Below are 113,273 nucleotides of genomic sequence, written 5' to 3'. Positions count from 1 at the left end.
GCCATCGCCGCCGCCCGCCATGCCGGCGTGGCGGTGAAAGATGCGATAGACGCCTTGTCGCGCTTCGCCAACGTCAAGCGCCGGATGGAAGTGAAGGGCGTGGCGAACGGCGTGACCGTTTACGACGACTTCGCCCACCATCCGACGGCCATCGCCACCACGCTGGAAGGGCTGCGCCGCAAGGTGGGCCAGGCGCGCATCCTGGCGGTGCTGGAGCCACGCTCCAACACCATGAAGCTGGGCACGATGAAAGACGCGCTGCCCGGTTCGCTGGCGCTGGCCGACCAGGTGTTCTGCTCGGCGGCCGGCCTCAACTGGAATCCGGGCGAGGCGCTGGAGGCGATGGGCGCCAAGGCGCAAACCTTCACCGACTTCGATGCGCTGCTGGACGCCATCGTCGCCGCTGCCCGGTCGGGCGACCATGTGCTGGTGATGAGCAACGGCGGTTTCGGCGGCATCCACCAGAAGCTGCTGGACCGGCTGGCCTAAGCCATCTTCACGCAAAAAAAACCGCCCGGGCGACGCCGCCGGGCGGTTTTTTGCGCGCGCCGCCGTTCAGGGCAACTTGATGATGTAGTTGGCGCCGCCTTCGCGCGCTTTTCCCTGCGCCTGCTGCAGCCGCTCCAGCATCGGGGCGGGGCTGGTTTCGGTCGGGCGCAGCGCGCTCAGGCCGACGCAGGCCGCGGCCTGGTGTTCCGCGCCCTGATAGACGAAGGTGAGCTGGCGCAACGACTTGATCAGCCGCCGGCCCATTTCATTGGCGCCGCTCATCGGCGTGTTGGGCAGCAGGATGATGAAGGCGTTGGCGCTGCGCCGCGCCACCAGGTCGCTGTCGCGGGCGTTTTGCAGGCACAGGCTGCCGGCCAGCCGGATCAGATGGGCGTAGGCCGAACCGTCGTCCTGGTCAGGCACCATTTCCGGCGCGTTGACCAGTTCCAGCGTCAAGCCCGACAGCGGGCCGCCATAGCGGCGGGCGCGGCTGGTTTCGGCGTTGGCGACGGCCAGCAGCCGGTGCATGCCGGCGACGCCGGTCAGCTTGTCCTCGTCGTCGGTTTGGCCGCCTTCTTCCTTCAGCGTCTTGACGATGCTCAGCGAGCGCTCCACCAGCTGGCGTTCAAAGTCCAGCAGCTGCCCCATCACCTTGGCCTCGGTGCGGTCGGAAAAGCTGAATACCAGCATCGGGCGGTCGTTGAGGCTCACCTTGCGCACCGACAACTGCGCTTCGAAATCGCGGCCGCTGGCGGTGCGCAGCTGCATGCCGCGGTTATAGATCATGTTGTCGCTGCCCAGCTCGGCGCGGATGCCGGCTGCCAGTTCCGGATCCTGGATGAAGTCGAAGATGGAGCGGTCCAGCAGTTCGTCGTGGGGACAGGCGAGCAGGATGCAGGCCAACTGGTTGGCGGATGCGATGCGGCCATCGTCCGGAGACGCCACGATCAGGCAACCCTGGACGGTGTCGATGAAAGGCTGGAGCGCCTGGAACGTAACCATGACTTCAACTCCTGTGGCGGACGAGGAGGGTTTTTCGCGCAGGGCGCCCGTTGGGCATTACGTGCTTTTACTTAATCTTATTCCTAGTTGGCACAGATTTCACGGTCAGGTGTTCATGCTGAATGGAAATTTCCCATGTCGTTCGGGTAATGTGCCAAGGTCGGGCCTTAATTTGGTAGATACCACCCGCAATCGTGTTACATTTTGAAACGTATCGCAGGATCTGCGATGAGGACCGGCGCGTTTCGCCACCCCAGAAACGCCGGTAGCCGCCGTTGAACCGACGGCCTCCTCTCCCGGCTCCGTCTTCCCGAGTCCCTGCCTGCCGGCAGCGCGCCGCGGGAGGAGAGGACGCCATCAGACATCCGCGCCAGGCCGCAAACCGGCCGGGACGGATATCGGCACCCAAGCTTTTCCCGCTCCGACGGAACGCGTTTTCGCGCGCCGCGGGCGCGGCATGCGCTTTCAAAAAACCAATACGACAAAGAAGTGACAGGACATGGCTAGATCTCAATGGGGCTCGCGCCTCGGTTTCATTCTCGCGGCGGCCGGCTCCGCCATCGGGCTGGGCGCCATCTGGAAGTTTCCCTACGTGGCCGCCACCAACGGCGGCGGCGCGTTTTTGTTCATCTACCTCGGCATCTGCCTGACGCTGGGGCTGGTGCTGATGCTGGCGGAAATGGCGCTGGGACGCGCCACCGGCGCCGGCGCGGTCGGCGCTTTCCGCAAGGTGGCCGGCGGCTTCTGGCCGGTGATCGGCTATATGGGCGTGCTGGTGTGCTTTTTGATTTTGTCGTTCTACAGCGTGGTGGGCGGTTGGACCATCGCCTACATCGTCAAGTCGCTGCAGGGCGGCATCATGACATCCGACCCCAAGACTCTGGGCGCCATTTTCAACGGTTTCATCAGTGATCCGGCGCAGCCGCTGCTGTATCACGGCGGCTTCGCGCTGCTGACGCTGGCGGTGGTGGCCGGCGGCGTGCAGAAGGGCATCGAGGCGCTGTCCAAGCTGCTGATGCCGGCGCTGTTCGCGCTGATGCTGGTGCTGATCGCGCGCGGGCTGACGCTGCCGGGCGCGCTGGAGGGTGTCGGCTACTTCGTCGCGCCGGACTTCTCCAAGGTGAGCGCCGCCATGCTGGTGGATGCGCTGGGGCTGGCCTTCTTCTCGCTGTCGCTGGGCCTGGGCATCATGATCACCTACGGCTCCTATGTCGGCCGCGAATCCAAGCTGCTGGGTTCGGCGCTGTGGGTGATCCTGCTGACGGTGGCCACCTGCTTCCTGGCCGGCCTGATGGTGCTGCCGGCGGTGTTCGCCTTCGGCTTCGACCCGTCCGCCGGCCCCGGCCTCACTTTCATCACCATGCCGGCGGTGTTCGCCCACCTGCCGCTGGGGCAATTGTTCGCGGTGCTGTTCTTCTGCCTGCTGCTGCTGGCGGCGCTGACGTCCTCCGTTTCGCTGCTGGAGGTGGTGACCAGCTTCGCCATCGACGAATGGGGCATGTCGCGCCGCGCCGCCGCCTGGCTGATGGCCGCCGGCATCTTCCTGCTGGGCATTCCGGCTTCGCTGTCGCTGGGCGTGTGGGGCGATTACCAGCTGGGCGGGATGAATTTCTTCGATCTGCTGGATTTCGTCACCTCCAAGCTGCTGATGCCGGCCGGAGAATTGTTGCTGGCGCTGTTCGTCGGCTGGAAGGCCTGGCCGGTGGTGAAGGCCGAGCTGTCGTCCGGCCGCTCGCCGCGGGCGATGCAGTGCATGCGCGGCTTCTGCATGGCGCTGGCGCCGCTGCTGATAGGCTGGATCATGGCGGCTGGCATCTAAGCGGATAGGTGGAAAAGGGACAACGGGAGGCGCGAGCCTCCCGTTTTGCTATGGTTCAGACTGTGCGAACCCGGCGGAGCGGCGAAATGCGGTGGATGGGGCTGTTGCTGTTCGGCCTGCTGGCCGGCGCGCCTCGCGCGGAAACATTGCAGGTGCTGACCACCCAGATTCCCGGGGTGATCGCGCTGGCGGCCGACGGCGTCACCATGGAGGGCACCGGCATCGACCTGATGCGCGAGGTGGGGCGCCGCGCCGGCGTCGATTTCCGCTTCGCCGCCTATCCGCAGGCGCGGGCCCGGCTGCTGGTGGAGCAGCAGGTCGACGCCTGCTCGCCGATGGCGCGGCTGCCGGAACTGGGCGAGCGTTACAAGTGGACCGCCACGCTGCTGCCGATGCGGCTGGTGCTGCTGGCGCGCGATGGCGACGCCCGCCGGCTGCGCAGCCTGGATGAGGCGCGCGGTTTGCGGATAGGCGCGATGCGCGGCACCATGGCGGCGGCGCGGCTGAGGGCGCGCGGGCTGGCGCCGGAGGAGAGCGCCGATTATTTCGGCGGGCTGGAGAAGCTGCAATTGGGCCGGCTGGACCTGTGGGCGATGCTGGACGTCGGCGTGGCGTCGCTGGCGCGGCGGCTGGGCATGCCGCAGCCGCGGGTGGCGCTGGTGCTGGACACGCTGGATGTGGCCTTGGCCTGCAACCGCAAGCTGGATGACGCGGTGCTGGCGCGCTTGGACCGCGCCATCGCCTCCATGCATCAGGACGGCAGCATCAATCATTTCGACCTGCGTTGAGCCGGCGCATGCCAAACGCGCCCGCGCTGGGCTACACTGCCGCTTTGCCCGTTTTGCGAGACCGCCTTGAAAGTCCGTCTGACACTGTTATCCGGCTGCCTGCTGCTGGCCGCTTGCGCCACGCCGCCGAATCCCGCCTCCGCTCCCGCTCCCATCGTCGCGCCGGTTCCGGAAGAGCCGGCCTCCGCGCCGGCGGTGGAAACACTGCCGCAAACGCCGCCGCCGGCCTCGGCGCCAGTGCAGGCGCCGTCGCTGCCCATCGCCCGGCCGGTGCAGCCGCCCGCCGTCATTTCCGACAGCCAGGGCCGCGCTTTGCTGGACCGGCTGCTGCCGCCGGGCATCCCCGACCGCAAGGGCTGGAGCAATGACGTGATGGGCGCGTTCAGCCATCTGAAGATTCCGTATACGCCGCAGTTCTTCTGCGCGGTGCTGGCGGTGGCGGAGCAGGAGTCCGGCTTCAGCTCCGATCCGGTGGTGCCGAATCTGTCCAAGATCGTTTGGGGCGAGATTGACCAGCGCCGGCAGAAATACCTGATACCGTCTTTCGTGGTGGACGCGGCGATGAGCAAGAAATCGCCCGACGGCCGCACCTACAAGCAGCGGGTGGACGCGCTGCGCACCAAGCGCGAAATGAACGCGCTGTATGAAGACATGGTGCGCGAGCTGCCGTTCGGCCAGACCATCTTCGAGCACAAGAACCCGATCCGCGACGGCGGGCCGATGCAGGTCAGCGTCGCCTTCGCCGAAACCCACGTCCGCGCCTGGCCGTATCCGTACAATTATTCCAGCCTGCGCGACGAAGTGTTCACCCGCCGTGGCAGCGTCTACTTCGGCACCGCCATCCTGCTGCAATACCCGGCGCCGTATCATGAAATGGTGTACCGCTTCGCCGACTACAACGCCGGCCGCTACGCCAGCCGCAACGCCGCCTTCCAGCAGGCGGTGGCCCGCCTGTCCGGCCGCAAGCTGGCGCTGGACGGCGACATCATGCTGTATTCCGACAAGATGAACCGCGTGCTGTCCGGCGCGGTCAGCGACACCCAGCGCGCGCTGCAGTCCATCGCCGGCCGGCTGGGGATGAGCAATGCGGAAATGCAGCGCGATCTGCAGCAGGAGAAGCTGTCCGGCTTCGGCCAGAGCCAGCTGTACCAGAAGGTGTTCGCGCTGGCCGGCCCCAAGGCCCCGCGCGAGATCATTCCGCAGATCGTGCTGGTCAGCCCCAAGTTCACCCACAAGCTCACCACCGAGTGGTTCGCGCGCCGCGTCGACGGCCGCTACCAGCGCTGCCTGCAGCGGGGAGGCTGAGCCCCGCCGGCTTGAGTCCGCACCGATAGCGCCTATAGTGATTGCAGCGGCGCCGCGGCGGGAAACCGCGCGGCGCCGGTTCGCATCCGGACGGCGGCCGTTTCCTGGCCGTCGTCTCGCGTTTTTCGGAACGGGAGGCAGGCATGAAGGTTTCCATCAACGGCAAGGAGGTGGAGCTGGGCTCCTCTCCGGACACGCCCATCCTGTGGGCATTGCGCGACGAACTGGGCCTGACCGGCACCAAGTTCGGCTGCGGCGCGGCGCTATGCGGCGCCTGTACGGTACTGAAGAACGGCCTGGCGATACGCGCCTGCGTGACGCCCATCTCCACGCTGGCCGCCGATGACAGCATCACCACCATAGAAGGCAACGCCGGCAAGGTGGCGCAGGCGGTGAAGCAGGCCTGGCACGATCTGGACGTGGTGCAATGCGGCTTCTGCCAGAGCGGCCAGGTGCTGGCCGCCACCGCCTTGCTCAGCGCCAACCCCCATCCCAGCGACCGCGACATCGACCTGGCCCTCAGCGGCAATCTGTGCCGCTGCGGCACTTATCCCCGCATCCGCGCGGCGATCCACGCCGCCGCCAAACTGTTATAGGAGACCGAGATGAGCGTAAGCGGAATCTCCCGCCGCGCCTTTCTCAAGGCCGGCGGCATGGTGGGCGGCGCCTTGTGCCTGGGTTTCGTGCTGCCGAACGGCGGGCTGGCGCGGGCGGCCGGCGCGGGCGGCGCCATCCCGACGCCGAATGCCTTCGTCCGCATCGAGAAGGACGGCGGCGTCACCATCGTCAGCAACAAGTCGGAAATGGGGCAGGGCATCTACACCTCGCTGGCGATGCTGATCGCCGAGGAGCTGGAGTGCGACTGGAGCCGGATCCAGGTGGTGTCGGCGCCGGCGGCGCCCATCTACGTCCATACCGCCTTCCATATCCAGATCACCGGCGGCAGCACCAGCACGCTGTCCAGCTACGACCAGTACCGCAAGATAGGCGCCGCCGCGCGCGACATGCTGATAGCCGCCGCCGCCCAGCGCTGGCGCGTGCCTGCCGCGCAATGCCGCGCCGAAAACAGCCGGGTGTTCAATAACGCCAACGGCGCCAGCCTGGGCTACGGCGAGCTGACCGAGGCCGCCGGCAAGCTGCCGGTGCCGGACACGGTGGCGCTGAAGCCGCGCCATCGCTGGAAGCTGCTGGGCACCCGCGTGCATCGGGTGGACGGCGGCGAGAAGCTGGACGGCCGCGCGCAGTTCGCGATGGATGTCCGCCTGCCCGGCATGCTGACGGCGCTGGTCAAGCGCTGCCCCAGCTACGGCGGCAAGCCCAAGGGCTTCAATGCCGACGCGGCCAGGGCGGTGCCGGGCGTCAAGGCCGTGTTCGCGATCAGCAACGGCGTCGCGGTGCTGGCCGATGGCTTCTGGCCGGCCAAGAAGGCGCGCGACCTGCTGGAAGTTGAGTGGGACCGCGGCGCCAACGCCAGCCTGGATTCGGCCCGGCTGCGCGCCCACTACCGCGAACTGGCGTCGCGGTCCGGCCAGCATTACCGCGGCGTCGGCGACGCCGATTCCGCATTGGCCGGCGCGGCCAAGCAACTGGAGGCCTGGTACGAGGCGCCGTATCTGTCGCATTCGCCGATGGAGCCGCTCAATTGCGTGGTCTGGCTGAAGCCGGGCAGCTGCGAAATCTGGAGCGGCACCCAGTCGCAGACCATAGACGCCGGCATGGCGGCGGCGATGACCGGGCTGAAGCCGGAGCAGGTTTCGCTGCATACCACCTTTCTTGGCGGCGGTTTCGGCCGGCGCGCGGTGCCGGTGGGATCCGATTGGCTGAGAGAGGCGCTGGAAGTGGCCAAGCAACATGGCCAGGATCTGCCGGTGCGGCTGATGTGGACCCGCGACGACGATCTGGCCGGCGCCTATTACCGGCCGATGTGGCTGGACCGCGTGCGCGGCGGCATAGCCGCGGACGGCAAGCCGGCCGCCTGGCTGCAGACCGGCGTCGGCCAGTCCATTCTGGCCGGCACGCCGTTCGCGCCGATGATGGTGAAGAACGGCATCGACGCGGTATCGGTGGAGGGCACCGACGACATGCCCTACGCGCTGCCGGCGCTGGCGCTGGACCTGCATACGCCGGAGATTCCGCTGCCGGTGCTGTGGTGGCGCTCGGTCGGCCATTCGCACAGCGCCTTCGCCAAGGAAAGCTTCATCGACGAGCTGGCGCGGCTGGCGCGCCGCGACCCGGTGGCCTACCGGCTGGCGCTGATGGACAAGGCGCCGCGCGAGCAGGCGGTGCTGCGCGAGGCGGCGCGGATGGCCGGCTGGGGCCGCAAGCTGCCCAAGGGCCACGGCCTGGGGGCGGCGGTGCATGCCTCCTTCGGCAGCCATGTCGCCCAGGTGGTGGAGGTGGCGGTGAAGGGCAAGGAATTGAAAGTGCTGCATGTCTGGTGCGCGGTGGATTGCGGGGTTGTGGTCAATCCCGACCAGGTGGCCGCGCAGATGGAGGGCGGCATCATGTTCGGCCTGTCGGCGGCGCTGTTCGGCGCAATCACCTTCAAGGACGGCGAAGTCGAGCAGAAAAACTTCGACGGCTACCAGATCGTCAGGATGTTCCAGGCGCCGAAGGTGGATGTCTCCATCGTCGCCAGCGACGAAGCGCCGGGCGGCACCGGCGAGCCGGCGGTGCCGCTGGTGGCGCCGGCGCTGGCCAACGCCGTCCACGCGGCGTCGGGCAAGCGGCGGCGCGAGCTGCCGCTGATCCGCCACGGCTATCAGATGGTATGAGGAGGCGGCCATGAGAAAAACCATGATCCTGGGCTGGGCGCTGGCGGCCGCTTTGCCGGCAGCCTGGGCGGGCGGCGACCCGTCGGCGTCGCTGCGGGCCTATGGCGAAGTGGCCAAGGTGCTGCAGTCGCCGCGCTGCATGAACTGCCATACCGTCACCGACTTTCCGCGCCAGGGCGACGACCGCCATCCGCACGCGCAGCTGATCCGGCGCGGGCCGGACAATATGGGCGCGCCGTCGCTGATGTGCATGGCCTGCCACCAGGCGGCCAACTCCGCCGACGGCCTGGTGCCGGGCGCGCCCAACTGGCACCTGGCGCCGCTGGCGATGGGCTGGGAAGGCCTGAGCGGCGGGCAGATCTGCCGGCGGCTGCTGGACAAGACGCGCAACGGCAACCGCGACGTTCCGGCGCTGGTGGCGCACATGACCGCCGACCCGCTGGTGCAATGGGCATGGAAGCCCGGCGCCGGCCGCGCGACGCCGCCCCTGTCGCAGCAGGACTTCCATGCGGCGGTGCGGCGTTGGGCGGACAGCGGCGCTTATTGCCCGCGCTGAGGCCGCCATGCAAGGCAATGTCGAGGAAGTGCTGAGCCAGGCGCTGTCCTGGCTGGAGTCCGGCCGGCGCGCCGCGTTGGTGACGGTGCTGTCCACCTTCGGCGGCAGTCCCAGGCCGCCGGGGGCGATGGCGCTGATCCGCGACGACGGCGCGGTGTTCGGCTCGGTGTCCGGCGGCTGTGTCGAGGATGACCTGGGGCGGGAGATCGTCGCCGGCGGCTTTTTCGGCCGGGAGACGGCGGTGCGGGTGCGCAGCTTCGGCGTCAGCGTCGAGGAGCGCCAGCGCTACCGGCTGCCCTGCGGCAACAGCCTGCGGGTGGCGGTGGAGCCGGCGCCGGACGCGGGCCAGCTGCGCCTGTTGCTGGACGCGGTGCGCGCGCAGCGCTGCCTGTGGCGGACGGTGCGCTACCGCGACGGCGCGGCAGCGTTGTCCGACGCCGGCCCGCCGGGCGAGTTCGCCGAGGACGAACAAGGCTTCGGCGTGTTGCACGGACCGCGCTGGCGGCTGCTGATCATCGGTGCGTCGGAGCTGGGCGCCTATCTGGCGCAGATCGCGGTGACGCTGGATTACGCGGTGACGGTGTGCGATCCGCGCAGCGAATACAGCCAAGGCTGGAGCCTGTCCGGCGCGCGTCTGTCCGGCGAGATGCCGGACGACCTGGTGCTGGCTTTCGGCTGCGACAGCCGCACCGCGGTGGTGGCGGTCACGCATGATCCCAAGCTGGATGACCTGGCGTTGATGGAGGCGCTCAGGCTGCCCTGCCATTACGTCGGCGCGCTGGGTTCTGCCGCCACCACCCTGAAGCGCAAGGCGCGGCTGGCCGAGCACTTCGGCCTGTCGCCGGCGCAGCTGGAGCGGCTGCACGGCCCGGTGGGGCTGGCTATAGGCTCGCGCACGCCGGCCGAGATCGCCGTCTCCATCGCCGCCGACCTGATCGCCAGCCGCAGCGAGCGCGCGCGGCCGGGCGTCGCCGGCGCGGCGCGGACTTGCCGCGCATGATAGCCGGGGCCATGCTGGCGGCCGGAGCGGGGCGGCGCTTCGGCGGCGACAAACGCCAGGCGGCGCTGCCGGATGGCCGCACGCTGCTAGAAGCCAGCCTGCAGGCTTTCGTCGGCCAGGTGGACGTATTGGCGGTGGCGCTGCCGGAGGACGACGCCTTCGGCGCCGCGCTGTGCCGCCAGTTGGGCGCGACGCCGCTGGCCTGCCGGCTCAATCGCGCCGGCCTTGGCCATTCGCTGGCCTGCGCCGCCGCCTGGGCGCTGGCGCTGCCGCAATGCCGCGGCCTGGTGCTGGGCCTGGCGGACATGCCGCTGGTGCGGCCGCACACCGTCAGCCAGGTGGCGGCGGCGCTGTGGCACGGCCGGCCGGTGCTGCCCTGCTACCTGGGCCAGGCCGGCCATCCGCGCGGCCTGCCCGGCGCGTGCCTGCCGGCTTTGCTCGATCTGTCCGGAGACATCGGCGCGCGCGACGCGCTGGACTGGAGCCAGGCGTTGCGGCTGGAGCTGGACGACGCCGGCGTGCTGCTGGATATCGATACGCCGGAGGATCTGCTCCGGCTGGCCTGATCCGCGCGGTTTGGCGCGCGCCGCGCCGTCTTTCCTATAGTGAAGTGTTCTTGCGCGTCGGGGGTGAGCATGCGAGTGCGCTTTACGGTTGCCCACAAGCTGGTGTTGCTGATCGCGCCGCTGGTGCTGGCCTTGTTTTTCGTGGCGATAGGCTATGCCTGGAACCAGCGCCAGCTGCTGCAGGCGCTGAATCGAGACCAGACGCTGACGGAAAACATCGCGATGGTCGGCGAGCTGATCCAGTCGCTGCAGGACGAGCGCGGCTTGAGCTACGGCTACCTGAACCGGCACCAGGCCTTGCCGGCGCAGCTGGGACGGGCGCGCGACGGGGCCTCCGCCGCCTTACAGAAGCTGCTGCGCCAGCCGCAGGCAGAGCTGTCTGATGCGCTGCGCCATTACCTGGAAACCAGCGCGCCGCGGCCGGAACAACTGGCGCAGCTGCGGCACGATGTCGACAACCGCCATATTTCGCCCGACCCCGCCTTCAACCGCTATTCCGACATGATCGAGCAGCTGTCCCGCATCATCACCCTGTTCAACGCCCAGACCCAGGACGTACAGGCGCTGATCCTGCAGTGGTCGGCGGTGAATTGCCAGAAGGAGTACACCGGCCGCACCCGCGGGCTGATCACCGGCGTGCTGACGGTGGGCAGCTTCACCATCACCAATTTCCGCCAGGTGAGCGGCGTCGTGTCGCAGGAAGAACTGTGCCGGACGCAATATCGGCAGTACGGCGGCGACGACGCGCTGCTGCGCAACGCCATGATGCGCAGCCGCCAGTTCGAGTCGGCGCGCGACGCGGTGCTGGCGCGCGGCGCCGGCGCGATGCAGAGCGCGACGCCGGAGGAGTGGTTCGCCGCGGCCAGCCAGCGGGTGGCGTCGCTGTATCAAGTGCAGCAGGACCTGCTGCAGCAGATCCGGCAGCGGGTGGAGGGCCAGGCGCATAGCGCGCGCCTGCATGGCTATCTGGTGCTGCTGGGTCTGCTGTTCCTGTTGCTGCCCATCGCGCTGGCAGTGCTGGTGGGGCGCAACATCATCCGCACGCTGGGCGCCGAGCCCGACGAGGTGGCGCAGGGCATGCGCGAATTGTCGGCCGGGCGGCTGGATTTCTTTCTGCCGCTGGCGGCCGGCGACGACCACAGCCTGGCCGCGCACATCCGCCAGATGGGCGACCGGCTGTCGGGGGTGATCCTGCAGGTGAAGCAGGACGCGGATGCGGTGGCCAACGCGTCCACCGAGCTGAATTCGGCTTCGCAGGGCTTGTCGCAGGGCGCGGCGCGCGCGTCGGTCGACGTGGAGGGCGCCAGCAGCGCGGTGGACGAGATCGCGCGCAGCATGGCCGAGATGGCCGGCGACGCCAACCGGGCCGGCGGCATGGCCGATACCGCGACCGGGCAGGCGGCGGACGGCAACCAGGTGGTGCAGCAGACCATCGCGGCGATGCGGGAGATCGCGCGCCGCACCACCATCATCGACGACATCGCCTACCAGACCAATCTATTGGCGCTGAACGCGGCGATAGAGGCGGCGCGGGCCGGCGAGCACGGCAGGGGCTTCGCGGTGGTGGCCGACGAGGTGCGCAAGCTGGCGAAGCGCAGCCAGGCGGCGGCCAAGGAGATCGACCAGGTGGCGAACCGCAGCGTGCAGCTGGCGGAGAGCGCCGGCCGGCAGCTGAGCGACATCGTCGACTCCAGCCAGCGGACGCTGGAATTGGTGCGCGGCATCTCGCAGGAAGCCACGGTGCAGTCGCAGCGGGTGGGCGGCATCAACGAGGCGATGCAAAGGCTGAACCAGCTGTCGCAGGGCAACGCCGCGGCCAGCGAGGAATTGTCGGCGGCGGCGCAGGAAGTGGCGATGCGCGCGGACAGCCTGCGCCGGCAGATGCAGTATTTCCAGCAGGGCGACGACGACAAGCCGGCCTAGCCTCGGCGCGCGCCCGCATATGGAAAACCCGGCCGCCTGGCCGGGTTTCGTTTTGCGCGCGCCGCGGTTTTCAACGCACTTCGCGGATGTCTTCGCGCGAGATGCGCAGCCGCACCTCGGTGCCGCTGGCCAGCAGATCGCCGGCGTTGCGGTTGAGACGGTCCACCTGCAGCGTGGCGCCGCGGGACTCCACCTGGTAGCGGATGATGTTGCCCAATAGCTGGTGTTGGCGGATCACCGCCGGCAGCGTGTCGGCGCCGGCCTCGCCGGCGTCGGCCAGCTGGATGGATTCCGGACGTATCGCCAGATGGCCCTGGATGTCCAGGCCCAGCAGCGCCTGGCTTTGCTGCGCGGACAGCAGGTTGTAGTTGCCCATGAAGCGGGCGACGAACTCGGTGGCCGGCTGGGTGTAGATGGTTTCCGCCGCGCCTTCTTGCTCCACCTTGCCCTGGTTCATCACGAAGATGCGGTCCGACATCGTCAGCGCTTCTTCCTGGTCATGGGTGACGAAGACGGTGGTCAGGCCCAGGCGGCGCTGGATGTCGCGGATCTGCTCGCGCAGGTTTTTGCGGATGCGGGCATCCAGCGCCGACAAGGGCTCGTCCAGCAGCAGCACGCGCGGCTCCACCACCAGCGCGCGAGCCAGGGCCACGCGCTGGCGCTGGCCGCCGGACAGCTGGTGCGGAAAGTGTTTCTCGCGGCCGTTCAGCTCCACCAGCGCGATCACCTCGCCGACTTTGCGGCGGATCTCGTCGGCGCCGCGCTTCTGCATCTTCAGGCCGAAGGCGATGTTGTCGGCCACGTTCATATTGGGAAACAGCGCGTAGCTCTGGAACACCATGCCGATGCCGCGCTTCTGCGGCGACTGGTGGGTGATGTCGTCGCCGGCCAGGCGGATGGCGCCGCCGCTGGGTGTTTCGAAGCCGGCGATCATGCGCAGCACCGTGGTCTTGCCGCAGCCGGACGGCCCGAGGAAGGTGACGAACTCGCCGGCCTCCACCTTCATGTTGAAGTCGTGGACCACGGCCTGCTGGCCGAAGCGCTTGTTCAGATGGTCGATTTGCAGAAATGCCATGATGCTTTCCGTTTCCAATTCAGTGTTCATCGGCGCCGAGGGCGGCGCGGTTGCGGCTGACCACCTGCATCAGGCCCATCGCCGCCCAGGTGACCAGGAAGGCGATGATGGCCAGCGCGGCCGGCTCGTAGGCGCGGTTGGCGCCGATCAATTGCAGATAGGGGCCGAAGGCCGGGCGCGCCAGCAGGCTGGCCAGCGTGAACTCGCCGATGACGATGGCGAAGGTCAGGAAGGCGCCGGACAGGATGGCGGTTTTCAGGTTGGGGAAGATCACCAGCCTGAGGATGTCGAACCAGCCACTGCCGAGGCTCTGCGCCGCCTCGGTCAGCGAGCGCACGTCTATCGCCGACAGGCCGGTGTCGACCGAGCGGTACAGATAGGGCAGGGCCAGCGTCACGTAGCCGAACACCAACAGCAGGTCGGTGCCGCGCTCGTTGCCGGTCAGCGGCAGCCAGCCGCCGCTGCCGTACAGGCGCAGGTAGCCGAATACCAGCACGATGGCCGGGATCACCAGCGGCAGCAGGGTGAGAAACTCGATCAGCGGCCGCAGCCGCGGCAGCTTCAGCTGCACCCAGAAGGCGGTGGGCACCACCAGCAGGATGCCGGCCAGGATGGTCAACAACGCCAGCAGCGCGGAATAGCCGAAGCTGGCCTGGAAGCCGGGGTCGCTCAGCACCACCTTGTAGGCTTCGAAGCTATAGCCTTCGCGTTTCATCTTCAGGCTGAATTCGAAGGTGGCGATCAAGGGCAGCAGGAAGTAGCCGCTGCCGAGCAAAATGGCGATCCAGGCGCCCAGGCGCGAAGTGGCGGCGGTTTTCATGCGGCCTCCCTGTGGCTGCGCTTGCGCAGCCAGATGTAGCCGGCGTTGGCGCTGCCGGTGATCAGAACCATGCCCAACGCCAGCGCGTAGCCCAGGTTCTGGTCGTGCAGCACGTCGCCGTGGATTTGCGCGTACAGCAGAATGGTCACGATATTCAATGAGCTGCCGGTCAGCGCGTAGGCGGTGGCCACCGCGCCGAAGGCGTTGGCGAACAGCAGCAGCGCGGCGCCGGCCAGGCTGGGCCACAGCACCGGCAGCGCGATGTGGCGCCAGTAGGCGAAGCCGGAGCCGCCCAGGCTTTCGCAGGCTTCGCGCCATTCATCCTTCAGGCCCTCCACCGCCGGAGCGATGATCAGCACCATCAAGGGCACCTGGAAATACAGGTAAGTGAGGGTGAGGCCGGCGAAGCTGAGAATGGAAAAGCCGCTGCCGTACAGGTCGAAGTCCAGGTATTTGCGCAACAGCATGGTCATCAGCCCCATCCGGCCCAGCGTGGACAGGAAGGCGAAGGCGAGCGGAATGCCGGCGAAGTTGGACGCCACGCCTGAGAAGGTGGTCAGCGTCGGGCGGATCCAGGCGGGCAGGCCGCCGCGTATCGCCGCCAGCGCCAGCGCGAGGCCGAGCAGGGTGCCCAGTATGGCCGAGGCCGCGCTGATTTCCAGGCTGATCTGGTAGGCGCTGAGGATATTCGGTTCGAACAGGCGGATGATATTGCCCAGCGTGAAGTCGCCCTGCGCGTCCTGGAAAGCGCCCACCATCAGCAAGGCGGTGGGCAGGATCAGGAACAGCAGCGCGAACAGCAGGAAGGGGGCGACGCCCAGCCAGGACAGGATGGATCCGCGTTGCGGTTTGCCGCTGGAGAGTCTGCTGCCGGGAGGGGACATGGTGTCGGATGATGCGGACATCGATATGGTTTCTCTTGCCAGGTAAAAAGGCCGCCTTCGGCGGCCCGGTGCGATATGGCTACGCCAGGTTTACTTGACGCTGCTGCCCACCACGCTGTCCCACTGCTTGGTGATGCCGGCCTTGTAGCTTTCCTGCTGCTCGATGGTCGGGAACACGGCCTTCTTGTAGGCGGCGGCGTCCGGCAGCTTGCCGATCAGATCGGCCGGAATCTTCTTCCGGGCGGTCAGGTCGTTGAAGCGGATCGGGTGGCAGTAGCCCTTCAGCCAGGCCACCTGGCCTTCGTCGGAGTAAAGGTATTCCATCCACAGCTTGGCGGCGTTCGGGTGCGGCGCGTAGGCGTTGATGCCCTGCGCGTACACGCCGGCCACCACGCCGCTCTTCGGCACCACCACTTCCACCTTGGGGTTGCCCTTCAGGGTGTCGCGGTCGGCCAGCGCGTTGTAGTCCCAGCGCACGATGATGGGAGTGGTGCCCTGGGCCAGCGAGGCGGCCTTGCCGATCACCGGCACGAAGTTGCCGTTCTTGTTCAGCTGCGAGAAGAATTTCAGGCCGGCGTCGGCGGATTTGTTCACGTCGCCGCGGGCTTGCGACAGGCCGGCGGCGAACACGCCCTGGATGGCCTGGTTGGCGGCGCGCGGGTCGCCGGCCAGCGCCACGGCGTTCTTGTATTCCGGCTTCAACAGGTCGGCCCAGTCGGCCGGCGCCTTGCTGATCAGGTCCTTGTTGACCTGGAAGGTCAGCACGCCGTAGTAGTCGCCGTACCAGTAGCCGTCCTTGTCCTTGGCGTTGTCCGGAATGGATTTCCAGGTGGACACCTTGTACGGCTGCAGCAGGCCCTGGGCCTTGGCTTGCGGGCCGAAGGAGAGGCCGACGTCGATCACGTCGGGCGTTTGCGGACCCTTGTTGTTCTTGTTGGCCTTGATGGCCTCCAGCTCGTCGGCGGAGCCGGCGTCCGGATTCAGTTCGTTCACCTTGATGCCGTACTTGGCCTTGAAGCCGGCGATGACGTTGCCGTAGCCGCACCAGTCATGCGGCAGGCCGATCACGGTCAGCTCGCCTTCCTTTTTAGCGGCTTGCGCCAGTGCGGCCAGATTGTCCGCCAGAGCGGAGTTGGCGATCATGCTCAGCGCGCCGACTACGGCGGCGTAACCCAGTTTGTTCTTCATCATTGCTCCCCTTCTTGGCCATTGGCTTATCAAAACTTATGCGATGGTATGAGGGATTGATGACAAATCCACGTCAGTAATATGACAAAATGATTTCAGTGCTGGATGAGTGCCCGCGCCGGACGGAAAAAACCGCCGCGGCGCGGGCGGCGGGGTCAGGCGTGCAGGGCTTCCAGACGCCAGTCTCGCGGCTGTTCGGCGAAGCGGCTGGCCAGGAAGGGCGTGATGTCCAGCGGCAGGGCCTCGCGGTGCGCCAGCTTGTCCAGCAGCACGCCGGTGATGGCCGAGGTGAGGATGCCGGTGCGGAAGTGGCCGCAGGCGTTCAGGTATCCGTCCACGCCGTCGACCGGCCCCAGGATGGGCAATTCGTCCGGGGTGCCCGGGCGCAAGCCGGCCCAGCAACGCTTGATGTTGATGCGCGCAAGCTCCGGCAGGCAGCGCACGGCGCCCTGCACCAGTCCTTGGATTTCGGGGTAGGTGGTGCTGACGTCGTAGCCCTTGTCCTCGGTGGTGCTGCCGATCAGGATTTCGCCGTTGTCCTTTTGCGCGATGTAGCAATCGCTGGTGGTGATGCAGCCGCGCAAGAGCTTGGGCATTTTCTCCGACAGCACGATCTGGCCTTTCACCGGCTTCACCGGGATGGAGAGGCCGGTCGCCCATTGGCATAGCTCATCGGCCCAGGAGCCGCCGGCGTTGATCAGCGTGCCGCAGGAAAAGTCGCCGGCTTCGGCGGTGCTAACGCCGGTGACGCGGCTGCCCTGGCGCGCCACGCCGGTGACGTTGACGTTGAAGAACACGTCGACGCCGTTTTGCCGCGCCGCCTCGGTATAGGCGTCGGCCAGGCGGAAGGGGCTGACCTGGTGGTCGCAGAGGAATTCCAGCGCGCCCTGGGCGCTATGGCTGACATAGGGCTCGTCGGCGCGCAATTGCGCCTGGTCCAGCCAGCGCACCTGGCTGGCCAGGTGGGGAATCTGCGCGGCGATGTGTTCGGCGTACAGCCGGTCTTCTTCGTCGTAGATGACGAATTTCAGCCCGGTTTCCTCAAACTTGAAATCCACGCCGTGCTTGTCCCGCAGCTCCTGGTGCAAGGCCGGGTACAGCGCGTTGGACGCCAGCGCGAAGTCGAAAAAGCTTTTGGGCAGGATGTGCGGCGCGCCGGCGCTGACGTTCACCGCGGCGCCGGCCGCTTCGCGCTTGCGCTTGGCCGAGGTCATGCGGAAGAAGATCACGCCGCAGCCCAGTCCCACCGATTCGCCTATCGCCCACAGGCCGCCGGCGGAGGCGCGCGAGGCGTTGCCCGGCCGCTTGGCGTCTATCAGGGCGATTTTCAGATTGCCGCGCTTGGACAGCTGGTAGGCGCAGGAGGCGCCGATGACGCCGCCGCCGGCGATCACGATGTCGTACTGCTTGCTCATGTCAAACCTCTTCCGTCGGTTGGGGGGCGGTGGTCGGAAATGCCGAGAACGGCAGCGGGTCCAGCGGGAAGCGCGGCCGGATCCAGCCGACGTCCTGCTTGCCGGTGTGTTCGCGCAGGCGGTCGCTGCAATAGCCGACGCACATCTTGCCCTGGCAGTCGCCCATGCTGATCCGGGTGCGCATCTTCAGGCTGATCAGGTCGTTGACGCCCTGTTCCAGCGCGGCGTCGATGTCCTGGCGGGTGGCGTGCTCGCAGCGGCAGATCACCGTGTCCGGCCGCGGCAGCGCCAGCTGGCCGGCGCCGCGGCGGGTGAAGCGGTCGATGCCGACGCGGAAGCGCAGGATGGCCGCCAGTTGGTCCAGGCAGGCCTGGCGCTGCCGCAGCGCTTGCTGCTCGCTGAGAATGTGGCGCTGCCAGAGCATGGAGATGGCGGCGATGCGGCCGGTCAGCATCGCGGCCTCGCCGCCGCGCAGGCCGCCGATGTCGCCGGCCAGGTGGATATGCGGCAGGCTGCTGCGCTGCCAGTCGTCGCTGTCCGGTTTGAGGAAGCCATCGTCGTGGTACTGGTGCGCCAGCCCCAGCTGCTGGGTCAGCTGGGTGCGCGGGATGAAGCCGTAGCCCACCGCCAGGGTCTGCGCCGGCAGGCGGCGCTGCCGGGACAGGTCGGCGGTCCAGTCGGCGTCGTAGGGCGCGACGGTGATGTCGTGCAGCTCGTCCTGGCCATGGCCTTCGACGATGCCCCAGCCGTAATGCAGGGGAATGCCGTGGCGTTTCAGATAGGCGACCATGCTCAGCCCGTCCAGGAACAGTTGCGGCTGGTTGAGCAGGGCGATGGCCTCCTTGGCCAGCCGGCCGAAGGCGCAGGCTTCGTAGATGCCCGCCACGTCGGCGCCAGCGCGGTGCAGCTGGCAAGCCACCAGAGGCAGCAGCGGACCGGTGCCGGCCAGCACGGTGCGGCCCAGCGGCTTGACCACGCCGCTCTTGAGCTGCAGTTGCAGGCCGCCCAGCATGATGACGCCGGGCAGGGTCCAGCCGGGAAAGGGCACGCTGCGTTCGTGGCAGCCGGCGGCAAGCAGCAGCTGCGAGTAGGCTATCGGCTGCACCTGCTCATCCGGGGACAGGGCGAACAGCTGGCCGCCGTCGCCGCCGACGACGCGAGTCTCCAGGCGGATGTCGATTTGCGGGCGGAATGGTTCGAATTCGCGATGCAGCGCCTGCATGTTTTCGCGGTAGCGCTCCCCCAGGTAGTCCAGCACCACGCCCTGGCGCAGCGGGCCGCGGTAGACCACGCCGCCCAGCCGCGAGGCCTCGTCCAGCAGGATGCTGTGCACGCCATGGCGGGCCAGTTCCATCGCGGCGGCAATGCCGGCGGGACCGCCGCCGACGATTAGCGGTTTGCCGTTCATTTCAAGCCCTCCGTATCCAGGCGGTTGCCGGCGGTCTCCACCCGCATGCCGGCTTGCACCACCGTCTGGCAGGCGCGCCGTTTGTGGCGGCCGTCTATGCGCACCTGGCAGCAGTGGCAAACGCCCATGCCGCAATAGGAGCCGGCGATCTGTTGCTGGTCGTTGCGGCTGAGCCGGCGCAGGCCGACGGCGTTCAGCACGCTCAGCACGGTTTCGCCGGCCGCGGCGGCCACGGCCTGGTTGTCGATATGGATGGTCAGAGTCTGGCCTTGCAGGGCCTGGATGTCATGGTCGCGGTGTAAGGACATGAAGCACCTTGCTGTGGTGAATGGTGTGGCAGGTTGAGTTTCGTGGACAGGAAGGCCCGCCAATCTCCTTCCGTGTCCCGTTGCCGCAGCAGTGAACGAATGGCGCCATTTCGGCTTCAATTGCCGCAAATGATATGGGCATTGATTTTTTGTGATTGCAATGTTTTTAGCATCGCCTTGCCTGGGTTTGTTTAATCAAAATCAACTTTTGGACTTAATCTCCAGGAAAGCGACAGGCAGACAAACTGTCTGTCACTTTTTTGCAGGACCATGGTTTTCGAACGGATTTTCACTGTTTGTTAATGAAAATTTGCAAAATCGTTTTAATTAAAATTTTTAATTAAAATAAATATGTTTTATGCGGCGAGCGGCTACAAACGCTTACATGCGGAAACCTAAATCCTGCTGAAGGCGAAGCGCGACGATGCAATGCTGTAGTCAGTCCCGGATGGATGCCGGGAGCAGATTGCGCCGCGTGGCCCGCCGCCGGATCAGGAATCGTTGAGGAGACAAGAAATGAAATTGAAGAACATTGGCATTCAGTGGCTGGCGCCGCTGATCGCCGCCGCCAGCCTGAGCGCTTGCGTGGTGACGCCGCCGCGCGCCCAGATGGTGTATCAGCCGGCGACGGTGCGGCTGGAAATGCCGCGCGACTGGCGCCCCGCCGAGCATCCGTACTATCTGCACGCGATGAGCGATCTGCGCGCGGCGCGCGCCTATCTGGCGCACGGCGACTATCCGCAGATCATGGATGACGAGCGCCGCGCGGTGTCCGAGATCGACGCCGCGCTGGGCGAGATGCAGCGCGCCGCCATCGAAGACGGCAAACAACCCTGGCGCTACGAGCAGCCCGATGCGCGGCTGAGCCCGACCGACCGCTTCCACAAGGCGCTGGAGCTGCTCGAATCGGCCCGCCGCGATGCCAGCCACCAGGAAGACGACCCGTGGGTGCGCGACCTGCAGCATCGCATCCTCCACCATGTAGACGCGGCGCACCATGCGGTGCAGCAAGCCATCAACGATGCCCTGCGCTAAGCGCGGGCCGATACCCGACTTCCCAAGGAGAGCGAGATGAAATTTTCCGGAATACTGATGATGTTGACGATGGCGGCCGCCGGCAACGCGGTGCTGAGCAGCCAAGCCATGGCCGACGGCTGGCGCGACGGCGACGCCTGGACCTGGCAGCAGCACCAGTGGCATCCCGAGGAGCATCCCTATTATCTGCACGCGATGACCGATCTGCGCGCCGCGCGCGATCTGCTGGCCCGGCCGGATTATCCGCGGGTGATGGATGACGAGCGCCGCGCGGTGGACGAGATCAACCGCGCGCTGCACAAGATGCGCGACGCCGCCATCGACGACGGCAAGAACGTCGACGACCGCATGCCGCCGGATGCGCGCTGGCGGCCGGAAGACCGTTTCCATCAGGCCAAGCTGTTGCTGGACAAGGCCCGCCAGGACGCCACCCACCGCGAGGATGATCCTTACCTGCGCTCGCTGCAGCGCGACATCGTCCATCATATAGACGAGGCGCGCCGCGCCATCGACTACGCGGTGTCCGACGCCCTGCGCTGAGTCCCGCGCGCCCGCCGCGTGTGACGACGCGGCGGGCTTGCGCTACCATCTGGCTGATAATTAAAGCCTGATGGAGTATTCAATGAGCCGAATCCTGGTGCTCTACACCGGTGGTACCATAGGCATGGACCACACCCCGGATGGCCTGGCGCCCGTGCCGGGCTTGCTGCCGCGCCTGCTGCAGCGTTTCGTCCGCCCAGGCCTGGAATTCGATGTCGTCGAATTCGAACAGCTGATCGACTCCTCCGTTCTTGTCCCTTCGCAGTGGAACCAGATCATAGACGCGCTGGCGCCGCGCTACGACGCCTATGATGGCTTCGTGGTGATCCACGGCACCGATACCATGGCCTATACCGCCAGCGTGCTGGCGTTCGCGCTGCAGGGCTGGAAAAAGCCGGTGGTGCTGACCGGCGCGCAATTGCCGCTGGTGCACCCGCGCTCCGATGGCTGGGCCAACTTGGCCGACGCGCTGGAAGCCGCCTGCCAGCCCGACCTGCACGAAGTGGCGGTGGCTTTCGACCGCTTGCTGCTGCGCGGCTGCCGGGCGCGCAAGCTGGATGTGGAGTGCTTTGCCGGCTTCAACAGCCCCAACGACCTGCCGCTGGCCGAATTCGCCATCCATGCGCACTGGCACAAGCCGCGCTGGCTGCCGGGCGAAGGCGAGCGGCGGGCGCAGCGGGTGGACGAAAATCTGAAACTGGCGGCGCTGATGCTGACCCCGGGCCATGGCAGCGCGCTGGCCGGCCAGGTGCTGCAGCGCGAAGGGCTGGATGGCGCCATTCTGCTCTGTTACGGCAGCGGCAATGCGCCGGCGGACCCGGCCTTGCTGGCCGGCGTGGCGGCGATGACGGCGCGCGGCTGTCCGGTGCTGACATTGACCCAGGTGGCGCGCGGCGGCGTGGAGGTGGGGGCTTATGCCGCCAGCCAGCCGCTGGCGCGGGCGGGCGCCTTGCCGGGGGCCGATCTGACGCCCGAGGCGGCGCTGGCCAAGCTGCAGGTGTTGCTGTCGGCCGGGCTGGCGTGGCCGGAGCTGGCGGCCGGTCTGGTGAGGCCGCTGCGCGGAGAGCTGAGCGCCTGACGCGCGCGAAATGATCGAAAATGGCTGCCTAAATAATGGGCAGCCATTTTTTGTTTACTCGATTCAATGGCTTGCCCAGCTTGTCCACAGCGAGTCCACACGGCTTTGCACCGCAGGTGTGGGAAAGGGCGATGTCTGATCCGCCGCCGCAGGGAGGGATGGCTCGATGGGGTTGCTTAAAAAATAGGCTAGAGGCCGAGCCGGGTGTCAAATCAGGGGTTTGCGTCGGTTGTCCACATGTCGCGCACAGGATTGCCGGGCGCGGATGGGGATTATCGCGGCGCGCGGCGCGGGATGGGTTGCCTAAAAAACAGGCAGCTCCGCTTTTGGCTTGTTTCTCATGGGTTTGCCGCGTTTATCCACAATGCGCCCACATGGCTCTGCACCGGGATTGGGGGAAAAGTTCCCGTTTGACCAAAAAATAGGCGGAAGAAGAAATGTCGCTTGGTTTCAAGGGTTTGCCTGGCTTGCCCACAGCCAGCCCACAGCCCTGTCCCCGGCGGCTGTGAAAATCCGGGAAAGCCGGCGGCGGCGGGTTATAATGGCCGGCTTGGTCCCGGCGACTGCGGCGCCTGCCGCCGGCCGTGGACGGGAAGCGTGAATGATGCGGCACAAGCAAGCCCAAGCGCCTGTCAGGGTGGCGATAGTCGGCCCAGAGTCCAGCGGCAAGAGCACGCTGGCGCGGGAATGGGCCGAACAGCTGCGCCGCGAGGGCCGGCGCGCGGCGTGGGTGGCGGAATACTCGCGTGCCTATTATGCCGATCGGCCTTATATTTCGAGCATGGCGGACATCGAGGCGATCGCCGCCGGCCAACTCGCAGCCGAGGAACAAGCGGCGGCGGCGGCCGACATCCTGTTGTGCGACACCACGGTGCTCACCTGCAAGATCTGGGCGGAAGTGGCGTTCGGCCAGGCGTCGGCCGAGTTGCTGCGGCTGTATCGGCCGCAGGATTACGCGCTGACTTTGCTGACCCGCCCCGACATGCCCTGGCAGCCCGACCCCTTGCGCAGCCATCCGACGCAGCGCGATTGGCTGCTGGAGCTGCACCGCGCCGAACTGGCCCGCGCCGGCATCGCCGCCGTCGAGCTGGCGGGCGGCCGGGAAGCGCGGCTGGAGCAAGCGGCGCGGGCACTTTGGCCGCTTTTGCCTGCCTAAAAAACAGGCAGGTGTAAAAGGCCTAGCGAAATCAGCGGATTGCCGCGCTTGTCCACAGCGGCTCCACAACATTGTTCGCCGGCGAAGTGGATAGCCTGGCGCGGCTGCCTAAAAAATAGGCGGCCTTGAAAAGATCAGACAGATTAAGGGCTTGGCGGCCTTGTCCACAGGCCGCTCACAAGCCTGTCCAGAATGGATGTGCAGAAAATGAAAGAAACGTTCCGTCTCAATAGCGAATACATCGCCTTGTGCGACCTGCTCAAGGCCTGCAATGTCTGCCAGTCCGGCGGCGAAGCCAAGCATTTCATCGCCGAAGGCAATGTGCAGGTCGATGGCGCGCAGGAGCTGCGCAAGACCTGCAAGATCCGGGCGGGCCAGAAGGTCAGCGGCGACGGTTTCCTGATCACGGTCGAGGCCGCCTGACATGGACGACGCGACGGACGCCATGCCGCAGCCTCCGTTCGAGGTGGATGACGACATGTGCTGCGGCAGCGGCTGCGAGCCGTGCATCCTGGATATCCATCAGCAGGAGCTGCGCGCCTACCGCGCGAGGCTGGCGGCTTGGGAGGCGCGCCAGGCCGAAGGGCTGGCCGCGGGAGACGCCGATGGCCGGCATTGATCTGCATTTCCACTCGCGCGTTTCCGACGGCGCGCTGACGCCGACCGAAGTGGTTGACCGCGCCGCGCTGCGCGCGCCGTCGCTGTTGGCGCTGACCGACCACGACTGCACCGGCGGCCTGGCCGAGGCGGCCGCGGCCGCGGCGCGCAACGGCATCGATTTCCTCAACGGCGTCGAGGTTTCGGTCAGCTGGGGCCGGCATACCGTGCACATCGTCGGCCTGGGCATAGACCCCGGCCACGCGCCGCTGGCCGCCGGCCTGCAGCGCATCCGCGATGGCCGGGTGGAGCGGGCGCGGCAGATGGGCGAATCGCTGGCCGCGGCCGGCATCGCCGGCGCCTTCGACGGCGCGATGCGCTGGTGCGACAACCCGGAAATGATAGGCCGCACCCATTTCGCCCGCCACCTGGTGGCGTCCGGCGCGGTGAAGGACGTGCGCACGGTGTTCCGCAAATTCCTGACGCCGGGCAAGCCCGGTTATGTCGCCCATGACTGGGCCAGTCTGGAGGACGCGGTCGGCTGGATCGCCGGCGCCGGCGGCATGGCGGTGATCGCCCACCCGGGGCGCTACGACATGGGCAAGACGCTGATCGAGCGGCTGATCCTGGACTTCAAGGCGGCGGGCGGCGAGGGGATAGAAGTCGCCTGCGGCAGCCACAGCCTCGACGACATGCACAAATTCGCGCTGCACGCCGAACGGCACCAGCTGTACGCCAGCAGCGGCAGCGATTTCCACGCCCCGGGAGAGGGCGGGCGCGACGTCGGCTACACCGAGCCGCTGCCGCCCCTGTGCCGCCCCGCCTGGCTGGCGCTGAGCGGGCGCGTGATCCGCGCCGCGGCCTGACAAGGACGAAAACATGGCCCAGTTTTTCATGATCCACCCCGACAACCCGCAGGCGCGGCTGATCCGCGAGGCGGTGAAGATCCTGCGCGACGGCGGGGTGATCGCCTATCCGACCGACTCCTGTTACGCGCTGGGCTGCGCGCTGGGCGACAAGGCGGCGATGGAGCGCATCCTGGACATCCGCGGCCTGGACCTGAAGCAGCGGATGATGACCCTGGTCTGCCACGACTTGTCCGAACTGGCCAACTACGCCCGGGTGGACAACAGCCAGTTCCGCCTGCTCAAGAGCGCCACGCCGGGCAGCTACACCTTCATCCTGCAGGCCAGCCGCGAGGTGCCGCGCCGCACCCTGCACCCGAAGCGCGCCACCATAGGCCTGAGGGTGCCGGACCACAAAGTGGCGCTGGCCTTGCTGGAAGAGCTGGGCGAACCCATATTGTCCTGTACCCTGATGCTGCCGGGCGACGCCGAGCCGCTGTCCGACCCTTATGAAATCCGCGAACGCCTGGAGCACCTGGTGGACGCGGTGATAGACGGCGGCTGGTGCGGCACCGAGCCCACCACCGTCATCGACATGACCGACGGCGTCGAGCTGGTGCGCTCGGGCAAGGGCCCGCTCTCGCCCTTCGGTTTTTGATTCATTTTTGCTCTAGAGAAAACATGCAGTCACTTTCCTTGATTCAGCAACTGGCGATCTCCATCCTGCCGATTCTTTTCGCCATCACCGTGCCGGCCGGCGCGCAGGCCTATATGGCCGACCATCTGGGCGACCGCACCGCCTACATGACCGGCCGCCGCACCTTCAGCCCGCTGGCCCACATCGACCCGGTGGGCTCCATCCTGCTGCCGCTGCTGGGCGTGGCGCTGGGCGGCTTCATCATCGGCTGGCCCAAGTCGCTGCAACTGAACGCCGGCGCCATGCGCAAGCCGCGCAGCGCGCTGGCCAAGGTGGCGGTGGTGACGCCGCTGGCCAATCTGGCGATGGCGCTGCTGTGGGCGGGCTTGATCCTGGCATCCGCCCATGTGCCGGCCTATTTCGCCGAGCCGCTGGCGCTGATGGCGCTGGTGGGCGTCAAGATCAATGTGGCGCTGATGATCTTCACTCTGATCCCGCTGCCGCCGCTGCCGGGCGGGGTGATTTTGCAGGCGCTGCTGCCGCAGCGCGCGGCCTGGCAGTTTTCCCGCATCGAGCCCTATAGCTTCTGGATTTTGCTGCTGCTGATGTTCAGCGGCCTGCTCGGCAAGCTGTTGCTGCCGCTGGTGCAAGTGATTTTCCAGCTGATCGTGGGCGTGGCGGCGGGCTGAGCCCCGCGCTGTCGCGGCCGGCTATCTGCCGCCATGGCGCCGCCTGGCGGAAACGGGAGACGAAGCCATGTTGGAAATAGACCAGCTGGTCCGGCAGATCACCATCTACGCGCTGCCGCTGTTGTTCGCGATTACCCTGCACGAAGCGGCGCATGCTTATGCCGCGCGCCGCTTCGGCGACAGCACCGCCTACATGCTGGGGCGGATGACGTTGAATCCGCTCAAGCACATCGACCCGATCGGCACGGTGCTGCTGCCCTTGCTGCTGTTGATGACCGGCGGCTTCATTTTCGGTTGGGCCAAACCGGTCCCGGTGAACTTCAGCGCTTTGCGCAAGCCGCGCCAGCACGGGCGCTGGGTGGCGGCGGCGGGCCCGCTGGCCAATTTCGCGATGGTCATCCTGTGGGCGAGCCTGCAAAAGCTGGCGTCTGTTGGCGTGGGCGAATTCAGCGAGCCGCTGTGGCTGATGGGCCGCGCCGGCGTCGCCATCAATATCTCGCTGATGCTGCTCAATCTGCTGCCCATCCTGCCGCTGGACGGCGGCCGCATCGTCGAAAGCCTGCTGCCGCCGCGCTGGGCCTGGCGCTTCGCCCAGACCGAGCGCTACGGCATGTGGCTGGTGTTGATCCTGCTGGCCACCGGCGGCCTGGGTTTGATCCTGCAGCCGTTTTACCGCTTGATGTATGATCTGATCCGACTGTTTTTCTAGAACCTTAGGCGGGGCCCGCCCTGCCGCCGGCAGCAGCCGGCGGTGTTTCGCCCCGCGCCAATGAAAGCAAAACAATATGTTCGCCAACCGCATTCTTTCCGGCATGCGCCCCACCGGCAGCCTGCACCTGGGCCACTATCATGGCGTGATCAAGAACTGGGTGGAACTGCAGCACAGTCACGAATGCTTTTTCATGGTGGCCGACTGGCACGCGCTGACCACCAACTTCGACGATGTCTCGATCATCGGCAGGTCCATCGATGAAATGGTGATCGACTGGCTGGCGTCCGGCGTCGACCCGGAAAAGTCGACGGTGTTCGTGCAGTCGCGGGTGCCGCAGCACGCCGAGCTGCACCTGGCGCTGTCGATGGTGACGCCGCTGGGCTGGCTGGAGCGGGTGCCGACCTACAAGGACCAGATGGAGAAGCTCAGCCACAAGGACCTGACCACCTACGGCTTCCTCGGCTATCCGCTGCTGCAGGCGGCGGACATCCTGGTGTACAAGGCCGGCCTGGTGCCGGTGGGCGAAGACCAGGTGCCGCACATCGAGCTGACGCGCGAAGTGGCGCGCCGCTTCAACCACATGTTCGGCCGCGAGCCCAATTTCGAGGAGCTGGCGCGCGCCGCGGTGAAAAAGATAGGCAAGGCCGGCAAGCAATTCGATCAGCTGCGCACCGCTTACCTGCAGGACGGCAGCGCCGAGGCGCTGGAGCAGGCGCGCGAAATCCTGGCTGGCAGCCAGAACCTGGGCGCGGCCGACCGCGAGCGGCTGATGGGCTGGCTGGAGAACAAGGGCAAGACCATCCTGCCCGAGTGCGAGGCCAAGCTGACCGCCGCCTCCAAGATGCCGGGCCTGGACGGCCAGAAGATGTCCAAGTCCTACGGCAACACCATCACCATGCGCGAAGCGCCGGAAACGGTGAGCAAGAAGATCCGCGGCATGCCGACCGACCCGGCCCGCGTGCGCCGCACCGACCCGGGCTCGCCGGCCAAGTGCCCGGTGTGGCAGCTGCACGAGGTGTACAGCGACGGCGCAACCAAGGAATGGGTGAAGGCGGGCTGTACCAGCGCCGGCATCGGCTGCCTGGACTGCAAGCAACCGGTGATCGACGCCGTGGTGCGCGAGCAGCAGCCGATGTTCGAGCGCGCCGAGAAATACCTGGCCAACCCTAAGCTGGTCGCCGAAATCCTGGCCGACGGCAACGCCCGCGCCGAGAAGGTGGCGCGCGAAACCATGTGCGACGTGCGCCAGGCGCTGGGCCTGGGACGCTGATCCGGCGTTCTGTCCCGCAGACATCCCGGCCGCTTGGCCGGGATTTTTTTCGCCTATTTCTGCTGCAGCAGCTCCGATACCTCGCGCACCACCTGCACCACGTCGCGGGCGCCGTCGCGGATTTCCGAAATCGCGCCGCGGGCCTGGTCGGCCAGTTGCAAGCTGCTGTCGGTCAGCGCCTGCATTTCGCCCATCGCGTCGATGGCCGAGCGCGAGTCGTCCTGGATGCTCTTGACGATGCCGGAGATTTCGCCGGTCGACTGGCTGGTGCGTTCGGCCAGCTTGCGCACCTCGTCGGCCACCACCGCGAAGCCGCGGCCGCTCTCGCCGGCGCGGGCGGCTTCGATCGCCGCGTTCAGCGCCAACAGATTGGTCTGGTCGGCGATGTCGCTGATGGTGTTGACGATGGAGCCGATCCGGCTGGAGCTGTCGCCCAGCTTGGACAGGATGGTGGACGAGCTCTCCACGCTGTCCGCCACCCGGCTGATCTCGGTGGTGGCCTGCTCCAGCACCGCGCTGCCTTGCACCGACAGTTGGGCGGTGTTTTCCGACGCCTGCACCGCGGACTGGGCGTTTTCCGCCTGCTGTTGCAGCCGCTCCACCTGCTCGGTGATGTCGGTGGCGAATTTCACCACCCGCAGCGGCCGTCCGTCCGGGTCCAGCACCGGGTTGTAGGTGGCTTGCAGCCAGACCGGACGGCCTTGCTTGTCGACGCGGTGATACTGCCCCTGCATGAAGCGGCCCTGCCGCAGCTGCGCCCAGAAATCCTGGTAGGCCTGGCTGTGGGCGTAGCCGCTTTCGCACAGCATGCTGTGCGGCTTGCCTTTCACTTCGGCCAGCGCGTAGCCGAAGGTCTGCAGGAAATTGTCGTTGGCGTCGAGGATATGGCCTTGCAGGTCGAACTCGATCCGCGCCATCGAATGGTCTATCGCCTGGCGCAGGGCCTTGTTGTCCTGCTCCGCCGCCACCTGGGCGGTGATGTCGGTAGCCACCTTGATCACGCCGCTCACCTTGCCGTCGGCGTCCAGGATCGGCGTGTAGTTGGCTTCCAGCCAGACTTCGCCGCCGTCCTTGCGCAGGCGCAGAAAATGTCCGGATTGGCATTCGCCGCGCGCCAGTTTTTGCCAGAAGGCGGCGTAGGCCGGGCTGTTGGCGTAGCCGGCCGGACAGAAGATGCGGTGGTGCTGGCCGATCAGTTCATCGCCGCGGTAGCCCATGGCGCGCAGGAAATTGTCGTTGGCGTGGACGATTTCGCCGGCGGGGCTGAATTCGATCACCGCCATCGAGCGTTCGATGGCGGCCAGCATGTCGCGGGCCTTGTCCCGCTGGGCGGTGGTCTGCTCCAGCCGGCTGATGAGTTTGCGGTTGAAAAAAGCCATGGTGATTCCTTGTCGGGTGCGCGCGGGTGTTGTTGTTATCCGCTGATAGGTACGCGGGAAATGCCGCAGTGTACTTAAGCATAAGTAAATTTACTGATGATTCGAATGATATCGCGTCGAGACGACAAACGGCGACCATGAAGACATGGCCGCCGTTCGCGCGCGAGGGGAGGAGGATCAGTCCAGCTTGTATTGCACGCCTAGGGTCAGGGTGCGGCCGGTGGGGTCGTACTGGCTGGAATCGTAGTAGATGCCGGCGTGCGAATCCCAGGGCGGCCGGCGATTGCTCAGGTTTTGCAGCGCGGCGGTCAGCGTGGCGCGCTTGATGCCTTTGTAGCTGGCGCTGAGGTTGAAGGTATTGGCGCTGCCCACCCGGGTCTGGTCGCCAGCGCCGCTGCTGAAGGCCTGGGTGTAGCCGTCGGTGTGGAACCAGGTCAGCGTGCTCGACCAGTCGTGGCTGTCCCAGTTGGCCGAGGTTTGGCCCTTCCAGCGCGGCAGCGCGCCCAGCAGATTGCTGCCGGCGCCTTCCCGCAGCGCGCCGCCTTGCTGCAGCGGCTGGCGGAACGACAGCAGGCGGCTCCATTGCGCGGCCAGCGTCACCCGGCCGCCGCCCAGTTTCCAGCTTTGCCTCAGGTCCAGGTCGAAGCCGGTGGTTTCGCGGTTGCCCAGATTGGTGAACTGCTGGGTGATGGTTTGCAACCGGCCCTGGCTGTCGCGGACGATCTGGCCGGGGTAGGCGCCGGGGTTGCGCACCAGGTTGTCGATGTCCTCCAGGCCGATCACGTCCTTCTGGCGGATGCGGTAGTAATCGATGGCGATGCTGCTGTCCGCAGTGGGCGACAGCACCAGGCCTAGGTTGGCGTTGGTGGAGTGCTCGGGCTTGATGGCCGGGTTGGCCACCACCAGGTGGGTGAAGCCTATGCTCTGGTTGGGCGTGATGGGGTCGTACGGGTCTTGCACGCTGCCGTAGCTGACCGCGGTGCTATGGGTGATTTCCGGCAGCGACGGCGCGCGAAAGCCCTTGGACAAGGTGCCGCGCAGGGTCAGGCTTTGCAGCGGCTGGTAGCGCAGGCCCAGCTTGGGCGAGAAGGCGCTGCCGAAGTCGCTGTAGTGGTCGGCGCGGGCGGCGGCGCTCAGAGACAGGTTCTTCACGATGGGCGCGTTCAATTCGCCATAGGCGGCCTGCACGGTGCGGGCGCCGTTGATCAGGTCCAGCGCCGGCCGCAATTCGGCGCCGCTGGCCACCTCGGGCGAGGTGCCGGCATTCATCATTTCGCGCCGCAGCTGATAGCCGGCGGCGAAGCCCAGCGGGCCGGCCGGCAATTGGCCGAGCTCGGTGCTGGCGGTGGCGTCGAAGCTGGCGGTGCGGTACCAGGCCGGGCGCAGGGTGTTGATGCGCAGGCTGTTTCTCGCTTGATCGTTGTTCTGCGACGGGTCGGCGAAGTTGTAGCCGCCGTTGGCCAGCAAGGCTTCGTAGGCATAGCGGTTGACGAAGTTGTACGCGTACTCGCGCAGCCGGCTGTCGGAATACAGGCCGGACACGTCCCAGTCCCAGGCGTCGCCGCTGCCCTTCACGCCCGCCAGCAGGCGGCGGAACGACACGCTGTCGGTTTTGTTGCGCTGGCCCAGGTCGAACAAGGTGGCGTTGATCGGCGTCGGCGTCGCGTTGGGATTGCCGGGGTTGCCGACGGGCAGCACATTGCTGATCGGCACCAGCGACTGGGTGGCGCTGTTCCAGGCGCGCAGCGAGCTGCTGATGGTGAGCGGCGGGCCGAAAATCTGGTTGCTGTGGCTGGCGCCGTACAGGAATTCGGCATAGGCCTCGGCGCCCGCGTTCAGGCGGTAGCTGCCGCGCAGCGCCGCGTGGTAGCGCTCGATGCCGGGCATCAGCGTGGTGTAGAGCGCCGGATTGTAGGCCCAGACCCGGCCGCTCTTGCCTGGGTTGACCGCGCCGTAGTCGATGTCCTGCAGCGGCCCCGCGGCGTTGGGGAAGCGCTGGGTGGGGGCGCCGTTGTAGTAGTTGGTGACGTTGCGCACCAGCGAGCCGCCTTGCTGGTTGCGAAAATCGTTATCTTTCAGCCAGGAAACGTCGGTCTGGTCCAGCCGGTCGCGCTTTTGCGCGTCGAAGGAGAACCAGACGTTGTAGCCGTCGCGCTCGAGGTCGCCCTTGCCGGCCAGCAGGTTGAACAGGCGCTCGTTCTGGCCGGTGCTGGCGTCGCGGCTGGCGCTGGCGCCCAGCTCCGCGCCCTGGTAGTCGGGGTAGAGGATGATGTTGACCACGCCGGCGATGGCGTCGGAACCGTAAATGGCCGACGCGCCGTCCTTGAGGATTTCAATCCGCTTCACCGCCTTCAGCGGCAGCGAGTTCAGGTCGACGAAAGTTTCCTGCAGCTCCTGAGCGGTGGCGTAGTTGGCGACGCGCTTGCCGTTGACCAGAATCAGCGTGTTGCGCTGGCCCAGGCCGCGCAGCGAAATGCCGGCGGTGCCGGCGGAGAAGCTGCCGGTGTATTGCTCGTTGAAGCTGTTGCCGCTGTTCACCGCCAGCGAGCGCAGCACGTCGGGCAGGCTGGTCTTGCCGCTGGAAGCGATGTCGGCGGCGCTGATCACCTGCACCGGGTTGGCCTTGGCCTTGGAGCTGGCGCGCAGGTTGGAGCCGGTGACGGTGACGCGCTCCAGCGCGTTGTCCTGGGGGGCGGAATCGGCGGCGAGGGCGGCGATGGGCAAAGCGGCGCCCAGCCCGGCCAGCAGCAGGGTGTGTTTCATCATGGAAAGGCTTTCTTGTTTATGCGGGTAAGGCGGGGCTGCTCGGACGGCGCGCAGGCGTCAGCCGGGCAGGCGCGGACAGCGGATGGCTGGAAGGACGAGGCTGGGGAGCATGGCTTTCATTTCTGGATACAAAATACATAATGGAATATGCAGAATGTATCGACGCTGACGATTTGTGTGAAATGAAAGATTCGGATTAGTTAATTCCTGGGGCGGGAAATTGCCCGCCGGCGCGGCGGCCGGCGGGGAGGGCGGGCGTCAACGCGGCGGACGCAGCGCTTCCATCTGTTGGCGCTGCGTCTCCATGCAGGCTTTCAGCGCCGGCGGCGTCTGCGCCGCCTGGATGCAGCTTTGGCTGGCTTGCAGGATCTGGATGCGCTGGGCGTGCTCTTGCAGCAGCTTGGCCTTCATTTCCCCAAAGCGGGCTTGGCCGCGCGGGGCGGAGGCGCCGGGCGCGGCGCAGGCCAGCGCGGGAATCAGCAGCAGGATGGCGGGCAGGATGTTCATATCGGCTCCGAAGCGGTTTACCCCGCAGGTATACACCATGGCGCGGCGGGCCGCTCAGTCCTGCGCTTCCACCTCGCCGCCGGCGCTGACGCGGGCGCTGATCACCTTGCCGCTGCCGACATTGCGCACCCGGATCACTTCGCCCATGCGGCCGTTGGCCAGCGCCTCGCCGGCGTTGCTGACCTCGATGCCGTCCTGGCGGGCGACGATGCGCACCTCGTCGCCGCGCTTCACCAATTGCGGCGCTTGCAGCTGCTTGCGCCGCAGCAGCTGGCCCTGGCTCAGCGCCGCGCGCGGCGCCAGGCCCAAGGGCGGGCTGGCCTGGCCGAACAGGTCGGCCGGCTCGCTGACCGGGCGCCGGCTCCAGCTGATGTCTTCTTTTTGCAGCGGCGCGCCGGCCGGCAGGTCGCGGGCGGCGCTGGCCACCCTGGCGCTGACGCTGGCGCGCGCGATGTAGTCGCCGCGCCAGTCGCCATCCGGGCAAGCGACGCTGAAGCGCATGCGGCTGAAGGCGCGGCTGTCGGTCGCCTCCACCTGCCAGGGGCGGGCGCAGGCGGGCAGGTCGCGCGGGGGAATCAGCTGCAGCGTGATGCCGGGCTGGTCCAGGCCGGCGTCGGCCAGCCGTTGCTGGATCAGCTGGGTGGCCTGCTGGCGGACCGCCTGTTCGGCGGAATGGCCGGCCTGGGCGGGCGGCGCCGCCAGCAGGGCGAACAGCGTGAGGATGGTTGCGTAGCGTGAGTTCGTGAATTTTGCCATTAGAAACTGCGTGGTAATTGTTGCGTATACGGTGCCGGGTTCGCTTATTAGTATCGCTTTCCAATAGAAAGGCTATTTCTAGTCAATAGCTTGAACATGGTAGTGAACTGATAGGGTCAAGGCAATGGGCATGCATCTGGACAAGGCCCTGAGCATCCACCCCGAAGCCTTGCGGCTGCGGGCGGAGCGGACCCGGGTGCTGGCGTCTAACCTCGCCAACGAGAACACCCCGGGTTATCAGGCGCGTGACATCGATTTCAAGGTGGCGCTGGCATCGGCCAGCGCCGATTCGCCGTTGGCGTTCGACGACGGCGGCGGCGATCTGCTGTATCGGCTGCCCAACCATCCCTCGCGCGACGGCAATACCGTCGAGCTGGGCGTCGAGCAGGCCGAGTTCTCGCAAAACGTTTCCGAATTCCAGACCAGCCTCACCTTCATCAATATGAAGCTGCATGGGCTGGCCAAAGTCATCGCGGGGTAATCAAGCATGTCATTCCGGGACATCTCGCGCATCGCCGGCTCGGCGATGACCGCGCAGACCGTGCGTCTCAATACCGTGGCCAGCAACCTGGCCAACGCCGACACCGCCGCCGGCACCGAGCAGGCGGCCTATCGCGGCCGCAAGCCGGTGTTCAGCAGCCAGATGCAGGGCGAAGGCATGGGCGTGCAGGTGCTGGACGTGGTGCAGAACCAGGAGCCGGTGCGCAAGGCGCACGAGCCGGGCAACCCGCTGGCCGACGCCGGCGGCAACGTCTTCTACAGCAATGTCAACGCGGTGGAAGAGATGACCGACATGCTCTCGGCCAGCCGGGCGTTCCAGACCAATGTCGAGGTGCTGTCCAAGGCCAAGAGCATGCAGCAGGATCTGCTGAAACTGGGAGACAACGCATGAGCGTGGATCAAGCGCAGGCCAAACCGTTCGCCGCGGGCGGCAACGGCCAGCAAGCGGGCGGGCAGGGCGTCGCCCCGGCCGCCGGCCAGGGTTCCGGCGGCAACGATATGTTCATGACGCTGCTGCTGGCGCAGATCCGCAACCAGAGCCCGCTGGACCCTGCCGACCCGTCGCAGTTCGTCAGCCAGCTGGCGCAGATGAGCCAGATGCAGTCCACCCAGAGCATGCTGAGCCAGTTGCAAAGCCAGGGCGCGATGCTGCGCGAGCTGCAAGGCGTGGCGCTGGGCGCGCAGGTGGGCAAGAACGTGCTGGTGCAGACCGACCGCATCCGCAGCGACGGCCAGGGCAATCTGTCCGGCCGCGTCACGCTGTCCGGCGCCGAGGAAAGCGCCACGCTGACCCTGGTGGACGCTGCCGGCAAACGCACCAATATCGCGCTGGGCAAGCGCCCGGCCGGCGCCAGCGATTTCAGCGTCAAGCTGTCCGATTACGGCCTGGTCGCAGGCGACTACCAGGTGGAGTTCGCCACCGAATCGAAAAAAGCCGGCCTGCTGGAGCTGCAGGCCGCTGTCAGCGGCGTGCGCCTGCCGGTGAACGGCGGCGAGCCGACCATCACGCTGGCCGGCCTGGGCGATTTCCCGTCCTCTTCCATATCCGCCTTGCTGGGCAAGCCCGGCAGTTCCGCTTAACGCCCGTTCCGGAGACTTCACATGAGTTTTGAAATTGCGCTGTCCGGCATCAACGCCGTCAACAACCAACTGGGCAGCATCAGCGACAACATCTCCAACTCCGGCACCTACGGCTTCAAGTCCGGCCGGGTGACTTTCGCTTCGGCCTACGCCGGCAGCCAGGCGATGGGCGTGAACGCCAACCCCAACAACCAGAACATCGGCCGCAGCGGCGGCGTGGTGACCACCGGCCGCGCGCTGGACGCCGCCATCGACGGCCGCGGCTTCTTCGTGTCCAAGAGCGTGGCCGGCGCGATGGCCTACAGCCGGGTCGGCATCTTCAACACCGACAAGGACGGCTACCTGGTGGACAACTACGGCGGCCGCGTGCAGGGCTACGCCAAGTCCGATACCGGCGCGCTGGGCGCGATGGGCGACATCCAGATCCCGACCGGCAACATTCCTGCCAAGCCCAGCGATTCGCTGCAGTACACCGGCAATATGTCGGCCGGCTGGGCGGTGCAGACCGTGCCGTTCGACAAGACCGTCAGCCAAAGTTTCAACCATTCCAACGTATCCACCGTCTACGATTCCTTGGGCAACAAGCACAATCTGACGCAGTACTTCTGCAAGAGCGCCGACAGCACCGTCACCGTGCATTACGCGCTGGACGGCAATCTGCTGGGCACCACCACCGACCTCAAGTTCGACACCAACGGCAAGCTTACCGCGCCGACCGCGGCGGTCAACCTGGGGCTGGGCAGTCCCGCTGGCGCTTCGGCGCTGAACGTGGCGGTGGACTACACCGGCACCACCCAGTTCGCCGGCGAGCCCAGCACCAGCCGCAACGCCACCAACGGCTACGCGCCGGGCGCGCGCACCGGCGTCAGCCTGGGCGAGAACGGCGAAGTGATTGTCAGCTACAGCAACGACCAGAAAATGACGGTGGCGCAGCTGGCCATCGCCAACTTCGCCAACGAAAACGCGCTGACCGCCGGCTCGCAGACCAGCTGGCAGGAATCGGCCGGCTCCGGCGCGGCGCTGTATTCCGTCGCCGGCAGCAGCATGGCCGGCAAGCTGGCCACCGGTTCGCTGGAACAGTCCAACGTCGACGTCACCGCCGAGCTGGTCAGCCTGATGACCGCCCAGCGCAACTACCAGGCCAACACCAAGGTGATTTCGGCGGAAAACCAGGCGATGCAAGCGCTGATGCAGGCGGTGTAAGGCATGGACGCGCTGATCTACACCGCGATGAGCGGCGCCGACCGCATGTTGAAGGCGCAGCAGATCCACGCCAACAACCTGGCCAACGCCGAAACCGGCGGCTTCCGCGCCGACATCGACGCCGCCACCAGCCAGGCGGTGCCTGGCTACGGCTACGACGCGCGCCTGCTGAGCCAGAACGCGCCCACCGTGCTGGACAGCCGCAACGGCGCGGTGGTGGAAACCGGCCGCGATCTGGACATCGCCTTGCAGGGCGATGGTTTCCTGGCCATCGCCGCCCCCGACGGCAGCGAAGCCTACACCCGCGCCGGCAGCATGACGGTGGGCGCCGACGGCGTCCTCAGCGTCAACAACCGGCCAGTGCTGGGCGACGGCGGCGCCATCACGCTGCCGGAGGGCTTCACCAAGGTCAGCGTCGCCGCCGACGGCACCGTGTCGGTGCTGAATCCCGGCGACACCGAAATGCAGCCGGTGGACAAGATCAAGCTGGTGAAGCCGGAGCCGAACGCGGTAACCAAGAGCGCCGACGGCCTGATCGTCAGCCGCCAGGGCCTGCCCTTGCCGGCCGACGCCAGCGTCAGCGTGCAAAGCGGCCATCTGGAGCGCAGCAATGTGTCCGCGGTGGAGGAAATGGTGGCCACCATGACGCTCAACCGCAACTTCGAGATGCAGATGAAGCTGTTCAACGCCGCCAGCGACATGAACGAGGCGGGCAACCGCCTGGTGCGCGCGTAAGCGGCCAGCGCAACGATTTGGAGAATTCAGCATGAATCCGGCATTGTGGATCAGCAAAACCGGCATCCAGGCGCAGGACGCGCGCCTGACCGCCATCGCCAACAACCTGGCCAACGTCAACACCACCGGCTTCAAGCGCGACCGCATGGTGTTCGAAGACTTGTTCTACCAGGTCGACAAGCAGCCGGGCAGCAAGGTGGACGACAACAACATCTCGCCGTCCGGCGTGCAGTTGGGCAACGGCACCCGGCTGGTGGGCAGCCAGAAGGTGTTCACCGAAGGCAACCTCACCACCACCGGCCAGTCGCTGGACGTGGCCATCGTCGGCCAGGGCTTTTTGCAGGTGAAGATGAGCAACGGCGAAACCGGCTACACCCGCGCCGGCCAGCTGCAGCTGAACGCCAACGGCCAGCTGGTGAACGCGCAGGGCCTGCCGCTGGAGCCGGAAATCACCATTCCGCCCACCGCCACCAAAATTTCGATCAGCGAGACCGGCGCGGTGTCGGTGACCGAGGGCGGCAGCGGCACGCCGACCAATGTCGGCCAGATCACCCTGGCCAACTTCATCAACCCCACCGGCCTGTTGGCGCTGGGCGACAACCTGTTCCAGGAAACCGCCGCCAGCGGCAACCCCACCACCGGCAATCCGGGCGCCGACGCGCTGGGCAAGCTCAAGCAGGGCAGCCTGGAGGGTTCCAACGTCCAGGTGGTGGAAGAAATGGTGGACATGATCGCCGCGCAGCGCACTTATGAAATGAACACCAAGGTGCTGTCCGCCGCCGACAACATGCTGCAGCAACTGGGCCAGGCGGTGCGATGAGGCTGATCCGCCTTGCGCCGCTGGCGGCCTTGCTGCTGGCGGCTTGCGCCCAGTTCCAGCCTGCGCCGCCGGAGGCGGATCCATTGCCCGATCTGTTGCAGCAGCAGGCGCAGACCAGCCGCGGCGGCGGCGTGTTCACCCCGGCGGGCGCGCTGTCGCTGACCTCGGACAATCACGCCTTCCGCGCCGGCGACGTGCTGACCGTGGTGCTGGAGGAAACCACCCAGGCCAGCAAGCAGGCCGGCACCAGCTTCGGCAAGAAGTCCGGCGCCAAGGTGGGCCCGACGCTGCTGGGCAATACCACCTTCAACGCCCAGGTGGGCATAGACGCCAGCCGCGATTTCAACGGCTCGTCCACCTCCACCCAGCAGAATGCGCTGGCCGGCTCGCTGACCGTGGTGGTGCACAAGGTGCTGGCCAACGGCCTATTGCAGGTGAAGGGCGAGAAGCAGCTGGCGCTGAATCAGGGCGAGGAAACGCTGCGCCTGTCCGGCTATGTGCGGGTGGAGGACATCGACACCGACAACCGCGTCTCCTCGCTGCGCATCGCCAACGCCCGCATCGGTTATTCCGGCACCGGCGCGCTGGCCGACGCCAACAATGCCGGCTGGCTGATGAAGTTCTTCGCCAGCCCGCTGATGCCGTTTTAAGGTTTGCCATGAAACTAGGGTTTTTCCGCCGCCTGCTGGCGGTTGTGGTGCTGGCGGCGTGCGCGCCGCTGGTTTGCGGCCAGCCGCTGCGGCAGATGGTCAACGTCGAGGGCATCCGCGACAACCAGCTGATAGGCTACGGCATCGTCGTCGGCCTGGACGGCACCGGCGACAACTCGCAGGTGAAGTTCTCCGGCCAGTCGGTTGCCAACATGCTCAAGCAGTTCGGCCTGAAAATGCCGGAGAAGACCGACACCCGCGTCAAGAACGTGGCGGCGGTGATGGTCAGCGCCAGCCTGCCGCCCGGCTATAGCCGCGGCCAGACCATAGACGTGACCGTATCGTCGCTGGGCGACGCCAAGAGCCTGCGCGGCGGCACGCTGTTGCTCACCCAACTGAAGGCGGCCAACGGCGAGGTGTACGCGCTGGCCCAGGGCAGCGTGGTGATAGGCGGCTTGTCGGCGCAGGGCAAGAGCGGCTCCAGCGTCACCGTCAACACCCCCACCGCCGGCCGCATTCCCAACGGCGCGTCGATAGAGCGCGAGATTCCCAGCGACTTCGAGCAAGGCGACAGCATACGGCTGAGCCTGCGCCGCCCCAGCTTTGAAACCGCCAGCAATGTGGTCAAGGCCATCAACCAGAGCTACGGCAAGATCGCCAGCACCCGCAACGCCACCACCATAGAAGTGAAGGCGCCCGCCGATCCCACCGAGCGCGTGGCCTTCGTCGCGCGGCTGGAAAGGCTCAATGTCAATGTCGGCGCCGAACTGCCGCGGGTGGTGTTCAATTCGCGCACCGGCACCGTGGTGATCAGCGAGGGCGTCACCGTGCGGCCGGCGGCGGTATCGCACGGCAGCCTGCGGGTGGTGATCTCCGAATCCTCCCAGGTCAGCCAGCCAGGGCCGTTCAGCAACGGCGACACCAAAGTGGTGCCCAATTCCAACGTCAACGTCGAGCAAGGCTCGGGGCGTATGTTCAAGTGGCCGGCCGGCGCCAGCCTGCGCGCCATCATCGATGCGGTCAACCGCACCGGCGCCACGCCGGACGACATCATGGCCATCCTGCAGGCGCTGGACCAGGCCGGCGCCATCGACGGCGAACTGATTGTGATTTGAGGAAAACGGCGATGCTGAACAACGATCTGCAAAACCAGAACCTGCCGGCCGGCGGCGACGCGCCGGTGGCGCCGGCCAGCGCCGAATACCGCAAGAAAGCGGAAAAGGCCGCCGAACAGTTCGAGGCGCAGTTCGTGCGCGAAATGTTCAAGCAGATGCGCAAGACCACCCGCGAGGTGGCGGGCGAGGACAGCGTGTTCGCCAACTCCATCAACGGCGACATGATGGACCTGGCCGACGGCGCGCTGGCCGACCAGCTGGCGCATCAACGCATTTTCGGCGTGGCCAACGCCATTCTGGCGCAGCTGCTGCCGGCGGATGGGAATATTGCCATTAAGCCGCCGGCGGATGCCGTCGCCAGTCAACAGCAAGGCCATGACAATGGCCAGGGGCTGGCGGCTTTCGCCACGCCGATGTTTCCCCTGAACAAGTGATGACAGCCAAACCATGCGCATGATCAACAACGCGCTGTCCGGCGCGCAGGCCGCCCAGGTCGCGCTGAATACGGCCAGCCAGAACATCGCCAACCAGCAGACGCCCGGCTACTCGCGCCAGGGCGTGGTGCTGACCACCCAGGCGCCGGGCATGGGCGACCCCACCAGCGCAGGCTACGGCGTGGCGGTCGGCAGCGTGCGCCGCTTCAGCGACGACTACCGCAATCTGCTGCAATGGCAGGCGGCCTCCAGCCTGGGCGAGCAGTCGTCCGCCCAGCCTTACTTCACTCAGCTGGAGAAGGTGATGGGCAGCGACGGCAGCAGCCTGTCCAGCGGTTTCGACAAATTCTTCGCCGCGCTCAACGCCGCCAGCCTGGATTCCAACACCATGCGCGACCAGGTGGTGCGCGAGGCCGGCTCGCTGGCGCAGCGCTTCAACAATCTGGACGGCGTGCTGACGTCGCAGCTGGCGGCCATCGCCGAGCAGCGCCGCGCCACGCTCACCCAGATCAACAGCGTCACCGCCAACCTGGCCACGCTGAACGACAAGCTGATGTCGGCGCGCGCGCAGGGGATCAACACTTCCGGGCTGGAGGACGAGCGCGACCGCCAGATCGACGCGCTGTCGTCGCTGGTGGAGGTGAGGGTGGTGGCGCAGCCTGACGGCAGCAAGAGCGTCAACCTGAAGAACGGCCTGCCGCTGGTGGCCGGCGACAGCGCCGCGGTGCTGGACAGCGAAGGCCAGCCGGATGGAACCCAGCAGCTGAAGCTGGCTTTCGGCACCGAGAAGTATGCGATTCCCGGCGGCGATCTGGGCGGCCAGCTGGGCGGGCTCAACCAGTTTGAAAGCGACAATCTGCGGCCGATCCAGACCCAGGTGCGCACTTTGGCCGGCGAGCTGGCCAACCGCGTCAACAGCCAGCTGGCCAAGGGCTTCGATCTGAACGGCCAGCCGGGCAAGCCGCTGTTCCAGTACGATGCCGGCGCCGCCCATGGCCTGCTGCAGACCACCGGCATCGCCGCCGCCGATTTGGGTTTCTCCGCCGACGCGGCCAAACCCGGCAATAACGACAATCTGCGCGCGGTGCTGACCATCAAGCAGCAAACCTTCCCCTTGGCCGGCATCGGCCAGGTGACGCTGGGCGACGCTTATTCGCAGATGATCGGCCACCTCGCCATCTCCAGCCAGCAGAACCAGTCGGCGCTCGACACCGCCAATGTGATCCGCGCCGAGGCCGAGAAGAACTGGCAGTCCACCAGCGGCGTCAACCGCGACGAAGAAGCGGTCAACCTGATCGAATACCAGAAGATGTACCAGGCCAATATGAAAGTGATTTCGGTAGCCAACCAGCTGTTCGAAAGCACGCTGGCCATCCTGTAAGGACAAGCATGCGTATCTCCAGCAACCAGTACCGCTCCACCCTGCAGCTGGCCATGCAGAACACCAGTTCCGGCATGGCCGACCTGCTGCAGAAAATGTCCAGCGGCAAGAGCATGCTGGCCGCCTCGGAAAACCCGATCGCCAGCGTGCGGCTGCTGCGTCTGCAGCGGGAGGAGGCTTCGCTCAAGCAGTATCGCGACAATATCGGCGCGCTCAAGTCGCAGTTGTCGAAGAACGAGGCCCTGCTCGACGGCATCAGCGCCAATCTGCGCGACGCGCGCGACATCCTGGTGGCGGCGGCCAACCAGCCGCCGGCAGAGGACCTGAAGGCGATGGCCGCGCCGCTGACCAGCCTGCGCGACAGCATTCTGTTCGCCGCCAACACCAAGGACAGCGAAGGCCGCTACATGTTTTCCGGCAGCGCCATCAACACCGCCACCATCGCGGTGGATCCCAGCCAGCCGGCCGGCAGCCGCTACAGCTTCGCCGGCAACACCGACAGCCAGCTGGTGACGGTGGGCGAGGGCGTGACCCAGTCTTCCAACGTCACGCTGCAGCCGATGGCGGGTTTGCTCAACCAGCTGGACAAGGTGATCGCCACGCTGCAAAGCCCGACGCTGGACAACAAGGACCCGGCGTTGGGCGCTTCCATCCGCGGCGTGATGGACGGGGTGGACGGCGCGCTGAGCGAAGTCAGCGGCCGCATCTCCGAACTGGGCGGCTCCCAGAACGTGCTGCAGACGCTGGACGACAATCACAACAGCCTCAGCCTGGCCAACCAGCAGAGCATTCTGGAGCTTGGCAGCCTGGATTACGGCACCGCCTATATGGACATGAACAATCTGTCGATGGCCTTGCAAACCAGCCAGAAGGCTTACGGCAAGGTCAGCCAGCTGACCCTGTTCGACGTGATCTGAGTCCGCGGCCATGTCCAGCACGCTCAGCTCGATCAAGCATGCCGGCGCGGACAAGCGCTGGGGCAAGGACGGCGCGGCCATCGCGCCGGCCGCCAGCCGCGCCGTCGCCGGCGGCGGCCGCCCCGCGCTGGCCAGCGCCCAGCCGTCGGCCTCCGCGGCGGCGGGCTGGCGCTACAGCACTCAGCTCAACGAACAGCTCACCGCCGCCCAGTGCGCGCAGGGCTTCGTCGACGACATGCTGCGCCAGCTGGAAGATTTCAAGGGCAATCTCAGCCTGCAGCTCACCCAGCGGCGGGTGGACGATGACGGCCTGGCCGCGCAGCGCGATCAACTGCAGCAAAGCTGGTCGCAGCGGCAGGACGACAGCGCCGGCAGCCTGGACGGCCAACTGCGGCTCAGCCTGGGCGCGCCGTCGCGCCAGCTGTTCTCCGCGCGCGGCCTGGACTTGGACAACCTGGGCCAGGGCCAGCCGGAAACCCTGGTGTTTTCCAGCGGCGGCGGACCGGCCGGCGCGGTGAGGGTGGGCGACGGTGTCGGCCGGGAAGAAGTGTTGCGGCGGCTGAACCAGGCTTTGGGACCGGCTGGCGTGCGCTGCGAGCTGGACAACCATGGCCGGCTGGGCTTCAGCTGCAGCGAGGCCGACTGGAGCCGGCTGCGCGACAGCCTGGCGGTGCGCGGCGGCGGCGTGCGCTTTCCCGGCGGGGTGCCGCAGCCGCTGGCGCTGGATGCCGAGCCGCCGGCGCTGGCCCCGGCGCAGTGGCAGGTGGGCGACCACGCCCAAGTGCGGCAAACGCTGCAGGGCGTGCTGCGCGCCATCGCCCAGCTGCAGCAGACGCGGGCCACCATAGGCAACGCCATCGCCGAGGCGCGCCAGTCCATCAGCCAGCTGGCGCGGCAGGATGAGCCCAGCTGGGCGGACGGCTTCGTCAGCGATTTCAACGCCCGCCTCAATCAGGGAGGGGATTTCGGCCAGCTGCAACAGCTGTTGCCGGCCTTGATGGGCATCAGCCGCTACCGCGTGTTGTCGCTGCTGTCGCTGCGCTGAGCGCCGACGCCGGGCCGCTTCGCTGGGGCGGTTTTTTTTTGCCCGGCAGGCATGCCGGCTTCATACTTCCTTAACGTGATGATGTCATAATCGGCGATTTTGCGAAGGAGGCCGCCATGCGCAGCCGCTGTTGGCCGCTGGCCCTGATTTTGTCGTCCACGCTGGCCCGCGCCGATTTCACCATTCCCGGATTCGAGCTGGTGCATACCGCGCCGCAGCATGCGGGGCTGGACACGCCGGATTTGCGCGACCCGGCCGTAGTATGGAGCGAGTTGTTCGACTCCGCCCGCACGCAGATCGTGCTGGAGCAGTTTTACGCGGCGGATCAGGCGGGCAGCAAGCTGACCCAGGTGATGGACCGATTGGAAGCCGCGGGACGGCGCGGGGTGAAGATACGCTTTCTGATGGAAAAGAAGGGCATGTTCGCCAGCGAGGCCGCCACTATCGCCCGCCTGCAGCGCATTCCCAATCTGGAATACCGCCAGCTCGACTACAGCCAGCTCACCGGCAACGGCATCATCCACGCCAAGTTCATCGTGGCCGACGGCAAAACCGCTTACGTCGGCAGCCAGAATTTCGACTGGCGCTCGCTGCAGCACATCCATGAAACCGGCCTCAAGGTGGACGACGCGGCGATGGCCGGCCGCATGCAGGCCATCTTCGAGCAGGATTGGGCCGCGCAGGCGACGCTGGCCGCCGGCGGCAAGGTCGCGCCGCTGCGCGCGGCCGAGCAGGCGGCGGACTTGTCGCAGCCGGCGACGCTGCTGGCCAGCCCCAACGCCTACAACCCGGATGGCGTCGGCGATTCCGAGGAGGCGCTGCCCAGGCTGATGGCCGAGGCGAAACGCGAGGTGCGCATCCAGCTGTTGGACTACGCGCCGCTCAGCTTCGGCAAGCCGCGGCAATACTACCCGCTGTTTGACAACGCCATTCGCGGTGCGCTGGCGCGCGGCGTCAAGGTGAAGCTGATGGTGTCGGACTGGAACCTGGAAAAGCCGGGCGTCGATTACCTGAGGAGCCTGGCGGCCTTGCCAGGCATGGAAGTGCGCTATGTGACCATTCCGCGCGACGGCGCCTGCATTCCGTTCGCCCGCGTCATCCACAGCAAGACCATGGCGATAGACGGCCAGATCGCCTGGGTGGGCACCAGCAACTGGAGCGGCGGCTATATGGACAAGTCGCGCAATCTGGAGGTGGTGTTGCGCAATCCTGCGATGGCGCAGCGCATCGCCACTTTGCACGAGCAGACCTGGTCGTCGCCGCTGGCGCGGAGCATCGAGCCCGGCAAGGCATACACCCCGCCGGACAAGGCCTGCCGCCAGGCGTCTTGAGCCAGATTCCGCGAGGCCGTCCGCCTGCGGCGCGGATGGCCAAAAATACGTCAAGCTCCCATTCTTATTACCAGTTTATCCGCTCTGTTCCGCGCGTCTGTCGCCGCGCGGGACGTCTCTGGCTTGCTCGGCCGCTAAAATACATTGTCATTTGTGGCTCGGCGGCCGCCGGCCATGCATCCCACCCACGGAGGAGAGAACAATGTGCGGCATCGCAGGTTGGATCAGCTTTGAGCGGAATGTGAGGGATTACCGCGAAGTCATCGACAATATGACGCGCACCATGCGGCTGCGCGGGCCGGACGCCGGCGGCGTATGGCTGGATCGCCACGCGGCGCTGGGCCACCGCCGCCTGTCCATCATCGATCTGGAAGGCGGCAGCCAGCCGATGCTGGCGGAGGAGGACGGCAAGACGCTGGCCTGTCTGGTATATACCGGCGAGGTGTACAACTTCCAGGAGCTGCGCCGCGAATTGATCGCGCTGGGCCACGGTTTCCGCACCCGCAGCGACACCGAGGTGGTGCTGCGCGCCTATCTGCAATGGGGCGAGGCGCTGACCGAGCGCCTGAACGGCATGTACGCTTTCGCCATCTGGGACGCGCGCGCCGAGCGGCTGCTGCTGGTGCGCGACCGCATGGGCGTCAAGCCGCTCTACTATTATCCGCTGCCCGACGGCGTGCTGTTCGGCTCCGAACCCAAGGCCATCCTCGCCCATCCGGAGGCGAAGCGCGTGGTGAAGGCGGAAGGGCTGCGCGAAATGCTGGATCTGGTGAAGACGCCGGAGGCGGCGGTGTTCGATGGCATGCGCGAAGTGCGGCCGGGACAGACAGTCACCGTGGACCGCGCCGGCCTGCGCAAGCACCGCTACTGGAAACTGGAGGCGCGCGAGCACGGCGACGACCTGCCCGCCACCATCCGCACCGTGCGCGAGTTGCTGGACGACATCGTCGAACGCCAGATCGTCGCCGACGTGCCCCTGTGCACCTTGCTGTCCGGCGGACTGGACTCTTCCATCATCACCGCGCTGGCGGCGTGCAGCACCGCCCGGCAAGGCAAGGGCAAGGTGCGTTCGTTCTCGGTGGATTTCATCAAGCATGGGGTGGAGTTCGCCTCCGACTACCTGCGCAGCTCGCCGGATGCCCCCTTCGTGCGCGACCTGGCCGCCCATGCCGGCACCGATCACCAGGAAATCCTGCTGGAAAGCCGTGATCTGGCCGATCCGGCGTTGCGCGCGGCGGTGCTGGGCGCGCAGGATTTGCCGCCGGCCTACTGGGGCGACATGCTGCCGTCGCTGTACAAGCTGTTCGAGGCGATCCGCGCCCAGTCCACGGTGGCGCTGTCCGGCGAGTCGGCCGACGAGGTGTTCGGCGGCTACCGCTGGTTCCACGACGCCGCCGCGGTGGCGGCCGACACCTTTCCCTGGCTGTCCGGCGCCACCGCCTCCTTCTTCGACGGCCAGTCGCTGGTATCGCCGGATTTGCTGCGGCAGCTGGACATGGCGGGCTTCCGCCGCGACAGCTACGCGCAGGCGCTGGCCGAGGTGCCGACCCTGGCCTCGGACGACGCCAAGGAAAAGCGCATGCGCGAAATCAGCCACATGCATCTGACCCGCTTCGTGCAGGGGCTGTTGGACCGCAAGGACCGGATGAGCATGGCGGTAGGGCTGGAGGTGAGGGTGCCGTTTTGCGACCACCGGCTGGTGGAATATGTGTTCAACGCGCCGTGGCGGATGAAGAATTTCGACGGCCGCGAAAAGAGCCTGCTGCGCGCCGCCGGCAAGGATGTACTGCCGGACTCCATCGTTCAGCGCGTCAAGAGCCCGTATCCGGCCACCCAGGATCCGGCATATGAGCAGGCGCTGCGCCAGGGCCTGGCGCGGGTGCTGGACGACGCCGCCGCGCCGGCGCTGCCGCTGCTGGACCGGGCCGCGGCGTGGAAGCTGCTGGACCGGCCGTTCGGCAAGACCAGCTCCGCGCCGGAGCGCGCCGGACTGGAAATGGCGCTGGGGCTGAACGAGTGGCTGCGGCACCATCGGGTGGCGCTGGATTTATAAGGCCGCGGCCACGCCGGGCGATGTCGCCCGGCGTGGCCATTCCCAAGAGAAGGGGGCTGGCTGCCATCCCAAGCGCAGAGCCCCGCCTTGGCGCCATAGGCCTCCCGCGCCGCGGCGCAAATCTTCATTTTGCCGGTCTGTTCTCATGCCTCCCAGGCCTGACTGCCCGCCGCTTGGCGGACGATCGCGCATGCCGCCCCCATTCCCGTTGCCCATGCGGCGCAAGGCAAGGCTCGGCTGGTCTGCGTCGAAAGGCTTTGCGCGTCGCCAACGGCAAGCCGTGGATCCTGAGTTCTGCAATATCGCCCAGGCGCAAACTGCGTGGCGATGGGCATCCGCGCAGATTTCCGCTGCTTCAGGCATCGGTCTTCGGCGCATGCCAGCCGCCGGACTGGGATCGGCCTGGATGGAAAGCGGCATCAGAACGCCATGCCTGCGGCGGTTGGTTGCAACGGGCAAGCTTAGGCTTCATTCGGAATGGCAATGGCTTGGGTGTTGTGTCGAATTCCGATTGGCGAGTATCGGATCAATTGAGCCTTGTTGCTCGCGCGTGGCTGGGATGCTTGTCTGGGGAGGGGCGTGACGCCTTCACTTGGGGATAGGCAGTAGGATGCAACAGTCCAGGTTGTTGTCATACTGGCTTATACTATTGTAGTATGCATATATACTTAATTATGATAATGTATTTGCCAATTGCAGTGAGTGGAATCCGAACGAATTTCGCCGGCAATGCCTTCCCGACGGAACCGGCCTCTGACAGCAAGCCCGACCGACGCGCGGGAGGTGGCGGCAGTAAACAGATGCCAGCTAAGTGGCCAGGAAAACGACTGGCTGACATTGCCCTCAGGCACTGCGTCAGCAGTCTGCTCCATAGATTCAATCTATTCCTATCTTTTGCTTACATTTTTGGGCGCGCGGTGTGCTGAATGTGGATTGCGCTCGGGTATTGTCGGAGGCGCAGAGAGTGACAGGCATGGCTGCTGCGCGCTGTTCTCGATACTGATCTGTTTTATGAAAAATATGATATGAAAAGCAAAAAAATACTCAGCGTATTGTTAGGATTGATGGCGATTATTTCATCGCAATGGTCCTTGGCGGATAATGCCAATGGCAGAAACCTATATTCGCAGCGATGCGCAATGTGCCATGGGTCTGATCTTAAGGGGACGGGGCCGTTGGCTAATAAAAGCAATCCACCGACACCCGATATTACAACGCCAGCCTTCAAGAGAAGATTAGCTGCCTACCCGGGGGTTATCGTGTCGTCAGTGATACTTCGCCCCAATGGTGATCTAATTCCAAAAACCTTGCAAGAGAATGGTGTGAGACTGTCGCCGTTTGCTTGGAGAATTAAAGATTTGCGTGATTTGAATCAGTATATGAGTGGCGTTATTTTAAAAAGTCGATGATTTTAAATCAAGGGATTGAAGCGTAACGCGAAGAGCCGTCATGTGGATGGTTGCAAGTAAATTATTCAGCGAAGAGTTAATTGGATATTTGGCATGGTCAGTAGTGTTTGCTGAAGGTTATACAAATTTTCTAACTTAGGTTGATAAGCTCATGCGGACAAAGGTTGCAATCATAGGTGCGGGGCCTGCGGGGTTAATGCTGGGGCAGCTTCTTTCTTTGGCAAATATAAGCAATGTAGTGATTGAGAATCGCTCTAGAGATTATGTGGAAGGCCGAAGCCGCGCAGGCCAGATTACTCCTGCCACGGTCCAGATTCTTACCGAAAGCGGTGTTGGCGCGAGAATTCATTCTGAAGGAATGGTACATTCTACGCTGCAGTTTCATTATGAAGGCTCGACGCGTGAGTTGAATTTCCAAGCGCTCACCGGGCGCACGGTGACTATTTATGGGCAGCAAGAAATTATCAAGGACCTGATTGCCGCGCGCTTGAAGACGGAATTTCCACTGCTGTTTGACGCTGCAGATGTTCAGATTCATGATACTGACGGATTTTCGCCATATGTTTCATTTTCGCATGGCGGTGAGCAGCAGACGCTAGAGTGTGATTTTATCGTCGGTTGCGATGGCTTCCATGGTATTTGTCGACCGCATATCTCAGACTCTCTCACCCAGTTTTCGTACAACTACCCGTTTACTTGGCTTGCTGTTCTGGCTGAAATGTCGCCGATTTCGCCGGACGTCATTTTTTCCAGTCACGAGACAGGGCTTGCATTATTTACGATGCGATCGCCGAATGTGTCAAGAATCTACTTGCAGTGCTCGCCAGACGAAGACCCCAATGAGTGGTCTGGTTCGAGAATCTGGGATCTTTTGCAATTACGGTTGGAAGGCAGGCCTGAGAAGGTGAATGGCGGGGCAATCATTGAAAAAAGCATTGTGCAACTTAGAAGCTTTGTTGCTGAGAAAATGCAAAAAGGCAGGCTGTTTCTGGCTGGAGATGCCGCGCATATCGTTCCTCCTTCTGCTGCGAAAGGGCTGAATCTCGCGGTTTCCGATGCGAATATTTTGGCCCGCGCTTTTGAACAGCACTATGGCAAAGGCAAGGAAGATCTTTTGTTGTCTTACTCTGATATCGCATTGAAGCAGATATGGCGGGATGTACAGTTTTCCCATTGGATGGCCATGTTGTTGCATCGTTTCGATGACAACTCTCATTTTCATAGACGTCTGCAGATAGCAGAGCTGGATAGGGTGCTTGGCTCTGGGCCAGCCGCGCAGAGTTTCGCTGAACTATGGGTTGGCAATCCGCCATTCGCCGCGTCGATTTAAATATAGAATTGCGCCATGGATCAAACACGAAAAATTCTGATTGTCTTGCATCAAGAGCACTCCACGCCTGGCCGAGTTGGTTTGCTGTTGCGTCAACTGGGATTCGAGCTTGATATCCGCAGGCCACGATTTGGCGATCTTCTCCCGCAGAATATGCGGGAGCACGATGGTGCGGTAATTTTCGGTGGTCCGATGAGCGCAAATGATAGCGATGCGTATATTCGTGAAGAAATCAATTGGCTGGATAAGCCGTTGAGTGAAGGGAAGCCGTTGCTTGGCATTTGTCTGGGTGCGCAAATGCTGACGCGGCATCTGGGGGAGCGAGTATATCAGCTTGATAATGGAGGAATTGAGGCTGGTTATTATCCGATAGCGCCGTTGCCGGCGGCGCACAGGATAACCGAAGACGCATGTGCCCCCTTTCCGGACTATGTCTATCAATGGCATAGCGAAGGGTTTGACTTGCCGACAGGCGCTACGCTTCTGGCCGAAGGCTCAACCTTTCCAATTCAGGCATATCGATATGGGCATAATGCCTACGCCTTGCAATTTCACCCAGAAGTGACTTATGAGACGATTGATCGCTGGTCGTCGCGTGGAACCGAGCGGCTCAAAGCGCCTGGTGCGAAGCCCGCATGCGAGCACTTGACTGATTGGCATCAATACGATTCAGCCGTTGCGGCCTGGATCAGCGCGTTTCTGCCAAAGTGGATAGCATCGCCAGCTTGAAGCCGCGCGACTGTATAGGGACTGATGCGCAATATCACCGCTAAATTGCTGGTATAAAAATTATAAAAACCAATCAGACTCATATTTTCATCAAATATGTCGGCTAGGAATGATTATGACCACCACCTTTCCGTTTCAAGAAGATGAATGCTTTTTTTTGATGCGTCGCAAAAATGAACCAACAGTACTTGCATGCACAGGAAAGGTAGAGAGGTTTCGCCATTTGGCGGATATTCCCATGAAGTCTGGACTAGCCGATAGCCATACTTTCGATTCAGTCAACCTGATTCCATTTGCTCAAGCCCGGGAACGTGGCTTTCCTGTGCATGACGATGGGGAGCCTATCGTTTCTCTGCAAATCGAGAATTCGCAATATTTCCCGCTCAGCCAGTTTGTCGAGATGCTACCCAATGAACAGGTGGACATTTCAAATATATCGTTCACTACCGATCAGGCTGAATACGAAGCCATCATCAGAAATATCATCAACTGTGAAATCGGGACGGGGCAAGGCGCAAATTTCGTCATCGCACGGGAATGCGTCGCTCACATCGGCAATGCCGAGCTGAGTGGCATTCTCAGTATTTTCCGTTCACTGCTTCTGAATGAGTTCGGCGCTTACTGGACTTTCGCTTTCTATGATGGTGAGCATTATTATCTTGGCGCATCTCCCGAACGACATATTTCGGCTTCGTGCGGCGAGGTCATGATGAATCCCATCAGTGGCACCTATCGTAAAAATAGCGCATATGAGGTGGCGGAAAGCGAGAAGGATTTTCTGGAATTCCTCCAGGACGAGAAAGAAATTTTCGAGCTCTTCATGGTTTGCGACGAAGAACTCAAGATAATGAGCGAGATTTGCGACCAAGGCGGTTCGGTGATCGGCCCCATGCTCAAGGAAATGTCTCGCCTGATTCATACCGAATATCTGTTGGTAGGCAAGACGGACAAGTCGATCATCGATCTGCTGCGTCGCTCCATGTTCGCGCCGACGGTCACCGGCAGTCCGGTGCTGAGCGCATTTCGCGTCATCCACCGATACGAGAAGCAATCCAGAGGCTATTACGGCGCCACGATCGCCCTGGTCGGCCGCAATAAGGATGGCAGCGCGACGCTCGATGCGCCGATTCTCATCCGCACGCTTCAGATAGACCGGGCAGGCAAGGCGGTAGCCCGGGTGGGCGCCACCTTGGTTCGCGGCTCCAATCCGACGCATGAGGCGTGGGAAACGGAAACCAAGATTGCAGGTTTGTTCAACGCGGTCCGCAATGCAGGCAAGAGTCCGGCACTTCCCGAGCGCTTGTTGGACAAGATGGATCATGAGCAGATTCAAAGACTGCTGCAGTCCAGGAACGCGTATCTATCCCGCTTCTGGTTCGAGTCGCAAGACGCGGACTTCGGAACGGAGCCATCGTTGCGGGGGAAATCCGTCACCATCGTGGATGCGGAGGATGATTTTTCGGTGATGCTCAAGCGTCTGCTGGAGCAGCTTGAGATGCAGGTGAGCTTGGTTTCCTTCGCCGACTACAACCCTCAGCTTCACCAGAGCGATCTGTTGGTGGCGGGACCCGGCCCAGGCAACCCTCTGGATAGCCAGGACGGCAAGATGATGCGCTTGCGCAATATAATCGCCGCCCGCTTGGAGAGTGGGCAAGCGATGCTTTGTGTTTGCCTGTCCCATCAGATTCTGTGCGACATCCTCGGCTTTCCCGTGATCACCAAGGCGGTTCCCTTGCAAGGCACGCAGCAAGTGATTGATTTGTTCGGGACTCAGCAGCGAGTGGGTTTCTACAATACTTACGTCGGATTGGCTACGCAAACGCTCGAGCAGGTCAGGGTGGCGAGCGATGAGGAATCGCGCGAGATACATGCGTTGCAAAGCGAGCGGTTCTTCAGCGTGCAATTCCATCCCGAATCGATTCTTACACCTCACGGTTTCGAGCTGACGCGGAAGATCTTGAGCCGGCTCTTGCTGACGCGTCAGTTCGAAGGCAGGGAAAGGCCGGTTTTGATCGGCGGTGCCGTTCTGTGATCTGAGCCTGGGACGTGAGCGCTCAGCGCTTAGCTCCAGGCTTGCAAGACGATGTGGGCAAGTTCATTGCGGGCGGAAACCGAGCTGTCGAAATCTCCGCCCGCTTATGCAATGAAAACCTGCCCCCAGGGCAGGGGGCAGGGCGGCTTTCACTTTAGCGGGGTATCGACAAACTCAGGCAACAGTTCGACTTGGTCGGCATAGGCTGCAAGCGCGGTATAGGTTTGGACATCCACCAAGTGGGATACCCTGAATTGGGTGAAACGCCAAGCCGCGGCCACGGTAACATCGGCCTGAGACAGCTGCGCGGTGGCAAGCCAAGGGTTTGCTTGGGCCGCGGCTTCTTCCAGAAGCGCCAGCGCGGCATGCAATTGTTCGGTTATGCGGCTTAGCCAAGGAGCATATTGATATTCGCCGGGCTTGTTGTGCTCATATTCGAGCTGAACGGCTTTTTCGCAAACCGTGAGGCCAAGCCCGATCAGCGAAAGCACCTTTCTGTGTTGTTTCGAGTCTTTTGGCATCAAACTGCGGGAGGGGTCGACCCGTGATTCCAGATAGTCAATGATCATCGACGAATCCATGATCATTTCGCCGTCATCGCAGATCAGCGTCGGCGCCTTGACCGCCGGATTGATGGCGCGGAACTCATCCACATTGCGAAATACCGAGATTTGCCGGTGCTCATGCTCTAAACCCATCAAGCGCAACGAAATTGCCACGCGCCGAACATAGGGTGATCCCATCATGCCAACAAGTTTCATCAATTCCCCCTGAGGTTTTAATCGTTCGTTTTTCCAGTCGACCCATTTGGAGTCGAAGGTAAAGAAGAACGAGTGTTACATGAATACGATTACGTAATTAACTACATGTCGATTTTGGAAAATTCAGCCTTTGAGTTGTAGAATAAAGAGGCGCGTTCCGAAACGGTTTCAGCATCGCCTGTCGTAAGGAATTGGTTGTCTCCGATTCTGGTGCTGGAAAAATGCGGGTTTCTTTTTAGGTACTCAAGCAGGCTCTGGGCGCAAGCGTCCGGCTGAGAAATGATGCGCATGGAATCAGGCAGCTCTGTTCGCCATATATGCTCTACTATCGGGTAATGTGTGCAAGCTAGTACGCAAACGTCTGGAACTTCCTGGTTGGCATTAAATAGCGCATTGATGTTTTTGCGAATTTCTGCCCGCAGCACGGCTTCCGGCGCGGCTTGTTCGATGAGCAGGGCAAGACCATTGCATGCTTGTTGGCGCACGTTTATGTCGGGGTTTCTGCTGTTGATTTCCGCGGCGAAGATATTGGATTGCACGGTGTGCTGCGTCGCGAATATCGCAACGCTCTTGACCGGGCGATGAGGATGAGCGTGCGTGCTGTCGAATTTCCAACCCCAAGGAGTGCCGATGATCTCCTCGACAGTGGGTACGACAACTCCGACCGCGCGCCGACCTGGGTACGCTTGGGGCAGCCATGTCTGCTGAATCTTTCGGAGGCTGGTGGCCACTGCAGTATTGCAAGCGATCACCACCAGTGAGCAACCATGTTCAAAAAGGCGGGCAAGAGCCGCTTGTGTCAAGTCATAGATAGCATCTGCTGAGCTATTGCCATAGGGTGGGTTTCCGTGGTCGCCTAAATAGACGAACTTCTCATTGGGCAAAACGGATTCAAACGCGCGCATCACCGTCAAGCCGCCGCTGCCGAAATCAAATACGCCAATCAAAGCTAGCCTCGCTTATGTGCTCGTGTTGTTAAACTGTTGCGATGACCTATATCGTGGCTGCTATCGCAATGGCGACGCCAATATATAAAATGCCCGTGACTAGGCTCATTTGACGTTTTGTCTTGAATATTTTCGCCGCATGGCGAGCCATTAACATGTATAGCGCGTATACCGATGTGGAAATGAAGATCGCTGTTGCCACTAATGCAATGCACTGCGGCGCGTATGATATATTGTTATTTATGAATGTCGGGAACAGTATTATATTGGTCAATATCCCTTTGGGGTTCGTGAATGAGACAATGACGGCGCCGGTAAACATCTGAAAAGGTGTGCGCTTGCTTGAGCTTGCAACCGCAATTTGGGAGCGCGAGCGTAGCGATTTCAATGCAAGGTAGAACAGGTAAGCAACCCCTATCCATTTGAGCCAGAAGAAAATGCCAGGATTATTCTTGACAAGTATGCCTAGGCCTGAGAGGACAATGACGGCGTGGCCCCCGCTTGCCAGACCAAAACCAATGGCGCCTGGAAAGGATTGTTTAAAACCATTATCAAGAGCTTGCGCCATAGAGAAGGCGACATTCGGACCGGGTAGGATGGCTGCCGAGAGAAATACGACGCAAAACAACATCCAAAGTTGAAAATCCATACTGCGCTATCCTTGTATAGCTGTCAAATCCCAGATGATTCCGAACTGGTTGAAATCATTCATCAGGGGAGAGGCCTAGTTACTCTGCACGCATTCACAAAGTCGGTACAGCAGCCGGTGGAGGCATGGACTCAGTGAGTTGCCGCATTCAGTCACTGAATGAGCGCCAAGCCAGCCCTGGCGTTTTGGCAGCCTTGCCCCTCATTTGGTCTCTTGGTCCTGGGGGCGGCAACGCGCAAGCTGCTTGGGGTGGTCGTTGACAGCGGCGTTGCGCGGGCACTGCATCCACCTAAAAGACATTATCATAATTAAATATATATGCATACAACAATAGTATAAGAGTCCGCGGGGGATCCATTGCCTGTAGCGCCGGCGCGCCACCTCACGGCCTCGGCTCCTTTTTCAGGAGGAGTCGTAAATTGGCGGAGCAGCGGGCGAGCGTTGAGGCGCGGGGGCGCATTCAGGATGGCTGTTGTGCTGCGCGCCTTGCCGCGGCGGGTTGAGCGCGACTTCTGACGGCGGGAGGCCCGAGACCATCTTGCGCGATATGGAATGGCGCCGCGATCCCGAGCGCTTTCCCATCCTTGGGCAGAAGGCGGCAAGGACGGGAATAAGGGCGCGGCTGCGCGACCGGCGGATAACGCGGCGGGTAAAGCGGGGGACGCTACCGGGGCTTGTCTGTCAGGCTTATCGCTTGCCAAACCGCAGTCGCAGCCACCGCTAGCGCGGCGGCCGCACCGAACGGCCCTGCAGCGGCGTGGACAGGATGATGGAGGTGCGGGTTTCGCCCAGGTCGTTGAGCTGGGACACCAGTTGCTCCAGGTGGCCGACGTCGCGCGCCAGCAGGCGGAACACGTAGGAGTCGACGCCGGTGACGTGGTGGCATTCCATCACTTCCGGCATCGCTTCCAGCCGAGCCAGCAGCGTCTTCTTGTCCGGTTGCGGCACGGTGATGCCCACCCATGCCGATAGCGCGTAGCCGGCGCGCAACGGCGCCACACGGGCGTGGTAGCCGCCTATCACCCCGGCTTCTTCCAGCCGCTTCACTCTTTCCGATACCGCGGGCACCGACAGGCCCACCGCCTGCGCCAGTTCGGTCAGCGACTGGCGGGCGTTGTCCTGCAGCGCGGCCAGGATAGCCCAGGATTTTGCGTCTACTTCCATTCGTAAACTCCTTCTGCCGTTTTGCCTCAGATTTAAAAGCCAGCATAGCGTCTAGGCGAAAAAATCGCATGGGCAGTCGCGCGGCGGGGCGGCACACTATGAGCATGGATTAAGGGGAGGACGAACATGTTCTGGCAGGCGGCTTTGATAGGCTTGGCGATTGCGGCGCCGATGGGGCCGATAGGTTTGTTGTGCGTCAGCCGCACTCTGCGCGGCGGGCCGCGGCTGGGCCTGGCCACCGGCCTGGGGGCGGCCAGCGCCGATGGCCTGTTCGCAATGGCCGGCGTCGCCGGCAGCGGCGCGGCGCTGCATCTGGCCGGAGCGCTGGCGCGGCCGCTGGCTTGGGGCGGCTGCCTGCTGTTGGCGTGGCTGGGCGTGGCCACGCTCAGGCGGCCGGAAAGCCAGCCGGCGGTGCGGGAAGAAGGCCGCGTCGGGCTGCGGCGCGCTTACGCCGGCGCGCTATTGCTGACGCTGAGCAATCCGATGACCATCCTGTCCTTCGCCGCGGTGGCGGCCGGCTTGTCAGGCGGCCTGGCCGCCAGCGGCGCGCAGCAGCTGGCCATTGTCGCCGGGGTGTTTTGCGGCTCCGCCGCGTGGTGGCTGATATTGGCCTATGGCGGCGGCGCCTTGCTGGCGCGGTTGGGCGCGCGCGGCCGCCGCTTGCTGGACGCAGGCTGCGGTCTGCTCTTGCTCGGTTTCGCCGTCTTGCTGGCCTGGCGCGCGGCGGGCGGCTGAGCGGGCGGGCGAGAAAAAGGCCCGGACAAGCCGGGCCTGGGGCAGGGAGAAGGCGCGCTTATAGCTTGAAGTGGCTGACCAGTTGCTCCAGTCCGCCGGACAGCTCGCGCAGCTGCTTCACCGCCTGGCTGACCTCGCTCACCACCTGGTTGTTGTTCTGCGCCATGCTGCTGATGCGCTCGACGTTCTGCGCGATTTCCAGGCTGGCGCTGGATTGCTCGCGGGTGGCGGCGGCGATGTCGACGATGCTGGTCACCAGCTGCTGGTTGTAGCCCTGCACTTCGCGCATCGCCTGGTTGGCTTCTTCTGCGATGCCGACGCTCAGATCCACCTGCTGGCTGCTGCGCTGCACGTCGCCGACCGCCTGGCGGGTTTCGCTGCTGATGGCCTCGACGATGCGGGTGATCTGGACGGTGGCCTCGGCGGTGCGGCCAGCCAGGTTGCGCACCTCGTCGGCCACCACCGCGAAGCCGCGGCCCAGTTCGCCGGCGCGCGCCGCTTCTATCGCGGCGTTCAGCGCCAGCAGATTGGTCTGGTCGGCGATATCCTTGATCACGCCGACAATGGTGGTGACTTCGTTGGAGCGCTCTCCCAGGCCGCTCATCCGTTCCGCCAGCTCGTGCATGCTGTCGGTCATGCGCTGGATCTCGCTGGTGACGCGGTTGACCTTGGCCACGCTCTGCTCGGTCATCGCGCCGGTTTCGCGCGCGATGTCGCCGGCCTGCTGGGCGGTGCTGGCGATGTGCTGCGCGCCCACCGTCACCTGCTCGACGCTGGCGGCGCTGGCGGTGGCGGCGTCGGACTGCTGGGCGGAGGCGTCGTGCACCTGGCCGGCCGAGTGGCTGAGCCGCGCGGCGGCGTCGGAAACCTGGCGGCTTTGCTCGCGCACATTGACGAACATGTCGCGCAGGCTGTCCAGCAGGCGGTTGAAGGCGCTGGCGGTGCGGCCGATTTCGTCGCGGTTGGCGATGGCGATGCGGCTGGTGAGGTCGCCGCCGCCGCTGGCCAACTGCTCCATGGTTTCGGCCAGACGCTGCAGCGGGCGGGTCTGGGTGCGGATGACGATGGCCAGCAGCAGCAGGATCAGGGCCAGCGCCACCGCGCCGATGGCGATGGCGGTGAGCATTTCGCGGCGGGCGCCGTCGGTGAGGGCGGCGGTGGGGACGCTGATGCCCAGCGTCCAGAACTGGCCGGTGTCGCCTATCGCGATGGGATGGAAGAAGTGGGTGAAGCCGCCGTCTTCGTAGACGAAATCCTCGCCTTTCTTGATGTCCGCCAGGTGGCCGGCCAGCGCGTCGTCCTTGGCTACGCTCTTGCCCAGCTGATCCGCCTGTGGGTGGACCACGTAGACGCCGCCTTCGGACAGGATGCGGATATAGCCGGTCTGGTACAGGCGGATCTGGCCGAAGGACTTCTGCAGCTGGTCCAGCGCCACGTCGGTGGCGGAAACGCCCAGCATCTTGCCGGCATCGTCCTTCATCACTACCGCCAGCGAGCTTTCCAGCACCTTCTTGCCCTGCACTTCATAGGGGTAGGGCTCGGTGATGGTGTCGCGGCCGCGCTGTTTGGGCACGTAGTAGAAATCGCCCCAGCCCGGCTTTTCATAATCGGGCTGATAGGTTTGCGGATGGTCCTTGAATTTGGGGAAGTCCTTGATGCGGTCGGCCGACATCATCACGTCCATCTGCGCCTTGCCTTGCGCGTTGCGGGTGATGTAGGGCTGGTAGCGGCCGGTGGGGTCGTGGCGCGGCCAGTCCAGCCGGTAGGGGTTGTCGTCGCCGTCGAAGGCGTTGGGTTCCCACAGCATCCACAGTCCTATCGACTGCGGCGCGTGGTCCAGCATCTGCAGGATGATGTTGTCGGTCTGCTTGCGGTCGGCCTTGCCGCCGCGCTTGATGCCGGCGACGGCGTCGGCCAGGTGGCGCGGCAGCAGAAAGCCTTGGCTGAGGGTGTTTTCCGCGTCCTTGGCGTAGCTGCCGGCCTGCTCCGAGGCCAGTTGGTAGCCGGTGTCGATGGCGGACTTGTAGTTGAGGTGGGCGATCAGGGCGATCATGGCGGCGAAGGCGACCGTTATGGCGCCGGCCGCCACCAGGATGATGCGGGTACTGAGGCGTCCCCATTGTTGCTGCGCGTGACTCATGGCGATTACCTGCGAGGCTGCTGGTTGATTCGAGTGCTGCACGAAACCGGACTAATACGTATAAATTCGTATTTAAAACGAATATACCGGCATCCCGCCCGCGCAGGCAATGACCTGCGGCAGCGGCGGAGCGGGCAGGACGAGGCGGCGAGAAGGGGCTGGGCGAAAAACGGGCGGCCATGCCCGGACGATCGGACATGGCCGGGAGCGGCGCGTCAGAAGGTCAAGACGTCCTGTTCCTCCTGATAGGACATGTCGCCAGGCTCGCCGACGATCAGCGGATCGGGCGCGCGCGCCACGCGCGGGTCTTTGCCGGGATAGTCCAGCCGCGACAGAAAGTGGCGGATGCAGCCCAGCCGGGCGCGCTTCTTGTCGTCGGACTTCACCACCGTCCACGGCGCGTCGCCGGTGTGGGTGTGGAAGAACATCGCCTGCTTGGCGGCGGTGTAGTCGTCCCACTTGTCCAGCGACTGGATGTCGATCGGCGACAGCTTCCAGTGCTTGAGCGGGTCGTCGCGGCGCGAGATGAAGCGGCGCAGCTGCTCCTCGCGGCTGACCGAAAACCAGAACTTGAACAGTTTGATGCCGCTGTTGACCAGCATCCGCTCCAGTTGCGGCGTCTGGCGCATGAATTCCAGGTACTGGTGGGCGTTGCAGAAGCCCATCACCCGCTCCACCCCGGCGCGGTTGTACCAGGAGCGGTCGAAGAACACGATCTCGCCGGCGCTGGGCAGGTGGGCGATGTAGCGCTGGAAGTACCATTGGCCGCGTTCCTGGTCGCTGGGCTTTTCCAGCGCCACCACCCGCGCGCCGCGCGGATTCAGGTGCTCCATATAGCGCTTGATGGTGCCGCCCTTGCCGGCGGCGTCGCGGCCTTCGAACAGGATCACGATCTTTTGTCCGCTTTCCTTGACCCAGCTTTGCACTTTCAACAGCTCGATCTGCAGCTCCTGTTTCAGCCTTTCGTATTCGGCGCGGCGCATGCGGCTGCTGTAAGGGTAGCTGGCCGGCAGCTCGGCGCTGCCGCTGTCCTCGTCGCTGCCGTGCGGCGCCAGCGCCACCTGCAGCGCCACCGGCTGCTGGCTGGTTTCCTGGATGATGTGCACCGATTCGTCGTGCGCGCGCGCCACGTTGCGGCTGCGCGCCGACTGGCGGCGCGGCTTGGCCGCAGCGGCGGGCGCGTCGCCGGCGGCGGGTTCCTGGGAGTCGGGGGGATCTTGTCGCTGCGTCATCGCTTCACCTTAATCCATGGTCTTGGCATGGTATTTATCCTACGCCGGCATGGGCGGGGTGTCGATGCGGCCGGCGACGGCCAGGCGCGCTTCGCGCCGCCTGGCGCCGTTTCGTCGCAAAACAGCACGTGGGCATGCCGGCTGGTTTACAGTGGCGGCGTGGTTTTCATTCAGGGAGAGAGTCGATGTGGTCAGTGCAGATGCGCCAGGTGCGCAAGCATTACCGGCTGGACCAGGTGACGGTGCCGGCGCTGCAGGATGTCGAGCTGGCGGTGAGACCGGCCTGCTTCACCGTGCTGTCCGGGCCGTCGGGCAGCGGCAAGACCACGTTGCTGAATCTGATCGGCGGGGTGGACCAGCCCGACAGCGGCGAAATCCTGGTGGCGGGGCAGGACATCGCCCGGCTGGGCGACGATGCGCTCAGCGATTTCCGCGCCCGCCATATCGGCTTCATTTTCCAGAATTTCAATCTGCTGCCGGTGCTGTCGGCGTATGAAAACGTCGAGTATCCGCTGCTGCTGGCCAAGGTGCCGGCCGCCGAGCGCAAGGCGCGCGCGCTGGCCATGCTGGACGCGGTGGGCCTGGCCGACAAAGCCGGCAACCGCCCCGGCCAGTTGTCCGGCGGCCAGCGCCAGCGGGTGGCGATAGCGCGCGCGCTGGCGCACCGGCCGTCGCTGGTGCTGGCGGACGAGCCGACCGCCAACCTCGACAGCCAGACCGGCGCCGGCATCCTGGCGCTGCTGCGCGGACTGCAGCAGCAATATCAGTTGACGGTGGTGTTTTCCTCGCATGATCCGCAGGTGATCGCCGCCGCCGACGACCATTACCAGGTGCGCGACGGCCGCGTCAGCCACGCGCCCGCCATCTCCCGCAAGGAGCCGGCATGAATACCCTGAAACTGGCCTGGCGCAATCTGCTGCGCAACCGCCGCCGCACGCTGGCCACCCTGGGCACCATGGTGGTGGGCGTGGTGGCGCTGCTGCTGTTCGGCGGCTACAACCGCACCGTGCAATACGGCCTGCAAACCAGCTTCGTCCGCGGCGGCGGCCATTTGCAGATCCAGCACCGCGACTACTTCCTCTACGGCAACGGCAATCCGGCGGCCTACGGCATCCGCGACTATCGCCGCGTGATGCGGGTGGTGGAGAACGACCCGGTGCTGAAGCCTATGCTGATCGCGGCGACGCCGACGCTGTCGTTGGGCGGCATCGCCGGCCATTACGCCGCCGGGGCCTCGCGCACCGTCATCGCCCAGGGCAGCGAAGTGGCGGGGCAGAACCTGATGCGGCGCTGGGACGACTACCATTTCGGCGACAAGCCCAAAACCGTCGCCCTCACCGGCAGCGCGCCGGACGCCGCGGTGATAGGCGTGGGCGTGGCGCGGGTGTTGCAATTGTGCGACGCGCTGAAAGTGAAGGGCTGCGCCGCGCCGGCCAAGGCTGAAAGCGGCGGCGCGGCGATGCCGGCGGATCTGCAGGCGCTGTCCGACGCCGCGCCGCAGACGGCGGCCGACAACCGCATCGAACTGTTGGCGGCTACCGCCGCCGGCGCGCCCAATGTGGCGCGGCTGACCGTGGTGAAGGCGCAGAGCATGGGCGTGAAGGAGCTGGATGACATGTTCGTCAGCCTGCATCTGTCCGCCGCGCAGCGGCTGGTTTACGGCGGCGGCGAGCCGCGCGTCACCGCCATCGCGCTGCAGCTGCAACACACCCGCCAGATTCCGGCGGCGCAGGCGCGGCTGCGGCAGCTGTTCGCCACCAGCTTGAAGGACCAGCCGCTGGCCGCTTACGACTTCGCCACGCTGCAGCCGCAATACGGCCAGATCACCGGCATGTTCGGCACCATCTTCGGTTTTCTGTCCATTTTGATCGGCTGCGTGGCGCTGTTCACCATCGCCAACACCATGAATATGGTGGTGCTGGAGCGCACGGTGGAAATCGGCACGCTGCGGGCGATGGGCCTGCGCCGCGGCGGGATCCAGCGGCTGTTCCTGTGCGAAGGGGTGATGCTGGGCATGTTGGGCAGCGCGGCCGGCATCGCGCTGGCATTGCTGCTGGCCCAGCTGATCAACCACGCCGGCTTGACTTGGCTGCCGCCGGGGCAGGTGGACCCGTCTCCCATTCTAGTGAGGCTGTGGGGCGAAACCGGCATGATGCTGGCCACCGCGCTGGGCCTGATGCTGATGGCGACGATATCGGCCTGGTGGCCGGCGCGCCGCGCCGCGCGCGCGGTGATCGTGGACGCTTTGCGCCACGCCTGAGGAGAATAATGTGAAAAACAAGTGGATGGCGGCCTTGGCCCTGCTGGCCGGGCTGGCCCAGGCCGCGCCGGACGCGCAGACCATACTGGCCAACAGCGACGCGGTGCGCAATCCGGACAAATCCTTTGGCCTGATCGTGTCCCTGGTCAGCTACAAGGACGGCAAGGAGAACGAACGCAGCGCGCTGGCGGTGTATTCGCGCGCCGACCCGCGCAGCGGCCAGTTCCGCAGCCTGCTGCGCTTCGTCAACCCGGCGCGCGACGCCGGCAAGTTGATGCTGAAAAACGGCAACGACCTGTGGTTCTACGACCCGGCCAGCAAAGCCAGCGTGCCGATCTCGCCGCAGCAGCGCCTGCTGGGCCAGGCGTCCAACGGCGATGTGGTGACGGTGAACCTGGCGCTGGACTACCAGGCCGCGCTGGCCGGGGAGGAGGACATCCAGGACGGCGACCGCCAGACGCGCCATTGCTACAAGCTGCGGCTGAGCGCGCGCAACCCCGGCGTCACCTACCACGCGATAGAGCTGTGGGTGGACACCGCCGGCTACCGCAGCCGCAAGGCCCGTTTTTTCGCCGAAAGCGGCGGCCTGCTGAAAACCGCCTATTACCGCGCCTATCAGCCGGTGCTGGGGCAGCAGCGCCCCACTGAGACGGTGATCATAGACGGCCTCAATCCCAAGTGGGTGACGGTGCTGCGCAACAGCGACTTCGCCTGGCGCGAGGTGCCCGAAGCCTGGCTGCAGCGCGACTACCTGCCGCGCTTCCGGGCGGAGTGAGCGATGCGGCTGAGCATGTTGGCGCTGGCGGGCTTGCTGTGCGGCCCGGCCTGGGCGGACGACGACGCGGCGGCGCTGCAACTGGCCGATCAGGCCAGCCTGCCGGCGGAAAAGCCGCGCGACCTGAAGCTGCTGCTGGAGGCGGCCGCCATCGCCAGCCCCGGCGCGCAGGGCGGGCAGCGGTTGTCGGTCGACCTGCGCTGGGACGGGCGGCTGGGTCCGCAGTGGCGGGCGGTGTTCGCCGACCGGCTGGATCAGGATTTCGCCGACTCGCCGCAGCGCGGCCACGGCGTCAATACCTTGAAGGAGGCGTATCTCAGCCATGAGTTCGACGCCGCCACCCTGCTGGACTTCGGCCGGATCAACACCCGCTACGGCGTCGGCGTCGGCTACAACCCAACCGACTTTCTGGGCGTGGGCACGGTGCGCTCGGTGGTGTCGGCCGATCAGGCCAGCCTGCGGGAAAACCGGCTGGGCAACGCCATGCTGCGCTGGCAGCGGCTGTGGGACAACGCCTCGCTGACCGCGATCTGGTCGCCCAAACTGGCCGACGGCCCCAGCGGCCACGGCATGAGCCTGGATTTCGGCGCCAGCAATCCGCGCGAGCGGGCCTTGCTGGCGTACAGCTACCGCTTCAGCGAGGCGCTGAATCCGCAGTGGCTGCTGCTGCAGGAGCAGGGCCGCTCGCCGCAACTGGGCTTCAATCTGTCCAGGGTGTTGGGCGATGCCACCGTCGCTTATGTCGAATGGGCCGGCGGCCGGCAGGCGCCGGACTGGCCGCGATGGCTGGGGGAGGTGGACGACAGCTGGAACAACCGGCTGGCCAGTGGCCTGACCTGGACCGGCAGCAACAAGCTGAGCCTGACGCTGGAGGGCGAGTACGACGGCGGCGCGCCTGGGTTGGACGATTGGCGGCGGCTGGCGCGCAGCCCGTTTTACCGACTGTACCGGATGCAGATGGCGACAGGCGGGGTCTTGCCGGCCCGGCGAGCCGCGCTGGCGCGCGCCAGCTGGCAGGACGCGTTGCTCGATAATCTCGACCTGACGGCGATGCGCGCCGCCAGTCTGGACGACCATAGCGGCATGAACTGGGCCGAGGCGCGCTATCATCTGGGCCCGGTCGATCTGGCGCTGCAGTGGCAGCGCTTCGACGGCGGCGCCTTGAGCCAATACGGCGCCGGGCTGGCCAAGCCGTCCTGGCAGCTGGTGTTCGATTATTTCCATTGAGGTGACATCATGAATGCAAGCCGGCGCTGGTCCGACGAAGCGCGCGAACTGGCTGTCTGCAGCGCGATCAACCTGGCCATCGGCCTGTTTTTCGCCGCGCTGGGCGGCTGGAAGATGGTGTACGACAACCTGCTGATCTCGTTCTGCATCGGTTACTGCTGTTGGCTGACCGGCACCTTGCTGGGCGGCTGGCTTCAGCTGAACCGCATTGCGGTCTGCCTGGCGGTATTGCTGTTCAGCGTGCCTTTCGGCTTCAAGCTGGCGGCGTGGCTGGGCGCTTTCGATGTGCTGGCGCGCGCTTTCCGGGTGCCGGAGCGCGCCTACCTGTTCTTGCTGCCCACCTTCCTGGTGGCGACCGGCGCGATGACGGTCAGCATGCTGTACTACCGTTCGCGGGCGCTGGCCGGCGAACTGGAGGCCACGAGGCGGCGCGAGGCGGAAAGCCGCGCCGCGCAGACCGCGGCCCAACTGGCGATGCTGCAGGCGCAGATCGAGCCGCATTTCCTGTTCAACACGCTGGCCAATGTGCAAAGCCTGATCGAGCTGGACCCGCCGCGCGCGTCCGACATGCTGCGGCACCTGAACACCTATCTGCGCGCCAGCCTGGCGCGCAGCCGCAATGCCGACGGCACCCTGGGGCAGGAACTGGAGCTGGTGTCGGCGCTGCTGGACATCGCCGCCATCCGCATGGGCGCGCGGCTGCGGGTGCGGATGGAGGTGGACGACGCGCTGAAAGCCTTGCCGCTGCCGCCGCTCTTGTTGCAGCCGCTGGTGGAAAACGCGCTGCGCCACGGCCTGGAGCCCAGCGTGGCCGGCGGCGAGCTGGCGGTGTTCGCCCGGCGCGAAAGCGGCGTGCTGCGCCTGGGCGTCAGCGACAGCGGGGTGGGCATCGCCGAATCCGCCCCCGCCGGCGTCGGCTTGGCCAATATCCGCGAGCGGCTGGCGGCGCTGTACGGCCCGGCGGCGCAATTGCGGCTGACGCCGCGCCAGCCTAGCGGCGTGCTGGCCGAACTGCTGTTGCCGATCGCATAATCATGTTTTTCCCGACAGAAAGCTTACGATGCCCACCGCGCTGATCGCCGACGACGAACCGCTGCTGGCCGCCGCGCTGCAAAGCGCGCTGAACCGCCTGTGGCCGCAGCTGGACATCGTCGCTGTCGCACATGACGGCGCGGCGGCGCTGGCCGCCATCAGCCGGCTGCGGCCCGACTTCGCCTTCCTCGACATCCGCATGCCCGGGGTGGACGGCATGGCGGTGGCCAGGAGCGTGTCCGGCTGCAAGGTGGTGTTTGTCACCGCCTACGAGCAGTTCGCGCTGCAGGCCTTCGAGGCCGAGGCGGCCGGCTACCTGCTCAAACCGCTGGACGACGCCAGGCTGCTGCGCTGCATCGCCCGCCTGCAGGCCGGCCATCAGGCGCCGGCCCCTGCTTTGCCGGCTGCCAGGGCCGAGGCCGAGGGCTGGCTCAACTGGATCACCGCCGGCCTGGGCAACAGCAAGCGGCTGGTCTCGGTGGACGAGGTGCTGTATTTCAAGGCCAGCGACAAATACACCGAACTGGCGCTGGCCGGCGAAAGCCTGCTGATCCGCACGCCGCTGAAGGAACTGGCCGCGCGGCTGGACCCGGAGCGCTTCGCCCAGATCCACCGCGGTCTGATCGTGCGGCTGGCGGCGGTGCGGGGCATAGAGCAGGACTTGCTGGGGCGCAGCACGGTCTTATTGAAGCACGGCGGCGGCAGCCTGCCGCTCAGCCGCAGCTTCGCCGCCAGGTTCAAGGCGATGTAGCGGCTATTTCAGCAGTTCGAAGATTTTCGGTCGCTCCGGCTCGCCGTCCATATGCGGCGCCTCATGCAGATAGCCGACCCGATGCAGGCTGCGCACCAGCGTCTTGCCGCTGTCCGGGTGGAGGCAGACCTCGTGCGGATGGTTGGCGCCGGCGCCGAGGTAGACCAGATCTTCGTCGAAGGGATTGGCCAATTGGTGGGCCACGCCGGTGCCGGCCGGACAGCACAGGCAGTCGCCGGGGCCGACTTCGCAAACCTGGTCGCCATAGCGGAACACGCCGCGGCAGGACAAGCTGTAAAACAGCTCGTCGGCCAGCGCGTGGCTGTGGAAAGGGCAGCCGGCGTGGCCGGGCGGCAGGCGTTGGCGCCCAATTGGCCCTTGGCGTCATCCATCGCCGGCGTCAGCGGCTTGTAGCCGCCGCCCCAGTGCCGGCCCGCCTGATAGTTTTTTCTTCGACATCGTTGAGGTTCACGACATTGGCGGGTCGTTTGCCCAGGCGGCTCTCCATTGGGTTCGGCCGCGTGCGGCGCATCGCCGCTTCGGCTACGCTGACAGCATACCCATGCCGCCGATGGAAGACATGCCATGGCCAGTCCCGCGTTCCGTCCCCGCCTGCTCGACAGTCTGAAGCACTACAACAGCCAGTTGCTGCGCGCCGACCTGATGGCCGGCGTCACGGTGGGCATCGTGGCGCTGCCCTTGGCGATGGCCTTCGCCATCGCCAGCGGAGTGACGCCGCAGGCCGGCATCTGCACCGCCGTCATCGCCGGCTTGCTGGCGGCCGCGCTGGGAGGCACCCGGCTGTGCGTGACCGGGCCCACCGGCGCCTTCATCGTCATCCTGTACGGCATCGTCAGCAAATACGGCGTGGCCAATCTGCTGGTGTGCACTTTCATGGCCGGGGCGATGCTGGTGCTGATGGGCGTATTCCGCCTGGGGCAGGTGATACGGTTTTTCCCGATGCCGCTGATCACCGGCTTCACCAACGGCATCGCGGTGCTGATCTTCCTCACCCAGATGAAGGATTTCTTCGGCTTGCCCATCGCCAGGATGCCGTCGGGTTTCTTCAACGTGGTGCTGGCGCTGCGCGGGCATTTCTCCGCGCTGCACTGGCCCACCACCTTGCTGTCCGCCGCGCTGCTGGCCTTGATCCTGGCGTGGCCGAAGCGGTTGAACCGCATATTGCCGTCGCCCTTCGCCGCGCTGGTGCTGGCGACCGCGGCGACTGCGGCTTTCGGACTGCCGGTGGCCACGCTGGGCAGCCGCTTCGGCGGCATTCCGCAAGGACTGCCGGCCTTTGCCGGACTCGATCTCAGCCCCGCCCACCTGTCCGACTTGATGGCGCCGGCCTTCACCATCGCCTTGCTGGGGGCGATAGAGTCGCTATTGTGCGCGGTGGTGGTGGACAGCCTCACCGCCGACCGCCACGACGCAAACCAGGAGCTGATAGGGCAGGGCATCGCCAATATGGTGGTGCCGTTTTTCGGCGGCATCCCGGCCACCGGGGCGGTGGTGCGCTCGGTGACCAATATCGGCAACGGCGCGCGCACGCCGCTGGCCGCCATCTTCCACGCCTTGCTGTTGCTGGCGGTGCTGCTGCTGGCCGCGCCGCTGGCCGCCCACGTGCCGCTGGCGGCGCTGGCGGCGATTCTGGTGGCGGTGGCGCTGAAAATGGGCGACTGGGACATCCGCAAGGCCTGGCGGTTTCCGCGCCACGATACCGCGGTGCTGATCCTCACCTTCGTCCTGACCGTGGCCTTCGACCTGACGGTGGCGGTGGAGATCGGCCTGCTGCTGGCGGCGGTGTTTTTCATTCGCAGCATGGCCAGCCATACCTCGATCAAGCAGTTGAAGCCGGAGTACGCGCAGCTGTTCGAGCGCCATACCATCGCCGGCAAGGTCGTGCCGGACGGCTGCGCCGCTTTCCGGGTGGAGGGCGCGCTGTTCTTCGGCGCGGCCGACGCGGTGGATGTGGTGCTGAAGCAGGCGCCGCACGAGCGGGTGGTCATCCTGCAGCTGCATCGGCTGGTGTTGCTGGACGCCAGCGGCCTGCTGGCGCTGGACGCGCTGCGGGAGCGGCTGGCGGAGCAAGGCAAAACCTTGATCCTGTGCGGCGCGGCGGACGAAGTGATGGATATGCTGGTGGGGTCGAGGCTGGCGGAGCGGCTGGGCGCGGACAATCTGCAGCCCGACCTGGTGTGCGCGCTGGCGCGGGCGGAGCGGGAATTGACGGATGGCGTGGTGTGGGGCTGAGGCCGGGCGGCCTGCCGCCGCCCGGCGCCGGCGTCACTTCCCGGCGCTTTTTTCCCGGCGCAGGCGCAGCCAGCGGTACAGCGCATGCGCCACCGAAACCGGCGACAGCGGCACCAGCGCCATCAGGCCATCGCCCTGGCTGTAGCCGGGGTTCATGCTGAGGAAGAAGCGGGTGGACGGCTTGCTGGAGCTTTGCCAGAACTGGTGGTCGTCCTTGCTGTCGCGGGTGAGGATGCCCAGGTTGGCGATGAAGGGGCGGTCCGGCGACACCGGCGTCAGTTGGAAGCTGGAGAACAGCTCGTAGGCCTTGGCCGCCAGCGGGTGGCGCTCGTCCTGGCCGGGCGCCGGCCACAGCTTGTGGGCGAATTTGTGCAGCACGGCATAGCTGGACGGGTGCAGCATCACGCCGAAGAAATACATCGGCCGCAGCGGGTGGCTCAGCCAATGGAGCAGCACCTGGCGCACCATGAAGGCGAAATTGCTGTTCTTGCCGCGGTATTCCTTGAACAGGCCGGATTGGACGCGCAGCACGCTGCAGGCGCGGCGGCCTATCTGGCGGCGGAAGCGGTGCATCGCGCAGTAGCCAACCAGGCGCTGGTTCTCGTCGCGGTGCAGCAGCAGGCAGCTGTGCTCGGCCGGCGGCGAAAACACCAGTCCCTTGAAGGTGGGGTAGTCGGTGCCGGAGAAGATGGCGTCGTGCACCTGGAACAGTTCCGCGGCCAGCTGCTCTTTCTGCGCGGCGTCCAGTTTGGCGGGCATGACTCGGGTGGAGCGGATGATGGCGGCCATTTCATTCCTCGCTGTTGCATTGCAGCATTGAAATGGAGGCGATCATAGAAACCGGGCGGCGCAGTGGCTACTGGCCTTTTTGACTATCAAATGTCATTTAAATTTTACACAATAAATGACAATGAAATTTATGGATTTATCGATGGGAGCGGCGCAAGCAGGTCAGGATAGCTGCCCATTTTGCCAGTGGGTGCCGCCCGCGGGATCAATAACCTTGCTGGCGCTGCACGAGGCCGTCGGCTTCGACGCCGCGCGCCAGTTGCTGCAGCTTGCCGACTATCTGCTCCACCGCTTCCTGGCGCAGCGTGATGGCGGCGATGTGCGGCGTGATCGCGACGGCCGGATGGCGCCAGAGCGGATGGCCGGCCGGCAACGGCTCCTCGGCGAACACATCCAGCTGCGCGCAGCGCAGATGGCCGTTGTCGAGCAGCGCCAGCAACGCGTCCTGGTCCAATAGGTCGCCGCGGCCGGCGTTGATCAGCATCGAGCCGGCCGGCATCAACGACAGCCGCTCGCCGTTCAGCAGGCCCTGGGTCTGCGGCGTGGACGGCAGCACGCAGGCGACCACCTGGCTGGTTTCCAGCAGTTTCTCCAGCCCGCTTTCGCCATGCAGGCTGTGCACGCCATGGATGTGCTTGGGATTGCGGCTCCAGCCGCTCACCATATAGCCGTCGTGCGCCAGCGCCTTGGCGACGGCGGCGCCGATCTCGCCCAGGCCCAAAATCCCGACATGCACGTCTTCCGGCGGCTTGGGCGCCAGCATCCGCCATTGTCCGGCGGCCTGCTGGCGGCGGTAGATGTCCATATTGCGCTGATAGCCCAGCACGCCGTAGCGGATGTATTCGATCATCTGGGCCGCCATGCCGCCGTCCAGCAGCCGGTACACCGGCAGGCTTTCCGGCAGGTCGGGCCGGCTCAGCAGCTTGTCGACCCCGGCGCCCAGCGCGAAGAGGGCCTCCAGCTTGGGCAGGCTGGCGATCAGGCCGTCCGGGATGCCCCAGGCGATCAGGTAGCGGACGGTGTCGGGCTGGATGTCGGCCAGGCTGCCGAAGCGCTGTTCCGGCATGGCGGCGCGGAACAGCTCCAGATAGGCGGCGACTTCCTTCGGGTTGGGCGTGTGGACCAGGATCATGGCGGCGCTTCTAGTTGGGGCATGCTTGCAGTATACGCCGTCCACCGGCCGACCTGCCAAGCCAGCCTAGCGCGCCGCGTAGCGTTCGCCCAGCCGGCGCATGGCGCCGATCAGCAGGGTTTCGACATCGTCGCCGCGCGCCAGCCGCTCGCTGGCATGCGGCAGCAGCTGCGGGTGGGCGCCGATCAACACCGAATGCCGGGCGGCGCGGAACATCGGCAGGTCGTTGCTGTCGTTGCCGAAGCAAACCAGCTGTTCGGCGGCGATGCCGTGGCGGCTCAGCGCGCTCATCTTGTCGACGCCGGCGGCGGTGATGTCGACGATCTGCTGGTCGGAATGGTGATGGATGTGGATATCGTCGCGGCCGCGCAGCGCCTGCTGCAAGGCGTCGCTGTCGGCGCATTCGGTCACCAGCAGCTTCACTGGCTGGTGGATTTCGTCGCGCGCCACCTGGCGGGCGCGCCGCTGCGGGTCCACCAGCGTCATGAAGGGATGGCCGGGCTCGCCCTGGTAATGGTAGTGCCAGGCCAGGTCAACCAGGTAGGAGGCCGAGTGGCGCTCCGCCAGGTCTAACAGTTGTTGCAGGGTGTCTGCGGCCAGCGGGGCGATGTCGGCCAGCGCGCCGCCATGCCAGGTCATCGCGCCGTTGGAGCCGACGAACAAGCCGTGGTGGAAGCGCTCGTCCAGCAGGTGGAGCATGTCGCGGTAAGGGCGGGCGGAGGCGAAGCCTATCGAATGGCCTTGCCCTTCCAGTTCGGACAAGGCGTCCTGGATGGCGGGGCTGATGTTGGCGCCGTCGAAGCAGAGGGTGCCGTCTATGTCGAAGATGAAATGCATGAGTGTGGCGAAGGGATAGGGAGAATGGGCGCAAAATTGCTTGAATAATTTGGCAATTTTACGAATGAGCCATTTTTTTGGATATTTTAGCTAAATGTTTCATGACGTTCGCCGATATGGGTGGGGAGAATAGTATACAGGGAGCATGAGAATGGCGGTAAACGGCGGGTTTCCCATCGCTTTGCGGCCGCAGTCGGCTTTCGCCGCGGTAAGGGTGGCGGCGCCTGCGGTTGCGCCATCCAATCCCAGCGGCGCGGCGCCGCTGCTGGACATCAAGGGGCTGGAGGTGGGGACGCCAGAATCGCGTTATGGCTTCAGCATGCAAACCCTGCAGCTGCTGAAGCAGTACGACGTGCGCGATATGTCGGGCAAGGATCTGGACGCGCTGAGCGAACTGATGCTGGCGCGCGGCGAGATGGATGGCGATGTCAGCGGCACCATCCGCAGCGACATCCAGGGCCATGGCTGGAAAACCGCCGGCAGCAGCAATGCGCTGGAAATCTTCTCGGCGCGCCGCGACGAGACCATGGCCAGCGTCAAGGCGGGAGAAGTCTCGCTGAAGCTTGCCGATTTCGACCTGAAAGGCAATGCGCGGGTGACGGAGGCGCTGAACAAGCTGGCGGGCATCCACGATGCCTTGCAACACGACGACAGCGTGACGGCGGCCGCCGAGGGAGGCATGAGCCAGGCGGCGGACATCCAGCGCTTCGACAGCTGGCTGCGGCAAACCACGCGCTGGCGGGAGTTGGGCGAGGCCGAGCCGCAGCCCGATGCGGAGACCATCGACGCGGTGGGGCGCGTTTTGCAGCGGCTGGGCATCAGCTTGGCGGGCGAGGGCAATAGTGCCGAGCGGATGGCCCAAGCCTGGCAAGCCTATCAGGGCTGGCAGGCGCAGCACCCGGGCGAGCAGCCGCGGATGGATTTGCAGCCGCCGGCGGAAACGCCCGCCGAGCCGCCTCGTGCCGCACCGGCGGCTTCCGCGGTGGCTTCGACGCCGGCGGCGGCTGCGAAGCCCGCCAAGGAAGCGGCGCCGCGCTTCCTGCTGGAGGCGCAGTACGGGATGAGTTTGCCGATGCTGCAGGTGCTGAAGAGTTTCGATGTCGCCAATGCCTCGGTGGAGCAAGTCAAGCAGCTGGGCCGGCTGTTGCAGGACAATGGCGAGCTGTCGCAGGACGACGCCGATTCGCTGCTGCCGCTGACCCGGCGCGGCATGGCGGATCCGATGAGTTATTATCGGCGCGACCTGAGTTGGCTGGCCGATTCGCAACAGCATGGCGAGACGCCTCAGTACCGCACTCCACAAGGCTTGGTCGACTTGGCGAGCCCGGCCGGCCGCGCCCGCAACGATCAGCAGGCGCAGGCGGTGCTGGACCGCTTGGCCGCTTTGCACCAGGCCTTGCAGGGAGACGACAGGGTGCAGGAGGCTGTGGACGGCGGCTTGCAGCAGGGCAGCGACCTGGCGGCGTTCAACGCCTGGGCGCAGGCGGAGGGCAAGGGCGCGCGCAGCGGCGACGACGCGCAGCCGGCGTTCCGCAACCGGCAGGACGTGGACGGCATCTTCCGCACGCTGCAGCGCCTGGGCGTGGAGCTGACGCCGCAAGATGGCGCCGTTTCGCCCGGCCAGCGGCTGGAACAGGCGTGGAAGGACTACCAGGGCTGGCGCGCCAGCCACCCGGACGCGCAGCCGGGGCTGAGGCTGGCGCCGGCCAGACGCATCAACGATTACGCCTGATCGCCGCTCTGCCGGCGCCTGCAGCCCTTTTCCCTTGCTGCCCTAGGTGCAAACCGCAGCTAGCGGCCGCGCCGTTGTCGCCGCCATGCCGCAGAGCTATATCTTGGTGAGTTCCATTGCATTCGTTTTGTCTGCATGAAAAACGCATGTCAGCCGCAGCATAGGCAAGCCGCGGCGCGGGAGGAGTCGAGATGATAGGCGCGGACATGCGGTATCTATTGGGCGAGCGCAGTTTGCGCTCGCTGAGCGCGCTGCCGGGCCGCCGCGCCGCCGCCGGCATCCTGGCCAGCGATGTCGAAGGCCCGCTGTTCTTGGGCGATTTCATCGCCGAAGCGCTGTCGGCCCGGGTTCGCCCCCGCCATTACGCAGTGGACGCCACGCCATCCTACGGCCACATCCTGTACCAGGAAAACTACGCGGCTTTCAGCGAAGCCACCGCGGGACTGCGTCGGCCCCAATGCCGCAACGGCTGCGCCCAGGAGGGGACCGACACCATTTTCGCCCTGCCGATGCTGCTGGCCTGCGGCGCGGACGCCGGCTATCTCGACTTGCTGGCCCGCCGCAGCGCGCCGACGCCGGGGGCCGCCCGGATGCTGGCGGAGCTGGACAGGATGGGCATGATGGCGGTGGGCATCACCACCGCGCCGCAACAACCCTACCGCAATCTGGTCGCCGCGAGCGGCCTGCTGCCGCGGGAGCGCATCCTGGGCTCGCCGTTTCCGCTGAACGAGGCCGCGGAGCTGCTGCGCGGCCACCGGCGCTGGGATGAGGAAATCGGCGCGGTGAACCGCTATCTGGACGACGCTTTCGCCATCATCGACGGCTATGCGGAGATTCACCGCGGCGCGGATGGCCAGATACGCCGTCTGTCGGACTGCGGCCGGCAGCTGCTGCAAGCGCGCTTCATCCGGCATTGTCGCGACGAGCTGGGCATCAGCCATGACCCGGCGACGCGGCGCCGCCGGACGGCGCCCACCCTGCTGGGCGAGATCATCGAAGCCTGCGCGATGATGGGCGACCGCTCGAAAGCGGCGACGGCCCTTAACCTGGGGCGCTCGCTGCGCGGCGGCCAGCCGCTGGTGGCGATGGGAGATGGCGGCAACGATGCCGAGATGCTGCGGCGGGTTCCGTTGTCGATAGGCGTGAACGGCCCGGAAGCCGCCAGCGCGGCCAAGATAGGCGTGGTGACCGCCGACATGGCCTGCGTGCTGCCCATCCTGCGGCAGATGTTGCTGGGCGAGCGGGATATCGACGCCATCATCGTCCGGGCGCAGGCCGAGGTCGGCGACGCCGCCTTGATCCACCGCGGCGGCGGCCGCCTGGCGCCGGCGCTGTTGGCGCGGCACCGGGAGATGAAACGGCAGCTGCGCGGAGCCTTCGTCACTTTCTGACTGGCCGCCATGTCCGAGCCCCCGGTCCATTCCTTGCCCCAACCCGCTTGCCGGGCTTTGTCCCGGAAGCCGGCCGGCGTTGTCGTCCGCCGCGACGGGCGATTGCTGCTGGGCGTGTTGTCGGGCTTGTTGTCCATGGTTTGCGTGCAACTGGGATCGGCCTGGTCGGTGCCGGCGATGCGGGAGCAAGGCCCGTACGCGCTGACCTGGCTGCGGCTGTGCTGCGCGGCCTTGGCGCTGCTGGCTTGGGCGCGCCCGCCGCTATGGCGTTTGCTGCGCGCTCATGGCGGCCAACTGGCGGCCTTGGGCGCGGCGATGGCCGGCATGATGCTGTGTTTTTTCGCCGCCATCCGCAGCATGCCGCTGGGCCTGACGGTGGCGATCAACTTTCTCGGCCCCTTGCTGGTGGCTTTGGCCGGCGCGGGCCGCCGGTTGGCGCTGGCATGGCCGCCGCTGGCTTTCTTGGGCGTGGGATTGCTGGCCTGGCATGGCGGGCAGTGGCAGGGCGATGCCGCCGGGTTGGCGTTCGCCTGCGGCGCGGCGGTCTGCTGGGGGGCTTACATCTTGCTGATGAAGCGGGTGGGGCGGCTGGGCGGCGGGCTGGACGGGCTGGCGGCCTCCATGCTGATGGCCGCCTTGTGGTGCGCGCCTTTCGGCTTGGCCGGCCTGCATGGCCGCCCGCTGCCGGATTTGCCGCAAACGGCGGTTTTGGCATTGTTGACGCCCCTGCTGCCTTACGTGTTGGAAATGCTGGCGCTGCGACGGATGCCGGCGGCGTCGTTCGGCATCTTGGCCAGCCTGGAGCCGGCCATCGCCGCGCTGGCGGGCTGGCTGCTGTTGGCGCAGCCGGTTGCGCCGGCGCAGTTGCTGGGCGTGGCTTTGGTGGTCGGCGCCAGCCTGGGCTCGCTGCTGACGGCGCGATGATCCGGCGGCGCTTACGCCGCGACGCCTTCGAGGCGCAGCACCTGCTCCAGCGCCGAAAAACAGGCGGGATCGATGGCGCTGCCCAGGCTGCGGCGCATGATGTCCAGGGTTTCCGCTATCGGCGTGGCGGGGTGGTAGGGGCGTTCGGCGTTGATGGCGTCGAAGATGTCCGCGGTGGTGATGACGCGGGTTTCCAGCGCGATGGCGTCGGCCTTCAGGCCGCGCGGATAGCCGCCGCCGTCCAGCCGCTCGTGATGGGCGCCCGCCATCAAGGCCAGCTCCCCGAAAGAGTCTATCCGGCTGAGAATGGCTTCGGTGTAGCCGGCGTGGCGTTTCACGGCCTCCCATTCCTCCGGCGTCAACTTGCCGGGCTTGTCCAGAATGGTGTTGCTCACGCCCAGCTTGCCGACGTCGTGCAGCAGCGCGCCGCGTTTCAGCCAGCGCCGGCGTTCCGGCGCCACGCCCATCCGTTCGGCGATGCGGTCGGCGTAATGGCCGACGCGCAGGCTGTGGCCGGCGGTGAACGGGCTTTTGGAGTCCACCACCAGGCCGAAGCCTTCGGCGATTTCATCTAGGTAGTCTTCGTCCAGCGGCACTTCGCATTGCGAGGGCTCCAGCGCCAGCACCGCCTGCTCGACGTCGTCCGCCTCCAACTGGCGCCAGAAGGCTTCGTCCCGGCCGATGCCGGCTAGCGCCCGCGCCAGTTCGGGGTCGAACCAGCCGCCGGCGCGGCCTGTGGCCTCGTCCAGCGCCGCGGCGCGGCCATGGGTGGCGTGCAGCACGTCGGTCACCTGCGACAGCAGCGCGATGCGCGCGTTCAACGGAATGCCGTCTCCCTGCAGGCCGCGCGGCCGGCCGGAGCCGTCCCAGTGCTCGTCCAGGCACTGGATGCCCATCGCCACCCCCTCGTTGAAGCGCAATTGCCGCGCGATGTCGGCGCCGCGGTGACAGCGGGTGTTGATCAGTTCGTCGGCCATTTCCTTGCCGCGCAGCAGCACATTGAAGATGGAGGCGGCGCGCCGGCGCCAGCCGTCGGCATGGGTGCCGGTCTGGCTGAAGACGAAGCCCAGCATCTGCGGCAGGCTGGCGCCCACCTGCTTGAACGCCTGCTTGAAGCGGCGGTCGTCGGCCAGATACAGCTCGCTGATGCGGGCGGCGTTGCTGCTGCAGCCCAGGTCTTTCAGCAGAATGGTGTAGTACAGTTCCCACAGCGCTTGTTCTTCCAGGCCGATGGCGCGGCCTATGTGCATGCCTATCCAGCAACTGCGCAGGCAATGCCCTTCCGGCTGGCCTTCGGTGATGTCCAGCGCGTAGCTCAGCGCGCTGATCAGTTGCGACAGTTTCAGGGTGGCGGCCATGCGGTGTCCTCGTCGCGGGGAATGCTTTGTTTATCTGCGGCCGGCCGCGTTTTGGCAATGCTTGTTCGCGGCGCGGCTGGACGAGGCGGGCTGGCGGCGGTAAAAATGCTTACAGCATGTGCTGTGGTTTCGCCCTTTCGCAAACTTGCCTGGAGCCTGCCCTGATGTCTGCCGCCATCACCCTGGATTTTCTCACCGATCACGATTTCGACACCGTCGCGGCGCTGGGCGCCGAAATCTGGCGCAAGCATTTCATCATGATGATCACGCGGGAACAGATCGATTACATGGTTTCCAGCCGCTACACGCCGGAAAAGCTGAGCCGCTACCTGGACGCGCCCGACCGCTGGTTCCGCCTGCTGCGGGTGGGTGGCCGTCCATCCGGCTATTGCAGCTACGCGCTGAGCGGCCGGCCCGGCGAAATGAAGCTGGAGCAGCTGTATCTATTGGAAGAGATGCGGGGAAGAGGGTTGGGCGGCAGGATGATGGACGAAGCGGAAGCCGCGGCCGGCACTCAGGGCTGCGCCACGCTGATGCTGACTGTCAACCGGCACAATGCCGACGCCATCGCCGTGTATGAAAAGCGCGGTTTCACTGTGCGGGAAGAGGTGGTGGCCGATATCGGTAATGGATTTGTGATGGATGACTATGTGATGGTTAAAAATTTATAAGGGGATGTATTTATAGATTTATTTCTTGGATCGAACTGGCGTTCCCTCGTGTTCCATAATTTCAGCGAAGCGTTTCCAAGTCATACGCTTTTTATTGATGGAATTTCCTGAAGGTAGCCACCCGATATTACCCTTGCTGATCAGCAGTGTACCCAGTTTTGCACCATCAAGCTTTATTTCAAATTCCACATCTTTGTGTAAGATGATTTTTTCCTGGAGGTTGAGGGTGACTTCATGGGCCATGGTTTATGCTCCAGTGCTTTGCTAAGTAATTGCGTAAAGCGGAACGCCTCTTGGTGCTGTTTATAGCAAAAAAGCAAGCATGTTTGCTTGCTTTCCCAAAGATGATCTCCTGACGCTATTGTCACTACGTTCCGCAAAACGTCCGATATCCCTCCGCGACCTCCGGCGCGGCTGGCAGCGCGTAGCGCATCAGGCCTTCGCGTTCGGTGAACGGGTCGCGCAGCACTTCCAGCAGCCGCAGTGCCGGCTCCATGTCGCCGCGTTCGCTGGCGGCGTCCAGCGCTTCTTCCACCAGATGGTTGCGCGGGATGTAGAGCGGGTTTTGCTTGCGCATCGCCGCCGCCACGTCGCTGGCGCGGCGGGTCTTGATGGCGAGGCGGGTCAGCCACTGCAGCAGCCACGGCTCCAGTTCCTGCGGGGCGGGGAACAGCGCGGCGAGCGGCGCGCGCTGTCCTTCGGCGGCGTCGGCCAGGTAGCGCCAGGCCAGCGTGTGGTCCACGCCTTGGGCGGCCAGCAGCGTCAGCCAGTCCTCAATCAAAGCCAGGTCGCCATTTTGCGCGTCCGGCAAGCCCAGCTTGCGGCGCGCCTGTTCCAGCCAGATGGATTGATAGCGGTTGGCGAAGCCTTCGATGATCTCGGTCGCGGCCGGCACCGCGCCGCCCGGGTCGGCCGGCGAAATCAGCGGCAGCAGGGTTTCGGCGAAGCGGGCCAGATTCCACTGCGCGATCGCCGGCTGGTTGCCGTAGGCGTAGCGGCCGTTGCGGTCGATGGAGCTGAACACGGTGTCCGGGTGGTGCGCGTCCATGAAGGCGCAGGGGCCGTAGTCTATGGTTTCGCCGGACAGCGCCATATTGTCGGTGTTCATCACGCCGTGGATGAAGCCGGCGTGCATCCAGCGGGCGATCAGCGCCGCCTGGCGCTCGGCCGCGGCGGCCAGCAGCGCCAGGTAGCGGTCGTCCCGGCCGGCCAGCTCCGGGTAGTGGCGGGCGATGGCGTAGTCGGCCAGCTTGCGCAGCATGTCGGTTTCGCCGCGGATGGCGAAGTACTGGAAGGTGCCGACGCGCAGATGGCTGGCGGCGACGCGGGTGAGCACCGCGCCGGGCAGCGGCCGCTCGCGGTGCACGGTTTCGCCGGTGGCGGCCACTGCCAGCGCGCGGGTGGTGGGAATGCCCAGCGCCTGCATCGCCTCGCCGATGATCAGTTCGCGCAGCATTGGCCCGACGGCCGCCTTGCCATCGCCGCGGCGGGAAAACGCGGTGCGGCCGCTGCCTTTGAGGGCGATGTCGCGGCGTTGGCCGTTGTGGTCGATGACTTCGCCCAGCAGCATGGCGCGGCCATCGCCCAGCGACGGCGACAGGCCGCCGAACTGGTGGCCGGCGTAAGCCTGGGCGATGGCTTGCGCGCCGGCGGGCAGCGCCGCGCCGGAGAAGGCCGCGGCCAGCTCCGCCGCGCTGGCGTCGGCGGCGTCCAGCCCCAGCTCGGCCGCCAGTGGTGCGTTCCAGTACAGCAGCGCCGGCGCGGGCGGCGCGTCGGGCAGCGCGGGCTCGTAAGCGCCGGGCAGGTCGCGGGCGTAGCTGTGGTCGAAGGCGATGCGGATCATGGCGGAATCCTTGTGGTGTGCTGTCGGCTGGCGGCGGCTGCGCATGGCATGACGATATCTTAATTTCGCGCCGCCGGGCTCTTGAATTTTTCTTTGCGATGCCGCGTCCGCCGTCATGGCCAGGGCCGGGCGCGGCAAAAAGCCGCCCATCGGGCGGCTTGGTCGGGACTTAGCGGCTGCGGCTGGTTTTGCCGCCAGGCTTGCCGCCGCCGCTCTTGGCGGTGGCGGGCTTGCCCGATTGCGGCCTGGCGCCGACGGCCGGCTTGCCGCGCTGCGGGGCGTTGCCCGGCGCGCGCTGTCCCGGCGCCTTGCCGCGCGCGGCCGGCGCGCCCATGCGGTGGCGCACCGCGGCGGCCTTGTCGCCCGGCGGGGTCGGCGGGATCAGGCAGTGCTTGCTGTGGCCGATCAGGTCGCTGCGGCCCATCTGGATCAGCGCGTCGTGGAGGATCTGCCAGTTGTCCGGATGGTGATAGCGCAGGAAGGCCTTGTGCAGCTTGCGGCGGTAGCCGTCGCGCACCACGTCCACCTTTTCGGAGCTGCGGCTCAGGCGCTTCAGCGGGTTGCGGCGGGTGTGCCACATGGTGGTGGCCATCGCCATCGGCGTCGGGGTGAAGGTTTGCACCTGGTCCAGGCGGAAGTTGTTCTTCTTCAGCCACAGCGCCAGATTCATCATGTCCTCGTCGCTGGTGCCCGGGTGGGCGGCGATGAAGTAGGGGATCAGGTACTGTTCCTTGCCGGCCTGGCGGCTGAAGCGCTCGAACAGTTCCTTGAACTTGTCGTAAGCGCCCATGCCCGGCTTCATCATCTTGGACAGCGGGCCGTCCTCGGTGTGTTCCGGCGCGATCTTCAGATAACCGCCGACGTGGTGCTGCACCAGCTCCTTGATGTATTCGGGCGAGCGCACGGCCAGGTCGTAGCGCAAGCCGGACTGGATGTTGATCTTCTTCACTCCCGGCAGCGCGCGCGCCTTGCGGTACAGCTGGATCAGGTGGCTGTGGTCGGTGTTGAGGTTTTCGCAGATGTCCGGGAACACGCAGGACAGCTTTCTACAGGACGACTCGATCTTCGGGTCCTTGCAGCTGAGGCGGTACATGTTCGCGGTCGGGCCGCCCAGGTCGGAGATGTGGCCGGTGAAGCCCGGGGTCTTGTCGCGGATTTCCTCGATCTCGTGCAGGATCGATTCTTCCGAGCGGCTCTGGATGATGCGGCCTTCGTGCTCGGTGATGGAGCAGAAAGTACAGCCGCCGAAGCAGCCGCGCATGATGTTGACCGAGTACTTGATCATTTCCCAGGCCGGGATGTGGGCGTCGCCATAGGCTGGGTGCGGATTGCGGGCGTAGGGCAGGCCGTAGACGAAGTCCATTTCCTCGGTGGTGAGCGGAATCGGCGGCGGCGTCAGCCATACGTCGCGCTCGCCATGCATCTGCACCAGCGCGCGGGCGTTGCCGGGGTTGGATTCCAGATGCAGGGTGCGGCTGGCGTGGGCGTACAGCACCGGGTCGTGGGCGACGGCCTCGTAGGCCGGGATGCGGATCACGGTCTTGGCGCGTTCGGCGCGGCGCTTGGCCAGGCGCTCCTCGCGCGATTCGATGCGGATCACCTGCGGCTTGGACGGATCGATGTCCTTGGTGGCCTCGGCCGCCTGCTCCGGTATCTCTTGGTACGGGTTCAGGTGCGGGTCGACGCGGCCCGGCACGTCCACCACGCTGGAGTCCATCTCCTGCCATTCGTCGTCCGGGCGCCAGCCGTGCGGCACGATGAAGGCGGTGCCGCGGATGTCGCGCATCTCGGACAGCTTCTCGCCCTTGGCGGCGCGGTGGGCGATTTCCACCAGCGCGCGCTCGGCGTTGCCGTACAGCAGGATGTCGGCCTTGGAGTTGACCAGCACCGACGGGCGCACCTTGTCGCTCCAGTAGTCGAAGTGGGCGATGCGGCGCAAGCTGGCCTCGATGCTGCCTATCATCACGCCGATGCCGGGGTAAGCCTCGCGGCAGCGCTGGGCGTAGACGGTGACCGCGCGGTCCGGGCGCTTGTTGGGCTCGGCGTTCGGCGTGTAGGCGTCGTCGGAGCGGGCGCGGCGGTCGGCGGTGTAGCGGTTGATCATCGAATCCATATTGCCGGCGGTGACGCCGAAGAACAGGTTCGGTTTGCCCAGTTCGCGGAACGCGTCGGCGCTGTGCCAGTCCGGCTGGGCGATGATGCCGACGCGGAAGCCTTGCGCCTCCAGCAGGCGGCCCACCAACGCCATGCCGAAGCTGGGGTGGTCGATGTAACAGTCGCCCGTGACCAGGATGATGTCACAGGAGTCCCAACCCAGCTGGTCCATTTCGGCGCGGGTCATCGGCAGGAACGGGGCGGTGCCGAAACGGCTGGCCCAGTACTTGCGGTAGGAATCGATTGGTTTGGCGGCGGCTTGCGGAGTAGTCATGCGTTCACGTCGAATTCAGGCAGCCGCACATTATGCCGTATCCGGATAAAAAAATCAGCATAAACAATTGTTTATTATGGCGAATCGCCCGGCTGGCGGTAGGGGTTTGCCCGCGGCGGGCCGGCGCGGGGTTTTGTGATGAAAATCAAGGGTCTGTCGCGCGGACGGCCCGCGGCGGATGCCTGGGGCATGAGTTTGGTGTACCCTTGCGGGCTTGTGCGGCGCAGCACCCGGCGGGTTGGCGCCGCCGCGGACATTTTATCGATCAGGATCAAGGAGGGAATATGGGCGAGCGTATCGTGAGCGTGGCGGCGGGGGAGCGCGATCTGGTGCGGAAACTGGAGGCGGGCGCCGTGCTGCATGTGCCAGACTTCGGCTTCACCTTGAGCCCGGCCGAACAGGCGCTGCTCAATCCGGCGCTGTCCGATCCCAAGCGCAAGAACATCAGCCTGGAGCCGAACAACGGCGCGCTGCACGGCGTGCTGGGCGGCGACGAGACCCAGGCGGCGGTGCGCGCGCTGATCTCGCGCTATCAGCAAGCGGCGGCCGGCCTGCTGGCCCGCGTGCTACCGGAATATCAAGGCAAGACGCGCGCCGCCCCTACCAGCCTGCGCCTGGTGCGGGTGGAAGACCGCAAGACCTCCTGGCGCAAGGACGACAGCCGCCTGCACGTGGATGCCTTCCCGTCGCGGCCCACCTACGGCGAGCGCATCCTGCGTGTGTTCTGCAACGTCAACCCGGCCGGCGAGCCGCGGGTATGGCGCGTCGGCGAGCCGTTCGAGGACATGGCGAAGAAAATGCTGCCGCGAGTGCCGGCGCAATGGCCCGGCTCGGCCGCCCTGCTGGCGGCGCTGAAAATCACCAAGCGCAAGCGCAGCGGCTACGACCACATCATGCTGCATCTGCACGACGCGATGAAGGCCGACCTGGAATACCAGCGCAGCTGCCCGCAGGAAACCGTGCCCTTCGCGCCCGGCGGCGCATGGATCTGCTTCTCCGACCACGCCTCGCACGCGGTGATGTCCGGCCAGTTCATGCTGGAGCAAACCTTGTGGCTGCCGCTGGACAAGATGGACGACCCGGCCAAGTCGCCGCTGAGGCAGCTGGAGCGCATCGTGGGGCGCGCGCTGGCGTGAGTTGGGACCTGGCGGGCGATAGGGCTATGACTCCCATCGCCCGGCGCGGGACTTAAGCGTCTCCCACTACGACGAAGGAGGCGACGAGACTGTATATGGCGGAGTCGGACCAGGTTTCGAAATTGGCGTTGAAGCCGTTATTGTCGATGCCATTTGCGTAAAGATTGATTCGCAGGTTCTCATTGTGAGAGGCGTCGACGTCCTTGATGGACATGATGACTTGCGGATTGCGCAGCGAGACTACGGCCCCGTTATGGAGCTTGAACGGTACCCGGATGGTGACGGGCACGCCGGACGGGAGCTGCTGGGGATGTTTGTAGCCCGAGGAAACCTCTCCTACCAATACGATTTGCGTCATGATGATGCTCCTTCGTTGGAAACGGATTGAACGCGATCCCCTTGATGGTCTATCCGGCTGCTGGTTTGGGCGGCTTGCTTGTCTGGCGTAAGCCTGGACTGGTGGCTAGGCCGGCTCAGCGTTCTTGCCGCGGCTGAGCCGGATGCGCGAGCCATGCCCCTTTCTATATCGTGCGATGCGGCAATGAAATCGTTGGATATACTTATCGTATTTGCACGGATGGCGGATCGCATGCGCGGGCCGTCAGCGAGCAGTAGCATCTAGAGTGGCCAGCTTGCGCCCGATATTCAGTCAAAATCGGGTACAATGACCGATTCGCTATCCATACCCACAGCCAGAACATGAGCACGGAAAACAACGCGCCGGTTGTCAACAACTTCATCCGAACCATCATCGACCAGGACCTCGCGTCGGGCAAGCACAGCAGCATCGTCACCCGCTTTCCGCCGGAGCCCAACGGATTCGCCCATATCGGCCACGCCAAGGCCATCTGCATCAACTTCGGCCTGGCCGAAGACTACAAGGGCAAGTGCAATCTGCGCATGGACGACACCAACCCGGAGAAAGAGTCGCCGGAGTATGTGCAATCGTTCATCGACGATATCAGCTGGATGGGCTTCAAGTGGGATGGCGACGTGCGCTTCGCGTCCGACTATTTCGATCGCCTGTACGGCTACGCGGTGGAGCTGATCCAGGCCGGCAAGGCCTATGTGGACGACCTGTCCGCCGAGGAAATGCGCCAGTACCGCGGCAGCCTGACCGAACCGGGCAAGAACAGCCCCTACCGCGACCGCAGCGTCGAAGAGAATCTGGACCTGTTCGCCCGCATGAAGAACGGCGAGTTTCCGGACGGTAGCAAGACGCTGCGTCTGAAGATAGACATGGCCTCCGGCAACATCAATCTGCGCGATCCGGCCATCTACCGCATCCGCCGCGTGCATCACCACCGCACCGGCGACAAGTGGTGCATCTATCCGATGTACGACTACACCCACTGCATCTCCGACGCCATCGAAGGCATCACCCACTCGCTGTGCACGCTGGAATTCGAAGACCACCGCCCGCTGTACGACTGGGTGCTGGACAATATCAGCATCGGCTGCCACCCGCGCCAGTATGAATCGTCGCGGCTGGAGCTGCTGTACACGCTGACCTCCAAGCGCAAGCTGCTGGCATTGGTCAACGAAGGCGTGGTGACCGGCTGGGACGACCCGCGCATGCCCACCATCGCCGGCATGCGCCGCCGCGGCTACAGCCCGGAGGGCATCAGGCTGTTCGCCCAGCGCATCGGCGTGTCCAAGGGCGAGAACATCATCGACATGAGCGTGCTGGAAGGCGCGGTGCGCGAGACGCTGGAAAACGAATCGCCGCGCGTGATGGCGGTGGTGAAGCCGCTGAAGGTGACGCTGACCAATTACGACGCCGCCGTCACCGCCAGCCGCAGCGCGCCGTTCCACCCGCACCATCCGGAATTCGGCGAGCGCGAAGTGCCGATCTCCCGCGAGATCTGGATCGAGCAGGACGACTTCGCCGAAGTGCCGCCGCCGAAGTGGCAGCGCCTGACCGCCGGCGGAGAAGTGCGTCTGCGCTATTCCTACGTGATCAAGTGCGAGGAAGTGGTGAAAGACGCCGCCGGCAACGTGGTGGAGCTGAAGTGTTCCATTGACCACGACACGTTGGGCAAGAATCCGGAAGGCCGCAAGGTCAAGGGCGTGATCCACTGGGTGTCGGCCGAGCACGCGATCCAGGCCGATGTGCGCTGGTACGACCGCCTGTTCACCGAGCCGCGTCCGGACGCGGTGCGCGGCGAAGACGGCGAGTACGTCGATTTCCGCCAGTTCATCAACCCGGAATCGCTGACGCTGGTGCCGGCCTACGTCGAAGCCTCGGTGCTGCAGGCCGCGCCGGAATCGCGTTTCCAGTTCGAGCGCCTGGGTTACTTCGTCACCGACCGCAAGGAGCACCAGCCGGGCGTCAAGGCGGTGTTCAACCGCACCGTCGGCCTGAAGGATAGCTGGAGCAAATAAGCGGCAGCAGCGATGCCGAATGGCGAGCCCCCGGGTTCGCCATTTTTACGTGCGGTCCGGCGATCGGCCGCAAGGAGAAGAAAAAATGCGCGTTTCGCCCGGATCCATCCTGCTTTCCCTGCTGGCCGCCGGCCTGTTGTCCGCTTGCGCGGCGGCGCCAGGCAAAGGCAGCTACGTCGCCGGCAAGACCTACAAGATCACCATCCTGCACACCAACGACCATCACGGCCGTTTCTGGCCCAATGCCGACGGCGAGTACGGCTTGGCCGCGCAGAAGACGGTGGTCGACCAGGTGCGCGCCGAAGTGAAGGCGGAGGGCGGCTACACGCTGCTGCTGTCCGGCGGCGACGTCAACACCGGCGTGCCCGAATCCGACCTGCAGGACGCCGAACCCGATTTCCGCGCGATGGACCGCATCGGCTACGACGCGATGGCGGTGGGCAATCACGAATTCGACAAACCGCTGCCGGTGCTGATGAAACAGCGCGGCTGGATACATTTTCCGATGCTGTCCGCCAACATTTATCAGGATGACAAGCGGATGTTCGATCCTTACGCCATGTTCAATCTGGGCGGCGTCAAGGTGGCGGTGCTGGGCCTGACCACCGACGATACCGCCAAGATGGTCAATCCGGCGCAGATCCGGGGCATAGAGTTCAAGAGCCCGATCGCCGAAGCCGGCCAACTGGTGCCGGCATTGCGCAAGCAGGCGGACATCGTCATCGCCGCCACCCACATGGGCCACTACGCCGACGGCAAACATGGCGTGAATGCGCCGGGCGACGTGGAAATGGCGCGCGCGGTGAAGGGGCTGGACCTGATCGTCGGCGGCCACAGCCAGAACCCGGTGTGCATGAAGGCCGAAAACGTCCGCGACGACGCTTACGTGCCGGGCGCGCCCTGCGCGCCCGATCGCCAGAACGGCGCCTGGATCGTGCAGGCGCACGAGTGGGGCAAATACGTCGGACGCGCCGATTTCGAATTCCATAACGGCAACCTCAAGCTGGTGAAGTATCGGCTGATCCCGGTCAACTTGAAAAAGACAATGGTCGACGCGGACGGCAAGGCGCAGAAAACGCTGTATGAGGCGCGAATTCCGGAAGACGGCAAATTGCGCAGTTTCCTGAAGAACTACCAGGATCGGGGGCAGACCGAATTGGATGTCAAGGTGGGCGAGCTATCCGCCAGGCTGGAGGGCGACCGCGCCGCGGTGCGCAGCCGGCCCACCAGCTTGGGCGTGCTCGTCGGCCAGGCGATGATGGCCAAGACCCACGCAGACTTCGCGGTGATCAACTCGGGCGGCATCCGCGACTCGCTGCCGGCGGGCGCGGTCAGCTATCGGGATGTGCTCAAGGTGTTTCCGTTCGGCAGCACCGTAGCTTATGTGGACCTGCCGGGCAGTGAGGCGCTGGGCTATCTGCGGGCCGCGGCGAAGATGACGCCCGGCGCCGGCGCCTTCGCGCAGTTTGCCGGCGTGAAGCTGCGCATCGTGGGCGGCGAGCTGCGGGAGGCGAAGGTGGCCGGAGCGGCCATCGATCCGGCCAGGACCTACCGCGTGGCGATCAACAGCTTCATGGCGGCGGGCGGCGACGGCTACCCGAAGATGGCCGGGCATCCCGGCTATGTGAATACCGGATTTGTCGATGCCGAGATGCTGAAGGCTTATCTCGCCAGCCATGCGCCGGTGCAGGCTGGGGCTTATGCGCCATCCGGCGAGGTGACGCGCGAATAGCGCGGGCGGGCCGCTTGTCGTTGGCCGGGTGGGCAATCATCCGAGGTTTGCCTGCCCAGGGGTACTAGCCCTTGGTACCGGTGTGCCGGCCGGAGCGATGGCTTAGGGTGATGGGGGCGAAAGCATTTCGATGCTTGAACAATCGCGATTCCCCGCCGCATTGTGCGTTCCGGCCCGCGCGCGGCCGGACGGCCAGCGGGGTTGGCATCACCTGGAGGAATCACCATGGCTCAGCAAGGCGTATTCACTCTTCCGGCGCGCATCAATTTCGGCGCCACTGTATTGACCAATGCCGCCAATGTGCAGAATGTCGCCATTCTGGTCGACAACGAAGTCCGCGCCACCTTCAGCGGCAGCGGCATCACCGACAAGAACCTGGGCACTCAGGTGGTCAACTCCGGCACCGGCAACGTCCGGGTGACGGTGACTGTCAACGGCAAGGCTTCCGACCTGGTGTCCACCCAGGTGATCCTGGCCAACAAGGTGAATCTGGCCTTGCTGGGTTCGGAAGACGGCACCGATGCCGACTACAACGACGCCATCGTCCTGTTGAACTGGCCGCTGGGCTAAGCTGCCCGCGCGCTGGGCCCGCGCTTGCCGCAGGCTTGGCGCGCCCCCGTTTGGCGCCAAGTCGCCGCTCGCGTTGTTTTCGCAGGCGGCGATTTGCCGTGTCTACTGTAATTCCCCCGCAACTTCGCAAGCGGTTTGCCGCCGGTCAAGGAATCCCGTTTTGCCGCGGATGCGCGGCTTGAGGCGGCTTTCCCGCAAGTGGTATGTTGGTGGTGTCAGCGGCGCCGCTATGCCTGCGCCGCCTTGTCCGTCCACTCATTCCAGGTTGCGATCATGTCCAAGCTCCGAGCCGTATATCTGCAATCCGGCGGCCCCACCGCCGTGTTGAACGCTTCCGCCCAGGGGGCGATAGAGACGGCGCGCCGCCTCGGTCTGTCGCTCTATGCCGCTTTCGACGGCCTGGCGGGCCTGCTGGACGGCCGGTTGTGCGATACAGACGGCGTGCCCGATACCGCCATCGCCCAGCTGGCCTTCATGCCTGGCGGCAGCTTCGGCGTCAGCCGCCGCATGATAGGCACATTCGAAGAGGCGCCGGAAGATTGGCTGCGGCTGCGCGATGTCTTGGCCAGGCATGATATCCATTACCTGCTGATCAACGGCGGCAACGGCTCGCTCGGCTGCGCCGAGCGTCTGGTCGATTTCGAAAAGCACACCGGCTACAAGCTGGGCGTGATCGGCGTGCCCAAAACCATAGATAACGACCTGATGGGCACCGACAACAGTCCGGGTTACGGCTCATCGGCCAAATTCCTGGCCAGCGCGATGCGCGAGGTGGGGCTGGACATGACCAGCATGGGCTGGGGGCGGGTGTTCATCATGGAAACCATGGGCCGCCACACCGGCTGGCTGGCGGCCGCTTGCGCCGCTGCCGCGCGCGCGCCGAACGAGGCGCCGCACTTGCTGCTGCTGCCCGAGGTGCCGTTCGAGCCGGCGCGGTTTCTTGCGGCGCTGGACGCCAGCCTGGCCAAGTACGGGCAATGCGCGATCGCGGTGGCCGAAGGCATCACCGGTCAGGACGGCCGCTTCGTCGCCGAAGCCAAGCAGTCGGAAACCTACGGTCATGAGCAGTTGGGCGGCGCCGGCCATTGGCTGGCGCAGCTGATCCTGCGCGAGCGCGGCATTTCCGCCCATGTCGCCCAGGTCGACTACCTGCAGCGCGCCGGCGGCCACCTGGCTTCGAATACCGACGTGCGCCAGGCTTATCTGATGGGCGAGCGGGCGGTGGAGTGGCTGCTGGCCGGCAAAACCGGGTTGATGGCCGGCATTCGGCGCTTGAACGACCACCCCTATTGCTGGGACGTGGCCGAGGTGCCGCTGTCCGAGGTCGGGGACAAGGAAAAGCGCCTGCCGCCGGCGTTCATCGGCGCCGACGGTTTCAGCGTGACCCCGGCTTTTCTGGACTATGTGAAACCGTTGATGGAGGGCGAGCGCATTCCGCCTTTCAAGGACGGCTTGCCGGATTACCGGCCGATAGCCTGGCCAAAAGTTTGACTATCCATATATTTCCATGTCATAAACCGTCGGCGTGCCGGCGGTTTTGCATTATTCAAGCGCCTGTAACAGAGTCAGGCCGCGCTCTGCTACAATCGTCCCTTTCGATAGTCCAACCATAGGTTTTTTGATCATGCTGAGCTTGTACAACACACTGACCCGCCAGAAGGAAGCGTTCAAACCCATCGAACCCGGCAAAGTGAGCATGTACGTCTGCGGCATGACCGTTTACGACCTCTGTCACATCGGCCACGCGCGTATGCTGGCCGCCTTCGACGTGATCTACCGCTGGCTGAAGGCCTCCGGCTATGAAGTCGACTACGTGCGCAACATCACCGACATCGAAGACAAGATCATCAAGCGCGCGCTGGAGCGCGGCATCACGCCGGAGCAGCTGGTGGAGGAGACCATCGCCGACATGCACCAGGACGCCGCCGCGCTGGGCCTGCTGCCGCCGACGCACGAGCCGCGCGCCACCCACCACGTGGGCGGCATGATAGCGCTGATCGAACAGCTGATCGCCAACGGCAAGGCCTATCCGGCCGCCAACGGCGATGTCTACTACGCGGTGCGCGAATTCGAAGGCTACGGCAAGTTGTCGGGCCGCACGCTGGACAAGCTGCGCGCCGGCGAGCGGGTGGAAGTGGACCCGAACAAGCGCGATCCGCTGGATTTCGTGCTGTGGAAGGCCGCCAAGCCGGGCGAGCCGTCCTGGGACAGCCCGTGGGGCAAGGGCCGTCCGGGCTGGCATATCGAGTGCTCGGTGATGAGCTGCCACCATCTGGGCGAGCATTTCGACATCCACGGCGGCGGCGAGGACCTGCAGTTCCCGCACCATGAGAACGAAATCGCCCAGTCCGAGGGCGCGCACGGCCATCAGTATGTCAACTACTGGCTGCACAACGGCTTCATCAATGTCGACGGCGAGAAAATGTCCAAGAGCCTGGGCAACTTCTTCACCATCCGCGATGTGCTGCAGCATTTCGATGGCGAAGTGATTCGTTTCTTCATCGTGCGCAGCCACTACCGCAGCCCGGTCAACTACACCGATGGCATCCTCAACGACGCCAAGCACGGCCTGACCCGCCTGTACACGGCGCTGCGCGGCATCGAACTGCCGGCCGCCAGCGGCATAGACTGGAACAATGCCTACGCCGCGCGCTTCAAGAAGGCGATGGACGACGATTTCAATTCATCCGAGGCGGTGGCGGTGCTGTTCGAGCTGGCCGGCGAGGTGAACAAGAGCCACGATCCGCAACAAGCGCGCTTGTTGAAGGATCTGGCCGGCGTGCTGGGCTTGCTCGGCCGCGATCCGGAATCCTTCCTGAAGGGCGGAGTGGGCGAGGGCGAGTTGTCGGCCGAACAGGTGGAAGCGCTGATCCAGGCGCGCAAAGATGCGCGCGCCGCCAAGAACTGGGCCGAGTCCGACCGCATCCGCGACGAGTTGACCGCCAAGGGCATCGTGCTGGAAGACGGCGCGGCCGGCACCAGCTGGCGCCGCGCCTGAGCGATCTGCCGTTTGCGCGCTTGTCAAGCGGCGGCAAACGGCGGATAATGCCACGTTTCGCAAGCAGTGCAGGCAAAACCCCTGCACCCGTTATGAAAGGTAGAGAGATGAAAACCGATATTCACCCGAATTACAAAGAACTGTCCGTTACCTGCTCCTGCGGCAGCCAGTTCGTGACCAAGTCCACCATGGCCAAAGACAGCTTCGGCATCGAAGTGTGCTCCAACTGCCACCCGTTCTACACCGGCAAGCAGAAGATCGTCGACACCGCCGGCCGCGTGGACAAGTTCAACCAGAAATTCGGCGGCTTCTTCAAGCGCTAAGCCTGGCCGTTTCTGGAAGACAAAAAAGGCAGCCCTGCGGCTGCCTTTTTTCATGCCGCCAAGGCATGGGATAATTGATTTGACCCTTCAGAACGCTAAGGTGGCAATCGGATGCTGACTTATTCCGCGCAGGCCAGTTCGCTGGCCAAGCCAACCGAGAAACCCTGGGTGCTGCTGCTGCTGTGCTTCATCTGGCTATGGCCGGGCATCCTGGGGCATGACCCCTGGAAACCGGACGAGCCTTTCGTGCTGGCGGCGGCGCAAGGCATGCTGCATACCGGCAACTGGCTGTTGCCGACCCTGCAGGGCGCGCCGTATCTGGACAACCCTCCGCTCTATTACTGGCTGGCTGCCGGCTTGATCCGGCTGTTCTCGCCCTGGCTGCTGCCGGCGCATGACGCCGCCAGGCTGGCCACGCCGCTGCTGATGTCGCTGTCGCTGCTGTTGGCCGGCATGGCCGGCCGCGAGCTGATCGGCAGGCGTCATGGCCGCAGCGTGGTGATGATCTTGATAGGCTGCATCGGCCTGGTGGAGTCCGGCCACCAGCTGACGCCGATGATAGCGGGCTTTGCCGGCTTCGCCGCCGCCTTCTACGCGCTGGCGCTGGCGCTGCGCTCGCCTGGCCTGGCCGGCGCCATGCTGGCGGCTTCCAGCGTGGCGATTTTCCTGGGCGGCAGCCTGGCCGATCTGCTGCTGATCTGGCTGGCGGCGTTGCTGCTGCCGGCGTTCAGCGGCTGGCGCAACCGGCAGTACGCGATCACTCTGCTGCTGGCGCTGTTGCTGGCGGTGCCGGCCATCCTGGTATGGCCGATGCTGCTGCTGCGCGATTCGCCCGCGCTGTTCGCCGACTGGTGGGGCAATTACGCGCTGGGGCAGACCAGCGGCTTTCATCGTCTGCGGCTGTTTCATGATTTCGGCTATTACAGCCTGAACGCGCTGTGGTTCGCCTTCCCGGCCTGGCCGCTGGCCTTGTGGACGCTGCACCGCAATCGCTATCTGCAGTCGCCCAAGTTGCAGCTGCCATTGTTGTTTTCAGTGGTGATCGCGCTGGGCCTGACCCTGTCCGACCGGGCCAACATCACCGACGCGATGCCGCTGCTGCTGCCGCTAGCCGTGCTGGCCGCGGTGGAGCTGGACAGTCTGCGGCGCGGCGCGGCGGCTTTCCTCAACTGGTTCGCGTTGATGACTTGCGGCCTGTTCGGCCTGCTGGTGTGGCTGGGATGGGCGGCGATGAACTATGGCTGGCCCGAGCGCCTGGCCGGACGCGCGCAGTATTTCAGCCCGTTCTACCAGCCGCATGTGTCGTGGTGGCAGGCCGGCGGCGCGCTGGCGGCCACGCTGGCGTGGCTGTGGGCGTTGACGCGGCCGCACTTGCGCGGGCGCCAGGCCATTACCAACTGGGCGGCGGGGCTGACCTTGCTGTGGGGCCTGGGCATGACTTTATGGCTGCCCTGGTTCGATGCCGCCAAGAGCTATCGTCCGGTGGTGGCCGCCATGGAGGCCAAGCTGCCCGCCGACGCGCGCTGCGTCGCCACCGAAAGCCGCAACCGCCTGGCACAGATCAGCTGGCGCTATTACGCGGGGATGGATCTGGTATCGTTCCCGGCCGGCGAGACGCCTCCCTGCGATTATTGGCTGATCGTGCGGGACAAGAGCGAAGGCATGGCGGAACCCGGCTGGCAAGTGCTGTGGGTGGGCCACCGTCCGCGCGAACAGAACATGACTTTCGCGCTGCTCAGGCGCTTGCCGACGGCGCAGTAGGACTGCAACAAGCTGGCGAAGCCATTCCGGCTGGCGCCGGGATGGCTTTTGTTTTGGGATGGCCGAAGTTTCGCGCGGATTGCCCCGGCTTGGCCCGGGCAATGGCTTTTTCTTGCGGCGGCCGCTTTGGCGCGGCCTCGGCCGGAGCGGCTTTTCCCGATCGGGATGTTCCTGCGCGCGGCGTCATGGATGCGCGAGCAGCGGGATCCGCGAGATCCTCTTGTTTACCATACCCTGCCAGACTGTCTTGTCATCCACCTCGTAGCGCCAGCATTGGGCGCCGGGGTCGGCCAGGCAAATCGACAGGGCCTTTTTCATCGAATCGGCATCATGACGGATCCGGCGCCAGCCGCCGCGCTGGTGGGGCGCCAATGCCTTGGGACTGGCCGCCTGCAAATACGAGCTATCCCGGCCGGCTCATTCCATTTGCAGGCCGGCGAGAATATGGGCTTGCTGGGTTTCGGAAATCGGCAGCACCGAGACCAGCTTTTCCTTGGCGACGCCGGGAATATATTGGGAGATATTGCCGATGTCGGACGGCAGGGCCGGATTGTCGGGGTTCTGCATCAGATGCCGGGCGCAGTCGATGGCGATTTGGGCGATATGCGTGCGCGGCCTGTCGACGCCGCGGATCAACTGGCTGATCATCTGCGGCAATTGCCAGATGTCGGCCAGGGCCAGCGTCAATTGCCGAAACGTGAATCCGGCGGTATTCAATTGCGCCAGGCCGGTTCGGTTGGCGCGTCCGGCTTCGAATTCCGCGATGGCCTGGGCCGGCAACTCCGGCGCGAAATGCCATAACAGCAATTCGCCCGTTTCGGAAAGCAGCGTGGCCAGGGAGATTTCTTCGGGGGAGGTGTCGGAGCGGAAATTCGACCAGGCCCGCGCGATGCCGGACGCCAGGACTGCGGTGGCCACGGCGGCTTTCCAGCCCGGGTGGTTCACCGCCACGACCGGGCTTCTGGAGATCAGCGAATACAACTCATCGCTGCCGAGCTGGAGTATGGCGCCCAACTGGGTGGTGGTTTCCTTGCCGAGGCGTCTGGAGCGATGCCGTTCGGCTTCTATCAGCAATTTGAGGGCGAGATAGGGGTCGTCGTGCACCATGTCCACCAGTTCCCGCGGCGAAAACTCAGGCGCGTCGTTTCCCTGGGATTTCAGCGCCTGGAAACTATCTCTCGTCGCCGATAAAACGGGTATGTCCTTGTCTTTCAGATAGGCTGCCCATTGTTCAATACCCCAGCTTTGCTGGTGCCGGCTCAACATGTTTCCGCTCCGAAAATCGCTGCGCTTCGCTTGCTGGCGCGATGGGCGGATTCCGCTTGCGTCCACGCAATCCGCCGCTGCTCAAAAGCGCTTGTATTCATGATAATTCAGTTCAGCGCATCCCGTGTTTGAAAGCATGCCGATAGCGCCCTGATTTGGCGCATTTGGCGGATTTTGGAATGAAATGGTCGCGTCGGCGCGGTTTGGCCGGGCGCTTGGCTATCGAGCGGCCAAAAAAAACGAGGGCTGCCGCCCTCGTCCTTTTCATGGCATGCCGCCGATGTTTATTCGGCCAGTTCGCCCAGGTTTTCGAACAGCTTCAGCGCTTCCGGATTGGCCAGCGCGCTGACATTGCTGACCGGCCGGCCGTGGATGACGTTTTTCACCGCCAATTCGACGATCTTGCCGCTGACGGTTTTGGGGATGTCCGCCACCGCCACGATGCGCGCCGGCACGTGGCGCGGGCTGGCGCCGTTCTTGATCTGGGCCTTGATCCGGGCGGTCAGGTCTTCGTCCAGCGCCGCGCCGTCGCGCAGCTTGACGAACAGCACCACCCGCTCGTCGTCCTGCCAACTCTGGCCGACGGCCAGGCTTTCCAGGATTTCCGGGAAAACCTCCACCTGGCGGTAGATTTCGGCGGTGCCGATGCGCACGCCGCCGGGATTCAATACCGCGTCGGAGCGGCCGTAGATGACGACGCCGTTGTGGGCGGTCAGCTCGGCGTAGTCGCCGTGGCACCAGATGCCGGCGAAGCGGCCGAAGTAGGCCTGGCGGTATTTTTCGCCGCTGTCGTCGTTCCAGAAGCCTATCGGCATGGAGGGGAAGGGGCGGGTGCAGACCAGCTCGCCCTTCTCCTGGCTGACCGGCCGGCCCTGTTCGTCGTAGATGTCCACCGCCATGCCCAGGCCGCGGCATTGCAGCTCGCCGCGGTACACCGGCAGCGTCGGCGCGCCCAGCGCGAAGCAGGAGACGATGTCGGTGCCGCCGGAGATCGAGGCCAGGTTGAGGTCGGCCTTGATGTTTTCGTACACCCAGTCGTAGCTTTCCGCCACCAGAGGCGAGCCGGTGGAGAACAAGGCGCGCAGATTGGGGAGCTGCCAGTCGCGCGCCGGCACGATGTCGGTTTTGCGCAGGCTGTCTATGTATTTGGCCGAGGTGCCGAAATGGGTGAAGCCGTGTTCGGCGGCGTAGTCCCACAGCACGCGGCCGTCGTCGGCGAACGGCGAGCCGTCGAACAGCATCAGCGTGGCGCCGGACGCCAGGCCGCTGACCAGCCAGTTCCACATCATCCAGCCGCAGGTGGTGAAGTAGAAGAAGTGGTCGCCGCGGTGCAGGTCGGCGTGCAGCTGCTGCTCCTTCAGATGCTGAAGCAGGGTGCCGCCGGCGCCGTGGACGATGCACTTGGGCTTGCCGGTGGTGCCGCTGGAGTAAAGGATGTACAGCGGGTGGTTGAACGGCAGGCGGACGAACTCCACGGCCCGCGCCGGGTGGGGGGCGAGGAAGGCGTCCAGCGTTTCGGCCCTGGGCACGGCGGCGGCGAAGGTTTTGCCGTCGCCAAGGTAGGGAACCACCACGATGCGGCGCACGCTGGGCAGGTGTTCGGCCAGGTGGATCATTTTGGCGCGGATGTCCACCTGCTTGCCGTTGTACCAGTAGCCGTCCGGGCAGAACAGGATTTTGGGCTCGGTCTGGCCGAAGCGGTCCAGCGCGCCGTCGGTGCCGAAGTCGGGCGAGCCGCTGGTCCAGACCGCGCCTATGCTGGAGGCGGCCAGCATCGCCGCCAGGGTTTCCGGCATATTGGGCATGAAACCGGCCACGCGGTCGCCAGCCGTGATGCCGGCGGCGCGCATCGCCTGCTGCAGCCGGGAGACCAGCTGGTTCAGCTCATGCCAGCTTAGCTGGCGCTCCACCTTGTCTTCGCCGCGGAACACCACGGCCAGCGCGTCGTCGTCGCGGCGCAGCAGGTTTTCCGCGTAGTTGAGCCGCGCTTCGGGGAAGAAGCGCGCGGTCAGCATATCGTCTTCGCCCGCCAGCGCCACGCCGCCCTTGTCGCCGATCACGCCGCAGTAGTCCCATACCAGCGACCAGAAGCGGCCGGGGTCGTCCACGCTGGCCTGCCACAGGCTGTGGTAGTCGGGCAAGGGCTTGTTCCAGGCGGTTTGCGCCAGCCTGGCGAAGGCGGTGAGATGGCATCCGGCCAGCCGGCCGGCGGAGGGCGTCCAGATGGGGTGATGGCTTGCTTGCATGGTTTCTCCTGTGGCGCGGCCCGTGGTTGTTGATCTTGCTTGTGCGGGCGCGCCGGTTTGTATCAGGCCTGGCGTCCGAGCGCGTGCGCGAGCTTGGACGCGGGCGGCTTGCCCAGCGCATCGCTGACGTGCCAGGCGGCGGCCACCAGTTTAGTCAGATCGATGCCAGTGTGGTAGCCCTCGCCGCGCAGCAGATAGGCGACGTCCTCGCTGGCGACGTTGCCGGAGGCGCCCTTGGCGTACGGGCAGCCGCCCAGGCCGGCGACCGAGGCGTCGAACACCCGGATGCCGGCGTTGAGGGCTTCGCGGATATTGGCGATGGCCATGCCGTAGGTGTCGTGGAAATGCCCGGCCAGCCGCGCGGCCGGCGCGGTTTTCAGCACGGCGTCCAGCATCTGGTGCACCGAGGCCGGGGTGCCCACGCCTATGGTGTCGCCCAGCGACACTTCGTAGCAACCCATGTCCAGCAGGGTTTGCGTCACTTCGGCCACCTTGGCCGGCGCGATCGGGCCTTCGTAGGGGCAGCCCACCACGCAGGACACGTAGCCGCGCACGCGGAGCTTCTCCGCCTGGGCGCGCCGCATCACCGATTCGAAGCGCTGCAGGCTTTCGGCGATGCTGGCGTTGATGTTTTTCCGGCTGAAGCTCTCGCTGGCGGCGCCGAATACCGCGATCTCGCGCGCGCCGGCCTCCAGCGCGGCGTCCAGTCCCTGGTCGTTGGGCACCAGCACCGGATAGGCGACGGCGCCGCCAAGGTCCAGAGCCTTGAGCACTTCGGCGCTGTCCGCCATTTGCGGCACCCACTTGGGCGAGACGAAGGCGCCGGCCTCGATGGCGGAGAGGCCGGCGTCGGCCAGCCGGCGGATCAGTTCCAGCTTGACGGCCAGCGGCACCAGCTGTTTTTCGTTCTGCAGCCCGTCGCGCGGGCCGACTTCCACAATCTTCACGTGTTGCATGGTTTTCCTTGGCGCAGCTTGGGCTGAATCGGGAGGTAGATGTCCATCTGGAGGCGGGTCTGGCCTGGCGCGCAGCGTCCGTCGTAGCGCTCAAAGACATCGCCGGGCGCATGCTGCCAGTCGGCGGAAGCAGGCAACCAGTCCTGGTAGATGCGTTGCCAGGTCTGAGCGATGCGCTGGCCGAACTCGGCGGGGCCGGCGGCCGGCGGGGTGGTGAAAACGGCGTATCTGGCAGGGGGCAGACGCCGTCGTTCGACGCCGGGAGGCAGGGCGGCCGCGTCCGGGCATTCGATGGCGATCAGATAGCGGAAGCCGCCGCCGGCGGGGTCGAAATCGTAGACCACGCCGTACTCCGCGGCATGGGGCAGGCGCAGCGCATCCAGCAGCGGCTGGCGCAGGCGGGCGGCGTAGTCCGCCCAGAAAGCGGGGATGTCGCGCAGATTGTCGCCGTCCGCCTTGCGGGTGGCGATGCTGTGGCCCGCCAGCGCCAAGCCGGGGCAGTCGATGATGGCAGCTTCCATGCCGGCTTCCTTGTTGGGTTTCGTTACCAGGCGCGGTCCAGGTCTTCGGCGTAGAAGCGCAGCGTTTGCCGATGGTTCTGGATGCCGGCGTCGCCGCTGGTGCCGGCCAGCAGCTGCAGCAGGCTTTGCGTGGCTTCCTTGTGCTGGCCGCGGTTGTACAAGGCCATCGCCAGGAAAGCCTGTAAGGCCGAGTTGTCCGGGAAATGCTGCAGGCCGTGGCGCAAGGCGGCTTCCGCGTCGGCGTACTGCCCCAGCGCCCGCAGGCTGCTGCCCAGGCCCAGCCAGGCGTGGGCGGCGTTGTCGCCGCTCAGGCCCAGCTCCAGCGCTTGCTGGTAATGCGGAATGGCCGCGGCCTCCAGCCCCATGCCATCGTGGATGCAGGCGGTCAGATAATGCAGATCGGCGTGCTGTGGCTGGTGCTGCAGCAATTCCAGCGCCTGTTTGCGAGCGGCGTCGTGCTCGCCGCGCGCGCGCAATTGCTGAATTTTCTCCAGAGCGATATGCATGGTGTCGATTCCTTTTTGTGCATTAATGACTAAGTCATTCTGCGGCAAAATCCACCAGTTCGTCACCATCATTGACCTGCTCGCCGGCGGCGAAGTAAAAATCCTGCACCACGCCATCGCCGGGGGCGGTGATGGTGTGCTCCATCTTCATCGCCTCCAGGATCAACAACGGCGAGCCTTTGGCCACCTTTTTGCCGATCTCGGCCAGCAGCGCCACCACCCGGCCCGGCATCGGCGCCTTGAGGTGGGTTTCGCCGTGCACGCCCAGTTCGGCGCAGGCATAGGGATCCACCCAATCCAGCGCCAGGCGTTCGCCGTTTGCGAACAGCACCCGCTGCGCGCCGTGGCGCGCCACGGTGGCGTGGATGGCGGCGCCGTCCAGCGTGGCGCGCAGTTGCTGGCCTTGCAGGCTGGCGCGGGCGGCGAATGTTTGCCCGTTCGCGGCGACGGCGTAAGCATTGGCTGCATGGCGCAGCGTCGCCGCATGCTCTTCTTCATCCTGGCGGAAGCTGAAGCGGCGCGTCTGCTCGCCATTCAGCCGCCAGCCTGCAGGCGCCGGGTAGGTCGGTTGGTCCGCCAGCGCTTCGGCCAGCGCCAGCAGCGCCAACTGGCGGGCCGTCGGCGCGGCGGGCGGCGGCAGCAGTTCGTCATGGTGGCGGGCGATCAGGCCGGTATCGACATGGCCGCCGGCAAAGCTGGGGTGGTTGACGATGCGGCGCAGGAAAGACACATTGCTGGACAGGCCGACGATCTGGTACTGCGCCAGCGCGGCGTCCATCTGCCGGAGCGCGGCCTCGCGGGTTTCGCCCCAGACGATCAGCTTGGCGATCATCGGGTCGTAGAACGGCGAGATGGCGTCGCCTTGCTCGACGCCGGTGTCGATGCGCACATTGGCGGACTCCGCAGGCGTGGCCAGATGGACCAGCGTGCCAGTGGACGGCAGAAAGCCCTTGTCCGGGTCCTCGGCGTAGATGCGGGCCTCGATGGCGTGGCCGCGGATGGCCAGCTGCTCTTGCTTCAGCGGCAGCGCGCCGCCGGCGGCGACGGCCAGCTGCCAGGCCACCAGGTCCTGGCCGGTGATCATCTCGGTCACCGGGTGTTCCACTTGCAGCCGGGTGTTCATCTCCATGAAGTAGAACTTGCCGGTGTCGACATCCATGATGAACTCGACTGTGCCGGCGCCGACATAGCCCACCGCGCGCGCGGCGGCCACCGCCGCCTGGCCCATCGCCTCGCGGGTGGCTTGCGGCAGGTGGGGGGCCGGGGCTTCTTCCAGCACTTTCTGGTGGCGGCGCTGCACCGAGCAGTCGCGCTCGAACAGGTAGACGCAGCCGCCCAGTGTGTCGGCGAAGACTTGAATCTCAACGTGGCGCGGGCGGGTCAGGTATTTCTCCACCAGCACCTTGTCGTCGCCGAAGCTGGCGCGCGCTTCGCGCTGGCAGGAGGCGAGGGAGGCGGAAAAGTCTGCGCTCTTTTCCACGATGCGCATGCCCTTGCCGCCGCCGCCGCTGCTGGCCTTGATCAGCACCGGGTAGCCGATGGCGTCGGCCTGGTTTTGCAGCAGCGCCGGGTCCTGGTCATCGCCGTGATAGCCGGGCACCAGCGGCACGCCGGCTTTCTCCATCAGCGCCTTGGCGGCGGACTTGCTGCCCATCGCGGCGATGGCCGAGGCCGGCGGGCCGATGAAGGCGATGCCGGCGGCCTCGCAGGCGGCGGCGAAGTCTTCGTTTTCCGACAGGAAGCCGTAGCCGGGGTGCACCGCCTGGGCGCCGCTCTGCCGGGCGATGGCCAGGATCCGGTCGGCGCGCAGATAGGACTCGGCGGCCGGCGCCGGGCCCAGACGGTAAGCCTCGTCGGCCAGCTTGACGAAGCGGGCGTTCGCATCGGCGTCCGAGTAAACGGCGACGGTGGCGATGCCCAGGGCCTTGGCGGTCTTGATGACGCGGCAGGCGATTTCGCCGCGGTTGGCGATCAGTATCTTATTGAACATGGCGGTCTCCCGCGGCGAAACCGCCCTGGCGCTGGGGCGCCGGCAGGCGATGTTGCTTCGCAGCTGCGCAGCCTTGCGGCTGCTGGTCGCCTCTGTTTGCGATCAGTATCTTGTTGAACATGGCTTTGTCCTGGTTATTCCTGCCACTTCGGCGCGCGTTTCTCGAAGAACGACGCCAGCCCCTCGCGCGCCTCGTCGCCGGCGCGGATGGAGGCGATGCGGCCGGCGGTGTGCTCCAGCAATTGGTCGTCCCACGGCGAGCCTTCCCGCAGCTCGGCCAGCAACAGCTTGGCTTCGCGCAGCGCGCCCGGCGCGCCCTTGGCCAGCTCTTCGGCGATTTCGGCCACGCGCGCGTCCAGCAGCTCCTCGCTGACCAGCTCGTGGATCAGCCCCAGCTTCAGCGCGGTGCCGGCGGGGATGCGCTCGGCGGAGAGGAAATAGCGCCGCGCCTGGCGCGGGCCGATGGCGTCGGCGACGTAGGGGCCGATGGTGGCCGGTATCAGGCCCAGCCGCACTTCGGTCAGCGCGAACTTGGCGGCGTCGGTGGCGATGGCGATGTCGCAGACCGCCGCGAGGCCGGTGCCGCCGGCCATCGCCGCGCCGTGGATGCGGGCGATCACCGGCTTGGCGCTGCGGTAGACGGCCTTCAGCATGGCGGCCAGCTTTTGCGCGTCGGCCAGGTTTTCGGCTTCGCTGTAGCCGGCGGCGCGCCGCATCCAGTCCAGGTCTGCGCCGGCGCAGAAGCTCTTGCCGCGGCCGGCCAGCACGATCACGCGGACGTCTTGCTTGCGGTTCAGCTGGCGCATCGCCTCGGCCAGCTCGGCGATCAGCACTTCGTTCAGCGCGTTGTGCAGCTCCGGCCGGTTCAGCCAGACGGTGGCTACCTTGCCGGCTTGCTCGATTTGCAGCGTGGTGTAGCTCATCATCCGCTCCTTACATCCGGAACACGCCGAAGCGCGTGGCTTCGACCGGGGCCGACAGCGCGGCGTCCAGCGCCAGCGCCAGCACGTCGCGGGTCTGGGCCGGGTCGATCACGCCGTCGTCCCACAAGCGGGCGCTGGCGTAGTAGGGGTGGCCCTGTTCCTCGTACTGCTGGCGCACCGGGGCTTTCAGCGCCTCTTCCTGCTCTGGCGTGAAGGCGTCGCCCAGTTGTTCCTTCTTCACCTGGGCCAGCACGCCGGCGGCCTGTTCGCCGCCCATCACCGAGATGCGGCTGTTCGGCCACATCCACAGGAAGCGGGGCGAGTAGGCGCGGCCGCACATGCCGTAGTTGCCGGCGCCGAAGCTGCCGCCTATCAGCACGGTGAACTTGGGCACTTTGGCGCAGGCCACCGCCGTCACCAGCTTGGCGCCGTCCTTGGCGATGCCGCCGTTTTCGTATTTCTTGCCCACCATGAAGCCGGTGATGTTCTGCAGGAAGATCAGCGGAATGCCGCGCTGGCAGCACAGCTCGACGAAGTGCGCGCCCTTCAGCGCCGATTCGCTGAACAGGATGCCGTTGTTGGCGAGGATGCCGACGCGATAGCCGTTCAAACGGGCAAAGCCCGTGATTAATGTGGTCCCGTAGTTCTGCTTGAATTCGTCGAAGTCCGAATCGTCCACCAGCCGGGCGATGATCTCGCGCACATCGAACGGCTTTTTCGGATCGGCCGGGATCACGCCGTAGATTTCCTCGGCGGCGTAGCGCGGCGGTTTGGGCTCGGCGCGGTCGAGTTCGCCTTGTTTCTTCCAGTTCAGGTCCGACACGATGCGGCGGGCGATGGCCAGCGCATGGGCGTCGCTTTGCGCCAGGTGGTCGGCCACGCCGGAGATTTTGGCGTGCACGTCGCCGCCGCCCAATTCCTCGGCGCTGACCACCTCGCCGGTGGCGGCGCGCACCAAGGGCGGGCCGCCCAGGAAGATGGTGCCCTGTTCCTTGACGATGACGGTTTCGTCGCTCATCGCCGGCACATAGGCGCCGCCGGCGGTGCAGCTGCCCATCACCACGGCGATCTGCGGAATGCCGGCGGCGGACAGATTGGCCTGGTTGTAGAAGATGCGGCCGAAGTGGTCGCGGTCCGGAAATACCTCGTCCTGCAGCGGCAGGAAGGCGCCGCCGGAATCCACCAGGTAGACGCAGGGCAAGCGGTTGTCGCGGGCGATTTCCTGCGCGCGCAGATGCTTCTTCACCGTCATCGGGTAATAGGTGCCGCCCTTGACCGTGGCGTCGTTGGCGATGATCAGGCAGTCGATGCCGGAAATGCGGCCGATGCCGGCGATCACGCCCGCGCCGGGCGCGTCGCCGCCATACATGTTGTAGGCGGCTAGCTGGGACAGCTCCAGGAAGGGGGCGCCGGGGTCCAGCAGCAGGTCGATGCGCTCGCGCGGCAGCAGTTTGCCGCGCGCGGTGTGCTTGGCGCGGGCTTTTTCGCCGCCGCCCCACGCCGCCTGGGCGACTTTCTGTTTCAGATCGTCCACCAGCGCGCGCATCTTGTCGGTGTTGGCGACAAAGTCCGCGGCGCGCGGCGACAGCTTGGATTCGAGGATGGGCATGTGGTTTACCTTGTCATTCGGCGTCGACGAACCAGACGGCTGCTATCAATCCATCGGCGTTGATGTCGTAGATGGCGACGGCGCGAAAGCGGTTTTCGCCGTCCAGCGTCACCTCCTCGTGGTCGATGACGCGGCTGCCCTGCACGATGCGGTGCAGCAGCGCGGCGTGCAGCTTGGGCAGGTTGAAGCGCTTGCCGACGTAGTGGTCGGCCAGCGCGGCGCGGCCGGATAGGCTCAGCGCCATGGACGGCAGGCGGTAGACCTTGACGTCTTCGGCGTAGCAGGCGGCGAAGGCCTCGAGATTGCGGGCGTTGTAGGCGTCCAGCTGGGCCTGGACGATGCGTTCGGCTGCATTCATGTTTTGGTTTTCCTCGGTATGGCCGGGGCATGGTTGGAAAAATCGTCCGAGACAAGGCGCGCCGCCGCAGACAGTACAAATAGTACGGCCAGGCGGCGCAACGCCGTATCGGACGATTTAGCCACGATGCTTATCGGGTTTCGGCCATCAGTTCGCGGCCTATCAGCCAGCGGCGGATCTCGCTGGTGCCGGCGCCGATCTCGTACAGCTTGGCGTCGCGCAGCAGGCGGCCGGTGGCGTATTCGTTGATGTAACCGTTGCCGCCCAGGCACTGGATGGCGTCCAGCGCCAGCTGGGTGGCGTTCTCGGCCGCGTACAGGATGGCGCCGGCGGCGTCTTTGCGGGTCTGGCGGCCGGTTTCGCCGCGGTCCAGCGCCTGGCCCACGGCATAGACGTAGGCGCGGCTGGCGGACAGCTTGACGTACATGTCGGCCAGCTTGCCCTGCATCAGCTGGAAGTCGCCGATGGGCTGGCCGAACTGGCTGCGGTCGTTCAGATAGGGCACCACGATGTCCAGGCTGGCCTGCATGATGCCCAGCGGGCCGGCGGCCAGCACCGAGCGCTCGTAATCCAGGCCGCTCATCAGCACTTTCACGCCATTGCCTTCGCCGCCCAGCACGTTCTCATCCGGCACGAAACAGTTGTCGAAGAAGATCGGGTAGGTGTTGGAGCCGCGCATGCCCAGCTTGTCCAGCTTGCTGCCGTGGCTGAAGCCAGCGAACGACTTTTCAATGATGAAGGCGGTGATGCCCTTGGGACCGGCGTTGACGTCGGTTTTGGCGTACACCACCAGGGTGTCGGCGTCGCCGCCGTTGGTGATCCACATCTTGCTGCCGTTCAGCAGGTAGCCGCCATCGGTTTTGTCGGCCTTCAGCTTCATGCTGACCACGTCGGAGCCGGCGTTGGGTTCGGACATCGCCAGCGCGCCGACGTGCTCGCCGGAGATCAGCTTGGGCAGGTAACGGCTGCGCTGGGCGTCGTTGCCGTTCTTGTAGATTTGGTTGACGCACAGATTGGAGTGCGCGCCGTAAGACAGGCCCACCGAGGCGCTGGCGCGGCTGATTTCCTCCATCGCGATCATGTGGGCGAGGTAGCCCATGTCCACGCCGCCGTACTGCTCGCTGACGGTGATGCCGAGCAAGCCCAGCTCGCCGAACTTGCGCCACAGATCGGCCGGGAACAGGTTGTCCTGGTCGATGGCGGCGGCGCGCGGGGCGATTTCGCGATCGGCGAAGTCGCGCACCGATTCGCGCAGGAGGTCGTAAGTCTCGCCGAAGGCGAAGCGCAGGCTGCTGTACATGGAATTCTCCTCGTTGGGCGTGCGGCGCGGCTGGCGGCGCCTGATGAGCACATCATCGCTTACGTTTACGTAAGCGTCAATATGTCGCCATGATGAGGAGCCGACTGGGCACGGCGGGCGCTTATTCGCGATTGATCACATGGCGCAGGCTGCGGTCTTCGCTGATCAGCATGTCTTTCATGGGCTGCGGCAGGATGCGCAGCTCGCCGAGCTGCTCGCGGCTGAACCAGTCGAACTCCAGGCGAGCGCCGCCGTCTTCGATTGCGAACGGCGTGGCGCGGCTAGGCAGCGCGGAGCCCGCGGCCAGATGGACCTGGAAATACAAGCCCAGCTCATGGTTGCGCTGGCCGCCCGCAGTGAAGAAGTTTTCTATCAGCATGACCATCTCGCCGCAACGCACGGTTTCGCCCAGCTCTTCAAATATTTCCCGCTCAACCGTTTGGGGCGCTTCTTCATCGGGTTCGACCCGGCCGCCGGGCAGGGTCCAGAAATCGTCGCGGATCAGGCGGTGCAGCAAGACCTTGCCCTCATGCTCGATGATGGCGGCGGCGCGCAGATTGAAGCGGGTGCCGGCTATGTCGACGCTGATCACTTGCTATCTCCTTGGCATTTTTGGCGGGCGCGCAGCATAGCGCTTTCTCCCGTCATCGACAAGGGTAGGTATCATGGCGGCCTGTTGATAGAGAAAGAAGCCGACATGACGATCTGGGTAGACGCTGACGCCTGTCCCAAGGTGATACGGGAAGTGTTGTGCCGCGCGGCGCAGCGCACCGGGGTGGAGTTGGTGTTCGTCGCCAACCAGCTGCTGACGGTGCCGAAGGCGCTGAACATCCGCGCGCTACAGGTGCCCAAGGGTTTTGACGTGGCGGACAATGAGATCGCCCGCCGCATTGAGCCGACAGACTTGCTGATCACCGGCGACATTCCGCTGGCGTCCGAGGTGCTGGCCAAGGGCGCGCAGGCGCTGAACTGGCGCGGCGAGGCGTTTTCCAAGGAAACCATCGCCGCGCAACTGACGATGCGCGATTTCATGGACAATCTGCGCGCCAGCGGCGTGCAGACCGAGGGACCGCCGCCTTTGAGCCAGGCGGACCGGCAGGCTTTCGCCCGCCAGCTGGACATCTGGCTGGCGAAGCGGCGCTAGGGGGGAAGCCCGGCTTGAGCAGGGCATTATGCCAAGTAGTGGCCGCAGTGGGGATGATTTGTGGTGCAGCTTCCGCCGAGTAGGAGGGTCAGGGGGCTGCGCGGCCAGCCCCCCGACACCCCCAGGCCGCCCCGACAGCGCGTCGAAACCCCGTCTTCAAAGCCATTTCCAAGAAGCCGCCGGAACTACATGCGTGCGAATCTCTGATTCGCTCAGCAGTACGCGCTACCGTCGCGCGGCGTCGAACAACCGGCGTCTTAAAACCTCGGAAATGGCTTCGAAGCCGGCTAGCGCTGATGGGGATGACGCACATCGGTTCGGTTTCACAGCATTTGTATAAGTTGTCGCCAAATTGATTGATCGTCAAAGCGGTATCCGCCATTCATGCAAAAGCCCCCGAATCCGGGGGCTTTGTCTTGCCTGGGAGGCGAGAGGCTCAGGCCTTGCCCAGATGCGGTTCGGCGTCGAATTCTTTCTTGTCGGCCTGGGCTGCGCCCGGCTGGCGTATTGTCAGCGAGAACAGCAGGGCGACGATCAGCAGCGCCAGAATCAGGTGGAAGGTGGCGAGGAAGCCGCCGAACAGCGAGGCCACGATGGAGCCGACGATGCTGCCGATGCCGAAGCCCAGGTAGATCACGCCGTAGTTCTTGGTCAGGTTGTTCAGGCCGAAGAAATCGCTGACCAGCGAAGGGTAGACGGTGATGGTGCCGCCGAAGCTGAATGCGATGCAGGCGATGGCGGCGAAGAACAGGCCGGCGTTGAGCGGGGCGAACAGCAGGGTCAGCATGCCGGCCAGCGCGGCGATCTGGGCGATGGTGATGACGCGGATGCGCGGCATCTTGTCGGACAGCACGCCCAGCACCAGGCGGCCGGACAGGTTGGCCACGGCGATCACGGCCACGGCGTTGGCGGCGGTGGTGGCCGACAGGTGGACGAAGCTCTCGCCGATGTCCTTGGCCACGCCGATCACGTACAGGCCGCTCATGCACACGGTCAGGAACATCAGCGCCAGCATCCAGTACTGCGGCTGGCGCATCGCCTCGGCCAGCGTGAAGTCGCGGCTGCCGCCGGTTTGCGCGGCGGCCGGCTGTTGCGGCGCGTCAGTCATCAGCAGGGCGCCTGCCACCACCATGGCCATCGCGATCAGGCCCCACAGCTGGAAGGTGGCTTCCAGGCTGAAATGCGACAGCAGCGCCAGATTGATGAACTTGAAGCCCAGGCTGCCCAGGCCGTAAGCGCCGATGGCGCAGGCCGAGATCAGGCCCTTGCGTTCCGGGAACCATTTCACGCAGTTGGACAGCGACATCAGATAGCCGGCGCCGTCGGCGAAGCCCACCAGCAGGCCGGCGCACAGATACAGCATGATCAGGCTGCCGGCATGCGAGGTCAGGTAAAAGCCCAGGCCCAGCAGCAGGCCGGAGGCGATGGCCACCTTGCGCACGCCGAAGGGCTCCTGCAATTTGCCGGCCATCGACGACGCCACCGCCAGCGCGAGGCTGAGCAGGCCGAAGGCGAAAGCCACCTGGCTGACCGGCTCGGAGAGCTTGTGCGACAGCTGGGCGTTGAACAGGCTCCAGGTATAGACGGAACCCAGCGCGAACTGGGTGAGGACGGTACCGGCCAGGGTACGGTAGCGGATGGCGTTGCTTGAGGCGTTCATGGCGCTGCTCGCTTATAAAGTCATTACTGTTGGCATGACTATAAGCCCGCGCTTATAAAGGCGGCGCAGCGTGGGAATGAAATGCAGACGATGGGGAATGAAATGCAATCGGGGGGGCATCAGTCACAATGCGGCTGAATGGGCGACGCTACTGAAGCGGTAAAATCTTGATACGGAGGGAGGATGGACTTTCAGTTCGAGTTTGACTGCAACGGGGTGGATGGCAGTCGACCGTTGCTTTATTTATGGGATGTGGGCGGCCGTCTTTACATTGGGAAGGCGAGCCGAGGAAGTAAACGTCCGTTGAAGCATTACGCGCGAAACGTGAGCCGCTTGTTGGCCGGCCAGCCGTACCGTCGAGGCAAGCCGAATGGTTTTAGGAAGGTGCATCTAGCCATGCAGGCTGCCGTATTGCAGTCGCAACGGATCAGGCTGGTGCTATTGAAAAACGTCGAGCTTGCACGAATTAATGAAGAAGAACTGACGGCAATTAAACAGTATGGTTGTGAGTTGAATGAGCAATGGCCGCGGGGTTGTTTGTTGACTCAATGGCCTAGCGCTAGAGATGCATCAGCTGCCTGAACGCCTTGATATTGCTGCGGCTGACCGGGATTTCCGCCTTCAGGTCGTACAGTTTGATGATGTAGGTGCTGTTCTGCCACGGCGCGATTTCGCGGATCTTGTGGATGTTGACGCAGAAAGAGCGGTGGCAGCGGAAGAAGCTGTCGGCCGGCAGCCGCGACACGAATTCGCTGATGCTCATCGCCATCACGTAGCGGTCGCGGGCGGTGTAGACTAGGGTGACTTTCTCGTCGGCCTCCACGTAGTAGATGTCATCGCAGGGGGTGACGATGATGCTGTCGCCCTTGGCCAGGTTGACGGTGCGGCTGGCCGGCGCGGCGTCGGCGGCCGGGGCGCTTGCCGCGGCGGCGGGCGGCGGCGCCGGCTCCAGCGCTTCCAGCTTGTGCAGCACGTGGGCGATGCGCTGTTCGTTGTAGGGCTTGAGGATGTAGTCGAAGGCCTCCACTTCGAACGCTTCCACCGCGAATTCCTTGTAGGCGGTGACGAAAACGATGCGCGGCGGACGGGTGGTCTTGTGCAGGTTCTTGGCCAAGAGCAAGCCGTCTATCGACGGGATGTGGATGTCGAGAAACACCACGTCCACCTCGTTTTCCTGCAGAAACTTGAATGCCTCCAGGCCGTCCTCGACGCTGGCCAGGATCTCGATGCCGCTATGCTCGCGGATCAGGTAGGCCAGCTCCTGGCGCGCCAGGTATTCGTCTTCCACGATCAGCGCCTTCAGCATGCCGCCTCCTCCGCCGGCAGGTCGAAGCATACCGCGGTGCCGGGCTCCAGCCGCGTCAGCCGCAGGCCCTCGCCGTACAAAAGCTTCACCCGCTCGTTGACGTTCATCAGCCCGATGCTGCGGCTCTCCACCTTGCCGTCGGCGATGCCGTCTATCACTTCCTGGCTGATGCCGTAGCCGCTGTCTCGCACGCAGACATGGATGCGCGCGCCGTCGCGCTTCACCGCGATGCACACCTCGCCCGGCCCCTTGCGCGGCTGGATGCCGTGCAGGATGGCGTTTTCCACCAAGGGCTGCAGCAACAGGCTGGGCACCCGCACATGCACGTCGTCGACGTCGAACACCACTTTCAACTTGTCGCCGAAGCGCGCCTGCTCGATGGCGACGTAGTCGCGCACCTGCTTCAGCTCTTCCTGGATGTCGATCAGCGTGTCGCCCAGCGACAGGTTGTAGCGCAGGTAGTCGGCCAGCTTGGCGATCAGCTGGCGCGCTTCCGACGGCTGGATGCGGATCAGCGACGAGATGGCGTTCAGCGCGTTGAACAGGAAGTGCGGGTTGATCTTGCTTTGCAGCGCGGCGAATTCGGCCTTGCGCGCCATTTCCTGCAGCTGCTTGATCCGCGACGCCTCCATCTGGGTGGAGATCAGCTGCGACAGGCCGACGGCCAGCTCGCGCAGCGAACTGGTGATGCCGCCGCTCTTGCGATAGAAGATTTTCAGCGTGCCGGTGACGCGGGCGTTTTCGCGCAGCGGGATGATGATGACCGAGTGGAAGTCGGCCACCCGGTAGCGCTGCAGATTGTTCTCGATGATGATCTGGTCCTGTTGCACCGCCTGGCGGGTGATTTCGCCGATGGCGGAGTGGGCGGCCGGTTCGTAGTAGTCCTTGCCCAGGCCGACATAAGCCTGCACGTCGGCGGTGTCGGTGATGGCCACCGCGTCGGCGCCGATGTGGTTGCGGATCACCGTGCACACCTCCACCAGCGCGTCGCGGTCCACGTTCTGGAAATAGGGCAGGGTCTGGTTGGCGATGGTCAGCGCCAGCTTGGCCTGGCGCGCCGCCAACAGCTCCTTTTCGTCATCCAGGTCTTGCACCAGCTTGATGACCAGGCCGATGCATACGGTGCCGGTGATCATCGGGTAGGCGATATGGCCGACGATGGCGCGGCCGATGGCCGGCTCGGTGAACCACAGAATCAGCGCCATGGTCAGGCTCTCGCAGGCTATGCCGGCGGCCACGCCGTACAGCCACAGCCGGCGGCGGCCGGCGCGGAAATGGATGATGGTGGCGAGCAAGCCGGCGCAGATGCTGGAGATCAGGCAGGGCAGCGAGGTATAGCCGTGGATGTCTATCAAATAACGGTGCAGGCCGGAGACGATGCCTGCCGGTATGCCCACCCAGGGGCCGAACAAGATGCCGCCGGCCAGGATGGCGATGGTGCGGACATTGACCAGCGAGCCGTCCACCGGAATGCCGGTATAGGTGCTGAACACGGCGAACAGGCAGAACAGCAGCGACACGCCGGCCAATTCCGCCGGGGTGTGGCGTTGCTGGCGCAACAGGTCCTGGAACGGCCGGATGCGGGTGAGGAAGAACAGCGCCATCAGCATCAGCGCCGCGCGCTCGAACACCGCGAGCAGCAACATATTCGGGTTGTTTTCTATCATCGGAAACAGAGCCGCGGCGGCGGCTGGGCAAGCGGTGAAAACGGAATGGTTGCCGTCATTTTAAAGCATGAGGGGGAAGGGAGCAGCCCGACGGCCAATAAAAGAACATGGGCATGCCGGGGCCGGAAGCCCGCAGGCCTCCGGCGATGGCGGGTTTACGCGCGGGTTTGGACCAGCGGGAAGTCCACCGCGGTGGCGGCGGCGTTGTTGACGTAGTTGGTCAGGATATTGAGCGCTACCACCGCTACGATTTCCAGCGTTTCCGCCTCATCGAATCCTGCCTCGCGCAAGGCCGCCAGCTCGGCGTCGGCCACGCGGCCGCGCTGTTCCGCCACATTCAGCGCGAAGCGCAGCGCGGCGGCCTGTTTGGCGTCGGCGCTGGAAAAATCGCGCGCGGCGACGATTTCGTCATCGTCGAGTCTGGCCACATGTTTGGCCAGATAGCTGTGGGCGGACAGGCAGTAGTCGCAGCCGTTGAATTCGGCTACCGCCAGCGCGATGCGCTCGCGCAGCGCGGCGCCCAGCCTGCCCTTGCCCAGCGCGCCGTTCAGCGACAGATAGCCTTCCAGCGCGGCAGGGCTGTGGGCCAGCAGCTTCATCAGATTGGGCACCATGCCCAGTTGTTGTTGCACGGCGGCCAGCAGCGGCTGGCTGGCGGCGGGAATGCGTTCGGGGGCGGGAATGGCGATGCGGTTCATGGCAAGACTCCTGGGTGGATGCGGAACGTTTCCGCGATGGGTGTACTTTGCCAAATTCTTCATTTTGGAAGAATATCTGTTTTCTAGAATGGATTATTTCAGTATGAGGAATAGCGGATGGACCGATTCCACTTGATGAGCGTGTTCGTCGCCGTGGCTGAGGAAGAGGGTTTCGCCGGCGCGGCGCGCAGGCTGAAAGTGTCGCCGCCGGCGGTGACGCGCGCGGTGGCGGCGTTGGAGGAAAGCCTGGGCGTGCGTCTGCTTAACCGGACCACGCGCTATGTCAGGGTGACCGAGGCCGGCGCGCGTTATCTGGACGACGCGCGCCGCATTCTGGCGGCGGTGGCCGAGGCGGAGGATGCGGCGGCGGGGGGCAACACCGAGCCGAGCGGCCTGATCCGCCTGACCGCGCCGGTGTTGTTCGGCCGGCTGTACGTGATGCCGGCGGTGGTGGATTTTTTGCGCCAGCATCCGCTGGTGGAGGTGTCGGCGCAGCTGCGCGACAACGTGGTGAACCTGATGGAGGAGGGGCTGGACGCGGCGGTGCGCATCGGCCACTTGCCGGATTCTTCGCTGCGCGCGCTCAAGGTGGGCGAGGTGAGGCGGCTGGTGTGCGCGGCGCCGGACTATCTGGCGCGCCATGGCGCGCCCGCCGCGCCTGAGGATTTGCGGGAGCACACGGTGATCGCTTCCACCGCCGCGTCGACCTCGCTGGAGTGGAAATTCGGCGCGGACGGCGAGCGGCGGGTGCGGGTGAGGCCGCGGCTGACGGTCAGCGGCAACGACGCGGCGATAGACGCGGCGCTGAGCGGCTTCGGCTTGATCCGGGTGATGTCCTACCAGGTGGCGGAGGCGCTGGCGGCGGGCGAGCTGGAACGGGTGCTGACGCCCTACGAGAGCGCGCCGCTGCCGATACACATCGTCCATGCCGAAAGCCGTTACGGCTCGACGCGGATGCGCCGCTTCATCGACCTGCTGGCCGAACGGCTGCGCGCCGACCCGCGGCTTAAAGATTGATTTCCAGCTTGTCCGCGCCGGCGGCCGGATAGGCGCAGCACAGCAGGATGTCGCCGGCTTGGGCGGCGTACTCGGGGGGCTGCAGATAGGTGGCCGCGCCGGACAGCAGAACGCCGCGGCAGCTGAAGTCCGGATTCAGGCCGCAGGACTCGGCCAATTCCAGCAGGCTTTGGCCCGGTTGCCACTCGGCGTCGATGGCGGAGGCGGCAAAGCGCACCGGCACCGCGTGATCGGCCGGCGGCGGCAGGGCCTGGGTGGCCGAGCCGGCGCGCTTCAGCCCTGCCGGGCCGAAGGCTTCGGCGTGGATGCGCGCGTCTGTCACGCCGGCTGCGATCAACTCGTCGTACAGCGCCTGCATGAAGCCGGCCGGGCCGCACAGGTAGAAGTCGCCATCAAGATCGGCGCCTGATTGGCGCAGCAGCGCGAGGTCGGCGCGGCCGGCGTGCTGGTAGTCGACGCCGGCGCGGCTGGAGGTTTCCGGCCGGCTCACCGCCGTCACAATGCGCAGCTTGCCCGCGGATTGACGCCGCAGCTGTTCCAGCTCGGCGTCGAAGGCGCGCTCGGCCACGCTGCGGGTGGCGTAAAGCAACAGGGTGGGCGGCATGGCGGCGGGCTGCCCGGCCAGTTGGTGCAGCATCGCCAGCAACGGAGTGATGCCTATGCCGCCGGCCAGCAGCGCGATGGGGCGCCGCGGCGGCAGCAGCATGAAATCGCCGCGCGGCGGCAGCGCTTCCACGATGTCGCCCGGCGCCAGCTGATGCAGCCGGGCCGACGCCTTGCCCTGCAGTTTGACGCTGATGCGGTAGCCGCCTGTCCGCGACAGCGTGTAGTTGCGCAGCCTGACCCCGTCCACGCCGGCCACCTTGACGCTCAGGTGCTGGCCGGGGACGAAGGGCGGCGGCGGGCTGCCGTCCGCCGGCTCCAGATAGAAAGAGCGGACTTGCGGGCTTTCCTCCACCACCCGCGCCACCCGCAAGGGCAGCCATTGCCGGGCGGCGGTTTGCGGCCAGGCGCCGGTGGCCAGCGCATATGGCGAAAACTCCCGCAGCTGCCAGCGCAGGGCCAGCGCGTTGCGGCGGCGCACCACCCGCTCCGCGGTGACGCGCCATAGCCGCTCGGCGCCGGCGAAGCCTTGCCCGTCTTCCGGCAGCACTTCCGCGCCGCCGCACAGCTGCAAGGTGTCGCCGCTGGAAAAATCGATGAACAGCAGGCCGGCCTGCGGATGCCGCAGCAGATTGCCCAGCGTGTTGAAGTAGCCGTTGCCGGCGAAGTCCGGGATGGTGAGGGTGTCGCCGTCGACGCGGACGAAGCCGGGCTTGCCGCCGCGGTGGGAGATGTCCACTTGCCAGTTGCTTGCGCCGGGCGCCGCGCTGGCGACGAAGAAAGTATCGGCGGCGGCGATGAAGGCGCGGGCGTCGTCGTCCAGCCGGTCCATCCATTCCACGGTGCCGGCGATGCGGCCGTCGGGCGGGCGGGCGAAGCTGAATTCGCGCAGCTGGATGTATTTGGGGCAGTTGCCGAACGATTGTTCTGCCGCCAGCGTGAAGCCGGCGTCGTCAAGCTCGGCCAGCGCGCCGTTCAGGCGGTTGCGGCGGCGGGTGTGCAGCTCTATGCCCAAGAGCGCCAGCTGCGCGCCGGCCCGCAGGCAGTCGCGCAGCGGGTCGGCGCGGCTGGGCAGGCTGTCCACCCGCAGCCGGCGCTGGTTGGGCGAGCGGGCGAAGCCGGGCTGGCCTTCGATCAGTCCGGCCCAGGGGCGGCCGGCCTCGTCCACCGCCGCCGCCGCCAGAAACGGCAGCTGCGGGAAGAAGTCGCGGTGCTGCTGCGGCATGTGGTCGCGGATATTGCGCGGACCGGCCGCCGCCATCCGCTCCAGGCTGCCGGCGCGGCGCTGCATTTCCAGCTCGCCCGCGTGCCAGGGGCTGGGGGTTTTGGGTTCAGCCATGCCGCTAGACGCCATTCAGCTTGCGGTGTTGGCCGGCATCGCCACGAAGCCGGGCAGCGCCTCGACGCGGGCCAGCCAGGCGCGCACATGCGGGTAGGGCGCCAGCGGGATTTCGCCTTCCGGCGCGTGCGCGGTGTAGGTGTACAGCGCGACGTCGGCGATGGTGGCGGCTTGGC

The 113,273-nt window shown here is 65.4% G+C and carries 106 protein-coding genes and 2 pseudogenes (2 of these 108 running past the window's edge); 62 read left to right on the top strand and 46 right to left on the bottom strand.

Annotated features, from left to right (window positions below):
- Positions 1-489, top strand: the 3' portion of a protein-coding gene (gene mpl, locus U6115_RS16525) for a UDP-N-acetylmuramate:L-alanyl-gamma-D-glutamyl-meso-diaminopimelate ligase (RefSeq protein WP_043577980.1). It extends 882 nt beyond the left edge of the window; the window shows 489 of its 1,371 coding nt (coding positions 883-1,371); its start codon lies beyond the left edge, outside the window; it ends in the stop codon at positions 487-489.
- 66 nt (positions 490-555) lie between these two features.
- Here the strand turns inward: mpl and U6115_RS16520 are convergent, their stop codons facing one another.
- Positions 556-1,491 (bottom strand): PAS domain-containing protein, encoded by a 936-nt coding sequence (locus tag U6115_RS16520; protein ID WP_043577978.1) that lies wholly within the window; start codon positions 1,489-1,491, stop codon positions 556-558.
- Between the two features lie 499 nt (positions 1,492-1,990).
- On the opposite strand from U6115_RS16520, the gene U6115_RS16515 reads away from it, so the two are divergent.
- From U6115_RS16515 to U6115_RS16475, 9 genes are all read left to right on the top strand, one after another.
- Positions 1,991-3,310: a sodium-dependent transporter gene (locus tag U6115_RS16515; protein ID WP_043577976.1), complete on the top strand. Its 1,320-nt coding sequence runs from the start codon at positions 1,991-1,993 to the stop codon at positions 3,308-3,310.
- 86 nt (positions 3,311-3,396) lie between these two features.
- Positions 3,397-4,098, top strand: a complete 702-nt coding sequence (locus tag U6115_RS16510) for a substrate-binding periplasmic protein (RefSeq protein WP_053006638.1) — start codon at positions 3,397-3,399, stop codon at positions 4,096-4,098.
- 66 nt (positions 4,099-4,164) lie between these two features.
- The gene (locus tag U6115_RS16505; protein ID WP_043577971.1) at positions 4,165-5,403 is read left to right on the top strand and encodes a DUF1615 domain-containing protein; all 1,239 of its coding nucleotides are present in this window, start codon (positions 4,165-4,167) and stop codon (positions 5,401-5,403) included.
- A gap of 143 nt (positions 5,404-5,546) precedes the next feature.
- The gene (locus U6115_RS16500; RefSeq protein ID WP_043578156.1) at positions 5,547-5,999 is read left to right on the top strand and encodes a (2Fe-2S)-binding protein; all 453 of its coding nucleotides are present in this window, start codon (positions 5,547-5,549) and stop codon (positions 5,997-5,999) included.
- 9 nt (positions 6,000-6,008) lie between these two features.
- On the top strand, positions 6,009-8,177 hold the full coding sequence (locus tag U6115_RS16495) for a xanthine dehydrogenase family protein molybdopterin-binding subunit (protein ID WP_043577968.1): 2,169 nt from the start codon (positions 6,009-6,011) through the stop codon (positions 8,175-8,177).
- A 10-nt stretch (positions 8,178-8,187) separates the two neighbouring features.
- On the top strand, positions 8,188-8,733 hold the full coding sequence (locus U6115_RS16490) for a hypothetical protein (RefSeq protein ID WP_146008466.1): 546 nt from the start codon (positions 8,188-8,190) through the stop codon (positions 8,731-8,733).
- Between the two features lie 7 nt (positions 8,734-8,740).
- Positions 8,741-9,733, top strand: coding sequence for an XdhC family protein (locus U6115_RS16485; protein ID WP_043577965.1), 993 nt, complete (start codon positions 8,741-8,743; stop codon positions 9,731-9,733).
- A complete protein-coding gene (locus U6115_RS16480; RefSeq protein ID WP_043578151.1) occupies positions 9,730-10,299 on the top strand; it encodes a nucleotidyltransferase family protein in 570 nt (189 codons plus the stop codon). Before U6115_RS16485 ends, U6115_RS16480 begins: the two co-directional genes overlap by 4 nt.
- A gap of 69 nt (positions 10,300-10,368) precedes the next feature.
- A complete protein-coding gene (locus U6115_RS16475) occupies positions 10,369-12,222 on the top strand; it encodes a methyl-accepting chemotaxis protein (protein WP_080770284.1) in 1,854 nt (617 codons plus the stop codon).
- A gap of 70 nt (positions 12,223-12,292) precedes the next feature.
- Here U6115_RS16475 and U6115_RS16470 read toward each other — a convergent pair whose 3' ends face one another.
- The 7 genes from U6115_RS16470 to hcnA all read right to left on the bottom strand — a co-directional run bounded on the left by U6115_RS16470 (position 12,293) and on the right by hcnA (position 19,320).
- Positions 12,293-13,297 carry an ABC transporter ATP-binding protein gene (locus U6115_RS16470; protein ID WP_043578145.1) on the bottom strand — a complete coding sequence of 335 codons (1,005 nt, stop codon included), beginning with the start codon at positions 13,295-13,297 and terminating at the stop codon, positions 12,293-12,295.
- 19 nt (positions 13,298-13,316) lie between these two features.
- Positions 13,317-14,117, bottom strand: coding sequence for an ABC transporter permease (locus U6115_RS16465; RefSeq protein ID WP_043577962.1), 801 nt, complete (start codon positions 14,115-14,117; stop codon positions 13,317-13,319).
- Complete coding sequence (locus U6115_RS16460) at positions 14,114-15,022, bottom strand: ABC transporter permease (protein WP_043577960.1); 909 nt, start codon at positions 15,020-15,022, stop codon at positions 14,114-14,116. The genes U6115_RS16465 and U6115_RS16460 overlap by 4 nt, the downstream gene beginning before the upstream one ends.
- 69 nt (positions 15,023-15,091) lie before the next feature.
- Positions 15,092-16,192, bottom strand: a complete 1,101-nt coding sequence (locus U6115_RS16455) for an ABC transporter substrate-binding protein (RefSeq protein ID WP_043577957.1) — start codon at positions 16,190-16,192, stop codon at positions 15,092-15,094.
- Positions 16,193-16,344: 152 nt separating this feature from the next.
- The gene (hcnC, locus tag U6115_RS16450) at positions 16,345-17,604 is read right to left on the bottom strand and encodes a cyanide-forming glycine dehydrogenase subunit HcnC (protein WP_043577954.1); all 1,260 of its coding nucleotides are present in this window, start codon (positions 17,602-17,604) and stop codon (positions 16,345-16,347) included.
- Position 17,605: 1 nt separating this feature from the next.
- Positions 17,606-19,012, bottom strand: coding sequence for an FAD/NAD(P)-dependent oxidoreductase (locus U6115_RS16445; RefSeq protein ID WP_043577952.1), 1,407 nt, complete (start codon positions 19,010-19,012; stop codon positions 17,606-17,608).
- Entirely contained in the window at positions 19,009-19,320 is a 312-nt protein-coding gene (gene hcnA, locus U6115_RS16440) for a cyanide-forming glycine dehydrogenase subunit HcnA (RefSeq protein WP_043577949.1), read from the bottom strand. Before hcnA ends, U6115_RS16445 begins: the two co-directional genes overlap by 4 nt.
- Before the next feature lie 516 nt (positions 19,321-19,836).
- Here hcnA and U6115_RS16435 point away from each other — a divergent pair.
- The 11 genes from U6115_RS16435 to U6115_RS16385 all read left to right on the top strand — a co-directional run bounded on the left by U6115_RS16435 (position 19,837) and on the right by U6115_RS16385 (position 27,879).
- The gene (locus tag U6115_RS16435) at positions 19,837-20,355 is read left to right on the top strand and encodes a hypothetical protein (protein ID WP_052258195.1); all 519 of its coding nucleotides are present in this window, start codon (positions 19,837-19,839) and stop codon (positions 20,353-20,355) included.
- Between the two features lie 36 nt (positions 20,356-20,391).
- Positions 20,392-20,895: a hypothetical protein gene (locus tag U6115_RS16430; protein WP_052258194.1), complete on the top strand. Its 504-nt coding sequence runs from the start codon at positions 20,392-20,394 to the stop codon at positions 20,893-20,895.
- 82 nt (positions 20,896-20,977) lie between these two features.
- Positions 20,978-21,973: an asparaginase gene (locus tag U6115_RS16425; protein WP_043577946.1), complete on the top strand. Its 996-nt coding sequence runs from the start codon at positions 20,978-20,980 to the stop codon at positions 21,971-21,973.
- Positions 21,974-22,574: 601 nt separating this feature from the next.
- Positions 22,575-23,129, top strand: coding sequence for an AAA family ATPase (locus U6115_RS16420; RefSeq protein WP_043577944.1), 555 nt, complete (start codon positions 22,575-22,577; stop codon positions 23,127-23,129).
- Positions 23,130-23,336: 207 nt separating this feature from the next.
- Entirely contained in the window at positions 23,337-23,552 is a 216-nt protein-coding gene (locus tag U6115_RS16415; protein ID WP_043578137.1) for an RNA-binding S4 domain-containing protein, read from the top strand.
- 1 nt (position 23,553) lies between these two features.
- Entirely contained in the window at positions 23,554-23,748 is a 195-nt protein-coding gene (locus tag U6115_RS16410) for an oxidoreductase-like domain-containing protein (protein ID WP_047236337.1), read from the top strand.
- Positions 23,735-24,592 carry a 3',5'-nucleoside bisphosphate phosphatase gene (locus U6115_RS16405; RefSeq protein WP_043577941.1) on the top strand — a complete coding sequence of 286 codons (858 nt, stop codon included), beginning with the start codon at positions 23,735-23,737 and terminating at the stop codon, positions 24,590-24,592. Before U6115_RS16410 ends, U6115_RS16405 begins: the two co-directional genes overlap by 14 nt.
- Positions 24,593-24,605: 13 nt before the next feature.
- On the top strand, positions 24,606-25,229 hold the full coding sequence (locus tag U6115_RS16400; RefSeq protein WP_043577938.1) for an L-threonylcarbamoyladenylate synthase: 624 nt from the start codon (positions 24,606-24,608) through the stop codon (positions 25,227-25,229).
- A gap of 23 nt (positions 25,230-25,252) precedes the next feature.
- Positions 25,253-25,897: a site-2 protease family protein gene (locus U6115_RS16395; RefSeq protein ID WP_043577935.1), complete on the top strand. Its 645-nt coding sequence runs from the start codon at positions 25,253-25,255 to the stop codon at positions 25,895-25,897.
- 67 nt (positions 25,898-25,964) lie between these two features.
- Entirely contained in the window at positions 25,965-26,606 is a 642-nt protein-coding gene (locus U6115_RS16390; RefSeq protein WP_197466026.1) for a site-2 protease family protein, read from the top strand.
- 76 nt (positions 26,607-26,682) lie between these two features.
- Positions 26,683-27,879: a tryptophan--tRNA ligase gene (locus U6115_RS16385; RefSeq protein WP_043577933.1), complete on the top strand. Its 1,197-nt coding sequence runs from the start codon at positions 26,683-26,685 to the stop codon at positions 27,877-27,879.
- Between the two features lie 53 nt (positions 27,880-27,932).
- Here U6115_RS16385 and U6115_RS22815 read toward each other — a convergent pair.
- The 5 genes and pseudogenes from U6115_RS22815 to flgA all read right to left on the bottom strand — a co-directional run.
- Positions 27,933-28,274 (bottom strand): annotated as a pseudogene (locus tag U6115_RS22815) (methyl-accepting chemotaxis protein); the annotation flags it as partial.
- Positions 28,275-28,484: 210 nt separating this feature from the next.
- Positions 28,485-29,186: pseudogene (locus U6115_RS22810) on the bottom strand (PAS domain-containing protein); the annotation flags it as partial.
- 249 nt (positions 29,187-29,435) lie between these two features.
- A complete protein-coding gene (locus U6115_RS16375) occupies positions 29,436-32,024 on the bottom strand; it encodes a TonB-dependent receptor plug domain-containing protein (RefSeq protein WP_043577928.1) in 2,589 nt (862 codons plus the stop codon).
- Between the two features lie 258 nt (positions 32,025-32,282).
- Positions 32,283-32,531, bottom strand: a complete 249-nt coding sequence (locus U6115_RS16370) for a hypothetical protein (RefSeq protein ID WP_047249125.1) — start codon at positions 32,529-32,531, stop codon at positions 32,283-32,285.
- Between the two features lie 54 nt (positions 32,532-32,585).
- The gene (flgA, locus tag U6115_RS16365; RefSeq protein WP_043577923.1) at positions 32,586-33,287 is read right to left on the bottom strand and encodes a flagellar basal body P-ring formation chaperone FlgA; all 702 of its coding nucleotides are present in this window, start codon (positions 33,285-33,287) and stop codon (positions 32,586-32,588) included.
- A 130-nt stretch (positions 33,288-33,417) separates the two neighbouring features.
- Here flgA and flgB point away from each other — a divergent pair, with 130 nt between their 5' ends.
- From flgB to U6115_RS16275, 18 genes are all read left to right on the top strand, one after another.
- Positions 33,418-33,768 (top strand): flagellar basal body rod protein FlgB, encoded by a 351-nt coding sequence (flgB, locus tag U6115_RS16360; RefSeq protein ID WP_272900437.1) that lies wholly within the window; start codon positions 33,418-33,420, stop codon positions 33,766-33,768.
- A gap of 6 nt (positions 33,769-33,774) precedes the next feature.
- Positions 33,775-34,179, top strand: coding sequence for a flagellar basal body rod protein FlgC (gene flgC / locus U6115_RS16355; RefSeq protein ID WP_043577918.1), 405 nt, complete (start codon positions 33,775-33,777; stop codon positions 34,177-34,179).
- Positions 34,176-34,868, top strand: coding sequence for a flagellar hook capping FlgD N-terminal domain-containing protein (locus U6115_RS16350; protein ID WP_043577916.1), 693 nt, complete (start codon positions 34,176-34,178; stop codon positions 34,866-34,868). The genes flgC and U6115_RS16350 overlap by 4 nt, the downstream gene beginning before the upstream one ends.
- A 21-nt stretch (positions 34,869-34,889) precedes the next feature.
- Positions 34,890-36,071: a flagellar hook protein FlgE gene (locus tag U6115_RS16345; RefSeq protein ID WP_043577913.1), complete on the top strand. Its 1,182-nt coding sequence runs from the start codon at positions 34,890-34,892 to the stop codon at positions 36,069-36,071.
- Between the two features lie 3 nt (positions 36,072-36,074).
- Positions 36,075-36,806: a flagellar basal body rod protein FlgF gene (locus tag U6115_RS16340; RefSeq protein WP_043577911.1), complete on the top strand. Its 732-nt coding sequence runs from the start codon at positions 36,075-36,077 to the stop codon at positions 36,804-36,806.
- 31 nt (positions 36,807-36,837) lie between these two features.
- Complete coding sequence (gene flgG, locus U6115_RS16335) at positions 36,838-37,626, top strand: flagellar basal-body rod protein FlgG (protein ID WP_043577907.1); 789 nt, start codon at positions 36,838-36,840, stop codon at positions 37,624-37,626.
- Positions 37,623-38,276, top strand: a complete 654-nt coding sequence (flgH, locus tag U6115_RS16330) for a flagellar basal body L-ring protein FlgH (protein ID WP_043577905.1) — start codon at positions 37,623-37,625, stop codon at positions 38,274-38,276. Before flgG ends, flgH begins: the two co-directional genes overlap by 4 nt.
- Positions 38,277-38,284: 8 nt before the next feature.
- Positions 38,285-39,391 (top strand): flagellar basal body P-ring protein FlgI, encoded by a 1,107-nt coding sequence (locus U6115_RS16325; protein ID WP_043577902.1) that lies wholly within the window; start codon positions 38,285-38,287, stop codon positions 39,389-39,391.
- Between the two features lie 11 nt (positions 39,392-39,402).
- On the top strand, positions 39,403-39,825 hold the full coding sequence (locus U6115_RS16320) for a rod-binding protein (protein ID WP_043577900.1): 423 nt from the start codon (positions 39,403-39,405) through the stop codon (positions 39,823-39,825).
- Positions 39,826-39,838: 13 nt separating this feature from the next.
- Positions 39,839-41,206: a flagellar hook-associated protein FlgK gene (gene flgK / locus U6115_RS16315; RefSeq protein ID WP_043577898.1), complete on the top strand. Its 1,368-nt coding sequence runs from the start codon at positions 39,839-39,841 to the stop codon at positions 41,204-41,206.
- Between the two features lie 8 nt (positions 41,207-41,214).
- Entirely contained in the window at positions 41,215-42,123 is a 909-nt protein-coding gene (locus U6115_RS16310; protein ID WP_043577895.1) for a flagellin N-terminal helical domain-containing protein, read from the top strand.
- A 10-nt stretch (positions 42,124-42,133) separates the two neighbouring features.
- The gene (locus U6115_RS16305; RefSeq protein WP_043577892.1) at positions 42,134-43,168 is read left to right on the top strand and encodes a hypothetical protein; all 1,035 of its coding nucleotides are present in this window, start codon (positions 42,134-42,136) and stop codon (positions 43,166-43,168) included.
- Between the two features lie 116 nt (positions 43,169-43,284).
- Positions 43,285-44,499 carry a phospholipase D-like domain-containing protein gene (locus U6115_RS16300; RefSeq protein WP_043577889.1) on the top strand — a complete coding sequence of 405 codons (1,215 nt, stop codon included), beginning with the start codon at positions 43,285-43,287 and terminating at the stop codon, positions 44,497-44,499.
- A gap of 202 nt (positions 44,500-44,701) precedes the next feature.
- Positions 44,702-46,552: an asparagine synthase (glutamine-hydrolyzing) gene (gene asnB, locus U6115_RS16295; RefSeq protein WP_043577886.1), complete on the top strand. Its 1,851-nt coding sequence runs from the start codon at positions 44,702-44,704 to the stop codon at positions 46,550-46,552.
- A gap of 1,025 nt (positions 46,553-47,577) precedes the next feature.
- A complete protein-coding gene (locus tag U6115_RS16290; RefSeq protein WP_080770283.1) occupies positions 47,578-47,961 on the top strand; it encodes a c-type cytochrome in 384 nt (127 codons plus the stop codon).
- A 151-nt stretch (positions 47,962-48,112) separates the two neighbouring features.
- On the top strand, positions 48,113-49,291 hold the full coding sequence (locus tag U6115_RS16285) for a 4-hydroxybenzoate 3-monooxygenase (protein ID WP_047238307.1): 1,179 nt from the start codon (positions 48,113-48,115) through the stop codon (positions 49,289-49,291).
- Between the two features lie 15 nt (positions 49,292-49,306).
- Positions 49,307-50,020, top strand: a complete 714-nt coding sequence (locus tag U6115_RS16280) for a glutamine amidotransferase (protein ID WP_076098018.1) — start codon at positions 49,307-49,309, stop codon at positions 50,018-50,020.
- A 115-nt stretch (positions 50,021-50,135) separates the two neighbouring features.
- Positions 50,136-52,052 carry a chorismate-binding protein gene (locus U6115_RS16275; protein ID WP_181243325.1) on the top strand — a complete coding sequence of 639 codons (1,917 nt, stop codon included), beginning with the start codon at positions 50,136-50,138 and terminating at the stop codon, positions 52,050-52,052.
- Positions 52,053-52,201: 149 nt separating this feature from the next.
- On the opposite strand, the gene U6115_RS16270 is transcribed toward U6115_RS16275, so the two are convergent.
- The 4 genes from U6115_RS16270 to U6115_RS16255 form a co-directional block, all read right to left on the bottom strand.
- Positions 52,202-52,813 carry a glutathione S-transferase family protein gene (locus tag U6115_RS16270; protein WP_043577874.1) on the bottom strand — a complete coding sequence of 204 codons (612 nt, stop codon included), beginning with the start codon at positions 52,811-52,813 and terminating at the stop codon, positions 52,202-52,204.
- Positions 52,814-52,914: 101 nt separating this feature from the next.
- Positions 52,915-53,760, bottom strand: a complete 846-nt coding sequence (locus tag U6115_RS16265) for a glutamate racemase (protein WP_043577872.1) — start codon at positions 53,758-53,760, stop codon at positions 52,915-52,917.
- 46 nt (positions 53,761-53,806) lie between these two features.
- Complete coding sequence (locus tag U6115_RS16260; RefSeq protein ID WP_043577869.1) at positions 53,807-54,409, bottom strand: LysE family translocator; 603 nt, start codon at positions 54,407-54,409, stop codon at positions 53,807-53,809.
- A 720-nt stretch (positions 54,410-55,129) separates the two neighbouring features.
- Positions 55,130-55,573, bottom strand: a complete 444-nt coding sequence (locus tag U6115_RS16255; RefSeq protein ID WP_043577866.1) for an Lrp/AsnC family transcriptional regulator — start codon at positions 55,571-55,573, stop codon at positions 55,130-55,132.
- Positions 55,574-55,699: 126 nt separating this feature from the next.
- Between U6115_RS16255 and U6115_RS16250 the strand changes: the two genes are divergently transcribed.
- Positions 55,700-56,308: a LysE family translocator gene (locus U6115_RS16250; protein ID WP_043577863.1), complete on the top strand. Its 609-nt coding sequence runs from the start codon at positions 55,700-55,702 to the stop codon at positions 56,306-56,308.
- Positions 56,309-56,366: 58 nt separating this feature from the next.
- Here the strand turns inward: U6115_RS16250 and U6115_RS16245 are convergent, their stop codons facing one another.
- Both U6115_RS16245 and ppk2 read right to left on the bottom strand, forming a co-directional pair.
- Entirely contained in the window at positions 56,367-58,448 is a 2,082-nt protein-coding gene (locus U6115_RS16245) for a methyl-accepting chemotaxis protein (RefSeq protein ID WP_043577860.1), read from the bottom strand.
- A gap of 215 nt (positions 58,449-58,663) precedes the next feature.
- A complete protein-coding gene (gene ppk2, locus U6115_RS16240; RefSeq protein ID WP_047238044.1) occupies positions 58,664-59,680 on the bottom strand; it encodes a polyphosphate kinase 2 in 1,017 nt (338 codons plus the stop codon).
- A gap of 185 nt (positions 59,681-59,865) precedes the next feature.
- On the opposite strand from ppk2, the gene U6115_RS16235 reads away from it, so the two are divergent.
- The 6 genes from U6115_RS16235 to U6115_RS16210 are packed head-to-tail and all read left to right on the top strand — an operon-like array spanning position 59,866 to position 65,725.
- On the top strand, positions 59,866-60,567 hold the full coding sequence (locus tag U6115_RS16235) for an ABC transporter ATP-binding protein (RefSeq protein ID WP_043577857.1): 702 nt from the start codon (positions 59,866-59,868) through the stop codon (positions 60,565-60,567).
- On the top strand, positions 60,564-61,940 hold the full coding sequence (locus U6115_RS16230; RefSeq protein ID WP_043577855.1) for an ABC transporter permease: 1,377 nt from the start codon (positions 60,564-60,566) through the stop codon (positions 61,938-61,940). Before U6115_RS16235 ends, U6115_RS16230 begins: the two co-directional genes overlap by 4 nt.
- 10 nt (positions 61,941-61,950) lie before the next feature.
- On the top strand, positions 61,951-62,715 hold the full coding sequence (locus U6115_RS16225) for an outer membrane lipoprotein-sorting protein (RefSeq protein ID WP_230623412.1): 765 nt from the start codon (positions 61,951-61,953) through the stop codon (positions 62,713-62,715).
- Between the two features lie 3 nt (positions 62,716-62,718).
- Complete coding sequence (locus U6115_RS16220) at positions 62,719-63,942, top strand: hypothetical protein (RefSeq protein WP_043577852.1); 1,224 nt, start codon at positions 62,719-62,721, stop codon at positions 63,940-63,942.
- 9 nt (positions 63,943-63,951) lie between these two features.
- Positions 63,952-64,974 (top strand): sensor histidine kinase, encoded by a 1,023-nt coding sequence (locus U6115_RS16215; RefSeq protein WP_047244485.1) that lies wholly within the window; start codon positions 63,952-63,954, stop codon positions 64,972-64,974.
- Positions 64,975-65,002: 28 nt separating this feature from the next.
- Positions 65,003-65,725: a LytR/AlgR family response regulator transcription factor gene (locus U6115_RS16210; protein ID WP_043577851.1), complete on the top strand. Its 723-nt coding sequence runs from the start codon at positions 65,003-65,005 to the stop codon at positions 65,723-65,725.
- 3 nt (positions 65,726-65,728) lie between these two features.
- On the opposite strand, the gene U6115_RS16205 is transcribed toward U6115_RS16210, so the two are convergent.
- On the bottom strand, positions 65,729-66,082 hold the full coding sequence (locus U6115_RS16205; protein WP_255361897.1) for a cupin domain-containing protein: 354 nt from the start codon (positions 66,080-66,082) through the stop codon (positions 65,729-65,731).
- Positions 66,083-66,310: 228 nt separating this feature from the next.
- Between U6115_RS16205 and U6115_RS16200 the strand changes: the two genes are divergently transcribed.
- The gene (locus tag U6115_RS16200; RefSeq protein ID WP_043577847.1) at positions 66,311-67,978 is read left to right on the top strand and encodes a SulP family inorganic anion transporter; all 1,668 of its coding nucleotides are present in this window, start codon (positions 66,311-66,313) and stop codon (positions 67,976-67,978) included.
- 33 nt (positions 67,979-68,011) lie between these two features.
- Here the strand turns inward: U6115_RS16200 and U6115_RS16195 are convergent, their stop codons facing one another.
- From U6115_RS16195 to U6115_RS16185, 3 genes are all read right to left on the bottom strand, one after another.
- Complete coding sequence (locus U6115_RS16195) at positions 68,012-68,767, bottom strand: hypothetical protein (protein ID WP_043577844.1); 756 nt, start codon at positions 68,765-68,767, stop codon at positions 68,012-68,014.
- Positions 68,768-68,972: 205 nt separating this feature from the next.
- Positions 68,973-69,899 carry a 2-hydroxyacid dehydrogenase gene (locus U6115_RS16190; protein WP_043577838.1) on the bottom strand — a complete coding sequence of 309 codons (927 nt, stop codon included), beginning with the start codon at positions 69,897-69,899 and terminating at the stop codon, positions 68,973-68,975.
- Positions 69,900-69,965: 66 nt separating this feature from the next.
- Entirely contained in the window at positions 69,966-70,736 is a 771-nt protein-coding gene (locus U6115_RS16185) for an HAD-IIB family hydrolase (RefSeq protein ID WP_043577835.1), read from the bottom strand.
- Between the two features lie 151 nt (positions 70,737-70,887).
- Between U6115_RS16185 and U6115_RS16180 the strand changes: the two genes are divergently transcribed.
- The 3 genes from U6115_RS16180 to U6115_RS16170 all read left to right on the top strand — a co-directional run bounded on the left by U6115_RS16180 (position 70,888) and on the right by U6115_RS16170 (position 74,783).
- Complete coding sequence (locus U6115_RS16180; RefSeq protein ID WP_043577832.1) at positions 70,888-72,468, top strand: hypothetical protein; 1,581 nt, start codon at positions 70,888-70,890, stop codon at positions 72,466-72,468.
- Positions 72,469-72,674: 206 nt separating this feature from the next.
- Positions 72,675-73,859 (top strand): hypothetical protein, encoded by a 1,185-nt coding sequence (locus tag U6115_RS16175; RefSeq protein ID WP_146008467.1) that lies wholly within the window; start codon positions 72,675-72,677, stop codon positions 73,857-73,859.
- Positions 73,860-73,868: 9 nt separating this feature from the next.
- Positions 73,869-74,783: an EamA family transporter gene (locus tag U6115_RS16170; protein WP_080770280.1), complete on the top strand. Its 915-nt coding sequence runs from the start codon at positions 73,869-73,871 to the stop codon at positions 74,781-74,783.
- Between the two features lie 11 nt (positions 74,784-74,794).
- On the opposite strand, the gene U6115_RS16165 is transcribed toward U6115_RS16170, so the two are convergent.
- Entirely contained in the window at positions 74,795-76,141 is a 1,347-nt protein-coding gene (locus tag U6115_RS16165) for an HD-GYP domain-containing protein (RefSeq protein ID WP_043577828.1), read from the bottom strand.
- A gap of 164 nt (positions 76,142-76,305) precedes the next feature.
- On the opposite strand from U6115_RS16165, the gene U6115_RS16160 reads away from it, so the two are divergent.
- Positions 76,306-76,812, top strand: a complete 507-nt coding sequence (locus U6115_RS16160; protein ID WP_052258183.1) for a GNAT family N-acetyltransferase — start codon at positions 76,306-76,308, stop codon at positions 76,810-76,812.
- An 18-nt stretch (positions 76,813-76,830) separates the two neighbouring features.
- On the opposite strand, the gene U6115_RS16155 is transcribed toward U6115_RS16160, so the two are convergent.
- From U6115_RS16155 to U6115_RS16145, 3 genes are all read right to left on the bottom strand, one after another.
- Positions 76,831-77,055 (bottom strand): hypothetical protein, encoded by a 225-nt coding sequence (locus tag U6115_RS16155; RefSeq protein ID WP_047239035.1) that lies wholly within the window; start codon positions 77,053-77,055, stop codon positions 76,831-76,833.
- A 124-nt stretch (positions 77,056-77,179) separates the two neighbouring features.
- Positions 77,180-78,655, bottom strand: coding sequence for a protein adenylyltransferase SelO (locus U6115_RS16150; RefSeq protein ID WP_043577825.1), 1,476 nt, complete (start codon positions 78,653-78,655; stop codon positions 77,180-77,182).
- Between the two features lie 169 nt (positions 78,656-78,824).
- A complete protein-coding gene (locus tag U6115_RS16145; protein WP_043577823.1) occupies positions 78,825-81,083 on the bottom strand; it encodes a YgiQ family radical SAM protein in 2,259 nt (752 codons plus the stop codon).
- A gap of 284 nt (positions 81,084-81,367) precedes the next feature.
- On the opposite strand from U6115_RS16145, the gene U6115_RS16140 reads away from it, so the two are divergent.
- On the top strand, positions 81,368-82,219 hold the full coding sequence (locus tag U6115_RS16140; protein ID WP_043577821.1) for a Kdo hydroxylase family protein: 852 nt from the start codon (positions 81,368-81,370) through the stop codon (positions 82,217-82,219).
- A gap of 52 nt (positions 82,220-82,271) precedes the next feature.
- On the opposite strand, the gene U6115_RS16135 is transcribed toward U6115_RS16140, so the two are convergent.
- Positions 82,272-82,577 (bottom strand): H-type lectin domain-containing protein, encoded by a 306-nt coding sequence (locus U6115_RS16135; RefSeq protein ID WP_043577818.1) that lies wholly within the window; start codon positions 82,575-82,577, stop codon positions 82,272-82,274.
- A 341-nt stretch (positions 82,578-82,918) separates the two neighbouring features.
- On the opposite strand from U6115_RS16135, the gene U6115_RS16130 reads away from it, so the two are divergent.
- The 7 genes from U6115_RS16130 to U6115_RS16100 all read left to right on the top strand — a co-directional run bounded on the left by U6115_RS16130 (position 82,919) and on the right by U6115_RS16100 (position 91,988).
- Entirely contained in the window at positions 82,919-84,604 is a 1,686-nt protein-coding gene (locus tag U6115_RS16130; protein ID WP_043577815.1) for a glutamine--tRNA ligase/YqeY domain fusion protein, read from the top strand.
- Between the two features lie 85 nt (positions 84,605-84,689).
- Entirely contained in the window at positions 84,690-86,336 is a 1,647-nt protein-coding gene (ushA, locus tag U6115_RS16125; protein ID WP_043577810.1) for a bifunctional UDP-sugar hydrolase/5'-nucleotidase UshA, read from the top strand.
- A 225-nt stretch (positions 86,337-86,561) separates the two neighbouring features.
- Entirely contained in the window at positions 86,562-86,906 is a 345-nt protein-coding gene (locus U6115_RS16120) for a fucose-binding lectin II (RefSeq protein ID WP_043577808.1), read from the top strand.
- A gap of 273 nt (positions 86,907-87,179) precedes the next feature.
- A complete protein-coding gene (locus U6115_RS16115) occupies positions 87,180-88,397 on the top strand; it encodes a 6-phosphofructokinase (protein WP_076098013.1) in 1,218 nt (405 codons plus the stop codon).
- A 133-nt stretch (positions 88,398-88,530) separates the two neighbouring features.
- A complete protein-coding gene (gene cysS, locus U6115_RS16110; protein ID WP_043577807.1) occupies positions 88,531-89,904 on the top strand; it encodes a cysteine--tRNA ligase in 1,374 nt (457 codons plus the stop codon).
- A gap of 107 nt (positions 89,905-90,011) precedes the next feature.
- Positions 90,012-90,227, top strand: coding sequence for a 50S ribosomal protein L31 (rpmE, locus tag U6115_RS16105; protein ID WP_043577805.1), 216 nt, complete (start codon positions 90,012-90,014; stop codon positions 90,225-90,227).
- A 111-nt stretch (positions 90,228-90,338) separates the two neighbouring features.
- Positions 90,339-91,988 carry an ArnT family glycosyltransferase gene (locus U6115_RS16100; protein WP_043577803.1) on the top strand — a complete coding sequence of 550 codons (1,650 nt, stop codon included), beginning with the start codon at positions 90,339-90,341 and terminating at the stop codon, positions 91,986-91,988.
- A gap of 183 nt (positions 91,989-92,171) precedes the next feature.
- Here U6115_RS16100 and U6115_RS16095 read toward each other — a convergent pair whose 3' ends face one another.
- The 12 genes from U6115_RS16095 to U6115_RS16040 form a co-directional block, all read right to left on the bottom strand.
- Positions 92,172-92,384, bottom strand: coding sequence for a hypothetical protein (locus U6115_RS16095; protein ID WP_043577802.1), 213 nt, complete (start codon positions 92,382-92,384; stop codon positions 92,172-92,174).
- 21 nt (positions 92,385-92,405) lie between these two features.
- Positions 92,406-93,254 (bottom strand): HDOD domain-containing protein, encoded by an 849-nt coding sequence (locus U6115_RS16090; protein WP_060379918.1) that lies wholly within the window; start codon positions 93,252-93,254, stop codon positions 92,406-92,408.
- A 284-nt stretch (positions 93,255-93,538) separates the two neighbouring features.
- Positions 93,539-95,500 carry an acetoacetate--CoA ligase gene (locus U6115_RS16085; protein WP_043577799.1) on the bottom strand — a complete coding sequence of 654 codons (1,962 nt, stop codon included), beginning with the start codon at positions 95,498-95,500 and terminating at the stop codon, positions 93,539-93,541.
- A 62-nt stretch (positions 95,501-95,562) separates the two neighbouring features.
- Complete coding sequence (locus U6115_RS16080) at positions 95,563-96,456, bottom strand: hydroxymethylglutaryl-CoA lyase (protein WP_043577796.1); 894 nt, start codon at positions 96,454-96,456, stop codon at positions 95,563-95,565.
- Positions 96,444-96,977: a GyrI-like domain-containing protein gene (locus U6115_RS16075; protein WP_043577793.1), complete on the bottom strand. Its 534-nt coding sequence runs from the start codon at positions 96,975-96,977 to the stop codon at positions 96,444-96,446. Before U6115_RS16075 ends, U6115_RS16080 begins: the two co-directional genes overlap by 13 nt.
- Before the next feature lie 23 nt (positions 96,978-97,000).
- Positions 97,001-97,483 (bottom strand): tetratricopeptide repeat protein, encoded by a 483-nt coding sequence (locus U6115_RS16070; protein ID WP_047237704.1) that lies wholly within the window; start codon positions 97,481-97,483, stop codon positions 97,001-97,003.
- Positions 97,484-97,517: 34 nt separating this feature from the next.
- Positions 97,518-99,473 carry an acetyl/propionyl/methylcrotonyl-CoA carboxylase subunit alpha gene (locus U6115_RS16065; protein ID WP_043577784.1) on the bottom strand — a complete coding sequence of 652 codons (1,956 nt, stop codon included), beginning with the start codon at positions 99,471-99,473 and terminating at the stop codon, positions 97,518-97,520.
- 134 nt (positions 99,474-99,607) lie between these two features.
- Positions 99,608-100,399 carry an enoyl-CoA hydratase/isomerase family protein gene (locus tag U6115_RS16060; RefSeq protein WP_230623411.1) on the bottom strand — a complete coding sequence of 264 codons (792 nt, stop codon included), beginning with the start codon at positions 100,397-100,399 and terminating at the stop codon, positions 99,608-99,610.
- Between the two features lie 7 nt (positions 100,400-100,406).
- Entirely contained in the window at positions 100,407-102,005 is a 1,599-nt protein-coding gene (locus tag U6115_RS16055; RefSeq protein ID WP_043577777.1) for a carboxyl transferase domain-containing protein, read from the bottom strand.
- A 13-nt stretch (positions 102,006-102,018) separates the two neighbouring features.
- The gene (locus U6115_RS16050) at positions 102,019-102,363 is read right to left on the bottom strand and encodes a nuclear transport factor 2 family protein (protein ID WP_043577774.1); all 345 of its coding nucleotides are present in this window, start codon (positions 102,361-102,363) and stop codon (positions 102,019-102,021) included.
- A 130-nt stretch (positions 102,364-102,493) separates the two neighbouring features.
- Positions 102,494-103,663 carry an isovaleryl-CoA dehydrogenase gene (locus U6115_RS16045; protein WP_043577771.1) on the bottom strand — a complete coding sequence of 390 codons (1,170 nt, stop codon included), beginning with the start codon at positions 103,661-103,663 and terminating at the stop codon, positions 102,494-102,496.
- A 121-nt stretch (positions 103,664-103,784) separates the two neighbouring features.
- Entirely contained in the window at positions 103,785-104,255 is a 471-nt protein-coding gene (locus tag U6115_RS16040) for an NUDIX hydrolase (protein WP_043577769.1), read from the bottom strand.
- A gap of 105 nt (positions 104,256-104,360) precedes the next feature.
- Between U6115_RS16040 and U6115_RS16035 the strand changes: the two genes are divergently transcribed.
- Positions 104,361-104,807, top strand: a complete 447-nt coding sequence (locus U6115_RS16035) for a YaiI/YqxD family protein (protein WP_043578095.1) — start codon at positions 104,361-104,363, stop codon at positions 104,805-104,807.
- A 436-nt stretch (positions 104,808-105,243) separates the two neighbouring features.
- On the opposite strand, the gene U6115_RS16030 is transcribed toward U6115_RS16035, so the two are convergent.
- Positions 105,244-106,467: an MFS transporter gene (locus tag U6115_RS16030; protein ID WP_043577765.1), complete on the bottom strand. Its 1,224-nt coding sequence runs from the start codon at positions 106,465-106,467 to the stop codon at positions 105,244-105,246.
- Positions 106,468-106,650: 183 nt separating this feature from the next.
- Between U6115_RS16030 and U6115_RS16025 the strand changes: the two genes are divergently transcribed.
- Positions 106,651-107,049 (top strand): GIY-YIG nuclease family protein, encoded by a 399-nt coding sequence (locus U6115_RS16025; protein WP_146008469.1) that lies wholly within the window; start codon positions 106,651-106,653, stop codon positions 107,047-107,049.
- Here U6115_RS16025 and U6115_RS16020 read toward each other — a convergent pair.
- The 3 genes from U6115_RS16020 to U6115_RS16010 all read right to left on the bottom strand — a co-directional run bounded on the left by U6115_RS16020 (position 107,027) and on the right by U6115_RS16010 (position 110,138).
- Positions 107,027-107,773, bottom strand: a complete 747-nt coding sequence (locus U6115_RS16020) for a LytR/AlgR family response regulator transcription factor (RefSeq protein WP_043577762.1) — start codon at positions 107,771-107,773, stop codon at positions 107,027-107,029. The genes U6115_RS16025 and U6115_RS16020 overlap by 23 nt on opposite strands.
- The gene (locus U6115_RS16015) at positions 107,767-109,419 is read right to left on the bottom strand and encodes a LytS/YhcK type 5TM receptor domain-containing protein (protein ID WP_230623410.1); all 1,653 of its coding nucleotides are present in this window, start codon (positions 109,417-109,419) and stop codon (positions 107,767-107,769) included. The genes U6115_RS16020 and U6115_RS16015 overlap by 7 nt, the downstream gene beginning before the upstream one ends.
- A gap of 176 nt (positions 109,420-109,595) precedes the next feature.
- Positions 109,596-110,138, bottom strand: a complete 543-nt coding sequence (locus U6115_RS16010) for a carboxymuconolactone decarboxylase family protein (protein WP_043577758.1) — start codon at positions 110,136-110,138, stop codon at positions 109,596-109,598.
- A 117-nt stretch (positions 110,139-110,255) separates the two neighbouring features.
- Between U6115_RS16010 and U6115_RS16005 the strand changes: the two genes are divergently transcribed.
- Positions 110,256-111,155, top strand: a complete 900-nt coding sequence (locus U6115_RS16005) for a LysR family transcriptional regulator (RefSeq protein ID WP_043577755.1) — start codon at positions 110,256-110,258, stop codon at positions 111,153-111,155.
- Here the strand turns inward: U6115_RS16005 and U6115_RS16000 are convergent.
- Positions 111,145-113,097, bottom strand: coding sequence for a pyridoxamine 5'-phosphate oxidase family protein (locus U6115_RS16000; RefSeq protein ID WP_043578093.1), 1,953 nt, complete (start codon positions 113,095-113,097; stop codon positions 111,145-111,147). The two genes, U6115_RS16005 and U6115_RS16000, sit on opposite strands and share 11 nt — an antisense overlap.
- A gap of 15 nt (positions 113,098-113,112) precedes the next feature.
- Positions 113,113-113,273: the final stretch of a glutathione S-transferase family protein gene (locus U6115_RS15995; RefSeq protein ID WP_043577752.1), read on the bottom strand. The gene runs 451 nt beyond the window's last position; the window shows 161 of its 612 coding nt (coding positions 452-612); the start codon falls outside the window, past its right edge — the gene reads right to left on this strand; the stop codon is at positions 113,113-113,115.

Origin of the sequence: Chromobacterium subtsugae, assembly GCF_035919665.1 — a bacterium.
GTDB lineage: Bacteria > Pseudomonadota > Gammaproteobacteria > Burkholderiales > Chromobacteriaceae > Chromobacterium > Chromobacterium subtsugae.
This window is presented reverse-complemented; position numbering and strand designations above follow the sequence as displayed.

Coding starts and splice junctions, on each gene's coding strand:
- U6115_RS16215 (WP_047244485.1), top strand. CDS start 63,952: ATGAATGCAAGCCGGCGCTGGTCCGACGAAGCGCGCGAACTGGCTGTC.
- U6115_RS16280 (WP_076098018.1), top strand. CDS start 49,307: ATGGATCAAACACGAAAAATTCTGATTGTCTTGCATCAAGAGCACTCC.
- U6115_RS16220 (WP_043577852.1), top strand. CDS start 62,719: ATGCGGCTGAGCATGTTGGCGCTGGCGGGCTTGCTGTGCGGCCCGGCC.
- U6115_RS16305 (WP_043577892.1), top strand. CDS start 42,134: ATGTCCAGCACGCTCAGCTCGATCAAGCATGCCGGCGCGGACAAGCGC.
- U6115_RS16480 (WP_043578151.1), top strand. CDS start 9,730: ATGATAGCCGGGGCCATGCTGGCGGCCGGAGCGGGGCGGCGCTTCGGC.
- cysS (WP_043577807.1), top strand. CDS start 88,531: ATGCTGAGCTTGTACAACACACTGACCCGCCAGAAGGAAGCGTTCAAA.
- U6115_RS16500 (WP_043578156.1), top strand. CDS start 5,547: ATGAAGGTTTCCATCAACGGCAAGGAGGTGGAGCTGGGCTCCTCTCCG.
- U6115_RS16070 (WP_047237704.1), bottom strand. CDS start 97,483: ATGCATATCGCTCTGGAGAAAATTCAGCAATTGCGCGCGCGCGGCGAG.
- U6115_RS16235 (WP_043577857.1), top strand. CDS start 59,866: ATGTGGTCAGTGCAGATGCGCCAGGTGCGCAAGCATTACCGGCTGGAC.
- U6115_RS16075 (WP_043577793.1), bottom strand. CDS start 96,977: ATGGAAGCTGCCATCATCGACTGCCCCGGCTTGGCGCTGGCGGGCCAC.
- ushA (WP_043577810.1), top strand. CDS start 84,690: ATGCGCGTTTCGCCCGGATCCATCCTGCTTTCCCTGCTGGCCGCCGGC.
- U6115_RS16045 (WP_043577771.1), bottom strand. CDS start 103,663: ATGTACAGCAGCCTGCGCTTCGCCTTCGGCGAGACTTACGACCTCCTG.
- U6115_RS16255 (WP_043577866.1), bottom strand. CDS start 55,573: ATGGAAGTAGACGCAAAATCCTGGGCTATCCTGGCCGCGCTGCAGGAC.
- U6115_RS16050 (WP_043577774.1), bottom strand. CDS start 102,363: ATGAATGCAGCCGAACGCATCGTCCAGGCCCAGCTGGACGCCTACAAC.
- U6115_RS16195 (WP_043577844.1), bottom strand. CDS start 68,767: ATGGCCGCCATCATCCGCTCCACCCGAGTCATGCCCGCCAAACTGGAC.
- U6115_RS16435 (WP_052258195.1), top strand. CDS start 19,837: ATGAAATTGAAGAACATTGGCATTCAGTGGCTGGCGCCGCTGATCGCC.
- flgH (WP_043577905.1), top strand. CDS start 37,623: ATGAGGCTGATCCGCCTTGCGCCGCTGGCGGCCTTGCTGCTGGCGGCT.
- U6115_RS16230 (WP_043577855.1), top strand. CDS start 60,564: ATGAATACCCTGAAACTGGCCTGGCGCAATCTGCTGCGCAACCGCCGC.
- U6115_RS16400 (WP_043577938.1), top strand. CDS start 24,606: ATGGCCCAGTTTTTCATGATCCACCCCGACAACCCGCAGGCGCGGCTG.
- U6115_RS16190 (WP_043577838.1), bottom strand. CDS start 69,899: ATGATCCTGGTCCACACGCCCAACCCGAAGGAAGTCGCCGCCTATCTG.
- U6115_RS16310 (WP_043577895.1), top strand. CDS start 41,215: ATGCGTATCTCCAGCAACCAGTACCGCTCCACCCTGCAGCTGGCCATG.
- U6115_RS16395 (WP_043577935.1), top strand. CDS start 25,253: ATGCAGTCACTTTCCTTGATTCAGCAACTGGCGATCTCCATCCTGCCG.
- U6115_RS16370 (WP_047249125.1), bottom strand. CDS start 32,531: ATGAACATCCTGCCCGCCATCCTGCTGCTGATTCCCGCGCTGGCCTGC.
- U6115_RS16345 (WP_043577913.1), top strand. CDS start 34,890: ATGAGTTTTGAAATTGCGCTGTCCGGCATCAACGCCGTCAACAACCAA.
- U6115_RS16165 (WP_043577828.1), bottom strand. CDS start 76,141: ATGGCCGCCACCCTGAAACTGTCGCAACTGATCAGCGCGCTGAGCTAC.
- U6115_RS16175 (WP_146008467.1), top strand. CDS start 72,675: ATGCGGTATCTATTGGGCGAGCGCAGTTTGCGCTCGCTGAGCGCGCTG.
- U6115_RS16275 (WP_181243325.1), top strand. CDS start 50,136: ATGACCACCACCTTTCCGTTTCAAGAAGATGAATGCTTTTTTTTGATG.
- U6115_RS16485 (WP_043577965.1), top strand. CDS start 8,741: ATGCAAGGCAATGTCGAGGAAGTGCTGAGCCAGGCGCTGTCCTGGCTG.
- U6115_RS16320 (WP_043577900.1), top strand. CDS start 39,403: ATGCTGAACAACGATCTGCAAAACCAGAACCTGCCGGCCGGCGGCGAC.
- U6115_RS16130 (WP_043577815.1), top strand. CDS start 82,919: ATGAGCACGGAAAACAACGCGCCGGTTGTCAACAACTTCATCCGAACC.
- rpmE (WP_043577805.1), top strand. CDS start 90,012: ATGAAAACCGATATTCACCCGAATTACAAAGAACTGTCCGTTACCTGC.
- U6115_RS16080 (WP_043577796.1), bottom strand. CDS start 96,456: ATGCAACACGTGAAGATTGTGGAAGTCGGCCCGCGCGACGGGCTGCAG.
- U6115_RS16520 (WP_043577978.1), bottom strand. CDS start 1,491: ATGGTTACGTTCCAGGCGCTCCAGCCTTTCATCGACACCGTCCAGGGT.
- U6115_RS16145 (WP_043577823.1), bottom strand. CDS start 81,083: ATGACTACTCCGCAAGCCGCCGCCAAACCAATCGATTCCTACCGCAAG.
- U6115_RS16285 (WP_047238307.1), top strand. CDS start 48,113: ATGCGGACAAAGGTTGCAATCATAGGTGCGGGGCCTGCGGGGTTAATG.
- U6115_RS16415 (WP_043578137.1), top strand. CDS start 23,337: ATGAAAGAAACGTTCCGTCTCAATAGCGAATACATCGCCTTGTGCGAC.
- U6115_RS16515 (WP_043577976.1), top strand. CDS start 1,991: ATGGCTAGATCTCAATGGGGCTCGCGCCTCGGTTTCATTCTCGCGGCG.
- U6115_RS16170 (WP_080770280.1), top strand. CDS start 73,869: ATGTCCGAGCCCCCGGTCCATTCCTTGCCCCAACCCGCTTGCCGGGCT.
- U6115_RS16025 (WP_146008469.1), top strand. CDS start 106,651: ATGGACTTTCAGTTCGAGTTTGACTGCAACGGGGTGGATGGCAGTCGA.
- U6115_RS16510 (WP_053006638.1), top strand. CDS start 3,397: ATGCGGTGGATGGGGCTGTTGCTGTTCGGCCTGCTGGCCGGCGCGCCT.
- U6115_RS16410 (WP_047236337.1), top strand. CDS start 23,554: ATGGACGACGCGACGGACGCCATGCCGCAGCCTCCGTTCGAGGTGGAT.
- U6115_RS16015 (WP_230623410.1), bottom strand. CDS start 109,419: ATGTTGCTGCTCGCGGTGTTCGAGCGCGCGGCGCTGATGCTGATGGCG.
- U6115_RS16180 (WP_043577832.1), top strand. CDS start 70,888: ATGGCGGTAAACGGCGGGTTTCCCATCGCTTTGCGGCCGCAGTCGGCT.
- flgG (WP_043577907.1), top strand. CDS start 36,838: ATGAATCCGGCATTGTGGATCAGCAAAACCGGCATCCAGGCGCAGGAC.
- U6115_RS16085 (WP_043577799.1), bottom strand. CDS start 95,500: ATGCAAGCAAGCCATCACCCCATCTGGACGCCCTCCGCCGGCCGGCTG.
- U6115_RS16115 (WP_076098013.1), top strand. CDS start 87,180: ATGTCCAAGCTCCGAGCCGTATATCTGCAATCCGGCGGCCCCACCGCC.
- asnB (WP_043577886.1), top strand. CDS start 44,702: ATGTGCGGCATCGCAGGTTGGATCAGCTTTGAGCGGAATGTGAGGGAT.
- U6115_RS16470 (WP_043578145.1), bottom strand. CDS start 13,297: ATGGCATTTCTGCAAATCGACCATCTGAACAAGCGCTTCGGCCAGCAG.
- U6115_RS16290 (WP_080770283.1), top strand. CDS start 47,578: ATGAAAAGCAAAAAAATACTCAGCGTATTGTTAGGATTGATGGCGATT.
- U6115_RS16135 (WP_043577818.1), bottom strand. CDS start 82,577: ATGACGCAAATCGTATTGGTAGGAGAGGTTTCCTCGGGCTACAAACAT.
- U6115_RS16300 (WP_043577889.1), top strand. CDS start 43,285: ATGCGCAGCCGCTGTTGGCCGCTGGCCCTGATTTTGTCGTCCACGCTG.
- U6115_RS16405 (WP_043577941.1), top strand. CDS start 23,735: ATGGCCGGCATTGATCTGCATTTCCACTCGCGCGTTTCCGACGGCGCG.
- U6115_RS16385 (WP_043577933.1), top strand. CDS start 26,683: ATGTTCGCCAACCGCATTCTTTCCGGCATGCGCCCCACCGGCAGCCTG.
- U6115_RS16200 (WP_043577847.1), top strand. CDS start 66,311: ATGGCCAGTCCCGCGTTCCGTCCCCGCCTGCTCGACAGTCTGAAGCAC.
- U6115_RS16465 (WP_043577962.1), bottom strand. CDS start 14,117: ATGAAAACCGCCGCCACTTCGCGCCTGGGCGCCTGGATCGCCATTTTG.
- U6115_RS16425 (WP_043577946.1), top strand. CDS start 20,978: ATGAGCCGAATCCTGGTGCTCTACACCGGTGGTACCATAGGCATGGAC.
- U6115_RS16455 (WP_043577957.1), bottom strand. CDS start 16,192: ATGATGAAGAACAAACTGGGTTACGCCGCCGTAGTCGGCGCGCTGAGC.
- U6115_RS16475 (WP_080770284.1), top strand. CDS start 10,369: ATGCGAGTGCGCTTTACGGTTGCCCACAAGCTGGTGTTGCTGATCGCG.
- U6115_RS16430 (WP_052258194.1), top strand. CDS start 20,392: ATGAAATTTTCCGGAATACTGATGATGTTGACGATGGCGGCCGCCGGC.
- U6115_RS16390 (WP_197466026.1), top strand. CDS start 25,965: ATGTTGGAAATAGACCAGCTGGTCCGGCAGATCACCATCTACGCGCTG.
- U6115_RS16250 (WP_043577863.1), top strand. CDS start 55,700: ATGTTCTGGCAGGCGGCTTTGATAGGCTTGGCGATTGCGGCGCCGATG.
- flgA (WP_043577923.1), bottom strand. CDS start 33,287: ATGGCAAAATTCACGAACTCACGCTACGCAACCATCCTCACGCTGTTC.
- U6115_RS16340 (WP_043577911.1), top strand. CDS start 36,075: ATGGACGCGCTGATCTACACCGCGATGAGCGGCGCCGACCGCATGTTG.
- U6115_RS16100 (WP_043577803.1), top strand. CDS start 90,339: ATGCTGACTTATTCCGCGCAGGCCAGTTCGCTGGCCAAGCCAACCGAG.
- U6115_RS16460 (WP_043577960.1), bottom strand. CDS start 15,022: ATGTCCGCATCATCCGACACCATGTCCCCTCCCGGCAGCAGACTCTCC.
- U6115_RS16160 (WP_052258183.1), top strand. CDS start 76,306: ATGTCTGCCGCCATCACCCTGGATTTTCTCACCGATCACGATTTCGAC.
- U6115_RS16270 (WP_043577874.1), bottom strand. CDS start 52,813: ATGAAACTTGTTGGCATGATGGGATCACCCTATGTTCGGCGCGTGGCA.
- flgK (WP_043577898.1), top strand. CDS start 39,839: ATGCGCATGATCAACAACGCGCTGTCCGGCGCGCAGGCCGCCCAGGTC.
- U6115_RS16150 (WP_043577825.1), bottom strand. CDS start 78,655: ATGATCCGCATCGCCTTCGACCACAGCTACGCCCGCGACCTGCCCGGC.
- U6115_RS16120 (WP_043577808.1), top strand. CDS start 86,562: ATGGCTCAGCAAGGCGTATTCACTCTTCCGGCGCGCATCAATTTCGGC.
- U6115_RS16035 (WP_043578095.1), top strand. CDS start 104,361: ATGACGATCTGGGTAGACGCTGACGCCTGTCCCAAGGTGATACGGGAA.
- flgC (WP_043577918.1), top strand. CDS start 33,775: ATGTCATTCCGGGACATCTCGCGCATCGCCGGCTCGGCGATGACCGCG.
- U6115_RS16185 (WP_043577835.1), bottom strand. CDS start 70,736: ATGCATTTCATCTTCGACATAGACGGCACCCTCTGCTTCGACGGCGCC.
- ppk2 (WP_047238044.1), bottom strand. CDS start 59,680: ATGACGCAGCGACAAGATCCCCCCGACTCCCAGGAACCCGCCGCCGGC.
- U6115_RS16055 (WP_043577777.1), bottom strand. CDS start 102,005: ATGCCCATCCTCGAATCCAAGCTGTCGCCGCGCGCCGCGGACTTTGTC.
- U6115_RS16490 (WP_146008466.1), top strand. CDS start 8,188: ATGAGAAAAACCATGATCCTGGGCTGGGCGCTGGCGGCCGCTTTGCCG.
- U6115_RS16445 (WP_043577952.1), bottom strand. CDS start 19,012: ATGAACGGCAAACCGCTAATCGTCGGCGGCGGTCCCGCCGGCATTGCC.
- U6115_RS16155 (WP_047239035.1), bottom strand. CDS start 77,055: ATGGCCCATGAAGTCACCCTCAACCTCCAGGAAAAAATCATCTTACAC.
- U6115_RS16495 (WP_043577968.1), top strand. CDS start 6,009: ATGAGCGTAAGCGGAATCTCCCGCCGCGCCTTTCTCAAGGCCGGCGGC.
- U6115_RS16065 (WP_043577784.1), bottom strand. CDS start 99,473: ATGTTCAATAAGATACTGATCGCCAACCGCGGCGAAATCGCCTGCCGC.
- U6115_RS16090 (WP_060379918.1), bottom strand. CDS start 93,254: ATGTTGAGCCGGCACCAGCAAAGCTGGGGTATTGAACAATGGGCAGCC.
- U6115_RS16325 (WP_043577902.1), top strand. CDS start 38,285: ATGAAACTAGGGTTTTTCCGCCGCCTGCTGGCGGTTGTGGTGCTGGCG.
- U6115_RS16245 (WP_043577860.1), bottom strand. CDS start 58,448: ATGAGTCACGCGCAGCAACAATGGGGACGCCTCAGTACCCGCATCATC.
- U6115_RS16375 (WP_043577928.1), bottom strand. CDS start 32,024: ATGATGAAACACACCCTGCTGCTGGCCGGGCTGGGCGCCGCTTTGCCC.
- hcnA (WP_043577949.1), bottom strand. CDS start 19,320: ATGTCCTTACACCGCGACCATGACATCCAGGCCCTGCAAGGCCAGACT.
- U6115_RS16010 (WP_043577758.1), bottom strand. CDS start 110,138: ATGAACCGCATCGCCATTCCCGCCCCCGAACGCATTCCCGCCGCCAGC.
- U6115_RS16420 (WP_043577944.1), top strand. CDS start 22,575: ATGATGCGGCACAAGCAAGCCCAAGCGCCTGTCAGGGTGGCGATAGTC.
- U6115_RS16060 (WP_230623411.1), bottom strand. CDS start 100,399: ATGATGAGCTACACCACGCTGCAAATCGAGCAAGCCGGCAAGGTAGCC.
- flgB (WP_272900437.1), top strand. CDS start 33,418: ATGCATCTGGACAAGGCCCTGAGCATCCACCCCGAAGCCTTGCGGCTG.
- U6115_RS16005 (WP_043577755.1), top strand. CDS start 110,256: ATGGACCGATTCCACTTGATGAGCGTGTTCGTCGCCGTGGCTGAGGAA.
- hcnC (WP_043577954.1), bottom strand. CDS start 17,604: ATGAGCAAGCAGTACGACATCGTGATCGCCGGCGGCGGCGTCATCGGC.
- U6115_RS16030 (WP_043577765.1), bottom strand. CDS start 106,467: ATGAACGCCTCAAGCAACGCCATCCGCTACCGTACCCTGGCCGGTACC.
- U6115_RS16000 (WP_043578093.1), bottom strand. CDS start 113,097: ATGGCTGAACCCAAAACCCCCAGCCCCTGGCACGCGGGCGAGCTGGAA.
- U6115_RS16350 (WP_043577916.1), top strand. CDS start 34,176: ATGAGCGTGGATCAAGCGCAGGCCAAACCGTTCGCCGCGGGCGGCAAC.
- U6115_RS16020 (WP_043577762.1), bottom strand. CDS start 107,773: ATGCTGAAGGCGCTGATCGTGGAAGACGAATACCTGGCGCGCCAGGAG.
- U6115_RS16260 (WP_043577869.1), bottom strand. CDS start 54,409: ATGGATTTTCAACTTTGGATGTTGTTTTGCGTCGTATTTCTCTCGGCA.
- U6115_RS16210 (WP_043577851.1), top strand. CDS start 65,003: ATGCCCACCGCGCTGATCGCCGACGACGAACCGCTGCTGGCCGCCGCG.
- U6115_RS16140 (WP_043577821.1), top strand. CDS start 81,368: ATGGGCGAGCGTATCGTGAGCGTGGCGGCGGGGGAGCGCGATCTGGTG.